This window comes from Bradyrhizobium sp. CSA112, from assembly GCF_029051645.1.
GTDB lineage: Bacteria > Pseudomonadota > Alphaproteobacteria > Rhizobiales > Xanthobacteraceae > Bradyrhizobium.
On record NZ_JAACFS010000002.1, the window covers coordinates 1 to 111,194 of the forward strand.

Consider the following 111,194-nt stretch of genomic DNA (forward strand, 5'->3'; position numbering starts at 1 on the left):
GCGTTCAGGCGCTCGGGCCGACGCCTCACGAATAGCCTGCGCCTCGCGGATGGGCGGTGCTTCACGGGCCGGCATTGCCTCACGGACCGGCGGCGCCTCACGGACTGACGGTGCCTCACGAACTGGCGGCGGCTTGGGCAATTCGCGCTGCGGCCGTGGCATCAGCGGTTCGTTGCGGGTCAGGCGCGGCGGAGCTGCCTCGGGGCGACCGCTGATCGATTCCGGCGCAAAGCCCGTCAATGGATCGCTGCGACGCTCCGGCATAGGCGGCGACGCGGGGCGGCGGATTTCGTCGGCGAAGGAAGGCCGTGCCGGGCGCGGCGGCGGCTCCGGCATTTGCGGTTCGGTATGATGATCGAAGGCCTCGGTCGGTCGCAAATCGGATCTGGCGGCCTCTCTTGCCGCCTCGTCGCTCCAGGCGGCATCGGGCAGCGGCGCGATGCGCGGCGGCTGCTCACCGACGGCCGGGCGCGGCGCCATCTGATCGCGGTTGGGCATCGCGCGCACGATGTTGGGTTCGACCACGATGTCGCTCGGGCCGCCGATCATCAGGAGATGCTCGACATTGTCGCGCCGTACCAGCACGAGGCGCCGGCGGCCGTCCACGGCGGCGGCATCGATCACGGCCAGCCGCGGCATCCGCCCGCGCTGGGTACTGGCGCCGAGGCGGTTATTGGCGAAGCGGCGAACCAGCCAAGCGGCCACGCCGATCAGCGCCAGAACGGCGATGAATGCGAAGAGGAATGTCAGTGTCTGCATTCTTTAGTCCCCGGCCACGGGCCGTTCTCTTGATGCTGGCTTCGACGAGTGCGGTCTTAGGTCTTCCTGTCCGAGCATGTTCCCTTTGGGAATACGGTTCCCGTTGCCGGATCATGCCCTGAGCGATCCACATACGGCGAATCACGCCCGAGATCAGCCTTATTTCTTAATTCCCCGCGGCGATGCCGCCGCCCGGGTTAATTAATAGACCAAGAATCGCTTCATCCAAAACGACTTCTGAGCGCCCCAAGTCGGGTTGGTCGCTGCTGGTTAACGCAGTTTTCATGGCGAAAATGCGCTCGTTTTGTCGCTGCCGGCAGGCATTGGCGGACGTCCTCGCCCGCAGCGCGCGATTTTAACCGGCCGTTAACCATACACCGGGCAAATTCTGCCTACCTCGCGGCGTCTGCCAGAGGTTAACGGGGAGCCGCTCGCGATGGCCATCAACGACCTTCCGATCCTGTCGGCGCTGCGCACCAAGATGCAGTGGCACCAGGAACGCCAACGCGTGCTCGCCGAAAACGTCTCCAACGCCAACACCCCGAACTTCAAGCCAAACGACCTGGTCGAGCCGAAATTCGACGACAAAGGCGCGAACGTCGGCGGATCGATGGGCTCGCTCGCCATGATGCGCACCAGCGCCACCCATATCGGCGTCTCCGGCGGCGGGCAGAGCTTCAGAGGGGACGGCGGCAAGAGCGGCTTTTTGACCAAGCCGGCCGGCAATTCGGTCAATCTGGAAGACCAGATGCTGAAGGTCTCCGCCAACCAGATGGATTATGCGGCCGCCACCTCGCTCTACACCCGCAGTCTCGGCATGCTCAAAACCGCCATCGGAAAACGCTGACGCGTCGCGACTAGGAGAACCGTGTCATGGCAGATGATGGAAGCGATTTCGCCCGCTCGATGAGCATCGCGACCTCAGGGCTGCGCGCGCAGGCCGGGCGGATGCGGGTGCTCTCGGAAAACATCGCCAATGCGGACTCCACTGCGCCGACCGCGGCCGGCGATCCGTATCGCCGCAAGGTGCCGACATTTTCGTCCGCGCTCGACCGCACGCTGGATGCCCGGGTGGTGACGCTCGGCAAGGTCAGGACCGATCAGTCGGCGTTCCGCGTCAAGCATGAGCCGAGCAACCCGGCGGCCGACGCCGCGGGCAACGTCAAATATCCGAACGTCAATCCGCTGGTCGAAATGACCGACATGCGCGAGGCGCAGCGGTCCTATGAAGCCAACCTCAACATCATCAGCGCCACGCGCCGCATGATTCAACGCACGCTCGACATCCTCAAGGCCTGAACAGGAACCATAGAAAATGGCTTCACCGACCGTTGCAGCAAACGCCTACGCCGCGCTTTCGCGCATCATGGAATCCGGCGGCGCCGAGAAGGGCAGCCAATCCAGCGGCGGCCCGTCCTTCAGCGCGTTGCTCAAGGACGCCGTGGGAAGCGCGCTGGACGCCGGCAAGAAATCCGACGCGCAGACGATGGCGATGACCTCGGGCAAGGCCAACGTCATGGACGTGGTGACGGCAGTGGCGGAGACCGACGTTGCGGTCTCCACGCTGGTATCGGTGCGCGACCGGGTGATCCAGTCCTACGAAGACATCATGAAGATGCCGATCTGACGTCCCTTGGGACGTCATCCCGGGATGGTCCGAAGGACCAGACCACAGGTGTGCAATTGCACACCGGGGGATCTCGAGATTCCGGGTTCGATGCTTCGCATCGCCCCGGAATGACGGTGCAAGTGAGAACAAGCGAGAAGCAACAATGACCGGTGCCGAAACCCTTGACGTGGCGCGCGATGCGATCTGGACCATCGTGGTGGTGTCGTCGCCCCTGATGGTGATCGGGCTCGTGGTCGGCGTCGTGGTGTCGCTGTTCCAGGCGCTGACCCAGATCCAGGAGCAGACGCTGATCTTCGTGCCGAAGATCCTCGCGATCTTCGTCACGCTATTGCTGGCGTTACCGTTCATGGCGGATTCGCTGCACGGCCACATGATGCGGATATCGTCGCGAATCATAGGCGGCTGATGCATTGTAGATGAATGCGCGTCGACATATCGCTGCTGCCGGCCCTTGCCGCCACCTTCATGCTGGTGTTCGCCCGCGTGGGCGCCATGGTGATGCTGTTGCCGGGATTTGGCGAGAGCAACATCCCGGTGCGCATCAAGCTTGCGATCGCGCTGCTCCTGACGCTGATCATCCTGCCGCTGCACCGCACCGCCTATCAGGTCGACCTCAACTCGATGGCCGCGCTCGCCGTGTTGATGGTGCACGAGATCGTCATCGGCATCGTGCTCGGCGCCACCGCGCGCGTCACGCTGTCGGCGCTGTCCGTCGCGGGTTCCGTGATCGCCCAGCAGCTCGGGCTCGGCTTCGTCACCGCGGTCGACCCGACCCAGGGGCAACAGGGTTTGCTGATCGGCAACTTCCTCACGATTTTGGGCATGACGCTGCTGTTTGCCACCGACAGCCACCATCTCGTGATCGCGGCGCTGAACGAGAGCTATCGTATTTTTTCACCCGGGGAGTTGATGCCGAGCGGCGACGTCGCGGCGCTGGCCACGCGCGCCTTTGCCACTGCCTTCAAGATCGGCATCCAGCTTTCGGCGCCGTTTCTGGTGTTCGGCCTCGTCTTCAATATCGGGCTTGGCGTGCTGGCGCGGCTGATGCCGGCGATGCAGGTCTATTTCGTCGGCGTGCCGCTGTCGATCATGGTCGGCTTTTTGATCTTCGGCCTCGTTCTCACCGGAATGATGGCGACCTATCTCAACTACTTCATCGGTGTCATGCACGAGCTGACGCCGTTGAAATAAGGAGGCCGCGATGGCCGACGATTCCGACGACAAAACAGAAGACCCTACGCAAAAACGTCTCGACGATGCGCTTGAAAAGGGGGACGTGGCCAAGAGCCAGGAGGTCAACACCTGGTTCATCATCGCAGGCGGCACGCTGATATTATCGACGTTCTCGGGGTCGATCGGCGGCGGCATCCTGATGCCGCTGCGCAACTTGATCGCCAATGCCGGCCAGCTTCGCACCGACGGCGCGGCGCTGCTCGCGCTCGGCAACACGCTGGGCTATGCCGTGCTCGGCGCGATCGGCGTGCCGCTGTTGATGCTGGCGCTCGCCGCGATCGCGGGCAACATGATCCAGCACCGGCTGGTGTGGTCGTCGGAATCGCTGAAACCGAAATTCAGCAAGGTGTCGCCCGGCGCCGGACTGAAACGCATCTTCGGCAAGCAGGCGATAGCGAATTTCGCCAAGGGCCTGTTCAAGCTCATCGCGCTCGGCGCCGTCATGATGGCGGTGCTGTGGCCCGAGCGGGATCGGCTCGAATCGTTCATGATGTTCGATCCTTCGGCGATCCTCGGCGTCACCACAAATCTGACATTGCAATTGATGGGCGCGGTGGCGGCGATGCTGGCCGCGGTCGCGATCGCCGACTACTTCTTCCAGTACCGGCAGTGGTTCGAGCGCCAGAAGATGTCGCTGCAGGAGATCAAGGACGAGTTCAAGCAGTCCGAAGGCGACCCCCACATCAAGGGCAAGATCCGGCAGTTGCGCCAGCAGCGCATGAAGAAGCGCATGATGGCCGCGGTTCCCAGCGCCAGCGTGATCATTACCAACCCGACCCACTATTCGGTGGCGCTGTCCTACGATCGCGGCATGTCCGCGCCGGTCTGCGTCGCCAAGGGCGTCGACAACATCGCGTTCAAGATCAGGGAAATCGCCAAAAAGCACGATATTCCCATTGTGGAGAACGTGCCGTTGGCGCGTGCGCTCCATGCCACCGTCGATATCGACGAGGAGATCCCGGTCGAGCACTATCACGCGGTCGCCGAGATTATCGGCTACGTTATGCGCCTGAAGAGCGGCCTTTCGGGACGATGAATGTGAGGGAACTGCTGGAAATCCCCTTGAAATACCTTCAATCTGCCAAATAACCGCCTGACGGACTTGCGTTTGCGGGTCCGATTCAGGCACTCAAGAGGGGCGCGCGACTCTGCGCGTCACTTCCTTGCCGAAGGGCCGCGCCTCTTCAAATGACCGCCGAAACCGACAACCAACCGCCCTCCGGGCCGTTCGCAGCCCACGAACCGGCGCGGCGCGGCGGTAGTATCGTGCTGGTGCTGCTGGTGGCCGCCGGCATCGTTGCGGTCGCGGTAGCGCTGATGACCATCGGCCGGGCGCAGGCTCAGCCTTATATTCTCGGCGTGCTGGCCCTCTTGGCCATGGTCGGCCTGTTCAATTTATTCGCCTTTGCCGCCGGCATCATCCGCTTTACCGACCGCGCGGCCGACGATCCCGTGATGGGCCGCATCGCCGATCATGCCTATGACGGGCTGGCGGTGACCGATCCGAAGGGCCACGTGGTCTATTCCAACGCCGCCTATCTGGCGCTGACCGGGGCCGCCGGCCCGCAGGACGTGCGGCCGGTGGAGCGCGTTTTCATCGGGAATCCCGATGTCTCGGAGGCCGTGTTCCGCCTGCTCAAGGCGGCCCGCGAAGGCAAGCGGCAGCAGGAGGAGGTCCGTATCGCGGGCTCCGACGGTGCTCAAGGCCGCTGGCTGCGGATGCGGGTTCGTCCGCTCGGCCAGAGCAAGCGCGAAGCAAAATACGCAGTGTGGTCGATCGCCGACATCACGCGGGACCGCGAGCGCCAGGAAGACGTGTTTCGGGAACTGCAGCACGCGATCGAGTATCTCGACCATGCGCCCTGCGGCTTCTTTTCGGTCAATCGAGCCGGCGACGTCATCTATGTCAACGCTACGCTGGCGAACTGGCTCGATCACGACCTCGCCGAGATCGGCTCGGGCGGGCTGAAGCTCAGCGATATCGTGTCCGGCGACGGCGCCTCGCTCCTGACCTCGATCGTAGCGGTGCCCGGCGAAGTCAAAACCGAAGTGTTCGACATCGACCTGCGGATGCGCGGCGGCAAGACCATGCCGGTGCGGCTCTATCACAAGCTCGCCTTCGGCGCCGACGGCTCGCCGGGGTCATCGCGCACGCTGGTGATCAGCCGCGCGCGTGACGAGCATTCCGACCCCGAACGCGCCGCCGAAGTTCGCTTCATGCGGTTCTTCGACCATACGCCGATGGCGATTGCGACGGTGGACCGCGACGGCACGGTAGTGCGCGCCAATGCCCGCTTCGCCAAGCTCGCGCAGAGCCTGAGCGCGGATGGCGCCGCCAACAAATCGATCTTCCGCGCGGTGAATGCACGCGACCGCGGTCTTTTGATCGCGGCGATCAACCAGGCTGCCGACGGGCAGGGCGACATCGCGCCGGTCGAGGCCATGCTCGACGGCGCCAAGGAGCGCTGGGGGCAGTTCTTCGTCACCGCGGTCGAGGAAGACGAGCGCGATACCGAAGCCGCCATTGTTTATCTGCTCGAGACCACCGAGCGGCGCACGCTGGAAAACCAGATCAACCAGTCCCAGAAGATGGACATGGTCGGCCAGCTCGCCGGCGGCATCGCGCACGATTTCAACAATGTGCTGTCCGCCATCATGATGGCCAACGACTTCCTGCTGAACGCCCACAAGCCGACCGATCCGTCGTTCCAGGACATCATGCAGATCAAGCAGAACGCGACCCGCGCGGCGACGCTGGTGCGGCAACTGCTCGCGTTCTCGCGCCGCCAAACGCTGCGGCCGCAGGTGCTCGACCTCGGCGACGCGCTTTCCGACCTCACCATGCTGCTGCGGCGATTGATCGGCGAGAAGGTCAAGCTCGATCTCGTGCATGGCCGCGACCTTTGGCCGGTCAAGGTCGACGTCTCGCAGTTCGAACAGGTGGTCGTCAATCTTGCCGTCAATGCGCGCGACGCGATGGCTGATGGCGGCAAGCTGACGGTGCGGACCGGCAATGTGACCGTGGATGAAGCCGCGCAGCTCTCCCACAAGGGCATGCCGGCCGCCGATTACGTGCGGATAGACATTTCCGATACCGGAACCGGAATTCCGGCCGACATCGTCGACAAGATTTTCGAGCCGTTCTTCTCGACCAAGGAGGTCGGCAAGGGCACCGGGCTTGGGCTCTCCACGGTGTATGGCATCGTCAAGCAGACCGGCGGCTTCGTCTATGTCGATTCCACGCCCGGCGAAGGCACCACGTTCCGCATCTTCCTGCCGCGTCATCGGCCCGAGCTGGAAGCGCAGCCGGAGGCGCAGGCGACCAACGGCGCGGTCAAGGAAGGAGCGGCTGAGCCGCCGAAGCCGCGACCCGATCTGACCGGGCACGGCACCATTCTGCTGGTGGAAGACGAGGACGGCCTGCGGTCGTTGAATGCGCGCGGCCTTCGTTCGCGCGGCTACAGCGTGATCGAGGCCTCCAATGGCATCGAGGCAATGGAAGCGCTCGACGAAAAGGACGGCGACGTCGATCTCGTCGTTTCCGACGTCGTGATGCCGGAAATGGACGGCCCGACGCTGCTCCGCGAAATGCGCAAACGCAATCCGAAACTCAAGATCATCTTCGTCTCCGGCTACGCCGAAGAGGCTTTCGACAAGAGCCTGCCTGAGAACGAGCAGTTCGCCTTCCTGCCCAAACCGTTTGCGCTCAGCGCGCTGGTCGAGAAGGTGAAGGAGACCATGACGGCGTCGTAGCGTCTGCCAAGGGCCGGCGACGCATGGTGAATACAGCGTTTACGGCCAAATCGTCACATCCCCGCGACCGAGGGCCGCAGTTCCGGTTCCCGATAATGGCTTCACTTTTAGGTGGCGGTGCCCATCTTAGGGGCGCTTCCCCATCCTGGGGAACTGAGGAAAAAGCACATGAATTTCTCGCAAGGCACGCGCGGAATTATTCGGACCCTGGCCATTGCCCTGTCTGTAGCGCTCCCGTTGGCGGCGATCACGATCTCGGAGGCCGACGCCCGCGTTGGCGGTGGCGGCAGTTCCGGTTCGCGGGGATCGCGTACCTATTCGGCGCCCCCGAGCACGACCACGGCGCCCGGCGCGGCACAGCCCATGAACCGTACGTTTACCCAGCCCGGTACTCCCGCAGCGGGTAATCCGGCCGCTGGCGCAGCCAACAAGGGCGGCTTCTTCAACCGGCCTGGCATGGGCATGCTCGGCGGCCTCGCCGCGGGCTTCCTGGGCGCTGGCCTGCTCGGCATGTTGTTCGGCGGCGGATTGTTCTCCGGCCTCGGCGGCTTGTCGTCGATCATCGGCTTGCTGCTGCAGATCGCCCTGATCGTTATCGTGGTGCGGCTGGCGATGTCGTGGTGGCAGCGCCGCCACACGCCGGCTTCCGCCTACGCGACGGGACCTGCTCCTGCTGCCGAAGGTCCCGGTGCTCAGACCAGCTTCCGCTCCGGGCTCAGCGGTTTTGGACTGGGATCGAGCCAGCCGCCGCTGGAAATCCAGCCGGCTGACTATGAAGCCTTCGAGCGGCTGCTTGGCGAGGTCCAGGCCGCGTGGTCGAACGAGGATGTCGGCAAGCTGCATACGCTCGCGACGCCCGAGATGGTGTCCTACTTCTCCAAGGATCTCGAGGAGAACAAGGCGCGCAACGACATCAACAAGGTGTCCGACGTCAAGCTGCTGCAGGGCGACCTCGCGGAGGCCTGGCGCGAAGGCGAAACCGATTACGCCAGCGTGGCGATGCGGTTCTCGCTGATCGACAAGACCATGGAACGCACCACCGGCCGTCTGGTCGCGGGCAGCGAAACCCCGGTCGAAGTCACCGAGGTCTGGACCTTCGCCCGCCGACGCGGCAGCGACTGGGAACTCTCGGCGATACAGCAGACCAGCTAATCGCCTGTACATGACGACGAAGAAGGCGCCGCGGCTTGTTTCGCGGCGCCTTTTTCTTTTTCGCGTGCCGCGCCGCGTCCGGGACACGAGAAGGGTTCTCACCTCATGTGATTTCACGATCAGGTCACCGCGACCGGAATATTCTCTGTCGCATCGGGTTGATGACAAACGATCAAAAACAACAGGGAGCACTTCGATGAGCAGCTTCACTCGTGTGATTTCGCCGGCATGCTTCGCCGTCGCGGCCATGACGGCTTTGGCGAGTGCGCCGGCGCTGGCGCAATCCGCTGATACCAGCTTCTTTCTGACCAGCAACGGCATCGGCAATGGCGGCAATCTCGGCGGACTCGCCGGCGCCGACAATCACTGCCAGACATTGGCGCAGGCAGCCGGCGCAGGCGGCAAGACCTGGCGCGCTTACCTCTCGACGCAAGCCGCCGACGGCGCGCCGGCCGTCAATGCGCGCGATCGCATCGGCAAGGGGCCGTGGAAGAATGCGAAGGGCGCGGTGGTCGCCAAGGACGTCGCCGAATTGCACGGCGCCAACGGTCTCACCAAGCAGACCGCGCTGAGCGAGAAGGGCGAAGTCATCAACGGCCGCGGTGATACGCCCAATCGCCACGACGTGCTGACGGGGTCGCAGCCCGACGGGTCTGCGTTTGCGGCGGGCGAGGATCGCACTTGCAAGAACTGGACGAGCTCGACGCAAGGCGCGGCGATGGTAGGTCATTCCGATCGCATGGGCCTGCGCGACGACGAGGCCTCGAAATCCTGGAACTCGTCGCATCCCTCGCGCGGCCCGGACGGCGGCTGCTCACAGGCCGACCTGAAGAGCACCGGCGGCGACGGGCTGTTCTACTGCTTCGCGGCGAACTGACGCGCGCCGTAGCGCCGTAGCCCGGGTGAAGCGAAGCGTAACCCGGGGTTCTCCTTGCGAGAGTGACCCCGGGTTGCGCTTCGCTCCACCCGAGCTACGCATTCTGATCGCGGAACTCCTGATTGTCTGGCGAGTTTTAATCGGGATCGGAGAACTTGCCATGAAACGCCTGCTTGTCGCGCTAATTTTGACCGTGGTGCTCACGCCGGCGGCCCTGGCCGGTAACACTTCGTCGAATTCCAGCTCCAACTCGTCGAACGGTGTTCATACCCGTGTCGATACGATCACGACCGATGATGGCCGTGGGCGGACAATTTACGAGCGGCGCAGCGTCCGCATCGACGCTGACCGCGGACGACCGGGATATATGCGGAACACTGTCCGCGAACGCTACGGCTATCGCCCGATGCGCCGCTGGCACCCTGCTGACGATGACGATTGAGGCCATTCACGCGGGATCAGACGTCGCGCCGTGCTGCAGCACCTGCGGCTACTGACGCCGCTTTGGCCATTGCTTGCGCATCGCCCTGATCGCGCTAAAGGCCGCCTAGGCGGCCTTTCTCTTGGCGCGCTTCTTTGTCGTTTTGCCGGGAATCGTCCTGGCGCTCTTCTTCGCCTTCTTCGTAGCCTTGCCCCTGGCGAGATGTGCGCCGACGGCTTTCGACGAATGCCCGACGGCTTTGACCGCGGCCTTCAGTCTGGCCGGTGTGACCTTGAATTTCTTTGACCAGTAGCTGACTTCGTAGGGCTGGCTCACCGCGATGCGTGCCCGGTCGGCAGCCTTGTGCTGCTGCAGCTTGATATAGGCGCCCACCTTCTTCGCGGAGCGTCCCACATTCTTGACGGCAGTCTTCAGTTTCGCCGGCGTGATCTTGAATTTCTTCGACCAGTAGGCGACCTCGTAAGGCTCGCTCACCGCGATCAGCCCGCGATCGGCCCCGCCGCGCTTCTTCCTGTTGTCCGCCATCCGCATTCTCCTGTCGTGTCGAGAAAATCGACGCTTCAAACGGGCACAACCTAACACGCCCGCCTGCGTTCGGACAGATTCTGCCCCCGTGGAGATCTGCGCGACGCGTTGATGGCGCGACAGTCGGGCGGACGCCGCGTTCGGCGTGACGAACGAGCCGCGGGATGATTTGTTATGTCGGTCAAACCGGCAGTGGAGGTGTCATCGATGCGTTACGAGCTCTATTACTGGCCAATGATTCAAGGCCGCGGCGAGTATGTCCGCCTCGCGCTGGAAGAGGCCGGCGCTGGCTATACCGACGTGGCGCGCCGCGGCAACGGCATGGCCGCGATGACACGCATGATGGAAGCGGGGAAGGGAACGCCGCCCTTTGCGCCCCCGTTCCTGAAGGCCGGGAAGCTCGTGATCGGGCAGACCGCCAACATCCTGCTTTATCTGGGATCGCGCCATGGGCTGGCGCCGAAGGCGGAGGCCGGCAAACTCTGGGTGCATCAACTGCAGCTCACGATCGCCGATCTGGTGCTGGAAGTGCATGACACGCATCACCCGCTCGGTCCGTCGCTCTATTACGAGGAACAGAAAGCGCCGGCGAAAAAGCGCACCGACGAGTTCTGGAACGCGCGCGTACCGAAATATCTGGGTTACTTCGAAGACCTGCTGGCGGCCAATGGCGGCATCTACGTCACCGGCCGCCGCCTGACCTATGTCGACTTGTCGCTGTTCCAGATCGTGGAAGGCCTGCGCTACGCCTTTCCAAATCGCATGAAGGCATTCGAGGAGGATATCCCCGGTCTGGTCGGCCTGCGCGACCGCGTGGCGGCGCGGCCGAACATCAAGGCGTATCTGGCGAGCGATCGACGGATTGCGTTCAACGAGGAGGGAATTTTCCGCAAGTACAAGGCGCTGGATGCCTGACGTGCGGTCTAGCTCTCTCCCTCGTCATGCCCGGGCTTGTCCCGGGCATCTACGTCTTTCTTGCCGCTGAAGCGAAGACGTGGATGGCCGGGACAAGCCCGGCCATGACGAGCTGTGGTAGTCCCTACAGACTCCTGCCGTCCACCGGCGTCATCTGCAGTTTCGACAGCTCGATGCCGTCGATGCAGCTCACATTCACCGCCACCACGTCGCTGCCATCAGGCTTCTTGCCGCGCGCGAAGACTTCGACACCGCAATCGATGCAGAGCTGGTGGTGAATCACGTGCTTGTTGAAGAGGTATTCTTTCAGATTTTCCTCGCCGGCGCGGAGATGAAAACTCTTCGGGTCAAGGAAGGTGAAATGCAGCCCCTTCTTGGTGCAGATCGAGCAGTTGCAGGCAGTGACCATCGCAAGGTCAGTGGTGCATTCGAAGCGCACCTGGCCGCAATGGCAGCCGCCGGTGTAAGTCTTGCTATCGGGCATCGTGGTGGTCCGCCATGCATGTCTCACCAAATTCCTGGCACCAGACGATAGCGCACCCGTGCGGCATAGTCAGCATAATCGGGCAGTCCCTCGACCAGTGCGCGCTCCTCGATGCGGGCGCGAATGCCGAGTAGCAGCGCGAATACCGGCGCGAACGCCATGCCCCACCCCGATCCCAGGAGTAGCGATATTCCAAGGAAATACAGCATGACGCCGCTGTACATGGGATGACGGACGAAGGCGTAGGGCCCGCTTGAGATCACGCGTTGGTGGCGCGCGGCCTGCACCTTCACGACCGGCGCGGCGAACGAATTCTCGCGGAACACCCACATGATGAAGGCGATCGAGAGCAGATACATCGCAAGGCCGAGCGCCTGCAGCAACAGCGGAACGTCGGAGGCGTTCGCGCGCCGGTCGAGGCCGATCGCAACGAACCATAGCAACAGCGCCAGGAAGAAGATCAGCATGAATATCTTGTCGGCGGCAGGCTGGTCGGCCTGAAACGTCGGCCGCATGCGCTCGGCGAGCAGTGCGGGATCGGTCCTGGCTAGCCATAATCCGCAGGCGGGACCAAGGATCGCGCTGACGATCAGCATTACCCACGCCGCCGGCCAGTCCAGCGAACCCGCCGCGGCGAACAATAGCGCGCCCATGGCAATGACGACGATGGTGTTCTGCAGCAGAAGCTTTGCGATCATGGGTCGGGTTCCAAGCGCCCCTGACGACATAATCGCGCGATTCTTCGGCAAACTTGCGGCGTAGCAGTTGCCAAGGTCCGTCATACCCGCGAAGGCGGGTATCCAGTACGCCGCGGCCTATCGATGATATCGCCGGCGTCTCTGGAATACTGGGGTCACCCGCCCCAGTGCGCAATTGCGCACAAGGCGGGTGACGACAGTCGGGAGTGGTTGGCTCAGGCCAACCGGTCGATCCGCGTTCCCTGGCCAGGCGGCAGGGGAGCGATCAGCGTCGGCTGCGGCGTGCGGGTGCCGTCGGCAGCCGCGCCGTTCTGGACGTCGGGGGTCTTGTCGGGAGCCTTGAACACGGGGACTTCCGGCGGTTTGACCACCACCGTTGCGGGGACACCAGAGACATTCATCGGAAGCATCCTTTTGTTGCCTCCGACACTGGCCGGGGTGAGCGAACGATTGGTGAATCCGAGGCGTTATTCGCGCTTCCCCGCCGTCAATCCCGGCCAATGGTGAACGGGCGGCTCGCGAAATCGTTAGAATGCGATGGATCGGGAGTTGGACCTACTCGTCCTTGCCGCGGGTCACCGCGATCGAGGCCTCGGTCTTGGTGCGCGTGCATTCCATGTTGAGCCGGCGGAAGCGCATGGAGACTTTGTCGCCACGCAAAATGCCCATGCGCTTGATACAGCGCGAGGAGCCGGTCGCAACGTCGGGCTTCGGAATCGTGAAAATGATGGCGCCGGCCGAGGCGACCAGTTCAAAGAATTGCGGCTTCGGCTTGCGGTCCGTCTTGGCGTAGAGCTCATTGGAATAATAGCGGCCGCGGCAGCCGAGCGACAGCTCTTTCGCCGCCGGATGCGTCAGATAGATCACGTTGCCGGTATTGACGCTGATCTTGAGGCCGTCGATCTGGTTCTTCAATTCCTTGGCGATATCGTCGCAGCGGTCGGCGCGCGCCGGCGATGAACTGGCCGCGACGCACAGCGCCAGCGTGGCGGCAAGCAAGGTCGGTCGGTGAAATTGTGGTCGCAAAGCCATTGTGAGTGCCCCTTTGCGCTATTGAAACCCGCGCGCGGATTTCCTGCAAGTGCCGCGCGCGGAAGTCAACTTGCTTCTCAGACACCGTAGAGGATGACGCCGATCCCGAAGGCGATCACGGCGAAGACGCCGTACAGCGTGGGACCACCGAGGGGCAGAAAAAGCCCGAGCAGCCGCGGGACGGCTGGGCTCGTAGCAAGCAGTGAAACTCGTCTTCGACGATCAGGCGATTGCCGATCTCGAAAGGATCTATGCTTGGATTGCCCAGGACAGTCCCGCGACTGCGAGAACTGTGACAGACCGGCTGTTTATCGGGGGAGGCAGCAGGATGCCCGAACTCCCAGAACCTTCCTTTTGTCCAAAAAATGCTTAGAACGGGTCTATGTCCGCGGCGCCGTTCCGGCCGCCAGCTCAAACCCGAGATATCGACATGAACGCCCCGACCGCTTTTCCCGACCAGAAGCCCGTTCCGCCCTACAAGCATACGCCGCTGTTTCCGCTGGGGCCGGACACCACGCCCTATAAGAAGATCACGACCGAGGGCGTGCGGGTCGAGAACGTGCTTGGCAAGGACATGCTGGTGGTATCGCGCGAGGCGCTGCGGGCGCTGTCGGAGGCTGCCTTCGGCGACATCAATCACTACCTGCGGCCGGGCCATCTGAAGCAGTTGCGCTCGATCCTGGAAGACAAGGAAGCCAGCGACAACGACAAATTCGTCGCCTTCGACTTCCTCAAGAACGCCAACATCGCCGCCGGCGGCGTGCTGCCGATGTGCCAGGACACCGGCACCGCGATTATCATGGGCAAGAAGGGCTGCAACGTCATCACCGACGGCGACGACGAGGCCGCGCTCTCGGAAGGCGCGCGCGACGCTTATCTGCGCCGCAACCTGCGCTATTCGCAGGTGGCGCCCCTGTCGATGTATGAGGAGAAGAACACCGCCAACAACATGCCGGCGCAGTGCGAGATCTACGCCGAGGGCGGCTCTTCAGAAATAGACTCGGCCTACAAGTTCATGTTCATGGCCAAGGGCGGCGGTTCCGCCAACAAGAGCTTTCTGTTTCAGGCGACACCGTCGGTGCTCACCAGGGATCGCCTGTTGGCGTTTCTGAAGGAGAAGGTGCTGACGCTCGGCACCGCGGCATGCCCGCCATATCATCTCGCGATCGTCATCGGCGGCACCTCTGCCGAGCTTTGCATGAAGACAGTGAAGCTCGCGTCCGCGCGCTATCTCGATGCGCTGCCTACCCACGGCTCGGCCGACGGCAACGCGTTCCGCGATCTGGAGATGGAGCAGGAAATTCTGAAGATGACGCAGTCACTCGGCGTCGGCGCGCAGTTCGGCGGCAAGTATTTCTGCCACGACGTGCGCGTGATCCGGATGCCGCGCCATGGCGCCTCGCTCCCGATCGGGCTCGGCGTCTCCTGCTCGGCGGACCGCCAGGTGCTCGGCAAGATTACGAAAGACGGCGTCTATCTCGAAGAGCTCGAGCACAACCCGGCGCAGTATCTGCCTGCGGTCGAGCAGTCGCTCGGCGGCGAGGTCGTTAAGATCGACCTCAACAAGCCGATGAAGGAAATCCTGGCGACGCTGTCGCAATATCCGATCAAGACGCGGGTCTCGATGACCGGCACGATGATCGTCGCTCGCGATTCCGCCCACGCCAAATTGCGCGAGCGGCTGGAGAAGGGCGAGCCGCTGCCGGACTACTTCAAGAACCATCCGGTGTATTACGCCGGTCCCGCCAAGACGCCCGATGGCTATGCCTCCGGCGCGTTCGGCCCGACCACCGCGGGACGCATGGACTCCTTCGTCGACCAGTTCCAGGCGGCGGGCGGCTCGATGGTGATGGTGGCCAAGGGCAACCGCGCGGTCGCGGTGCGCGAGGCCTGCAAGAAGCACGGCGGCTTCTATCTCGGCTCGATCGGCGGCGCGGCGGCAAACCTCGCCGAGCACTGCATCAAGAAGGTCGAGGTCGTCGAATATCCCGAACTCGGCATGGAAGCGATCTGGCGCATCGAGGTCGAGGATTTCCCGGCCTTCATCATCATCGACGACAAGGGCAACGACTTCTTCAAGGAATTGAATCTGGGGTAACCTGTTCGCGTTCGGCGTGAAATGTGAGCGAGGACGCTGTGATCGAGTGGTTCGACGACCTGAAGATCGGGATGCGCTTCAAGAGTGAGGCAACGACGGTGTCGAAGGAGGACATCATCCGCTTCGCCAAAGAGTACGATCCGCAGCCGTTTCATCTCGATGAGGAGGCGGCCAAGAAGTCCATTCTCGGGGGCCTCGCCGCTTCCGGATGGCAGACGGCGGCGATCGCCATGCGGCTCGCCGCGAGCGCGCGCCCGTTCGGGCCGCATCCGCTGTTCGGCGCCGGCGTCGACGATCTGCGCTGGCTGAAGCCGGTGCGGCCCGGCGACACCATTTTTCTCGAAGGGGAGGTGGTGGAATTGGCGGCGTCGCGCACGAAGCCGCAAGGCATCGCCCGGGTCAAGTGGACCGCCTACAACCAGCATGGCGAAGCGGTCTATACCTTCAATCCGATTGCAATCGTGCCCAGCCGGCCGAAGTGAGCAAGAGGTCGGGCTGCAGGGCGCTTGGCCTCGACGGGTTCAGCAAAGGCTGGGTCGCCGTTCTCCTCGACGGTGACGTGCAGGAAATCTCCTTTCATCGCGACATCACGGACGCGCTGTCGCGTTCTTGCGACAGAGTGGGGATCGATATCCCGATCGGGATGAGCGATCACGGCGAACGCTATTGCGACCTGCTGGCTCGCGCAAAATTGCGGCCGCACGCGTCGCGCGTCTTTGCCGGCGCTCGCCGCTGGCTGTGGTCCGAGTTCAGCGATCCCAATGATGCCAACCGGGAGGCGCAGCGGCGCGGGCAGAAGCGGGTGTCCCGCCAGCTCTGGCATCTGGGTGCGAAGATCATGGAGGTCGACGCGTTCGTGCGCGCGAATCCATCTCGCGATATCCGCGAGGTGCATCCCGAACTGGTGTTTCTGCGATTGAACGACAACGAGCCCTTGCCGTCGAAGAAATCCGCCGGGGGAGTTGCGCTGCGCCGCGCGCTGCTCAAGCAATCAGGCTTTCGGCGGATCGATCGCTGGCTGACCGCTGAACGTAGCGGTGCAAAGCCTGACGATGTGCTGGATGCCTGCGCGGTTGCGATTGCGGCCTGCGAGCCTGCGGGCAGCGTCCCCGAGGGGGCGCCGCCCGTTGATGCGCACGGCTTGCCGATGCGGATCTGGTTTTAGGGGGAGAACCTACGCCCGCGACCCCGTGAACGGGAAGCTGCCCATCGGGCCGATGCCCATTTCGCCGGACATGCTGTCGCCGGAAACCTTGCCGGTGAAGGCGAGGGTGAGCGGCATCGGGTTGGTGATGGAGATCTTCCAGGCGACGTCGTCGCCGTTGATGGTGCCGTCAAAAATTTCACCGGAATTGCCGTCGGCGCCCTGCGTGCCCGTCAGCGCGCCGCCTGCGCTCGTCAGCGAAAGCGTTGCCTTGCGCTCGCCCATCGGCGTGCTCATGGTGATATTCCAGTTTCCGTCCACGGCCATCTTTGTCTCCCCGACATTTCTCCGACAAACCGGAATGGCTTGCGAGATCCGTTAAACTCGATCGGCGGTATAGCCTATCTCGCCACACAAGCCCAACCGGGCTCAAGCGTCCTTTTGACGCGTATTTTTCAGGCGCTCTGGGCGGCCGCGCGAAGCCGGCTGCCGACCAAAACACGAAACGCGATGTATTGAATTGCGAAGGCGGCAATCTTGGCGCCGACGAGAACCACGGTCACGTAGAACGTCCACAGCTTCATGTCTCCGGTCATGGCGACGCCGATGGTGCCGGCGGCGAGCACGAAGCACAGTCCGGCCCAGGCATAGCCCGCGAAGGTGACATATTCGGGAATGGTCTGTGTCACGATCGGGGGCATGTAGCGCAGCATCCAGCCGCGCTTGAGCATGATGACGCCGATCGCAAAATGCCCGATCGCAGGCTTCGCCAGCACGAAGCGCGGATCGTGGGTCAAAAGCGTCGCGCTGCCGAGCACGATGACGAGCGCCAGGCTCGCCCATGTCATGTAGCCGAGCTCCTTCCCCTTGATGCGCGAGTAGATCACCTGGGCGATGGCGCCGGCGATGGCGACGCCGGTCGCCAGCAGCACGTTGTCGGTAGTGAGGTAGATCGCAATGAACAAGATGGTGGAGAAAAAATCGGCGCCCAGTCTGGCGAATACGTCCTTCATCGTCTTGCTCTCCGCTGATCGTGTTACGGTTGAAGTCTGGCTTAGTTGGTGCCGGGCAGGGCGTTCGCAGGCGGCGCACCATGCTTCGCCCTGCGATATTGCGGATACCATGTCGTGAAGTAGGCGGCGCTGTTGCGGGCGGCGATGGCGATTGCGAGCCCGGACCAGAACGGCAAGCCCGGCACGTAGATCATCAGCACGTTACCCACGATCATCAGGACGAATGCGCCGGTCCATGCCCAGGTGATGATGTAGATCGCCTTCCTGAAGCCGGGCAGCTTCGCCGTCTCGGCATCGACCTCCTCAAGAGCATATTGCAGCACGAACGGTTTGCGGATGACGAGAGACGCCAGCGAGATCGAGAGCACGCCGATATCAACCGTCAGCTTGACGGCCGAATGGCTCAGGTTCGGATCGACCAGCGCAACATAGGCGCCCAGTCCGGTGAACAGGACGACGCAGCCCGCGCCGAGCATTTTGATCGAGCGGCCGCGATAGACGTCGATGCCGATGACGGCGAGACAGATCGCCGCCGCTGCGAACAGGCTGATCTCGGCGGAGGTCACCAGTATCAGCAGGGCGAACGAACCGAACGGGGCGAGGATCAGGAAGATGGTCATGGTAGCCTCTCGGGCTAATCTTTACAACGTAAAGATAAACTAGGGGCGAGGTTGGGAGTCGTCAAGCAAAATCTTTACAGTGTCAAAATAAAGCGGAGCGTCGAAAAAGATTGTTTATTGCAATAACATGACGACGTCATTCCGGGGCGCGCGTTAGCGCGAACCCGGAATCTCGAGATTCCGGGTTCGATGCTGACGCATCGCCCCGGAATGACGAACGTGTGACGCTTACTCCGCGCCGACCCAATTGCCGTGAAAGCCGTCGGGCACGCGGTGGCCGAGATGCACCAGCGCGACGGGACCTGATTCGACGTCCTGTGCGTTGAATATCGCGAGGTCGCTGCGATTCTCCCGCGCGCGCCAGACCGCTGATAGCAGCCAGCCGTCGCCTTCGGCGGCATCAGGCCCGCGCTCCACGAATACCGGCTCGGAAATCGTGTCGCCGGCAGGCAGCAGATAATGGCCGAGACGCTTGCCGTTGCCGTCGACATGGACGATGCCGGATAGCGCGCCAAACATCGGCAAGTCAGGATTGGCGCAGGCGTACCAGCCATGGCTGTTCGCCTGTCCCGCGCGGCGATCGTCAATGCGCGGGAATTCGCCGGTGAGATCGTCGAGATAGGTTTGCGTGAAGCGGTCGGTATTGCCTGACAGGTCGAAGGTCCAACGGCAGTACCGCGCACGCGATTTTTGCGGGTCCGTCTTCGAGCCGTCGGGATGGGAGAACAGCGGCGCTTCCTCGAACTGCATCACATCGGCAATGATGCGGTTGCCTTCCTCCCACGCGTTCATGACATGGAAGACGTAGCAGCTCTCGGCGCGGAACCAGACGAGGTCTTTGGCCGAGCCGTTGCGCTTCATGACGCCGACATAAGCGCCTTTCTCAGGCTCCCAGGCGTAGGGCGGCTTGCCGCGCATCGCCCGCTCCATGCTGCCGGTGATAGGCAGGATCGGGAACAGCAGATGATTTTCGGTGACGATGAAGTCGTGCACCATGCTGGCATAGGGCGCATCGAAGCGATCGAACCGCGTCACCACGCCGGCGGCGTTGACGGATCCGAAGGAAAGGGCAGGGGTAAGGGGGCCGGCGGCGTTGTAGCCGAAGAACACCATCTCGCCGGTTACGGGATCGATCTTGGGATGCGCGGTGAAAGGGCCCTTGATGGCGCCCTTGTAGTCGCAATAGCCGAGGCGATTGAGCGTGCCTGGCTCGATCTCGGTCGGCAGGTGGCCTTCCTCGAGCGCCAAGAGCTTTCCGGCATGGAAGATGATGTTGGTGTTGGCGACGCCGCCGTCGTCGGTGGTGCCAGCCGGCGCGCCCGGCAGCTTGCGGCCGAAACCGCCGAACAGGGCGCGGCCGGCGTCGTGCTCGGCCAGCCATTTCGGGGTGCGGACCCAACGATTGCGATAGCTGGCGCGGCCGTTCTCCAGATGGAAGGCGTGCAGCATGCCGTCGCCGAAAAACCAGTGGGCACCCGGCGCGTCGAACTGCGGATTGGGACCATTGCGATAAAGCGTGCCGTTGAGCTCGCACGGTAATTTGCCTGACACCTTGAGATGCGGCGCGTCGCATTCCATCGGAATCGGCGCCAGATTGTCCCGCGCCGCATTGGTCGTCGCCACCTGGTCGAGCATCTTGCGTTCCCTCCGGTTATATCTTTACAGCGTAAAGATTTCAGTAAGCGCGTTACCCTCGGACGTCAAGCAAAATCTTTACAGTGTAAAAATTGCGGCTATAAGGATTCGTATGACAAGAATCTCGAGACAAGCCAGGACCGGCCGTCCCGCCGCGAAGCGCAAGCCGGCAAGAGCCGTGACCGAAAGGCCAGCCAGCCGGCGGCGCCGTCCGGCAGGCGAGACCCCCTATCACCACGGCGACCTGCACGACGCCTTGCTGGCCGCGGCCGAGCGGGTGCTGGAGCGCGATGGGCTGCCGGGCCTGACGCTGCGGGCGGTGGCGCGCGAGGCCGGCGTGTCACATGCGGCGCCGACCCATCATTTCGGCGACCTCACCGGGCTCCTGAGCGAACTGGCCGCCATCGGATTTCGCAGGTTCAACGCCGCCATGATTGCGGCGGGCAACACTGAAACGCTCCCGCTGATGAAGGCGATGGCCCGCGCCAAGGCCTATGTCGCCTATGCGCAGGCGCGTCCCGGCATGTACGGGCTGATGTTCCGCACCGAACGGCTCGACATGACGCGGCCCTCGCTGCACGAGGCGGCGACCGCCTCGTTCGAGGGATTGGCGGCCGCGGCGAGGCTCAGCCGCAACGAGAAGCTCACCGGCGAGACGCTTGAGGCGGTGTCGCTCGATCAGGCCGCGGCCATCGCCCGGGCGTGGTCGCTCGTGCACGGCTTCACCACGCTGCTGCTCGATGGAAGGCTAAAGGACATCCTGCACCGGCTGCCTGAGGGGACCGGCGTCGACCAGCTTCTGGATGCAATGTTGCGCTCGACAGTGCCACGACCGCCTGCGGCGTAAGACGGTGGCCGCTCTGCCGGAGTTCGCAGGCGGGATGAAGCTGCGCGGTGACGGTTGCGGCTGGCGTCCCCGCTCAGCAGCCCCTGCAAATCTTGGTTTGCCGCGCGAGCCTTGCGTCGGCTTCTGCGTCTTCGTTGGGCTGCTTTGTCCAATCGTCGTAGCGCGCTCTGGCGTCTGATCTCGGCGCGGCTTCGTTCAGCGGACCCAGGATTATCTCGCTATTGCGCGCGGTCCTTCGCTTCGGCTTGGACGGCCCGGCTTGCTCGCCATCTGCCGTCGGCGGTTCACCCAACCCATCCCAGGCGATCGGCGCGCCTGCCGTCTGTGTGGTCGAGCAGCCGGTGCCGGAGACGCAGCAGCCGGTGAGGGCGGAGCCGGCAACCAGCAGAACCAAGAATCTCGTTAGCATCGTTGCTCCGGTGTGGCCGCCGTTAAAACCCGTGACATCAGAATATCAAGCACTCAAGGCTGTAGCTTTGACGTTAATGCGGCGAAAACACGCCGGCCATGGGTCAGCGCTTTGCAAGGCTGACGGCGGCGCCTTTTTCACCGATCACCTTCACTTCGTCCTTGCCGCAGTTGAAATCGCGGGCGAATTCGTCCGCGGCCTGGCGGGCGAGCTCGTTGGGATTGCGGTTGGCCTGGCCGTCGATATAGGCGACATGGCAGACTGGCCCTGGCGGCAGCCGGGTCACCGCGAGCATCGGTTTCGTGATCGGGCTTCCGGTCTTGTCCAGGTCGTTGTTGTCGGCGATCAGCCAGCGCTGAATGATCGCGAACGGCCTGCCGTCCGCGGCGCGCCATTCGACAGTGTGGGCGGTGGAATTGAAGGGGGCAAACCAGGCCTCCGCGGCCGGCTCTTTGGCGGCGGCCGCACGGTTGGGTCCGACCGAGACGGTTTCGCGCAGGTCATCCTCGCTGATCAGCACCACCAGCCCCGATTTGCCGGGGCACACTTGCGTCGCGCTGCCATTGTCGCCGGGCTTGTCGATGGTCCGGCAGTCCTTGGGCGCGGTCGAGGTGTAGCTGCTGCTGAATGTTTGGGCGTTGGCCGATGAAATCAGGCCAAATGCAGCCGCCAGTAGGGTCGAGGCGGCCGGCACGATGAGCAGCCGACGGGGGACGTATTTCATCTGCACTTCTCGCATGGAACTTCCAGGATCAGACGTGCGCAATCTGGGGAAGGTTCATGGCAAAGGTGCGAAATACCTGACATTGCCGCGGAATCGTCCTAGAAGGGCGGTTCAACGTTCCTCGTTTTCCGAGCCTGTAGTCATTCAGTCGTCATGCCCTCCATTCCTTCCAACAAACCCTATCGCGTTGGCCGCTCCCGCACCGGGCTTGGCCTCTTCGCCACCAAGCCGATCAAGAAGGGCACCAAGATCATCCGCTACTTCGGGCCGCTTCTTGATTCGAAAAAGAAGGAAGAGGACGCGATCGAGAACAAATACCTGTTCGAACTGAACAACCGCTGGACCATCGACGGCTCGGTACGCAAGAACATCGCCCGCTACATCAACCACGCCTGCCGGCCCAACGCGGAATCGGACGTCAAGCCGCGCAAGCGCAAGGTGTTCATCCGCGCCATCAAGGACATCGAGCCGGGCGAGGAGATCAATTACGACTACGGCACCGATTATTTCAAAGCCTATCTAAAGCCGATCGGCTGCAAATGCGACGCCTGCGAGAAAAAGCGCAAGAAACAGCGCGCCGAGGCGCGGGCGGAGAAAGCCCGCCTGAAGGCCAAGGCCGAGCGCAAGGCGCTGAAGAAGGCGGAGAAGTTGGCCAAGGCCGACGCGAAGCTGAAGGATAAATTGAAGGCAGAGGCCGAGCGCACGTCGAAGAAGACGCTCAAGCTGAACGGCCATTCGCGCAATGGCATGTCAATGAATGGGACATCACTGAACGGCAGCAACCGTGTCAGAGCGTCCGGCAAGAAATCGGCTGCCAGGAAACAGCCAGTTTCCGCGCCGGCGCCGGCCCTCCAGGCATAGGCTGCTTCGCCCTGATTGAATCGGAGCAAGGCTCTCGCCTTTGTATTGACGCGCTTCTTGACGAGAGCCGGCCTCAGTTAGCGCGAAAATGATCCCGAAGCGTCTGCCTTCACGAACGCCAAGTTTGTCCAAGTGATGCCGGCGGCGCGATTTCTCTCCTGGCGGGATTCAGAGGCGACATTCAAGACACAGCGCAGGCCGTGCGCCTGCGCGAGCGCGATAGTCTCCTCGGCGGGGATTTCAAACATCCGCCGCGCGGGCGGCACGGGCCCATGGCGGATCGTCATAGTGATAGTGCCGCCTGACCCAATCAGCGAGGCCAGATTGGGCATCGCATATTGACGCTGAGTTTGGTCGAGATGCATCCACACTGCAGTCAGCATCACGAGATCAAACGTCTCGCCGCGCGCCCGCAGGCGGACCAGATCGGGCAGGCTGTCGTCGAGCCATTCGATCAGGGGGGAAGGATGCCGCGCCATGGCGGGGATGCGCAGGGCGTCGGTAGGCTCGACGGCGATAACACGATGCCCGAAGCTTGCGAACCAAGCCGCGTCCCGTCCTGAACCGATATCGAGCACGCGGGCCGGCGCTTTGGGTATCAGATGCAGGACATGGCGGTGATTTTCAGCCGCCCCAATGCTTTCGTAGCGCTGGAACAACTGTTCCGCTTCGCTGGCATATCCTTCCGTGCCGCTGACTTGTGCTGATGTCATCTGTTTCCTGCGCAGCTTTCTGAGCGTGCGGCGGTTTATCCGCCGGGCTTGCGCACCGATCTGGTCGCTTCAGGAATTTCGATTGCGTCAGATGCGGTACATGCATTCTGTTCATGCCGCGTTTCCCCCTCGCTGCGCCACTTGGATGCCGGCGATCCAGGCTGCGACGCTTTTGCCGATCGTTTCGGGATGATCCTCCTGGAGATAATGAGCCCCCGCGCCGAGCTGCACTAATTCGCAATTGTGCAGGCCGGAAGCAAAACGCTCGGCAAAGCCGGGCGAGACGAGCGCGCCGGGATCCCCGGCGAAAAGCAGCTTCGGATAGCGGGAAGATGCCAACGCCGCATGTGCCCGTTCCAGGGTGGCATAGACGTCCGCGGGCTCGCCCGCGATCGGCAGTTCGTTCGGCAGCCGCCAAATCGGGCGTCGGGATTCCGGGGAGGGGAACGGCGCGCGGTAGACGGCCATCTCTTGCTCGCTCAACTTTCTCAGGATGGAGCCCGGCAATATCCGTTCAACGAACGCGTTGCCGTCGAGGATCATCTGTTCGCCTTCGCCGGGCGTTCTGAACTGGCGAAATGTTTCGCGCGCGGCCGGCACCTGATGGAATTCATCCCACGTCGGCATCGGCCGGATGAATTCCATGAAGGCGAGCCCACGGACGAAGTCTGGCCGGCGTGCCGCGAGATGGAAGGCCAGCGCTGTTCCCCAATCCTGCGCCACCAGATAGGCCGATCTGATTCCGGCAGCAGCGATGAAGGCGTCGAGATAACGGACGTGGTCCTCGAAGCGATAGTCGATGTCGGGTTTGCCGGATTGGCCGAAGCCAATCAGATCCGGGGCGATGCATCGCGCCACCGGCGCGACGTGCGGGATGATGTTGCGCCAAATGTAAGATGACGTGGGATTGCCGTGCAGGAAGAGGGCAACCGGCGCCCCCGGTTGGCCCATCTCGCGATAGGACATTGCGGAATCGAGTACAGCTCGTTGCGGCAGCGTGAGGTCGGCAATGATTGTTGTCGTCATTTTTTGGGCTCCTTGAAAACAGTTGCGAAGGCTATCCGCTTGAACCGTTGCAGCGGCTCCGCGGTACGCGTGACTTTCATGCGGAGGATCGCCCCTTCCCAGGAGGCGAGCAGGAAATCGGCAAGCTCGTCGGGCGCGAAGGTGTTATCGATCTCGCCGCTGGTCTGGGCTTCGTGGATGCAGGCCGCGAAAAGGCCGCGCCATTCCATGAAAATGGCAACCAGGCGCGCGCGCAGCATCTCGCTCACCGGCGCGGCCTCGAGACTGAAGTCGCCGATCAGGCAGCCGCGCGCGAACTCGTCCGCTTCGAGACGCTCCGTGATGATGTCGAGATATCGCATCAAGCGTTGACGCGGCGATTGACTCGCATTGTCCAGAGCCTCGGCCACAAGCGCCTTGGTGTGATCGAAGTAGCGGTCGAGGATCTCGCCGGCGAAGGCCTCCTTTGACCGGAAATGGTTGGTGAATGAGCCTTGCGGCGCGCCCGCCTCGAGAACGATGTCGCGCACGCCGGCGCCGACATAGCCCTTGCGGAACATGACCTTGAGGCCTGCGTCGAGAATGCTGTCGCGATGAGATGCTTTCGCCATAAATGATCAATACGTACGTGCGTATTACCTGTCAAGGCGATTTTCGGACCTGGACGAAGGTCGTCCGATTTTCTTGTGTCGGGGCAGTTTCGAGTGGGTCTAGCCGCCGGGCATCCGCACCGATTTCGGCAACAACGAATCGCCGAAGTCGACCGCCGAGCGTTGAACGATCGCGCCGGTTTCGTCGACCACGACGCGAAACCGCCGGTGTTCGGAGAAGAAGGTCAGGCGATGCCGGCCGGAGTCGGCATCGATCCCGCGCTCGGCAAGGCTCGTGATCCTGCCCGCGCGCATCTCTTCCTGCAGCAGGGACGGCGCCAGCCCGAGGCCTTCGGCGACGATGGAGGCGTCGATCTGCACGGCGCCATTTTCGAACTCGATCGGTTTCATGCGTTGCACCTGATGCTTCGTTGCGGCTGTCATGCGTGCGCCTGATACCGCCTGGCCGGCGCGGGATAGGCGCATTCCGCAAGTGTCGTGGCGTCGAGCTCGCGCATGAAGGCCTCGCGGGCGGCGGCGAGCTTCGCCTTTAGCCGGCAGCGCGGCTTCAGCACGCAATTGCCGCCATCCTCGCGAAAGCATTCGACCAGCGGCGGCCCTTCCAGCGCGCGCACCACTTCGCCGATGGTGATCGACTGGGCCGGGCGGGCCAGCATGAACCCGCCGCCGACACCGCGCTGCGTCGAGATAAAGCCGCTATCGGCGAGGTCGCGCACCACCTTGGCCAGATGGTTGCGGGAAATTCCGAACTCGGCCGCGATCTCGTTGGTCGCAAAGGAGCGACCGGGCTCGCCCGCCAGCCGCATCAGGGCGCGCAAGGCAAAATCCGTGAACGACGTCAGGCGCATGGGAGCCCTTTCAAAAGATCTGCTTGCAAATCATCTATAGCCGTCTAAATAGGTATTTTAAATACCTATTTAAGGGCAGGCGCGGAAATGGAATCGATCGTGGCAGGGCCGGAGCGGCGCGAGCGGCTCACGGCAGAAATCATGGAGCGGACGGGCATTAACGAGGCGATGATCGAGAACTTGGTGCACGGCTTCTACGCCAAGGTGCGCGCCGACGTGGTGTTGGGGCCGATCTTCGAGGCCCGCATCAGGGATTGGGAGCCGCATCTGGCGCAGATGTGCGCGTTCTGGTCGTCGGTCGCGCTGATGACGGGGCGCTACCACGGCACCCCGATGGCCAAGCATCTGCCGCTGCCGGTCGACGCCGATCATTTCGACCGCTGGCTCGAACTGTTCGAGCAAACCGCCCGCGAGATCTGCCCGCCCGAAGCCGAAGCGCACTTTGTGGAACGGGCGCGAAGGATTGCGGCGAGCCTCGAGCTCGGCATCGCCGGCACCCACGGCGTCATGCTCGGGAACGGGGAACGATTTCGACGCAACCAGGCAGGAGCAAAGTAATGGCCTATCGTGCACATGTCGTCACTAACAAAGAGCAGGCCGACCCATATTCCGGCAGCAGTCTGGTGCCGATGCTCGTCATCGGGCTGGTGTTGACCTTTGCCGGGATAATTGCAGCGTTGGTGTTGAGCTGAGGGTTACTCGCGTCATTCCGGGATGGTGCGTTAGCACCAGACCCGGAATCTCGAGATTCCGGGTTCGATGCTTCGCATCGCCCCGGAATGACTCTGAGGGGCTTACGCCGTCACCGTCTCACTGCTCTTGCGCAGCCCGATATACTGCAGCTCGGCAAACACGCCGGTCGCAATCGCCTGCGCGACGATGAAGACCTGACCCAGCAGGTTCGGCGACACTGCGCCGGAGAACAACAGTGCGATGCTGCCCAGCGTCCAGGCGGCGTTGCCCACGATCACCAGCAACACCGCCTTGGCCACTGTCGACCGCGAGGCGAGCCAACCGACCAGCGCGGTATACGCAATCAAGAACAGGCCAGTCTCGCGCAACAAGGCTTCGGGCAGATGAAGGAACGGCGCGAGCGCGCCGGCGCCGAGCGTCAACGCGACGGCAGCGACACCGCTGAAGATGGCGTCGGCGAGCAGGGCGCGGCTCAGGAATGGGGACGGACGGATCATGACGATTCTCCTTTGCATGGGGTTGTTTTTTAAGAACGTGGATCAGCGTTGCAGCAGCGATCGGAGCTGACGCACCAGCCGCGTCGGGCAGAGCGCCTTGCCGACCCTGTTCTCGATCGTCTGCACCTGCACGAGCACGAAAACGCCGGTGTCGTGCACCACGGGTTCGGGCATGTTCAGGGAGCGCGCCAGTAACCAGGTGGCCAGATTGAGCACCAAGGGGATCATGGCGACGACGAGCCGGAAGAGGGAAAGCATCAGCATGGGTCATCTCCTGTGCCCCCAAGATGATCCAGCCCGCGACCTGTTTCGATTACCTCGGACGTAATGGAATGGGTGAAATTCGCATGATAGGTTTTCCACCATGAACGCACATGCTTCCGCGGCGCGAGCCGAACGAACCCAACCCGTCCACATCGGCGACTACCTGCGCGAATGGCGCCAGCGCCGTCATCTCAGCCAGCTAGATCTGGCAGGGGATGCCGAGATATCCGCGCGTCATCTCAGCTTTGTGGAGACGGGCCGAGCCGCGCCGTCGCGCGAAATGGTGCTGAAGCTCGCCGAACGATTGGAGGTTCCCTTGCGTGAACGCAACGTACTCCTGGTCGCCGCGGGCTTTGCGCCGGCCTTTCCGCAGCGCTCGCTCGACGATCCCGCGCTGAAATCCGCGCGGCAGGCGATCGATCTCGTGCTCAAGGCGCATGAACCCAATCCGGCGCTGGCCTATGACCGGCACTGGAATCTGGTGACGGCCAACCGCATGGTCGCGCCGCTGCTCGAAGGCTTGCCGCCGCATCTGCTCGGGCAGCCCTTCAATATTTTGCGGCTCGCCTTTCACCCCGAGGGGCTGGCGCCGCGCACGGTCAACCTCGCCGAATGGAGCGCGCATCTCTTGGAGCGGCTGCACCGGCAGTGCGAGGCGACGGCCGATCCCGAACTGCTCAAACTGTATCAGGAGTTGAAAGCCTACCGAATGCCGGCGAGGTCCGGACCGGTCTCGGCCGACAATGTCGCGATCCCCTTCAAGCTGCGCCGCAATGGCGACGTGCTCAGCTTCATCTCCACCACCATGGTGTTCGGCACGCCCGTCGACATCACGCTGCAGGAGCTGGCGCTGGAAACCTTTTTCCCGGCCGACGATCTGACCGCCGAGCGGATGCGGCAGATAGCGGCGAATCTGCCGTAATCTGTAGGATGGGTAGAGCGAAGCGAAACCCATCATTTAGAAGCCCGGGCAAGGTTGATGGGTATCGCTTCGCTCCACCCATCCTACATGGCCGCGGTTTACACCGGCCCAGGGCCTTCGCATAACAATAACCGCCGAGGTGAAGTGATACGAGACATGCAGGCCGCGCCCTTGTCTCCTCGCCCGATCGGACTACCTTCCGGGCATCATTTTGCGAGGAGATCCCGATGAGCACCCTGAAACCCCTCAAGATCGACATCGTCTCCGACGTGGTCTGCCCCTGGTGCTATATCGGCAAGCGCCGGATCGAGAACGCGCTGGCGCTGGTGCCGGATGTTCCGGTCGAAGTGCGCTGGCGGCCGTTCTTCCTCAATTCCTGGGTGCCGCGCGAGGGCATCAGCCGCGACGAATATCTCACCGCCAAGTTCGGCTCGGTCGAAGCCTACAAGGGCATCGCCGGCCGCGTCGTGGCCGCTGCGGGCGAGGAGGGGCTGACCTACCGGCCCGAACTGGTAAAGCGCCAGCCCAACACCATCGATTGCCACCGCCTGATCCACTGGGCGGGAGCGCAGGGCAAGGCCGCCGAGATGAAGCAGCGCCTGATGGAATTGTATTTCCGCGACGGCGGCGACCTGACCGACATCAACGTGCTGGTGCAGGCAGCGGCCGATGTCGGGCTCGACGCCGACGATGTGCGCAAGCGCCTCGCCACCGATGAGGATGTCGCGCTGATCTCGGGGCAAGCACAGGAAGCCTCCGACAAGGGCATCTCCGGCGTGCCGACGTTCGTGTTCGCGCAGAAATATGCGGTGTCTGGCGCCCAGCCGGCCGAGCAACTTGCCCGTGCTATTCGTCAGGTCTCCGGCGAAATCAACGCGCAGGCGGCGGAGTAGATACCGGTTTTCTTCTCCCTCGCCCCGCTCTTGCGGGGGCGAGACGAGCGAAAGCTCGCTCTTGGAGGGTTGGGGTGAGGGGCCTCTCTCCGCGAGCGCAGTAGCGTTTGATGGGCGTTGTCCCTACAAAACCAACAACAAACCTGGGGAGGCATCATGATCTACGAACTGCGAACCTACACCGTAAAGCCCGGCACGCTGGGCGACATGATCAAGGCCGCGAGCACGGTGTCGCGCGAGATCCGCAAGGACGATTACGGCAAGCTCGAAGGCTACTGGTCGACCGAGATCGGGCCGCTCAATCAGGTCCTGCACATGTGGAGCTACAACAGTTTCGACGAGCGCGCGCGGATGCGCGCCGAGCTCGCGAAGAACCCGCGCTGGACCGGCGAGTACGTGCCGCTGATCCGCCCCTTGCTGGTGCGTCAGGAGGTCCGCCTGATGAACGCGGTGCGGCCGCCGGTTGCGCCGGCATCGACGGGCAATGTCTACGAACTTCGCAACTACCGGGGCAAGCCTGCCGGCGGCCTGAAGCAGTGGCTCGATGCGTTCACCGCGGTGCTGCCGGAGCGCGAAAAATATTCAAAGATCGTCGGCCTCTGGACGACCGAAGCGGGGCAACCGAACGAAGCCTGCCACATCTGGGCCTATCCCAGCCTGAACGCCCGCGCCGAAGCGCGGGGCAATGCGATGAAGGATCCCGCCTGGCAGGAATTTCTCGGCAAGGGTCCCGGATTTCTCGACGAGATGCACTCGACCATCATGCTGCCGGCGCCGCATTCGCCGTTGCAGTGAGCGTCGGAAAATGTAGCCCGGATGGAGCGAAGCGCAATCCGGGATTACGGCGTCTAGCTTGACCGGTCCCGGGTTGCGCTTCGCTCCACCCGGGCTACGCTGCCGCGACTACGCGCCCTTCAGATAGTAGTTCGCCCGCTTGCCGAGCGCGATCCGCCGCAGCACGCGGCGCATCGCCATCGAGGCGCGTAGCGGCTTGATGGCCGTCGTTACCGTGCGATAGAACGCAAGCTTCAGCGCATCGAGCGCCGGCTGTTTGCCTGGCGGCTGCTGCGGCAGGCCGATGCCGCGCAGCATCGAGTTGAAGAAGTGCAGGTCGTTCATCCGCCGCACTTCGCGCGTCTTCCAGGTGATCGCCATCGAGATCGAGAACGAGCCTGCGGTGCGCACCCAGTGCGGCCATTGATACGGTACGTAGCAGCCGTCGCCTGCGAACAGGTGGAATTCCGTGCCGCGCGCAGCAAAGCCCTCGTCGTATTTCAGGTTGCGATGCTTGGTCATCGAGCGCTCGATCTCGTCGTCGGAGACGATCGAGCGGTCGGTATTGTCGAAGATCGTGAAGAATTTTTCGCCGTGGATGTGGACGAAGAAATTATCCTCGCTATCAAGATGAAACGGCGTGGTCGAGTTCGGCGAGGACACGAACAGGAAGCCCTCGACCTGCTCGAAGCCGGCATCAGCTAAGCTGTTGAAGCCGCGCGCGCGGGCGACCGACAGCAGCGTGTCCTCCAGCAATGCCCGGTATTCCGCCGAGTTCTCCACGCGCTTGAGCACCATCCAGGCGCCGGCGGTTTCGATGCTTTTCACGACTTCGACGGGATCGAGGTCGACGGTGGGGATCGCATCCGGATCCTGGCTGATCGCGACCTTGCCGGAATTATATTCGATCAGGTCGCGCGGCAGCTCGGAGGCCAGTTGCGCGATGCGCGGTAGCGTCAGCAGCGGATGGCCGGCGAGCTTGTGGCGGATCGCGAACGGCTTCAGTGGAAAATCGCGACGAAGCGCGTCATGGTCGGCCGTAATCACGGGCGCAATGGCAGTCAGCGTATTCATTTAGGATTTCTCCTGCCGTGCTCTGACGAAATGAATGAAGCGGCGCGCCGGCTCGCGGATCGCGCCGCGCAAGCTGAGCGCAGCGCGGATCAGCGCGATAACCGGATCGCGCCGCCGAAGCGGGATCAAGACGTCGCCGATCGCAAGTCGTCCGCGCCAGATCGGATTGATCATGGGATGGTCGGGGTTCGCCGTGGAATCCACGAGGCGGATCGCGGGGTCGGCGCACAGATGCCGGGTCAGGTCCAGCGTCAGTTGCACGCCCGGCGAAAACTTCGCAAAGCGCTCGTCGACGCCGAGCTTGAAGTAGAAAGCGCGGTCGCGATGGCGCAGCACAATCGCAGCCGCCACGGGTGTTTCGCCGGCCCGCAACCTCACGATCTCGCATTGGCCGGTCTCGGCCAACGCTGAAGCGGCGCGGCGGATGAAGGCCGTGTCGCCCTCGTCCTGTCCGAGCGCAGTGCCGCGCTGACCCTTCCAGCCGCTGGCTTCCAGCATCAGGAATGTTTCGACGGCGGCGGCTATTTCGGCGGGCGTCCGGGCCACGTCGAAATGAACGGCGCCGTGTTCGGCTAGGCGATTGCGCTGGCGGCGCAGTTCTTTCAGTTTCTTCGCGCCCAGCGCTTCGCGCAGGACGTCGTCGGCGTCACCGGTGGCGTCGAGACAGGCGCGGACATGCGATTGCAGCAGCAGCGGCTGCATGCCGCCGCGATGCAGCACGTCGGTAAAGGCTTTCATGGCTGCGCCATCGAGCGAGATGGCGCGGAAGATCAGCGCATGCGCGCCGGCCCGCCGGGCCCGCCGCAGCAAGCTCGCGACGGCTTCCTCCGCCATGTCGCAATCGAGCATCGGCGTGCAAAGCGTGCCATAGGGATCGGCGCTGACCAAAGCGGGCAGAGGGATCTTGTAGGCGCGCCACATCGAGATCACGGGTAGCAGGCCGATCAGGCTGGAGGCATCGCGCCACGCGCCGAGCGCGGCGGCGTTGACGCGACCCCGCGCTGACGCGTTCACCGCCAATTCCCATCCGGGCAAGTAATAGCCGTTCGGCTCGGCGGCGCGCTCGGAAAGCGCGCGCCATTGGCCTGCGGAAACGCCGGCGAGCGGCATCAACGCTCCGCCGGAGTCTGGCGCATGCGCGTTCGCATCCTTGCTCGATGCACGGCGCACCGTCGATGTGTCGGTAATATCAGCCACTTCCCCGAACCCCATTCGCGATTTTTGCCAACAGCACCCCTGGGCGCCGCTTGTTCCTCGCGTTCACAGGGCAAGGCTAGCGAAAAGAGATGGAAAATAGCGTTGTTGCAAAGCTCGGATTTGAGCGGTCGCGTTAACGGATCGTTCAGTCTGATCCGGCCGCCCGGCCGCCCAGCCGTCACGCCACCTCGGCAGCGGCGGGGCTGGTCAGGAATTTGGCTTCGAAATCACGCGCCGGCATCGGCCGTCCGAAGAAGTAGCCTTGTCCCTCTTCGCAGCCCATCCTGACCAGGAAGTCAGCGGTGGCCCGGTCCTCGATGCCTTCGGCGATAACAGACAGGCCCAGTTGCTTTGACAGTCCGATCGTCGAACTCACGATCGCCGCGTCGTCGGGATTGGCCAGCAATCCGAACACGAATGAGCGATCGATCTTCAGCCCGTCGAGCGGGAATTTCTTCAGATAGCTAAGGCTTGCAAAGCCGGTGCCGAAATCGTCGAACACGATCCGAACACCAAGCTCCTGGATCTTCAGGAACGTGTTCAGCGCGCCCTTCTCGTCGTGGAGCAGGATGTCCTCGGTGATCTCGAGCTCGAGGCTGGTCGGGCTTAAGCCGCTGCGGGCAAGCGCTTGCGCGACCGAGCCTGCTAGGTCGCCGGACTGGAACTGCGAGGGCGAGAGATTGACGCCGATGCGAAGCTTGTGGCCGCTGCGTTCCCAAGCGGCTGCCTTGGCGCAGGCGGTATCGAGAACCCAAACCGCCATTTTCTCAGAGATCGGCGAGGTGTTGACGATAGGCATGAATTCAGCCGGCGAAACCAGGCCTCGTACCGGATGGCGCCAGCGTATCAGCGCTTCGGCGCCAATCAGGCGGCCATCGGCCAGATGCAGTTGCGGCTGATAGAACAGTTCGAATTCGTCGTGCTCCGCGGCCGCCGCCAGTTCCGCTTCCAGCGTCAGACGGGTTTGCAACTCGCGGCGGATCGCGTCCTCGAACAGCACATGACCGCCGCGTTTGCTCGCTTTGGCGCGGCTCAATGCCAAATGGGAATTGCTCAGCAGCTCGTCCGCGCTGCGGCCGCCGCCGGGGAAAACCGCGGCGCCGATGCTGACCCGGACGCGATGCTGGCGGTTGCCGGCCAGCAGCGGTGCCTCGAAGCTCGCGCCGATCTGCTCGGCGAAGCGACTGACGTTTTCGCCGATATCGCTCATCCGGACGGCGATGGCGAATTCATCGCCGCTCAATCGCGCGACCATGCCAGATACCGGAACTCCCGCCGTCAGCCGCTCTGAAATGCCGCGAAGCACGAGATCGCCGCTGGCATGACCGAGCATGTGGTTGATCTGCTGGAAGCCATCGAGGCCGACCACCAGCATCGCCACTTCGCAACCCTCGGCCTCGGCTTTCGCAATCATCGCGGCCAGGCCGGCGTGAAGCGTGTTGCGGTTGATCAGACCCGTCAGCGTGTCGTGTTCGGCGAGGTATCGAATCCGCTCGGCTTCGCGCTTGCGCACCGAAATGTCGCGCAGGATCGCACCGAATTGAAACCCGTCAGTGCCCTGCCAGCCGGAGAAGCTGGCCTCGACCGGAAACACCTCGCCATTGCTGCGGCGTCCGTCGAATTCGACTACCGATCCGGGAGCGAGATGTGCGGCGTTCTTGATGGAGAAAGAGGACGTGGCAACGGCTCCGTCACGTGCGCAAATCTCGTCGAACGGCCGGCCGATCATTTCCTCCGGCAGATAGCCGAAGATCGCGGTCGCGCCCGGATTCCAGACCGTGATCAGATAACTGCAATCGGTGCAGATCAGGCCGTCGCCGAGCGCCATCGCCACGCGCTGAAAGCGGCTCTCGGCGACCCTGCCGAGCAGATCCTTGATATCGATTTCGTCGAGCGCGATGGCCGCGATGTAGACAATGATGGCGATTTGAATCAGCGACGTGTCGAGAATGAGCGGAAATGCCATCTGCAGGGCAAACGCGCCGGCCTCGAGGGCGACAGCGGTTGCGGCGAGCAGCGCCACTCGCTTGCCGGCGGAAAGGCGGCGCCATGAGAACAGCATGATCAAGGCGAGCAGGGTCAGGCCGGTCAGCGTGACGACGTGCGAGGTCCATTGCAGCGCACGGTTCTGCAATAGCGATTCCGCGGCCAGCGTCTGCAACACGGGGCCGGACACGATCACGCCGTTCGGGACGCTGAAGCGGTCACCGAGTTCGAGCGCCGTGCCGCCGATAATGACCTTCTTGCCCTGCAGTTTTTGCAGCGTCGCCGGGTCGCCGCGCAGCACGTCCGCAAAGGACACTTTGGGGATTCCCGCAGTCCGGATGCTGAAGTCGATCAGAAAGGGCGCGCGCTTTTCGGCGTATTGACCGGCGAGCACGGCAGCCATCGAGGGCATGAATTTGCCGTCCAGCTTCTCGCCGAACGGATAACGGCGGACGAGGCCGTCGGGTCCCACCTCGACATTGACGACCGCCGGCCAGGAATGTTCGGCGAATTGCTGCAACGGGCGATTGACGTGAAGCGTGGTCTTGTCGGTGCGAGGCTGCTGGAACGAGGGCAGCACGACTGATCCGCCGGCGTTCTGCAGGGCTTCGGCAAAGTTTCGGTCCGACGACGCATCGGAAGGCGTGGAGAAGTCGACGTCGAGCGCGATGTCCTGGACGTTCGCCTTCTCAAGCTGCCGGATCAGTTCAGCGTGGAGCACGCGCGGCCACGGCCAGACACCGATTCTGTCGATCGATGACGCATCGATCGCAATCACCACGATATCGCCGCTAACCTGTCGCGACTGCCAGGCGAACCTCAGATCGACCAATGCATGGCGCAGTCCGTTTTGCCACCCGCCCAACAGGACGATTGCCATCGCAATCATCACGAAAACATGCGACCGATATCGTTTCACGTGGTCACCATTCTGGTGTTCAGGTTAGAGGAGCCGTTCGGTCCAGGGGATCGCCAACTTTCGCAGTTGATGATGTGGCTAGCGGCCTCTTCCGTTTCCGCCGCCGTTGTTGGCATGACCGTTGCCACGGCCGCTGCCATTGGCGCCGTTGGCGCTTCCGCTGCCGTTAGCGCCGTTGCCGCTTCCGCTGGCGGCATTATCACTGCCGCTATTGCCGTTGCCGCTGTTGCCGCTATTGGCGTTGCCTCCGGCGATGGCCGCCACCGCGCTTGCATTGGTCCGACCGGCAGCACTCGCGGCAGCTCCACTCCCATTATCTCCTTGACCATTGTTGGCGGCGGCCGAGTCGGAGCCGGATGACTTCCAGACCGTATTGGTGTCGGCCACGCCCCGCGCCACGCTCCCTGAGGGCGTAGCACCATGGGCGAGGCCGTTAGTAACGCGATGGAAGTTCACCCGGACTTCACCGATCGATGACGAGATGCGGGTGACGGCGTGCTTTGCGGGCTGCACGCTTGCATGCCGCAACGGCTGGGCGGCCTGTCCATTCGTGGCGTGGCGGATCGCGGTAAAGCCTCCGCGCGGTACCGGAACGCGCTCGACCGACGGCGCGCGCGGCTTGCCTTGCTCGATCGGGGCGAGGGTGCCCGGACCGCCCAGCGAGAGGCCGGTCTTGCCGGTGGCGAACGCCGTTGCGTGTTGGCCCGCCATCACCTGGGCGATCTGACCCGACTTGAAATCTGCGACTTCAACCTGACCGCGGACCACGTCGACGGTGGTCTTCCCTGCATTGACGGTGACGCGGAATTGCGTGCCCTTCACCACCGCCGCGAGGTAGGGGGTCTCGACCTCGAAATGTTTGACGTTGCGCTTTTCGACGTCGAGCAGGATGGAGCCGGCCTGCTGCACGATAGTCGTCGAGAGTCCTTCCTTCTTCTGGGCGGGGACGCCGACAACGGAATTCGGCGAAACCAGGATCATTTCGTCGCCGCGCCTCAGGAGGACGCGTCCGGTGCGGCCGGTGCGAACGGTGTCGCCGGGCTTCAACATGTCTTCTTGTTTTAGCGATGCCTGCTGCACGCCGGTGCCAGAGAGCCATACTTCGCCCGAGGACTTGTGCACGGTCCAGTCGTCGCCGTCGGCAGCGAAAGCGGCGGAAGTCGTCGCCAGGACGAACGCTGTCCCGAGGGCTCTTGTGACGTGAAGGATCGCACGCATGAAACTCTCTCCGATTGCCGCTTTATCCCGAACGACTATCGGAAATGTTTCAACATTGAGTGAGCGAAAGCCTTACTTCCAAAGAATCGAATTAACCATCCGTTCACCATAAAACTCTATTGAAATCATATGGCTAGCGGCTTCACCCATGTGCAGAGGTTCCTCTCCGTAGATGTACTGAGAAGTATGTGTGCAGTGGTCATTGTCCGATTTTGCCTGCTGATGGTTGGTCTCGGTTTGTGCACCGCCTGTTCTCCCGCGCACGCGCAGCACGCGAACCAGCCCGGTTATGATCCGAGACAGATCGAAAAACGTTTCGAGGATCAGCAATCGAGCCAGGGTGCCAATGGACGGCCCCGGTTGCCGTCGCCGCAATTCGCGGGGACGGAGGGGCAGGGGGATTCCAAACCGCTGTTCATGCTTAAGCGCGTCACGATCAGCGGCGCCGTCGCGATCCCGCAGGACCGGCTGGTTACGACGTATCAACCCTACATCGGCAAACAAGTATCGCAGGCCGACCTGGCGACTATCGCCACCGCGGTGAGCGACGTCTATCGCGCCGCCGGCTTTCACCTCAGCCGGGCGATCGTTCCGCCGCAGGACATCCAGGGCGGCCGGCTTCATATTCAAGTCATCGAAGCCAGCATCACGGAGCTGACGCTGAAGGGAGACGGCGCCGAACAATTCGGTGTCCGGCCGATGCTCGAAGCCGTGCTGACGGAGCGGCCTTCGCGGCTTGCGACTCTCGAGCGGAAATTGCTTCTGATCAACGGCCGGCCTGGCGTGCGGATCGAGGACACTGCGATCGAGGAGATCGGCACCGCGAGCGGCCAGTTCCGCCTGATCCTGTCTCTGAAGACCTGGCACGTCTTTACCTCGTTCGGCGTCGATAATCTCGGATCGTCGTCGGTCGGGCCGTGGCAAAGCTACGGGACGGCGGCGTTCAACTCCTATCTCACGCCAGGCGACTCGCTGGTGTTCAACCTCTCCACCACGCCCGGCGATCCGCGGCAGCTCGCGTTCGGCCGTCTGTCCTACGAGATTCCCGTCGGCACCGACGGCGCCCGCATCGGTGCGTCGGGATACTACAGCGAGGTTTGGCCCGGCGACTACCGTCGCCTCTACAGCGATAACATCAAGACCGAGTCGTTCGAAATTCGCGGCAGCATCGCGCCGTTGCAATCGCAGAAGTCCAGCCTGACGCTTACCGCGGCGGCCGGATTCACCAATGCCACCGAAAACGATGTGTTCGGCCCGATCTACGCCGACCGCATCCGCACCGCCGGTCTCACGTCGGATTACCGGCTGCAGGACAATTTCGGCGGCACCAATTATCTGACGGTGAATTATCGCCAGGGCCTCGACATACTCGGTGCCTCGCACCGCGGCGACGACTTTCTGTCGCGCAACGGCGCATCCGGCAAATTCTCCGCGCTGAATTTCTGGTTCACGCGTTACCAGACGCTGTCGGATGCATGGTCGCTGAAACTTGCCTCGGCCGGCCAGACGGCGTCCGGCCCGCTGTTCACCTTGCAGCAATTCTATCTCGGCGGCATCGCGTTCGGACGCGGCTATGGCAGCGCCGAGATCAGCGGCGATAACGGTCTGGCGGGCTCGGCGGAACTGCGCTTCGACCAAAAGACGAACCTTCAATATCTGAGCGGCTACCAAGTCTACGGTTTCGTCGACAGCGGCGTTGCCTGGAACTCGGGCTATCGGCTCAGCGATGGCCTTTCGCTGACCTCCGCCGGCGGTGGCGTCCGCTTCTTCCTCGCCGACGGCCTGCAGGCCGACATCGGCGCTGCCGCGCCGCTCAGCTATCGCGCGCCCGACAATCCCACCCGCGGGGCGCGGGTGCTGTTTTCGCTGACCAGTGCGCTGAAGCTCTGTCCGGTCCGGGCGACGACCCGCTGCCTGTAGGGCTAGATTGGCTCGTAGCTCTCGCTCGTACAGGTATCTTCCGGCTCGATCTGCCGGCGATCGGCAATCACGCCTTCGGAAATCTCGATTCGGTAGGTCTGCGTGCCCAGCGGCTTGCCGGTCACCGAAATCACTTCGGCCTTGACGCATGCGGTCCAGCCGGGTCCGCGGAGGTTGGGGCGCGGCTCGGAAACGCGAACATGGGTCGGCTGCGAGGCCGCCGTGAATACCGAGTCCAGTTTCTCCTTCAGCATGCGCTTGACGTCGGGCGCCGGCTCGAGCGGGGCCGGCTCGGGCGCCTTGGCGCGCATGAACTCCGGCACCGGTGAGCGGATATCGGCGAAGCCGCACCCCACAAGTGTCAGCGCTGCGCCCACAACCAGCGTTATATGAATCACGATCCGCCGCATCGGAGGTTTTTTAGCGCGGAGGCGCCGTTCCGGACAGAGGCGGTGCAGACGACATAACAATTCTGAGACTGTGATTCACATCACTGCGCGACGCTTGGGCCTGCGACAAGGTCGCCGCTGAATCGGGCCGTCGCCACGCCTCACATGGCGCCGCCGGCTTGAACCTTTGGCTGCGGGCCCATGACCAATCCACAGCCTGTATTGTCGGGGAGGTGGCATCATGTTCCGTCACGCGCTGCTCAAGTTGACGGTTCCCGCCGCGTTGCTTCTGGGCACGCCGTCCGCATTCGCCGAAAATCGCCTCGCGCTGGTGATCGGCCAGTCCGCCTATCGCTCGGTGCCGGCGCTGCCCAATCCAGCCAATGACGCCAAGGCGGTCACGCAATTGCTGACCGATTCCGGCTTCGAAGTTTCGACGGCCTCCGATCTTTCGCAGGGCCAGATGCGAGAGGTGGTCAGCGAATTCGCCGGCAAGGTCGCGGCCAAGGGTGCCGACACGGTTGCGCTGGTGTTTTATGCCGGCCATGGGCTGCAGATCGACGGCGAGAATTTTCTGGTGCCGATCGACATCGATCCGAAGCGCGAAGCCGACATTCCGATCCAGGCGGTGCGCCTCAACGACATCCTGAACACGTTGACCTCGGTGCCGAGCAAGATGCGCATCCTGATGCTCGACGCCTGCCGCAACAATCCATTCCCTGACCTCAAGACCGCCGGCAGCGGGCTTGCCCTCGTCGATGCCAAGGTCGGCGCGCCCGGCACCTTCCTGTCGTTCTCGACGTCGCCCGGCGCAGTCGCCGAAGACGGCTCCGGCTCCAACAGCCCGTATACGAACGCGCTGCTGGCGGCCGGCAAGGAGCAGAACATTCCGATCGAGGAGACCTTCAAGCGGGTGCGGCTTGCGGTGAACAAGGTCACCGAAGGGCGGCAGACGCCGTGGGACAGCTCCTCGCTGACCGAGGATTTCCGCTTTTCGGGCGCGTCGATCGCCGGGCCGAAGCCTGCAGCGGCTCCGAAGAAGACGGTCGCCGAGTGGACCCGCGATCTGAAGGGCAAGCCGGTCGAGGCGGCAAACGAGCTGATCGTAGCCGACGGCACCGACGAAGCGTATGAGGCTTTTGCCGGCCTCTTCCCGCAGACGGCGCTCGGGCGGCTGGCGCGCGATTGGCTGGTTCGGCACCGGCGCATGGTGGCGTGGAATAACGCGGTGCTGATCAATACCGCGTCCGGCTATCGCTCGTTCCTGGCGAGATTCCCCGACAGCGATCTCAGCGCAACCGCGCGCAAGCTGGAAGAGCGGCTGCGCAACCGTCCCGACTTCACGCCTCCGGTTGTCGCCGGCGCGGGCGCCGTGCCGCAAAACGTCGCGCTCGCCGCGCCGATGTGTCCCTGCAACGTGCAGCCGCCGCAGCAGCCGAAGATCAAGGTCAATGTGCCGGTCAAGCGCGTCGAGCCGGAGCCGCCGAAGCGGGTCGATCGCAAGCCGCCACGTCGGCGCGAGGTAGATGACGACGTCGTGGTCGTTCGCCGTCCGCCGCCGCGCGAGGTGTACGAGCCGCCGCCGCCACCGCCGGTCAGCATCGGCATCGGAATTGGCCTTGGCGGGTTTGGCGGTGGCCGCGGCGGCCACTATGGCGACCATGGCGGCCGGGGTAGATACTGAGGTGCCAATAGGGTAACCGATCCCGCAAGCGTTGTGCTGCGCTTGCGGGGGTAGGATGCGAAATCCGGTTCGTCTGTTTACTTCCTTTGTTGCCATCTTCGTCTGTATCTCGATTCCGGCTTCCGCCTGGGAGCATTGGGGCGGCGATCGCGGGGGATTGCGGTTTTCGCCGCTTACCCAGATCACGCCGGACAATGTCGGCAATCTCGTCCGCGCCTGGGAGTTTCGCACCGGCGATCTCGACCGCCGCGCGCCTGACGTGATGAGGCGGACCAAGTTTCAGGCGACCCCGCTGCTGGTCGAGGACAGCCTGATCTTCTGCTCGCCATTCAACGAGGTTATTGCACTCGATCCCGGTAGCGGCGCGCAGAAGTGGCGATACGATCCGAATATCTCGACCAATCAGCGCCCGGCCAACCGCTACACTTGCCGCGGCGTGGCTTATTGGGTCGACGACAAGGCGCCCGATAACGCCGCCTGCCGCGCACGGATATTCATGGGTACCAACGACGCACGCTTGATCGCGCTCGACGCGAGGTCCGGCGCGCCTTGCGCCGAATTCGGCGCCAATGGCGAGGTCGGAATCGAGATCGGCACGCCGCTGGAATGGCCCGGCGAATTCCAGATCACATCGGCTCCCGTCATTATCAGCGATACCATGATCATCGGCTCTGCGATTGCGGACAATCGACGCGTCGAGGCGCCGGCCGGAACGGTACGTGCCTTCGATGCGCGAACAGGGCGTCCGCGCTGGAGCTTCGATCCGCTTGACCATAGCGGCATCAATGCCGGCCATGCCAACGTCTGGGCGCCGATGTCGGTGGACGAGGAGCGCGGCCTGGTGTTTTTGCCGACGTCTTCGCCTAGCCCGGATTTCTGGGGTGGCAAGCGGCCCGGCAACAACGATCACGCCAATTCGGTGGTGGCGCTGCGCGCCGGGACCGGCGAACGGGTCTGGTCGTTTCAAACCGTGCATCACGATGTCTGGGATTACGACCTGTCGGCGCAGCCGACGCTGGCACGCATCGATACCGGCGATGGCCAGCGCGACGTCGTGATCCAGCCGACCAAGCAGGGATTTGTGTTCGTGCTCGACCGCGATACCGGCAAGCCGGTATGGCCGGTGGAGGAGCGCGCGGTGCCGCAGGGCGGCGCCGAAGGCGAGCAGCTCTCGCCGACGCAGCCGTTTCCGACCCACGTGCCGGCGCTGCTGTCGCAGCGAATTTCGGCCGACGACGTATTCGGCCTGATTCCGTTCTGGGAAAGCCGGGTCTGCCGCGCGCAAGTCGCCTCCGCACGCAACGATGGTCTCTACACTCCGCCCTCGACGCAAGGCACCGTGGTGTTTCCGATGACCGGCGGCGGCGTGAACTGGGGCGGCGCCGCCTTCGATCCCGTCAACCAGATCCTTTACGCCAATACGACGCGTGCGATCCATATCGTCAAACTGATTCCGCGCGAGGCAGCGCAAGGGTTCGATCCGCCGCCCGGGCACGACTTTGGACGGCAGCAGGGCGCGCCGTTTGCGATGACGCGCGCGGTCGCATTGTCGCCTTTGGGGCTGTTGTGCAACAAGCCGCCCTGGGGCGAGATGGTCGCGGTCGATCTGAAGGGCGGCAAGATTCTCTGGCGTTCCCGTGTCGGCACCACGGAGGATCGCGCGCCGCTCGGCATCGCCTTGCCCTTCGGCACGCCGCTCGTCAGTGGCGTCGCAATCACCGCCGGCGGTCTCGTCTTCACCGGCGCGATGGATGCTTATTTGCGTGCGTTCGACGCCAGGTCGGGGCGGGAGCTGTGGCAGGGCCGGCTGCCGGTGCCGGGTGTCGCCAATCCCATGACCTATCTGTGGAAGGGCGAGCAATATGTCGCGATCGGCGCCGGCGGTCATTCCGAATCCGGCACCACGATCGGCGACAGCGTGGTGGCGTTCCGCCTGGCGCGGCCGGGCAAGGCACCCTCGCTACAGTCGCGCACCATCGACCGGCCCGGCGGACGATTCATGAGCGGGGCGATCGCGGGTGGGTTGGTGATCGTTCTGATGACGACGTTGGTGTGGCGCTGGCGGCGACGCAGGGTGGAGGGGCGTAGGTGACCGCACAACCGCTGCATCGTCGTCCCTGTGAACGCAGGGACCCATACTCCGCGGCAGTTCCTGTTGGAAAAGACAAGATGATAACAACGACCTCACAAACAACTAGGGTCGGTGCTATGGGTCCCTGCGTTCGCAGGGACAACGGAAGAATTTTCGACATGGTTCCGGGCGTCGCTGCGCCCAACCGGGCTGCACCCCGCCAGCAATCGACTTAGTACGGTGGGCCTTGTCGTTAAAAAGCCCGGCGCCGCGGCGGGGGACCAGCTTGCGGTTGGCGCCCACGAGAGAGGAGTTCGGAAATTGCGATCACCACGGCGCAAGCGATGATGGTGATGGTCGCCATCACAAGAGCAGTTTTGAGCATGGTTCGGCCCTCGACAATCTCAACGCGAGGACACCAGAGGAATCATGTTCCGGCAAGACGAGAGAACTACGGGGGCGGCCTATTGTGATCGGTGAGAGATGGTGGGAACGGCGCAGATACGCCTTTGCCCACCCTGCAATTCTCTACAACATCGCGAACGCGCTTGAGACCATCGCCACCGGTTTGTTGTCGGCGGCGGCGAGAAGCGTGACGCGGCCGAAGCTCATGGTGCGTCCGAGGCGGACCACGCGCGCATCGGCCAGCACGTCGGAGGCAGAGACCGCGCGCATGAAATGCGTGGTCTGGTCGACCGTCGTCATCGCCCGATAGCCGCGGTTGGCGGCGAGATTGGCGATCACCATCGCGGTGTCGGCAAAGGCCATCAGCGCCTGGCCCGAGACCGTGCCGCCATTGCGGCAGAGCCGCTCCGAGAACGGCAGGCGCAGGATCGCGCCCGGCTGCCAGTCGGCGGCATCGCCTGATGGCGCGAAGTCAAAGCGCTCGATCGACAGATTGAGATCCATCACCCATGGCGCAAATACTTCGCCAAGCACCCGCCTGGCCTCCGCGATACCGAATTCGGCTGCTTGTGGCTGTTGTTGCATGAACGCCTGTTCCCTCACCCGATGATATTGTTTCGGCGCATTGTAGTGGTCATTGCGGCGAAGGGAACACCGGTGTCCCGCCTCAAATGCGGCACGATCCGGCGCGATTGAGCGCAATCGCCGAAATCCTGCCAGTCCGGCCGCCTGCGAGCGCGTGTCCAACAAACCAAAGGCTGGGGCCGTCGTGCTTGGCGGCGCGGTTGCGCCGGTGGTACATTTGCGAAAACGCAAAGGAGAGCGTCATGAGAATGCTGAGCGCGGCCGCGGTGGTGGTGTTGTTGACGGTGCCGGCCTACGCGCAGACCCCTAACGTCAACCTGATCCCGGAACTCGTGTCCAAATCGCCGGAGGAAAAGGAGCAGGAGGCCATCAGGGAAAAAGCCTACAAGGATTCCCTGAGGAAGATTCCCGACGCCAAGGCCTCTTCCGATCCCTGGGGCATCGTGCGCGGCGCTGAGGCGCCCAAGGACGCAGCGAAGGCCGCGGCGCCCGCCAAGAAGAGCAAGACCGGCAGCAGCAGCCAGTAGTCTCGTGAAAGCGGCGAGTAGGATTCATTCGCCGCCGCCCCTATATTGGACCTGTCGTCATATGTCTGGAGTTACGACGTGGTCTTTCGCCCGCGCGATCTCGCGAGCCGGATGGCCGGCCGGCGCAAGCCGGACGACGGCTATCTGCGCGAGACCTTCACCCTGCCGCGCGAGGAGGCTAGGGCGAGGGCGCGTGACTTTCTCAGCCGCTATCCCAAGGCGGCTTATATGAGCTCGGTCGAAAGCTGGCGCGAGCTGCCCGGCGGCGACATCGAATTCACGATGCGCCGGCTTGCGAGTGCCGATTAGGCGCAATGAGATCCACTGATCAGGAATCGGCCAACACCCCCATTTTTGCCTAATTCCGATAACCCGGTATTGAGGTATTCCGCCTAGTTGTTTCCCCGCACAGGAGAAATCATGGCGAGAGACCGCAAAGACCTCGGTGCCCGGAAGTTCGTTCGGGTCGACTTGTACAAGCCAGGATTCCTGATTCCGGCGCCCGATGCGCCATGGATCGAGTGCTACATCCTCGACATTTCCGAGAACGGCGCTTGTCTTGATGTGGGCGACCTCGCGGTGCCGAAGATGTTCGGCCTGTCCCTCACCGCGGGTGGCGAGGTGCGGCGGCTATGCACGTTGATCTGGCGCAGGGGCGAGCTGGTCGGCGTCCGGTTCATCTCCGCCCGGGAGCTGCGGAAGGGCGTTGCGCCGGCCGGTGAACCGGATACCGCTTCCCGAAAGACGCACGCCTGACTATTTAGCCGGTGTCTTGCAGGGTCTCCGCAACCAGGCGAATCCGGAATACGGGCCTCCGGGATTCATCCAGCAATTCCATCTGCCACTCGGCATTTTCGGGGAGCTTGCGGGAAACGTCCGCGATCATGTCGCCGCAGACCCCGGTCATTTCCCTCCAGGCGGCATTATGATCGGCAAACTCCGCGCCATCGTTGCTGACGCATGCGTCCTCGCCATGTCGAACGCTGAAGAAGAAGATCGGCATGGCAAGTGACCAAATGCAAAAATGGACCGCCGGTCGGCTTGGAGGATCCGCGGGAGGTGGCGAGTGGATTCCTGGTATACGGAAAGATCAACTCCGGGTTTTTACGGGCCCAAGCACGTTGCCGGGCATATGGGCCCGGTGCTCATGCAACACTAAACTCCTGAAATTGCTTAAATCTTCTCCGATGGGAAACCGGCGGAAGAATCCGGTGAGCGGATTATTCCCGTTCGACTTTTTTTAGCTCCCGATCGATCCGAAGCTGGACCCGCCGGATGGCAAGCAGATTGAGCTTGGCTTCGGTCTTGCCTGAGACGACCTTGTCGCCGATGCGGAATTGCCATTTCCAGATGCCTGGAGCGACCGCCGTCACGGTGTATTCAACGCCCTTGTAAATCATATGAATGATTCATGGAAATCTCTCGCATTCCACTGCAATAACGGGAGCGGAACCGCAAAGTTTCATGAATTCCATCGGGTGAAAATAAGCTTGGCCGCGCGCAGCCGCGGCAAAAATCCTTGCCCCGACATTTCAACCCCGTGCGCGTCCAAATCGCCTGCCCCGTTTCGGCACGCCCAAAAAAGCACTACGCCGCGCAAGCGGAGTATGGTCGCTTGGCGGCGCAGGCCTATTCCCCGAGTGATGCAATGTCCCAGGCAAGAATTTTGTCTGAACGGAATGAAAAAAGGTTCAACGCCGCTTAAAACGAATTTGCCGGGCGATTTGGACGCTGAAACGAGGCCCTGCGGCGGGACGTATCTTTTGAGAGGACGGGGTGGTCCTCCAGATTTTCCCCGTCATCGGCGACCTCGCTGCATTGCCCCATGCGGCGGGGTCGTTTGGCTGGGCGTCGCCGATGAGCGGCATGGCGGGCTGCGATTGCCCACGGGACAGCAATGGCCCGCCGCTCGCAGGCGCCGACGTGGTGCCTGCTTCTATTGCTGACGGGTGGGATATGGCTGGCGTGGCGGAATATCGGTTCTCGACGGCGTGTCCGGTCGGACCGGTTGCGGTACCCTTGAGGGTTCCGGGGCGCGGCCGAGGCTCAAGAGCCGTGTGTGGAAATGGGCGCCATGCTGTTGAGCGTCGGCAGGATGGGTTCGTAGGCGAGGGCGGTCGTTTGTATCTGCATGCGCAAGACATAGCGTGCGCCTCTTGACGGACGGTTCAGGTGAAACTGCAAGCACGCGTAAAATTGTAAGCGACGTCAGCGTCTTGACTTGCAACGGGCCACTAAACGATGAGGCCGCTGTTGGGCGGCCTCATCGGAGAGCTAGCTTTCCGGCTGCTCTACATCAGGCGGCCGGGGGCTGGCGTCCGGCGCCTCTTTACTCTTGGCCGAAAGGTCCGCGGCCTTGTCGAGAAAGCCCGCCGCGACATCCGGATCCGTACTGGCCATTGCGAACTTGAGAAAGGTTGCCGCTTGTTCCGTTAGATATTTTTTGCCCGGCACAATTCTGGTCCCCGTTGCTGACCCGTCGCATATCCGATGCATTACGCATTGCGGCGGAATCCGTTCCGGGGGAACGGTACAAAAGTGAGCTTAAAGCGCGGCCCTGTGTCCGGGAAGCCACGCTACCGGTCGCGGCGTCAGTCCTCTAGTGATCGGGTCTTGCCGATGCGGGACAGGCTCTGAGAGAGGCCGCCAATTGAGGCGGCCTTACGCCGGCGGCTTCAACCCGGGCGAGGTCAGCCATTCGTTGATATGGAGCGCGGTCTCTGCCTGCCGCGCCTTCTTTAGCAGTGCCTCTCGCTCGGGTCCCGGGGGCGTGGCTTCGGCTTCCTGTCGAAGCCTCTCGGCTTCCTTTTCCAGCCGATCAGGGAAAGTCAGCATATCCTCGTAACGGTGGTGCTGCATGTTGCTGCTCCATTCCGTCAGACAAACGCGTGTGCAATCGCGCGTTCTCATCACCGATAGATGCCGTGGGGCCACAGGTGACGGGAACAGTGTGCGCCTGGAACTTCGCGGGCGCGAGTCATTTATCGGCGATTAGCCGGGATCAGATGGTCGCAGTGGACAGCATGTCGGACTTGTTATGTCCTTACAGGACTAATTTCCTTGACCTGGATCAAGGTTGTTACCGCTGCCCGGAACGGCGGATTGCCCTTGGGTGGATTGCCCTTGGGGTGGATTGCCCCTTGGGGATTATGAGGCGCCAAAAGGAGCGCCTCGGGCCTTCTGCAAAGAAAGAGGCCGTCAACCGGGACGCTGTGGGTCTACGTGTTCGAGGTTCAACTGCGCGAACGGTAGCCCTTACACTTGGTCTCTTCTTTGTACTCGCCGTTGCGCTCCCACTTGCGTTCGATCTTGCAGGGGCCGCGATAGAACTCCTGCTTGTACTCGCGGGCTTCGTTGTAGCTGCGCCCGTAGTAGCCGCCGCGATCACCACCCCAGCGGCCCTTGCCGCTCTCGTCTTTCCAAGGGTCCGCGAGAGCCGGGCTGGCTAATAGCGCCGCGCCGATTATCAGCGTCCATTTCATTCCCGTCTCCTCCAGGTTCCGGTCGGGACAACTTGGTAGATCGAGAATCGTTCGAAGGCGTGGAACTGGAATTAACACTGCCAAATTCAACTTACGACACGAGTTCAACTTGGGACACCAACTCGATACGGACAGGTACCCACCCAACGGTACCGGCCGAAATAGGCTACTCGCCAATTCAAATCAGGCCGCCGAAAACCACAATGTCGGAAGCCGGACAGACGGGACCGGAATTGGGGTTTAATGCGTGGCCGGGCGGCCGGGATGCCGCCCGGCCATTTAAAGGACGGCCCCAGCAATTGCTGCTCAGGGGGGACGGCTGCAATGACGGATCGATCCCATGAGGTCCCGCAGGATCTCCGTATTCTCGTACGCATTGTCTCGGCTTGCACATTAGGCCTCTGGGCATTTGCAGCAGGTTTGCTGATCGGGGTCTTTCTGTTTTCGTGATCAAGGGCCTGAGCCTGGCCGGAAATAGGCCACTCGCAGGTACGAAATAGGCCCACTCACTTAGTAGTCGGTATGTCTTTCGAGATTGAATGGCGGCAATAGCCAGGTGTGTGAACGAGGGCGGAGCATTCCCTGCTTTCCCTCCTAGGTATCTGGGCAAGCAAGGTACTGGCCGAAATAGGCCACTCGTGAAAGCGAAACAGGCCACTGTGATTGGAACAAAAGCAGAGCGCGCCCCTTGGACTAGTCGGGTGCGCTCCGCCGACTGAGCGCTCCACCTAGAACGGCCTCAGACGTCCCCGAGCTGGGGCCGTTTCTTGTTGGTTGAACGGCGAATAACAATATCTGCCTTGATTGCTCGCGGGTGACCGTTGAGCCTCAAGACCCTGCGAAGGGCGGTCCTGCCAAGGCGATTCCAAGCCCGGCAGGGCTTCTTCTTTTTAGACCTTCCCACCATCGACTACTACGAACTTGCGCCGCCGATCCGGAGGCGTCTCAGTCGGCGACGTCGGGCCAATGCTCCAAGCGCGATCCGCGACGCCCAGCGCCTTTGCCGGCGTCGCGCATACTGGTGGAGATGGCGGCGGGGACAATCTGAATCTCGACCCGCTCTTGCTCGCGTTGCTCAAAAAAATCCCACCCGTCGATAAGGGGTGGCCCGCTCCACAACGCGTTCGCTGGTTTCGGACGTTCGCAATGAACGTCTCGCAAATCTATGACGGCGAAATGATGGAGCCCGTCGAATTGAAGATTGATTTGGAAGAGGCAGCCAACTGAGGCGGCCTCGCTGACTACCAAATCGCGCCCTGCACATCTTTGATTTGTCGCTTCGACGCTACTTCTGTGTTGGCGCGGGCGGCGTTGTATTGAATCCGTACATGTAAATGAGCACTATAGCGACAACCACCACGGCGGCGATCAGTATGTTTCTATTGAGAGGGGTCATGACAAATCGCTCCTCCGTAAGTTGCCCATCGCTCCAAGGCTTAGGGTACTCTCGAGTTTGGCAATCACCCAAACTAGGCCACTCGCTATTTCGAACTAGGTCACCGAGGTCGGAAACAGGCCAGTACCGCAAGCAACAAAAGAACATATTGCGAACAGAGAACAAATGTGGTACGGATTCCTATACACCGTCGAATCCCGAACTTGCCAAGTCCGTTTGTCCCGCTCGCGAATCCCCGCCATAAGGAGCACGTATTATGTCCGCCACTGCCCTGCGTATCGTTGAAGGATCCTCCATGGATAAGACCAAGGCCCTGTCTGCCGCGCTCTCCCAGATCGAGCGCCAGTTCGGCAAGGGCTCGGTGATGAAGCTGGGCAAGAACGACCGCTCGATGGATGTCGAGACCATTTCCTCGGGCTCGCTCGGGCTCGACATTGCGCTTGGCGTGGGCGGCTTGCCGAAGGGGCGGGTGGTCGAAATCTACGGGCCGGAATCCTCAGGGAAAACCACGCTGGCGCTGCACACGGTGGCGGAAGGGCAAAAGAAGGGCGGTATCTGCGCGTTCATCGATGCCGAACACGCGCTCGATCCGGTCTATGCGCGCAAGCTCGGCGTCAACATCGACGAACTCCTGATCTCGCAGCCGGACACCGGCGAGCAGGCGCTGGAAATCTGCGACACGCTGGTGCGCTCCGGCGCGGTCGACGTGCTGGTGGTCGATTCGGTTGCGGCGCTGGTGCCGAAGGCCGAACTCGAGGGCGAGATGGGCGATGCGCTGCCCGGCCTGCAGGCGCGGCTGATGAGCCAGGCGCTGCGCAAGCTGACCGCCTCGATCAACAAATCCAACACCATGGTGATCTTCATCAACCAGATCCGCATGAAGATCGGGGTGATGTACGGCTCGCCGGAAACCACCACCGGCGGCAACGCGCTGAAATTTTACGCCTCCGTCCGCCTCGACATCCGCCGCATCGGCGCGATCAAGGAGCGCGATGAAGTCGTCGGCAACACCACCCGCGTCAAGGTAGTGAAGAACAAGCTGGCGCCGCCCTTCAAGCAGGTCGAATTCGACATCATGTACGGCGAGGGCGTTTCCAAGATGGGCGAGATCCTCGACCTCGGCGTCAAGGCCGGCATCGTCGAGAAATCCGGCGCCTGGTTCTCCTATGACAGCCAGCGGCTGGGGCAGGGACGCGAAAACTCAAAAGCGTTCCTCAAGGCCAATCCCGACATGGTCGCCAAGATCGAGACGGCGATCCGCCAGAACTCCGGCCTGATCGCCGAGCAGATCCTGGCCGGTCCCGCCGAGCGCGACGCCGACGGCGAGGAGCCGGCGGGCGACGAATAAGTTTCCGACGCTTCAGGCCGATAAGGTTTGAAACGCGACAGACGGGTGCTGCGGACGTTGAGTTGCCGACGTCCTCAGTGCCCGTTTTGTTTTGGGCCGCGCCGTAGCGGCGTGACCGTAGGATGGGTAGAGCGAAAGCGAAACCCATCATGGTCATCACCGCGGGTGCGGCACGATGATGGGTATCGCTTCGCTCCACCCATCCTACGAAGCTATTCCGCCGCTTGCGCGTAATCCTCAACCGGCGGACACGAGCACACCAGGTTGCGGTCGCCATAGACATTGTCGACGCGGCCGACCGGGGACCAATACTTGTCCGTGCGTGAGATGCCGTCGGGGAAGCAACCCGTGGCGCGGCTATAGGCGCGGCTCCACGCATCATCGACAATGTCGTGCACGGTGTGCGGGGCGTGGCGCAAGGGCGAGGCTTCGACCTTCCAGCGGCCGATCTCGATCTCCGTGATCTCGCTTCGGATCGCGATCATGGCGTCGCAGAACCGATCCAGCTCCGCCTTGGATTCCGATTCGGTCGGCTCGATCATCAGCGTGCCCGGCACCGGGAAACTCATGGTCGGCGCGTGGAAACCGTAGTCGATCAGGCGCTTTGCGATGTCATCGACGGTGACGCCGCTGGTGGTCTTGAGCGGACGGGGATCGACGATGCATTCATGCGCGACGCGGCCCTTGGCGTTCCGGTACAGCACCGGGAAATGCGGATCGAGCCGGTTCGCGATGTAGTTGGCGTTGAGGATCGCCATTTCAGTGGCGCGCGTCAGGCCTTCGCCGCCCATCATCAGGATATAGATGTAGGAGATCGTCAGGATCGACGCCGAGCCTGATGGCGCCGCCGACACCGGTCCGACCGGGTGCGGCACCGCGCCGTCGGTTGCGGGATGGCAATTTGAAGGATGACCTGTTGAAGGATGACTTGTTGAAGGATGGCTTGGCAAATAGGGCGCAAGATGCGCCTTGACGCCGATCGGGCCCATGCCCGGGCCGCCGCCGCCATGCGGAATGCAGAACGTCTTGTGCAGATTGAGATGGGAGACGTCGGCGCCGTAATCGCCGGGCCGCGACAGGCCGACCTGCGCGTTCATGTTGGCACCGTCGAGATAGACCTGGCCGCCATGGCCGTGAACGATGTCGCAGATCTCCGTGATGTGTTCCTCGAACACGCCATGCGTCGAGGGATAGGTGATCATCACGGCTGCGAGATTTTTCGAATGCTTCTCCGCCTTGGCGCGGAGATCGTCGACATCGACGTCGCCCCTGATGTCGCAGGCCGTCACCACCACCTCCATGCCGGCCATGTGGGCGGAGGCCGGGTTGGTGCCGTGCGCGGAGGAGGGGATCAGGCACACCTTGCGGTGCGGCTCGCCGCGGGCGGCGTGATAGGCGCGGATCGCGAGCAGCCCGGCATATTCGCCCTGCGCGCCGGAATTCGGCTGCAGCGAGATCGCATCATAGCCGGTGATGTCGCACAGCCATTGTTCCAGCCGCTTGAACAGCGCGTGGTAGCCGCGCGCCTGCTCCGCAGGGGCAAACGGATGCAGGCTGGCAAATTCCGGCCAGGTCAGCGGAATCATTTCCGTGGTCGCGTTGAGCTTCATGGTGCAGGAGCCGAGCGGAATCATCGCGCGGTCGAGCGCGAGGTCGCGATCACTGAGCTTGCGCATATAGCGCAACAGCTCGGTCTCGGAGCGGTGCGCGTGGAACACCGGATGGGTGAGGAAGGCGCTGTCGCGCTTCAGTTCTGATGGCAGCGTCTCGCGCGCGCCGAGTTCGACGTCCGCATAGGACAGCTTGCCGCCGAACGCGCGCCACACCGCCTCGACGATATCAGGCGTCGTAGTCTCGTCCACGGCAATACCGAGCGTGCCGTTACCAATCCGCAGATTGATCCGTTCCGCGAGTGCCCGCGCGACGATCTCGCCCTGCTTCGCGCCGGCCTGAACGGTGAAGGTATCGAAGAACGCCTGCGACGTCGGCGCAAAGCCGAGCTTGGCAAGCCCCGACGCCAGCACCACCGCGCGGCGGTGCACGGTGCGCGCGATATGCGTCAGCCCTTCAGGGCCGTGATAGACCGCATACATCGAAGCGATCACCGCCAGCAGCACCTGCGCGGTGCAGATGTTGGAGGTAGCCTTTTCGCGGCGGATATGCTGTTCGCGGGTTTGCAGCGCCAGCCGATAGGCGGGTGCCCCACGCGAATCCACCGACAGTCCGACGATGCGGCCGGGCAGCGAACGCTTCAGCGCGTCGCGCACCGCCATATAGGCCGCGTGCGGGCCGCCATAGCCCATCGGCACGCCAAAGCGCTGCGCCGAGCCGATTGCGATATCGGCGCCAAGCTCGCCGGGCGAGGCGATCAGCGTCAGCGCCAAGAGATCGGCGGCGATGACGGCCAGCGCTCCCTTGGCGCGCAGCGCCGCAATCGCCGGCCTGAGGTCGCGCACCGCACCCGTCGTAGCAGGATATTGCAGCAGGCCGCCGAACACGTCGACAGAATCGAGATCGGTGAGGGGATCGCCGACGATCAGGCTCCAGCCCAGCGGCTCGGCGCGGGTGCGCAGCACCGCGAGCGTCTGCGGATGCACTTCCGAATCGACGAAGAACGATTTTGATTTCGCCTGCGAGGCGCGCTCGGCCAGTGCCATGGCCTCCGCCGCGGCGGTTGCTTCATCGAGCAGCGAAGCGTTGGCGACGTCGAGCCCGGTGAGGTCGCAGATCATGGTCTGGAAGTTGAACAGAGCTTCCAGCCGGCCCTGGCTGATCTCCGGCTGGTAGGGCGTATAGGCGGTGTACCAGGCCGGGTTCTCCAGAATGTTGCGCTGGATCACCGCGGGCAGGATGGTGCCGGAATAGCCTTGGCCGATCAGCGAGGTGAACACCTGGTTCTGCGCGGCGAACTCGCGCATATGCGCCAGCGCCTCGGTTTCGCTGAAAGCACGCCCGAGATCGAGCGGCGCCTTCTGCCGGATCGACGACGGCAGCGTCTGGCTCATCAGTTCAGCGAGGCTTTTCGCGCCGACGCTGTCCAGCATCGCGCTGATGTCGCGGGGCGAGGGGCCGATATGGCGGCGCACGAAATCGGTGGCGGCCTCGGCTGTTGTCTTGAGCGGCGCGTTCATGGGTGCCTCGCTGGAATTGCAAACTTTCGGTGTCATCGTCCGCGAAGGCGGACGATCCAGTACGCCGGGACGTCTCGGTTCAATCGCTGATGTCGGTGGTTACTGGATGCCCCGCCTGCGCGGGGCATGACGGTTAAGGTCATGCGTCCCTCATGCCGTGTGCGCCTTGTAGGCGGCTTCATCCATCAGGCCGCCGAGTTCGCTCTTGTCCGCAATCTTGAGCTTGAAGAACCAGGCCTTGCCGCCGGCATCGGAATTCACCAGCGCGGGTTCGGCGGCGAGCGCTTCGTTGACTTCGACCACCTCGCCGGAGATCGGCGCGTAGACATCGGAGGCGGCCTTTACCGATTCGACCACGGCGGCGGCTTCGGCCTTCTTCAGCGAGCGGCCGACCTTGGGCAGTTCGACGAACACGACGTCGCCGAGCTGTGATTGCGCGTAGTCGGTGACGCCAATGGTAGCGACATCGCCCTCGATGCGGAGCCATTCGTGGTCTGATGTGAACAACGTCGTCATGAAACTTCCTCAGCGTTTGTAGGTGTTGGGAACGAAGGGCATGGCCGCGACCTGCAGCGGCAGGCGCTGGCCGCGCACCTCGGCGAAAACTGACGTGCCGTTTGCGGACAGCGATGTCGGCAGATAGCCCATCGCGACAGGTGCATTGAGGCTCGGACCGAAGCCGCCCGAAGTGACCTTGCCGATCGGCTCGCTGGAACTGCTATCCCCGAATAGCAGCGCACCCTCGCGCACCGGGGCGCGGCCCTCGGCGCGCAAGCCGACGCGGCGGCGCGATGCGCCTTTTTCAAACTGTGAGAGGATTTTTTCTGCGCCCGGAAATCCGCCGGCGCGCGCGCCGCCGGTGCGGCGGCTTTTCTGCACCGACCATTCCAGCGCGCCTTCGACCGGCGTCGTCGTGGTGTCGAGGTCGTGGCCATAGAGGCAAAGGCCGGCTTCCAGCCGCAGGCTGTCGCGCGCGCCAAGTCCGATCGGCAGCACGTCGGGGTTTTCCAGCAGCATAGCCACTAAGGCCTCGGCCTGTTCGGCCGGCACCGAAATCTCAAAACCGTCCTCGCCGGTATAGCCGGAGCGCGAGACGAAGCAGTCGAAGCCGGCGACCTTGCGCGGCCCGGTATCCATGAACCGCATTGCAGTCACGTCTGCACAAAGTTTCGCCAGCGCCGATTCCGCTTTCGGCCCCTGCAACGCGATCAGGGCGCGGTCCGGCAGCGAACCGATGATGCAGATATCCGAGAGATGCGCGCGCAAATGCGCCTCGTCCTCGGCCTTGCAGGCGGCATTGACGACCAGAAACAGGTGGTCGCCGAAATTCGCCACCATCAGATCGTCGAGAATGCCGCCGTCTTCATTGGTGAACTGGGCGTAGCGCTGCCGTCCCGGCGCGACCGCCACGATGTCCTGAGGCACCAGCCGCTCCAGCGCCAGCGCCGCGTCCTCTACCTTGCCGGATTTCGGCCGCAGCGCGAGCTGGCCCATATGCGAGACGTCGAACAGGCCCGCGGCGCCTCGCGTGTGCAGATGTTCCCTGAGCACGCCGGCCGGGAATTGCACCGGCATCTCGTAGCCCGCGAAGGGCACCATCTTGCCGCCGCGCGCCACATGGAGGGCGTGCAATGGGGTGCGTTTCAGTGAGGATTTGTCTCGTGCCAGCATCCGTCAGGCCCTCATGGGTTCCGGAGACCAGCCTCCGAAAACCCAAAGAAAGCCCCATCTGTCGCTGTGCCTGAGAGTATTATCCCGTCGGCGGACACCCTGGGCCAAAGCCGCCCGGCGTCACTTTCCAGATGCTATTTCGTCACGCGGTCCGTTTGCCTGAGAGTTTCCGGGGCGGTTGCTCCTTCGGCGCCGGCGCTTAAGCCGATCTCTCCCGACGTGACGTCTAGAATATAGGTAGGGAAACACAAGCCTGCCAAGCCTGTCAACGCAGTCGCAGCATTATCAACGGGATGTGCGTACCCATCTTGTGGGCTGCGGCAACCCTATGATCCGCCTGCACAGTTTCTGGACACCGTGGGCCGCCTTGTCTAAAAGCGTTCCGCCGGAAGAGTAAGGCTCTTTACAGGGTCCGACCCGGCCCCATTTCCGATTGGATGAACATGAGCGGCGTCAACGAGATCAGGTCGAAATTTTTGGATTTCTTTGCGGAGAACGGCCACGAGATCGTGCCGTCGTCGCCGCTTGTGCCGCGGAACGACCCGACGCTGATGTTCACCAATGCCGGCATGGTGCAGTTCAAGAACGTCTTCACCGGCGTCGAGAAGCGGCCCTATCAGCGCGCCACCACCTCGCAGAAATGCGTGCGCGCCGGCGGCAAGCACAACGACCTCGACAATGTCGGCTACACCGCGCGGCATCACACATTTTTCGAGATGCTCGGCAATTTCTCGTTCGGCGATTACTTCAAGGATCGCGCGATCGAGCTCGCCTGGAATCTGGTGACGAAGGAATTCGGCCTGCCGAAGGACAAGCTGACGGCGACCGTCTATATCGACGACGACGAGGCCTTCAATCTCTGGAAGAAGATCGCAGGCCTGCCGGAGTCGCGCATCATCCGCATCGCCGGCTCCGACAATTTCTGGCAGATGGGCGATACCGGCCCCTGCGGGCCGTGCTCGGAAATCTTCTACGACCACGGCGACAAGATCTGGGGCGGTCCTCCGGGTTCCGCCGAGCAGGACGGCGACCGCTTCATCGAGATCTGGAATCTGGTGTTCATGCAGTTCGAGCAGCTCGAAGGCGGCGTGCGCAATCCGCTGCCGAAGCCGTCGATCGACACCGGCGCCGGACTGGAACGCGTCGCGGCAGTGCTGCAGGGCAAGCACGACAATTACGACATCGACCTGTTTGTCGCCCTGATCCGGGCGATCTCGGAGTTGACCGGGGCCGATCCGAAGGGTGAGCAGAAGGCATCGTTGCGCGTGATCGCCGACCATCTGCGCGCGTCCTCGTTCCTGATTTCCGATGGCGTGCTGCCGTCGAACGAAGGCCGCGGCTATGTGCTGCGCCGGATCATGCGCCGCGCCATGCGCCATGCGCAGCTTCTCGGCGCGCGTGAGCCGTTGATGCATCGCCTGGTCTGGGCGCTGGTGCGCGAGATGGGCCAAGCCTATCCCGAACTGGTGCGCGCCGAAAAGTTGATCGAGGAAACGCTGCGGCTGGAAGAGACGCGTTTCCGCAAGACGCTGGAGCGCGGCCTGTCGATCCTCGACGAGAAGAGCAGTGGCCTGAAGAAGGGCGACATGTTCGACGGCGATACCGCGTTCACGCTGTATGACACCTATGGCTTCCCGCTCGACCTGACGCAGGACGCGCTGAAGTCGCGCGGCATCAGCGTCGATCAGGCGGCGTTTTCGGATGCGATGGAAAAGCAGAAAGCCAAGGCGCGCGCGTCGTGGTCGGGAAGCGGCGATACCGCGAGCGAGAACGTCTGGTTCCCCTTGCGCGAAAAACTCGGCGCCACCGAATTTCTCGGCTATGACACCGAGAGCGCCGAAGGCGTGGTGACGGCGCTGGTCAAGGACGGCAAGGATGCCGACAGCCTCAAGGCCGGCGAGAGCGGCGCGATCGTGCTGAACCAGACGCCGTTCTATGCGGAGTCCGGCGGCCAGGTCGGCGACACCGGCGTGCTGATGGGCGAGGGCGTCAAGTTCCGCGTCACTGATACGCAGAAGAAGGCCGGCGATCTCTTCGTGCACATCGGCACGGTGGAGCAGGGCACGCTGAAGGTCGGCACCGCGCTGCAGCTCGAGGTCGATCACGGCAGGCGCTCCTCGATCCGCGCGCATCACTCGGCGACGCATCTGTTACATGAGGCGCTGCGGCAGGTGCTCGGCGATCACATCGCCCAGCGCGGCTCGCTGGTGGCGCCGGACCGGCTGCGTTTCGACTTCGTGCATCCGAAGCCGATCACGGCGGAAGAGCTCGCCCGTGTCGAGGACATCGCCAACGAGGTCGTGCTGGAAAACGACGAGGTCACGACCCGCCTGATGGCGGTCGACGATGCCCGCGAGGCTGGCGCACGCGCGTTGTTCGGCGAAAAATACGGCGACGAGGTCCGCGTGGTCTCGATGGGCAAGCAGGCCCGCGAGCAAGGGCAGAACGCTCTCGGCTGGTCGGTCGAGTTGTGCGGCGGCACCCATGTGCGCCGCACCGGCGATATCGGTCTCATTTCGGTGACCGGCGAAAGCGCGGTGGCCTCCGGCGTGCGGCGCATCGAGGCGCTGACCGGGCGTCACGCCCGCAAGCACGCCAACGATACCATTGCGTTGGCGAAGACCGCGGCCTTCGAGCTTCGTACCTCGATTGAAGATGTGCCAGCGCGTATCGCGGCGCTGATGGAAGAGCGCAAGAAGCTCGAGCGCGATCTGTCGGATGCGCGCAAGAAGCTCGCGATGGGCGGCGGCGCGACCAATGGCGGGGCGGCGGCCGGCGGCGTCCGCGAAGCGGGCGGTGTCAAGTTCTTGGCCCGCGCGATCGAGGGCGTCGAGACCAAGGATCTCAAGAGCCTGGTCGACGACGGCAAGAAGCAGATCGGCTCCGGCGTCGTCGCGATCGTCGGCGTCACCGAGGACGGCAAGGCCGGCATCGTCGTCGGCGTCACGAGCGATCTCACGGCGCGCTTCAACGCGGTCGAGCTGGTGCGCAAGGGCTCCGAGGCGCTCGGCGGCAAGGGCGGCGGCGGGCGGCCCGACATGGCGCAGGCCGGCGGGCCCGATGGCGCCAAGGCCAATGCGGCGCTGTCGGCGATCGAACAGGCGATGGCCGGCGCGTGAAGCGCGGACAAGCCGGCGCGTGGGCTCATAAGCGCGTAGCCAGATACGGATAGCTGCCTACGAGTTGCGATTTCCCAGAGGTACGCCGTGTGCCTTGATGAGTGGGGTATTGCCCCAAAGGGTGGTGCGCATCGTAGTGTGCTACGAGAGCTTTCCCCATGCCCGAGATGTCCGTCTCTGGGTTACTCATCGCCTACTAACCACAGCACGAGGCCGTGCTCGGCTCGCCATTGCGCTCGACCTGAATCGGTGGACACGGCACCGAACCATAGGAACAGAACACGCAACAATCACCCGATTTGGGCTTTAGCTTCGTACCGCAGCCGGTGCATTCATAGAAGAACTGACAGGCATCGGTCGGCATGGTCTCTGTTTTCGCAACGGCGCAATGCGGACAGGTAATGGTCGATTGAAGAAGCATCGGATCAGCCCTTGGGTGAGGACGGATAACCCGCCTCCGTGGTCGCCGTTGTCAGTTGGTTCACATCGGCTTTGGCGTCGTCATAGATGACGGTGGCCGTCTTGTCCTTGAAGGACACCGCAACCTTGGCAACGCCGGGAACGGCTTCCAAGCTGCCTTTCACGATGGAGGGGCAGGCCGCGCAATCCATGTTCTTCACGGCCAAGGTGATTGTTCTATCTCCGGCCATCACTGACGACGAGGCGACGATGCCGATGGCAAACGTGGCGCAGGCGAGAGGCTTGTTCATGGGGAAATCTCCAGTCATGAGTCGAGAAAGAAGGGGGCGATGAAGTCAAGGCCGAGTGCAGCGACGACGAGGGTCGTTGCGAGGATGAGGCTTGATTTGACGATCCGGTTCGGCAGCGGGCGCGCGCACGCCTCGCCATCGACGCAGGCTCGCGTTGATGATCGGTAGACCAGCCAATAGCCGTACCCAAGCAATGCGAGCGTCGCGGCGATGAAATAGGGTTGATAGGGTGCAAGCCGGGTGAAATTGCCGATCCATGCTCCGCTGACCCCGAGGCCGAATAGGACGAGGGGGAAGATGCAACAAGACGACGCTCCGAGCGCTCCAAGAAGGCCGCCTGCCGCGATCAGGTTTTGCCGCCGCCGATTGTCGGCAATGTGATCCGCCTGATCGATTGTCATGGGCTAAACCATGCATCCTGTAGCGACTACAGGATCAAGGACAATTTCATGCGCGCCATCACGTCCCCGCGAGTTGAAAACATCTCGATCGGTGAGCTTTCCAAGCTCAGCGGCGTGAACATTGAAACCATCCGCTATTATGAGCGGATCAAAATGCTACCGGCTCCGCCCCGAACGGCGACTGGGCGGCGGGTCTACGGGCCAGCCGAAAAACGGACATTGGCCTTCATCCGACGTTCCCGAGACCTGGGGTTCACTCTTGAGGAGATACGCACCTTGCTGGATCTTGGCGGGCCAGAGCGCGCTTCTTGTGCCGACGTGCACAAGATTGCGAGCGCGCACCTGGCGAAAGTTCGTGGCAAACTCTCTGACCTCGCCAAACTCGAGGCAATCCTGGCGGAAACGGTTGCCGGATGCTCCGACGGCACTGCCCCCGACTGCCCGGTGCTCGATATTCTCGATGCCGGCAGGCAGAGCGACTAGACTTAGTCGATGTCTGACGCGTCGGTCGACGCAAGTCCGCTGTTGGCATATCGCGACATTTCAGCGCTGCGGAATTAGAGCATAGCGGGCGTCGATTGAGGCGCACCAATCAATCCCGGTTTATGAGTACGCGCCCCTCGCATGATCAAGCTGACCCACGTGCCATCCATCGCGCCTGCAAGTGGAACAGCACAAAGGCTGACGCCACCTTCATTCGTCACGCTGCGGCCTAATTCGTGGTGATGCTGTAGAGCATCCACGTTGATCGAACCCTCGATGGTGCCACGGACCTTGCGGGCATCATTGATAGTGGCATTCCGGTAGACAACCGATCGCTGGACTTACACGACAGCCGACTTTTGGCGTTCGGGCGAGAGGTGCCAGAATGACCTGGTGGACGATAAAGCCATCTCTATTTGCGTCGATCGCCTTTGGCGCTTCGGTCTGCGTGGCGTCAGCGCAGGACGCCAGGGTTTCGGTCGACATGATCGGAGTAGGGAGCATGAGTTGCGCTCACTGGCGGTCTACGGAAGAGCGTCAGTTAGAGGGGACTGTCTGGATTCACGGTTTCTGGACGGGACTTAACTACGTTGCCGCGGCGAGTGGCCAAACACAGCCGAGAATCAGTATGTCTTCGATCGTCGCGGAAGTCGAAAAGACATGCGCTCGCAAAGCATCACAGACCTTAGCCAGCGCCGTATGGACGACGTATCTTGGGGCCAAGAGGTAGGGCGCCGATCGTCCGGGGGTCTCATCTGGTTGGGTGCGTCAGGAAGATCTTGCAGGTCCTGCGCCGGCTGATATGGCCGTCCTCTGCTCAGACGATCCTGTTGCGCGCGATGCTGTGCTGCTTTCGTCGTTCTTACACTCTTACCGGAACTTAGAGGCCGCGGAAAAGTTGGCAGTTGGCCAATTGGCCTCGGTCCTGGAAGGGTGACAATGATCCGCCCGTTATGCGCCGCCCTGGCGCTCTGTCTATCTGCGCCGGCATTCGCCGAGACCTGTATTGCTTCTCGCTATGGCTACAGCGGCGGCCGAACCGCATCGGGGGAGCGGATGAATCCAAATGGGATGACCGCGGCGCATCGCGCCAGACCATTCGGCTCCCACGTCACAGTCACCTCACATTCCAACGGGCGAAGCGTCACGGTCCGGATCAATGATCGTGGTCCGTTCGTGAGGGGACGGTGCATAGATCTATCCACTGGCGCCGCGCGTGTACTTGGCTTTGCTGGGACTACGAGGGTCTCTCTCGCTGAGGTAGATAAGCACAAGTGGGATGCTACGCCGTAAGGGGCTCAAGCGTTGCGGGGCCGCGCCATTGGGCTGCGCCGCCAACAGTGATTCCAAGACGCTATTGCCATGTGATCCCAGATTCTTCCATGATACGGCCATTCTTTGGACAAGACTGAACGGAGTGCCGGCGGCTGGTCGACCTGACCACCGCCACCTTCGGACGACATTGGACGGAAAAGGGAAACGCCAATGAACTCCACGCCTGCTCCGAACGCAACTGAACCCCACGATGCCCCAATCGCGCGCGCCGACGAACGACTCGCGCAGGCCCACGAACAGATCAAGCGCGCGGATGAACAGCTCGCGCATTTGAGTGAGCAGCTTGCAAAAATCGAGCACGATGCCGCGCGTCCGTCTTCGGCCGGACCTGGGCAGCGATCACCCTCTGGAAGGCCGGCGCTCCAGGTCCTCGTCGGCTTGTCGCTCGCGGCATGCTTTATTGTCGCCGGCCTGGTTTGGCATTCGTTCTATGGCGGCGGGACCAAACTGGTCGTCGCCCTTGGGGCGCCGCAGGATGTTTCAACGACAGCATTGCCGCCGGAAAATACGCCGCTCCCCGAGCAGCCCGCTGCATCCAGCGCTCAACTGGCCGCGGCGGAAGCAGCATCCCCGCAAGCAACGCCGTTGGCTCAGACCACAACGGCTCAAACCACAACGGCTCAGCCCGCAACGCAAGACGCCGCGCCGGCAGCTACCGCAGCGCTTCCCGATCAGACACAGTTGCTGCAAACGATGGCGCGCGATCTGGCGAATCTGGAGCGAAGCATCGAACAGCTCAAAGCGAACCAGCAACAGCTAGCCAGCGACAATTCAAAAGCCATCGAGGAACTCAAGGCGAGCCAGGAAGAGATAAAACGCGTGCTCGCGAAAGTTTCGGAGCAGAACCTGTCCAAGACGTCACCGCCTCCGGCGCCGCCGGCCCCGACCGTGCGCAAGCCTGAGCGAACGCCTCAGTCGTCGCAGGCGAGACCGCGGCCTCGATACTACCCGAGGGAGTGGATGTACGATGATTGGTAGCCGCCAGTGCGGTGATCGTCGAAGCCCTGTCCTGCAAACAACGCCGATCCCTTACAGAAGGCGCCCTGTCGGCTCGCGCGATGGCGTCGTCGTTGTAGCCGCAAGGCGCGACCCAGTGCGGACGCCAGGTCGGGATAGTGCGGTGCACCGATCTATTGCGCGACCTGTTGCTGGCAATTCGGCGTCAGGGCGAGCATAGTTGCGGCGTCACAATTCCGGATAGGTTCATCGGCGTTGATGATGTGGACTCTCCCGGTCAACGCCGGTGACCCGCGGTTCGGACAACCGGAGTCCCGCCATGTCTGTTACGGCTTCCAGCGAAACACACCGCCAACACACCTTCAATTCTGCTGAAATGGGCGCCATCGCTCATCTCTACCGGGGCGAAGTCTACCGTTCGACGATCTGGAGGACGCGGCTCGACAACACGACGAACTGGGCGATCGTCACAATGGGCATCGCCCTGTCGACGACCTTTTCGAGCCCGGAGGCTTCACCGCTGCCACTCCTGCTCGTAGGCCTGCTCATTGCCGTGTTTCTCGGCATGGAGGCGCGACGTTATCGCTACTTCAATGTCTGGCGCGCCCGAGCTCGATGGATGGAGACGAATTTCTACGCGCCAATATTCACCGGTGAAGCCCGCGACGATAGCTGGCAGGCGGTGCTCGGGCGCGACTACACGGCGCCCCGCCACCACATTTCGTTTGTCCGCGCGGCGGGGCGGCGGCTGCGTCGCAACTACGTCTGGATTCTCGCCGTCCAGGTGATTGCCTATTACGGCAAGATAGCGATCCATCCGACGCCTGTGTCAACCTTGGCGGAATTTGTCGATCGCGCCGCAGTCGGACCGATTCCCGGCTGGGTCGTTCTGATGATTGGCTTTGCCTACAATTTCGGCTGGCTGGCATTCGCGCTCGGCACGATGTGGCTCGATCAACGCGAGCATGGCGTTGATAAGGTGGCGATGGGTTAGCGGTAGCAGCTTCGAGCATGGGTTGGCTCGGGCGGCACGAGCAACCGCGCATAATAGGGCCTTGGCACGGAACCACGGCGCGCCGCAGGCGTTGCTGTCGCGGCCGCTCTAATGGGAAACGAACAAAGCGCATCGCGGGCGCGGTAAGCTCGAAATAAACAGTCTCTGAACTGCCCGTTCGGCCGACGTTCACGTCAACCGCTTAAGGTCTCCATCCAGGAACTGAAAGTTGGTGAACCCCTAGACGTAGTTCCGGGCGGTGGGGCTCGACTCCACGCCGCCTAATCTACGGGAGGGACACAATCACAATGGAGGAGACATCATGAAAAAGCTTCTTATCTCGGCTGCAGCCGCAGCAATCATGACAGGCGCCGCCTACGCTCAGGCGGAGTTTTATGTCGTGCAAGATACCTCCACGAAGAAATGCACCATCGTGGACAAGAAGCCGACCACCACCGCCACTGTCGTTGTTGGAGACGGCAAGGCGTTCAAGTCGCGCACCGCCGCTGAAACCGGCATGAAGACCATGAAGGTTTGCGCGAACTAAGAGCGCTAAGGGGGTGGCGGTGGCGAGAAGCGATAACGTCCTGCTCCGTCCGCTCCCATCGAAAAGCGAGAGGCCGCTTCGGCGGCCTCTCTATTCACCGGCACATAGCAACTGGAGGATTAGGGAATGTTGAAATCAATGCGCAAATATGCGTTCGGCGCCGCAGCGGCAACTACTCTTTTCGTGTTTCCGATCTCGGCCTTTTCTCAATCCATTGAGTTTGGACCGGGAGGCGTCCGAGTGTACGACGGTCGAGGAGGGCAATGCGAGCAATTGCGGCGTGCCTGTGAAAACAAGGACGCGCTAGGGGAGCGCGGCGAAGGAAATTGCCGCAGATACCGCGAGGCCTGCGGACGACCGGTTCGCAGGGATGTGTGCAGCGAATTGAGACAAGCCTGCCTCAACAAGGACGAGTTGGGCGAACGGGGCGAAGGAAACTGCCGCAGGTACCGCGAGACCTGTAGAGGTCGCTTCTAAAGGTCGCTAATCCTTGGTGTTGCAGAGTGGTCTGGCATCGCCCAGCACCGCACCGCGCACCGGTCTCCGAGGCCGCCTTGGTTGGCGGCCTCGTTCATATCACGACAAGCCTGCGATGTTCCTGTGGGCATATCGTGTCATTTTCACAACGCGTCCGCGGAGCAGGGCGCGTTGCGCTAGCTGCCCGGTTTGTCGCACGTACCCTCGAGTTTCCACCGACCGTGTTAATTCACGAAGCGGCGAAACTAACTTTTGTGTCAGAAACTGTCGCATTATTCATTGAAAGCACTGGATCATCTGGCTCTGTTGATCGTCTTCCTCTCGCGACGGTATCCGTCGCTGCGATTGAATCAGGAGGATTGGCGATGGGCAACAAGCTCCTTAAATGTATCATCGCGGGTGCGCTTAGCACGACGCTTGCCCTTGCGGCACCGGCGCTCGCACAGCGTGGCGGCGGCGGCATGGGAGGTGGAGGCGGCGGGCACGCCGGCGGCATGGGTGGCGGCGCGGTGGCTGGAGGCGGCGGGCAAGCCGGCGGCATGGGTGGCAGCGCGGTAGCTGGAGGCGGCATGCGCGGCGGCGCAATAGGTGGCGGCGCGGTAGGTGGCGCGCGAGCTGGTGGCATGGCAGGAAGCCATTTCGGCGGAGGAACGAGTTTTGCCGGCCCCGGAGGGGGCCCGCATGTCAGCGGCAGCCGTTTTGCGGGTGCACCTCTTCATTCCGGGGCCGCATTCCGAGGTGGGCACCGCTTCCATCACCACGGGCACCGATTCCATCACCGCTTCCATAATCGCTTTGCGTTCGTCGGCGTGCCGTTCGCCTACGCCGCCTATGATAGCTGCTGGCGCAGGGTATGGACGCCATACGGACGGCGGTGGGTCAACGTCTGCAACGCCTACGGCTACTACTGACGCGTCGCAATTGATGTAACGCCAGTCATCGATGGTCGTCGCCAGGCTTCCGGCGAACTCCGGTTCGGCCAGCGACGGCCATCACACCCGCTTTTTGCGAGCCCTTACTCGCGCAACGCCGAGATTACGGTGGAAGTTGGTTTCTCTCATATATCAGCTTGCAATGAGGTCAGCCTTAATGAGGTCAGCCTTGCGCTCCCTGATTTTGCCAAGGTAGATTCAATTTTGGCCAAGCGTCCGGAGACGGAAAACCATGACGGGAGGTCACCGCCGTATCCTGGTCGTTGAGGACGACCCCGAAACCGCCGATCAACTTGTCGAGTCGCTCACGACCAGCGGATATCAGGTGGATGTGGCCGCTAGCGGCAGCGAGGCGCTGACCCGCGGCGTCGCCAACGACTATGCCGTGATCACGATGGACCGCATGCTTCCGGACATCGACGGCATCGCGGTCATGCGTCAATTGCGCGACGACGGCATTGCCGCTCCAGTCCTGATCATAAGTGCGTTGGGAGAGGTTGACGATCGGGTGCGTGGCCTGCGCGCCGGCGGCGATGACTATCTGGTCAAGCCTTTCTCTTTCGTCGAATTGCTGGCGCGCGTCGAGGCGCTTGGCCGGCGTAGCGAAACCATCGTCAAAGAAACCATCTTGCGCGTTGGCGATCTCGCGATCGACCTTGTGTCGCGGACAGCAAGCCGGCGCGGCAAGGACATTTCGCTTTTGCCCCGTGAATTCCAGCTTCTTGAGTATCTGGTTCGCAACGAAGGCCGCGTCGTATCCCGGGCCATGCTGCTGCAGCACGTCTGGGATCTTCACTTCGATCCCTCAACAAACATCATCGACGTCTATGTCGGGCGGGTGCGTCGCAAGGTCGACGACCAGCAGGCCTATCCGCTGATCCACACGGTTCGCGGTATCGGGTACTGTCTCCGTGCTCCTGGCTAAGACCTTAACGTCATCGACGTTCAAGCAAGCGCTGATCGCGATCGGGGCCTTCGGCGTAATCGTGTCTGCCCTTTTCAGCTACGTCTACCTGTCCACCTCCTCCTATGTGCGCAGCCGATCGGACCGAGCCATCGTGACCGAGTATTCGAGTTTGCAAAGCGCTTACGAGCGATCGGGGCGCGATGGGCTGATCGCCTTGATTCAACAGCGTATTGGCGACAAAAGTTTTGCGGACAACGTCTACATCCTGACCGATCCTTCGTTGGCCCCGCTCGCCGGCAACCTCAAGGCATGGCCATCGACGGCTACGGCAGCGCGGGGATGGACAGAGTTTCGCGCGCCCAAATCGTCGCCCAACGCGACCAACCGGCCGCTGCTGCGGGCAATGCTCGGAACGTTTCCAAGCGGCGATCGCCTGCTGGTGGGTAGGGATATCGGCGACCTCGACAGCTTTACCGATCGGATCAAGACGGCTGTGATCTCGGTCGCCGCATTGCTAGTGGTGGTTGCGGGGTTTGCAAGCATTCTGGTGACGCGGCGAACGGTGGGGCGGATTGAATCGATCAACGCCACCAGTCGAGCCATCATGCAAAGCGGCCTGGATCAGCGTATCCCGCTCCGCGGCACCAATGACGAGTGGGATAGTGTCGCGGAAAACCTCAATCAGATGCTGGACCGCATCGAAACGTTGATGGCCGAAGTCAAGCAGGTGAGCGACAATGTTGCGCACGACCTACGAACGCCGCTGACGCGAATGCGCGGACGGCTGGAGAGGGCATATCACAGTCAGCGCATTGGCGAGCATGATCAAGTGCTGATCGGCGACACGATCGCCGACCTCGATGCTGTCTTGCGAATATTCGTGTCAATCACACGGATTGCCCAAATTGAGACCCAGGCACGAAAGGGGGCGTTCCGCACCGTGAATCTGGCCGAAATCGCCGGCGAGGTTGTCGAGCTGTACGATGCCGCGGCCGAACAGGACGGCACCCTTCTGACCGTTGCCGGCGACCGCGAGGTGCTGGTGACCGGCGATCGCGATCTGATCTTTGATGCCATCGCCAATCTCGTGGACAATGCGCTCAAGCATGGTCGCGCCGGGGGACAAGTCGTCGTTACGAACGAAAATATCGATGGCAGGCCGGTCATCTCGATCGCCGATGACGGGCCCGGAATTCCCGCTGACGAACACGAACATGTCTTCAAGCGCTTTTACCGTCTTGAGCAAAGTCGCTACGCGTCGGGAAACGGCCTCGGGCTCAGCCTGGTTGCTGCCGTCGCCCGCCTTCACGACGCGCGGATCGAAATGCTCGACAACTCGCCAGGTCTCAAGCTCAAACTCTGGTTTTCCGCGCCAATCCGTTAGCCGCGAATAAGTGCCGGGCAAAAGCGCGTCTTCGCGCCAGGTGTCCCGGCCATGACGGAGAAACCGTTCAGCTCTTGCGCAGGAACACGTACTCGGCGGAGTAGGGCGCGTTGCGATAGGTGCCCGGCTTGTCGCACGCACCCTCGAGTTTGCCGCCCGCCGTATTGATCCGCTGCACCGTCGTGACGCCGGAGAGGATGCCGGTGCCGCGCCCGGAGATCACGGTCAGCTTCAGCCAGGGAATGTCGTTCGGCGTCGCGCCGGGCGCGTTGCCGACCGCCTTGCCGACGACGGCGCTAGAGTCGATGTGTTCCCAGTTCGGCCCGGTGTAGTGCCGGCCGACGGTCTTGCCGTCGAGCATGAGCGTCGCGATCGGCTCGCGGAATGCCCAGGCTGTCTTGCCATCGTTGCCGGCCTTGCATTCGTAGACCTGCGCGCCTTCGGCGTGCAGCGTGAGCACGATCGTTTCGCCGGGCGCTGCGATGGCGTCGGGGAGAGGTGTCTGGGCGGAGGCGGTTGTGAGCGACGCCAATAGGGAGAAAATTGCGACTGCGGTATTTCTAAGCAACGACATGATGGCACTCCGTCGTTAGCCTCCGTCATTGCGAGCGAAGCGAAGCAATCCATAGCGCGGCATAACGGCTCGATGGATTGCTTCGTCGCGTTGCTCCTCGCAATGACGGGGATAGGCTTTCGCGAAATCGCGAAGGCGGCTTATGCCGCCATCGCCTTGGCGAGGTTGTCCGAAACCTTGTCGAGGAAGCCGGTCGTGGACAGCCAGCGCTGGTCGGCGCCGACCAGGAGCGCGAGGTCCTTGGTCATGTAGCCTTCCTCGACGGTCGCGACGCAGACCTTTTCCAGCGTCTCGGCGAATTTCGCGAGCTCCGGGTTGTTGTCGAGCTTGGCGCGGTGGGACAGGCCGCGGGTCCAGGCGAAGATCGACGCGATCGAATTGGTCGAGGTCTCCTTACCCTTCTGGTGCTCGCGGTAGTGCCGGGTCACCGTGCCGTGCGCGGCTTCCGCTTCGACGGTCTTGCCGTCGGGCGTCAGCAGCACCGAGGTCATCAGGCCGAGCGAGCCGTAGCCCTGCGCGACCGTATCCGACTGCACGTCGCCGTCGTAGTTCTTGCAGGCCCAGACGTAGCCGCCGGACCATTTCAGCGCCGAGGCGACCATGTCGTCGATCAGGCGGTGTTCGTAGGTGAGCCGCTTGGCCTCGAATTCCTTCTTGAATTCGCGGTCGTAGATGTCCTGGAAGATGTCCTTGAAGCGGCCGTCATAGACCTTGAGAATTGTGTTCTTGGTCGAGAGATAGACCGGATAGCCGCGCAAGAGGCCGTAGTTCAGCGAGGCGCGGGCGAAGTCGATGATGGAATCGTCGAGGTTGTACATTCCCATCGCGACCCCGGCATCGGGGGACTTGAACACTTCCCTCTCGATCACGGTGCCGTCCTCGCCGACGAACTTCATCGAGAGCGTGCCCTTGCCGGGGAACTTGAAGTCGGTGGCGCGGTACTGGTCGCCATAGGCGTGGCGGCCGATGATGATCGGCTTGGTCCAGCCGGGAACCAGGCGCGGCACGTTCTTGCAGATGATCGGCTCGCGGAAGATCACGCCGCCGAGGATGTTGCGGATGGTACCGTTCGGCGACTTCCACATCTCCTTCAGGCCGAATTCCTTCACCCGGGCCTCGTCGGGGGTGATGGTGGCGCATTTGACGCCGACGCCGACCTTCTTGATCGCATTGGCGGCGTCGATCGTGACCTGATCGTTGGTCCGGTCGCGGTACTCCATTCCGAGGTCAAAATACAGAAGCTCGACATCGAGGAACGGGGTTATCAGCTTGTCCTTGATGTACTGCCAGATGATCCGGGTCATCTCGTCGCCATCGAGTTCGACGACGGGGTTGGTCACCTTGATTTTTGCCATGATGGAGGGGGCCTTTTCTCGGAAAACCGCGCGTTTGGGGCGGGGTGGGTGATTATAGGCGGCCTATAGCACCGCAAACCGGCCGGCGGAAGCCAAGCCGTTATGCACTTTCAGCCCATCCTTTAGATTAGATTGCTGCCTGGGTCGCCGTCTCCGCCACCACGTACCAGGTCACGAACAGGCCGGCCGGCAGGCTGGAGCCGTGCGCCAATTTGGCAAATTAGGCTTCCTTGTAAGGCTTTGATCGAACGTTCAGAAATCTTGCGGACGAATTATTTTACTTGAGAAAATCTCTCCGGCAGGCAATCGAGTAATGCCCTGGCGAGGTGTTGAATCCGGCTGTTCAGAACCCGATTCAAAATCTTCAGAAGCTGAATCAGAAAGTGAACTTGAGAATGTCCGGTTCGGGCACCGATAAAACCAAGTCTGGTTGGGACTTAGCCGGACCCGTTGTGATCCTCGTCGAGCCGCAGCTCGGCGAGAATATCGGCATGGCCGCGCGCGCGATGGGCAATTTTGCGCTGTCGCGTCTGCGGATCGTCAATCCGCGCGACGGCTGGCCGAACATCGCGGCGCAGCGGGCAGCGGCCGGCGCCGACCAGATTCTGGAACAGGCCCAGTTGTTCGACACGGTCGAGCAGGCGGTCGCCGACCTGACCTTGCTGTTTGCCACCACCGCCCGCGCCCATGACCAGGCCAAGCCGGTGGTCGCCCCGGCAGAGGCGGCGGCCGAGATCGTGGCCCATGTCGGAGCCGGCGGCGGGGCCGGCATCATGTTCGGCCGCGAGCGCTACGGCCTGCAGAACGAGGAGGTCGCGCTCGCCAACCGGATCATCACCTTTCCGGTCAATCCGGGCTTTGCCTCGCTGAACCTGGCGCAGGCGGTGCTGCTGATCGGCTACGAGTGGTTCAAGCTTTCGACCGGCGGCGCCTTGCCGTTCGCGATGCCCGAACGCTCCGAGCCGGCCTCGCAGCACCAGATGCAGGCCTTCTTCGACAATCTGGTCCGGGAACTCGACAAGGTCGAATTCCTCCGCCCGCGGGAGAAGCGGGAGACCATGCTGGTGAACCTGCGCAACATCTTCACCCGGATGGACCCGACCAAGCAGGACATGCACACCCTGCACGGGGTGGTGATGGCAATTGCTGAGGGCCGTAAAGGTCCAGCCAAGGGCGGCGTGCTGGACGGCGAGCAGGCGACAAGGCTGCGGGCGCTTCTCGCGGAACACGGGCAGGGGCCGGCGGTGCCCGGCGACAGCTCGACCGTGCGCGGGCTCGCCCGGCTGCTTCGCCGCAACCCGACCGACGCCGAACGGATCCTGTGGCAGGCGCTTACCCGCGACCGGCGCTTCGCCGGCCAGTTCAAGCGCCAGACCCCCGTCGGCCGCCATATCCCGGACTTCGTTTCGTTCGTGCACCGGCTCGCGATCGAGCTGGTCAATCCGAACGAGTCGGAGGCCATCGTCGCCGACCGCGCCAACCGGACGGCGTGGCTGGAAGCACGCGACTATCGCGTGATCGAAATGAAGGTCGCCGATGTCGAGCGCGATCTGGCGATGGAACTGGCGCGGCTGGAGGCCAGCCTGCGTGAGCTGCCGTAGGGTGGGCAAAGGCGCGCCAGGCGCCGTGCCCACCATCTATCCACACCGCTGATTGCATGGTGGGCACGCTGCGCTTTGCCCACCCTACGATCGCTGTCCCTCGGCGCGCAACCGGAGTAAGCTCGGCCGTCCAATCGAAAACGCAACGCGGAGGTGTGCGATGGCGACATCTGACTGGCGTCTCGAAGGCGAATGGATCAAGAACTGCAATTGCGCGTTTGGCTGTCCGTGCGATTTCAATGCCCTGCCGACCGAGGGCAATTGCAAGGGCATGGTCGGCATGCGGATCACCAAGGGGCATTTCGAGAAAACCAAACTCGACGGCCTGGTTTTCGCGGCGACCGTTGATTTTCCCGGCGCGCTGCATGAGGGCAATGGCCAGTTGCAGCCGATCATCGACGAGCGCGCCACGCCCGAACAACGCGAAGCGCTGTTCAATATCATGTCGGGCAAGAACTCCGCCGAAGGCACGCTATTCCAGATCCTCAGCCTGATCGTGACCAAAATGCACGAACCGTTGTTCGTGCCGTTCGAGTTTTCGTTCGACAAGAACGGCCGGGTTGCGCGTGTCGTAGCGAAGGGCGTGCTGGAGACCGAGGTCGAGCCAATCAAGAATCCGGTGACCGGCGCGCCGCACCGCATCCAGGTCGTGATGCCCGAAGGGTTCGAGCACCTAGCGGCCGAGGTGGCCTCAGCCAACATCCGCTCGACCGGCGCCATAAAATTCGAAACCAAGGGCACGCACAGCTCGCTGGCGAATGTCGTTCAGACGCCGGAGGGTGTCGCGGCCTAGCGCCGCACCCGAATCCAACACTACGTGCCGCTCCAGCAGCGGGGTGGATTCATGATGAGGACCTCGGCGCTCGAGCAGACCCTGCGGTACGATCGCCTGATCGTGGCAATCGGAATAGCCACGGTGGTCGCATTCTCCTGGTCCTATCTGCTTGCCGGCGCCGGCATCGACATGAGCATGGCTGACATGCCGATGGACCCGGAGCCGTGGTCGTTGGCCCAGGCATGGCTCATGTTCGCGATGTGGTGGGTGATGATGGTCGCGATGATGGTGCCCAGCGCAGCCCCCATGGTCCTGCTGTTCGCCGCCATCAAGCGCAAGCAAGCGACCGCGGACAGTCCCGTTATCGCAAGCTGGCTCTTTCTCGCCGGCTATCTCGTGATCTGGGCAGGCTTCAGCCTCATCGCGGTCTCGCTGCAGTGGGGACTTGATCAGGCCGGGCTGCTGTCTGGCATGATGGCGAGCACCAGCAGCGTGCTCGCCGGGATCATCCTGCTCGCCGCCGGGCTTTATCAGTTGACGCCGATCAAGCGCGCCTGCCTTCGCTACTGCCAGAGCCCGTTGCTGTTCCTCTCGAGCTACTGGCAACGCGGCGCCATGGGCGCGCTGCGCATGGGATTCCGTCACGGCGCTTACTGCGTCGGCTGTTGCTGGTTCCTGATGGCGCTGCTTTTCGTCAGTGGTGTCATGAATCTCGCCTGGGTCGCAGCCGTCGCGATCTATGTCGCCTTCGAGAGGCTGCTGCCGCGCAGCGAATGGCTCAGCCGCGCCGCCGGCGTAGGGTTGATCGTGGCTGGCGGCGTGGTGCTTGCGCGCGCTTTCGGTGCCACGGCCTTCGCGTCTCTGTAGCAACCGTCAGACGGCGACCAGCTCGGCGGCACTGCCGGTCCGCTTTGGCTTCCTCACCTTCGAAGGCCCGAACAGATTGCCCGCGGCTAGGCCCGCAGTATCCGCGACGCCGGGATCGCGCGAGACCATGGCGGCGACGATGGCGCCGTCGATCAGCAACGCGAGTTGATGGGCGAGCACCTGTGGCTCCGACGCGCCCATTTCGCCGGCAAGCTTTTCGATATGCGCCAGGACCACTTTCTTGTGGCGCAGCGCGATGTTGCGGAACTGCTTTTGGTGCTTGTCGTGTTCGGCCACCGCATTGATGAAGGGGCAGCCGTAGAAGCGCTCCTCGGCGAACCAGCGCTTCAGGGCCGGAAAGATGCGCTTAAGCTTTGCCTGCGCATCGCCGCCGCCATCCTCCATCGCGCCGATGAACCATTCGCGCCACGCCTTGCCTTCGCTTTCCAGCACGGCGTTGACGAGGTTGGTCTTGGAGCCGAACAGTTTGTAGAGCGTGGTCTTCGCGGTGCCGGCTTCGTCGATGATCGCATCGATGCCGGTGGCGTTGATGCCGTTCTTGCAGAACAGATGCGTCGCCGCGTTGAGCAGGCGACTGCGCGCGGATTCTTCATCGCCCGCGGCGAGCTGTTTCTTCCTCGGAGCCGATTTACCCATGCCGCCAGTTAATCGAACCGCGGCGCAATCATCAAGCCGCATCTTTGCGTCGAAAGTAATCGCACTCAGGCGGCAATTGCACCGCGCGTGAGCAACGCGGCGCTGGTCAATTTCCGGGCAGGCATTGCTAAGCGGCGAGAGACGTTCGGCTTTTGATTTCGGCCGGTTCTGGCACGCTTCGTGCAGGAAACAGAACGTTCGGTATCCTACCCCAAGGGAGAGAAATGATGACCGCGGTTGCTCAAAAAACAGTGCTTACGGGCTGCCTGGCCCCGATCGACAAGGGTGGGCTGGAACAGCTCATCGCCAACGGCAAGGCCAATCCGAAGGTCATCAAGACCTTGAAGTGCAAGACGGTGGCGGAAGGAAAATTCCGGCATGCCAACTACATCCGCAACCTCGCGCCGTACATCGTCGACGAGCCGCCGGGCCTGCTCGGCGACGACACCGCGCCCAACCCGTCGGAGGCATCATTGGCCGCACTCGGCTCCTGCCTTGCGGTCGGCCTGCACGCCAACGCCGTTCACCGCGGCTGGATCGTCAACAAGCTCGAGCTCGAGCTTGAGGGCGACCTCAACATCACCGCGGTATGGGGCACCGGCGACGTCAGCGAGAAGCCGGTCGGCTTCACCGACGTCCGCGTCAAGGTCGAGATGGAATGCGAGGGCATTCCGAAGAGCGAGATCGACGCGCTGGTGAGCCACGTCAAGCAATGGTCGCCGGTCGCCAACACCTTCACCCGCCCAGTCAATCTCGAAGTCAGCGCGTAACTAGTCACAGCAGCACTGGTTGCGGAGGGTCTCATGGGTTCAATGGCAGCATCCCGGCTCGCGGTGGACGATCTCCCACCGGCATCGGTCGCCGATCAGGTCGGAACAATCGCGCGCAAAGAACTCGCCCCTTTGGCTGCCGGCATTGATGAAGGCACGGTCTACCCCGATGCGCTGCTGAGGCGTCTAGGCGAGGCCGGCGCATGGAGCAGCCACCAACCGGAGAATGGCGCAGCCGACTTGCGCTGCGCCATTCAATCGATCGCAGCGCTCGGCGAAGTCTGTGGCGCCACCGCCTTCATGGCGTGGTGCCAGGACACGCTGGTTTGGTACGCCGCGAATTCGAACAATCCGAAGCTCGTTGCAAAATACGCCGACAAATTCGCGAACGGGCAAATCCTCGGCGGCACCGGGTTGTCCAACCCGATGAAGAGTTTTTTCGGCATCGAGAAGCTGAAACTCAGGGGGCGCAAGGTTGAAGGCGGTTACGTCGTGCGCGGCGCGCTGCCCTGGGTCTCGAACCTCGGCGCCGATCATTTCTTCGGCACCATTTTCAAGCGCGAGGACGCGCCTGATAGCATCGTGATGTTCCTCGCCGATTGCTCAAACCCCGCGATCACGCTGCAGCCGTGCAAGCCGTTCCTGGCGATGGACGGCACCGGCACCTATGGCGTGCAGTTTCGCGACGTCTTCGTGCCGGACGAGTTGATCCTGGCCGAGCCGGCAGGGCCGTTCGTCAAAAAAATCCGCGCCGGCTTCATCCTGCTGCAGGTCGGCATGGCGCTTGGCCTGATCAAGGACTGCATCAACATCATGGACGAGGTCGACGCGCCCTTGAGCCATATCAATCGCTATTTGCCGCAACAGCCTATCCAGTTCCGCGAGCTCCATGCCGAGTTCGAGAAGGAGACCATGGCGCTAGCGCGCGATCCCTACAATACCGACGACAGCTACTGGCGGCGCGTGGTGGCGCTGCGGCTGCGCGCCGGTGATGCCAGCGTCGCGGCCGCGCATGCGGCGATGCTCCATTGCGGTGCGCGCGGCTATCTGAAGAGCCACCGCGCGCAGCGCAGGCTTCGCGAAGCCTATTTCGTCGCCATCGTCACGCCAGCCACCAAGCAGCTTCGCAAGATGCTGGCCGGCGACGAGCACTAAAGGGATTTCCGATCGACCCGAACCAGCAACCACGAAACAGGAGAGGCCTGCCATGACGGACGTTCTGATTACTGCCGGCGAACTCGCGGAATTCCTCAAGAAAGAGCCATGTGTCGTCATCGACACCCGCAATCCGGAAAGCTACGGCGCGGGGCATCTCGCTGGCGCCGTCAATGTCCATGAAATCTTCACGTACCTGGCGACCTCGACGCCGGAAGGCATTCACGAACTGAAAACGAAATTCGCTGATGCGTTTGGCGCTGCCGGACTTTCGGGCAAAGAGACCGCGGTCATCTACGAACAGTCGATGAATTCCGGCTTCGGCCAGTCCTGCCGCGGCTATTACCTTCTCACCATGCTCGGCTATCCCAAGATCAAGGTGCTGCATGGCGGCTTTGATGCCTGGGTGGCAGCTAGCCTGCCGGTGACCAAGGAGGTCCCGTCGCCGGTGAAGGCATCTTTCGCAGTCGTGCCCGAAGCCGGCGACATCCTGATCGACGCCAAGACCATGCTGGCGGCCGTCGGCAAGCCCGGTATCGCGCTGCTCGACGTGCGCGATATCGATGAGTGGATCGGCGAAAGCTCTTCGCCTTACGGGAAGGATTTCTGCCCGCGCAAGGGGCGTATCCCCGGCGCCGTCTGGCTCGAATGGTACCGCATGATGAAGCCGACCGCAGAAGGGCCGCGCTTCAAGTCCAAGAACGAAATCCTGGCGGAATGCGCCACCGTCGGCATCACCGAGAATACGCCGGTCTATCTCTACTGCTTCAAGGGCGCGCGCGCCTCCAACACGTTCCTCGCATTGAAGAATGCCGGCGTGAAGGATGTGCGGATGTATTTCGGCTCCTGGAATGAATGGTCGCGCGATCCCGCGCTGCCGATCGAGGAGGGCCTGCCGATGGAGGCCAAGCTCACCACCAAAGCGGCATAAGGACGCGTCATGTGTTGCAGTCTGATTCTAAGGAATCGGACTGCAGCCATGCGGCCTGCGACCTCGACATCATAGCGCGAGCTAATGGAACTGCGCCACAGCGCCGCTCTGGCGCTTCCGATATCCAGTGCGTATAATCGCGGCGCAGTTGGTGGTCGCGCGGATGTCGATGTTCTCACGCAGATTAGGTTTAGCGTTGGTCGTGGCGATGCTGTGCCTCGGCGGGCGAATGGCGGATGCTCAAACGGGACCGGTGAATTACTGGATCCCGGGCTGGCCGATGGGCTTCAGCGGCGATGCGGGCGAGAGCCCCAACGCTTACGGCAACTTTCCGAGCTTCGACTTCCGCGACGTCGGAAACGGGTCTTCCTATGCGCGGTACAATTTTTCGAACGGCTTTTTTGTCGGCAGCCAGCGCAGCAATCTGGCTTTCAACGGCCTCAGCCAGAGTGCGTTCGGCAGTTTCGGCTCGATCTATAGTGAAGGCGTGCAGTTCGGCTACAGCCTCAAGAACAGCGGCTTGCCCGTCACCTTTTATGCCGGATTCGACACGCTGAAATACAATACCGGCATCGGCGGCCCGTTCGCGCCGTTCGACTCCAAGTCGGGCACGCTGCCGATCTCCAGCGTCAATGCCGGTGTCGAATTCCAGGCGACATCGAATCTCAGCCTGTCGCTCGGGGTCGGCTACGTCCAGCAGTCGGGCCGGCTCGACAGCGAGTTCAATTCGCTGCCCGGCGCTTCGCCGTTTGCCATCGGCGGCCGCCGCTACTAGGGCGTGGATTCGTCATCAAGTCAGGTCCGCTTTACTCTCGGGAGGCGATGATCAAGCAACATTGACGCGTGTTTGGGCCAGTTTCGGACCTGACGGTCAGTCCGCAGGGTAAAGGTTCATCGCTAGTTTCGGCAACATTCTTCCCGGCACCGAGCCAGACGGCGCTTGGCCGACATCGTAAGCTCCCATCCTGCGGTAAAAGGGAGCCGCATCGGGATCCGCCTCGATTGTTAGTCGCGTGGCACCCAGCTTTTTCGCGACGTCGGTAGCCCAAGCGAGCAGCGCCTTACCCGTGCCGCTCCGAAGCGCGCCGGGCTCGACGAATAGTTTCAGCAAGTCAGCCTCATCATCGACGACTCTTAGCTGTGCAACACCGATTGGCTTGCCGTCATGTTCGGCAACCGCGATGGGTGTCAACTCCAAGTCGCGCGGTTCCAACGACAACTCGCCGCGACACACTTCCATGAACTCCACGTCGTAGCCCCAGACGGCCTTAGACCTGAAACACAGATCGGAAAGGACCGATAACTCATCAATCGTCGGCGGTCGGATTGTCAGAGCCAAGCTAATCCTCCTTCGACTTGAGGGAGCGGTGCAGCATTTCAGCTTGCCAATGTCTCTTGTGGGTCGTAGCCACCGATCACCGTCAAGCCGGGTGCCTTCCGCTTCGCCGTGGGAAGCCGACGTTTATGAGTACACGCCGTAACTAGCCAGCCAAGCCACGCATATTCGTAATTCCCAGCGCCTTGATGCGCGAGGCCAGCGTGGTCGGCTTGATGTCGAGCATCTCGGCGGCGCCGCCGGGGCCGAACACCTTGCCGGAACAGGCCTGAAGCGCGGCGAGAATGTTGGCGCGCTCGTGCGCGCGCATTTCCGCTGATGTCATGACGGCGCTCCCGGCCTCGGGTTTTGCGCGCGCCGAGCCGGCGGACGGAGGGGCGCCTGCGGCATCCGGCAGGTCGATACGCAGCCGGCCGTTCTGCGCCAGGATCGCCGCGCGCTCGATCACGTTCTGAAGTTCGCGGACGTTGCCGGGCCAGTCGTAGCGCGTGAGCCGCCGCGCGTCGCCCTCCGACAATCGAAGCTCGGACTTCAGCGCCTTGCTCTCGCGGTTGAGGAAATGCTGCGCCAGCAGCGGAATGTCCTCGCGCCGCTCGCGCAGCGGCACCGATTCCACCGGGAATACGTTGAGGCGGAAATAGAGGTCCTCGCGAAACCGGCCGCGCTGCACCTCCTGCTTGAGATCGCGGTTGGTGGCGGCGATCAGGCGGACGTCGACCGCGCGGGTGCGTTCTTCGCCGACGCGTTCGAAATTGCCCTCCTGCAGCACCCGCAACAGCTTGCCTTGCAGTTCAATCGGAATTTCGCCGACCTCGTCGAGGAACAGCGTGCCGCCGTCGGCGAGCTCGAAGCGGCCGATGCGGTCTCGCATCGCGCCGGTGAAGGCGCCTCTGATATGGCCGAAGAATTCGCTCTCGAACAGTTCGCGCGGGATCGCCGCGCAATTGACCCGGATCAGCGGCCGGTCGCGGCGGCTGCTCGCCTCATGGATGGCGCGCGCGATCAGCTCCTTGCCGGTACCGGATTCGCCCGTGATCATCACGGCTGCCGTGGTCGGCGCCACCAGCTTGACCTGCCGCAGCGTCTTCTGGATCGCCTCGCTCTGGCCGATGATGCCGCGCGGGTTGGTCTCGATGCGGATTTCTTCCTGCAGGTAAGCGTTTTCCAGCTCCAGTCGCTCGCGCAGGCGATCGACCTCGGCAAGCGCGGCATGCAGCTTCTCGTCGGCCTCGCGTCGCTGGCTGACGTCACGGAACACGATGACCGCGCCGACCACCACGCCGCGGTCGCGGATCGGCGTCGAGGTATATTCGACCCAGACCGGCGTGCCGTCCTTGCGCCAGAACACCTCGCCTTCGACCTGGTGCACGGCGCCGTCGCGAAACGCCGCGTAAATCGGGCAGTCGTGATCGGGATAATGCCGCCCGTCATGATGGGTGTGATGAACGATCGGGTGGATTTCCTTGCCGACCAGTTCTTCCGCCGCCCAGCCCAGCATCCGCTCGGCGGCCGGATTGACGAAGGTGGTCTTGCCTTCGGCGTTGACGCCGTAGATGCCTTCGCCGGCGGCGCGCAGGATGAGCTGGTTTTCCCGTTCGATGTCCTGGAAAACCCGCTCGACCCGCTGCCAGGTCGCGATCCCACCGCGCATGTGGTCTTCTGCCGCCGCGTCGACATAGCGTCGGCGGCGCGCGTCGAGATCGCTCATGGTGAGCAGCACCAGCGAGCGGCCATCCTGCGGCAGCAGCGAGCCGGCATATTCGAGGCGAAGGCTTTGTCCGGTGGCGTGGCGCGGGGTCAGCGCATTGGTCCAGTACGCGCCCTTGTCGAGCACGGCCTGGGTGAACACGATCAGCGCGGGCAGTTGTCCGCTGTGCAGCGTGCTGACCTTGGTCTGCCGCAAAAGAGCGCGATCGTAGCCGAGCAGGGTACAGGCGGCGGGATTGGCGTCGAGGATCAGGTCGGCGTGGGGATCGAACAGCAGTGTCGGCTCGACGGCGAACTCGAACGCTGTGGCGCGCAGTTCGACGTCCTGCGGTGGGGCGGTTGAACCGAGGGCAAGATCCATCCGGTCGATACTCCGAAATATCGTAATTCGACTACGAGTTTTCGTGTAACACGAATTTTCGTAGCCGCCAATGTCAGCAGAATCCCTGTGATCTCAAAGCTGTCGCCGCAGAACCGCGCTGGCATGTGCCTTGCTTAATTAGGGGGCAACGTCGCGCAGGAGGTCTGATGTCTACCTTCGACAATCCATTCGATCCCAATCGCCGTCTTCACGCCGGCGGCTGCTCTTGCGGCCAGCATGTCAGCGAAGCCGAGCATCAGGCCGCCCAGTTGCAGATCCAATCCGCCATCGAAAGCGAGCAGAAGCGCTACGAAGGCGTGATCGCCTCCGCGGTGATGCGCGCGATGTTCCCTCAGGATGTCGCCCGGCGCGCGTTCCTGAAATCGGTGGGCGCGGCAACCGCCGTGGCGGCCGTGTCGCAATTCTTTCCGCTCAAGACCGCGACCGAAGCATTCGCAGCTGGCGGGCCGCTCGAGAAGAAAGACCTCAAGGTCGGCTTCATCCCGATCACCTGCGCAACGCCGATCATCATGGCCGCGCCGATGGGGTTCTACGCCAAGAACGGGCTGAACGTCGAAGTCATCAAGACCGCCGGCTGGGCGGTCATTCGCGACAAGACCATCAACAAGGAATACGACGCCGCGCACATGCTGTCGCCGATGCCGCTCGCCATCACCATGGGCGCCGGCTCCAACCCGATCCCCTACACCATGCCGGCGGTCGAGAACATCAACGGGCAGGCGATCACGCTTTCGGTCAAGCACAAGGACAAGCGCGATCCGAAGAGTTGGAAGGGCTTTAAGTTCGCGGTGCCTTTCGACTATTCGATGCACAATTACCTGCTGCGCTACTATCTCGCCGAGCACGGCATCGACCCCGATACCGACGTGCAGATCCGCGCGGTGCCGCCGCCGGAAATGGTCGCCAATCTGCGCGCCGACAATATCGACGGCTTCCTCGGGCCCGATCCGATGAACCAGCGCGCGGTGTTCGACGGCGCAGGCTTCATCCACATCCTGACCAAGGACATCTGGGAAGGCCATCCGTGCTGCGCGTTCGCTGCCTCGAAGGAATTCATCACGGCGATGCCGAACACCTATGGCGCGCTGCTCAAATCGATCATCGAGGCGACCGCCTTCGCGCACAAGGCGGAAAACCGCAAGCAGATCGCGGAGGCGATCGCGCCCGCGAATTATCTGAACCAGCCACAGATCGTGCTGGAGCAGATCTTGACCGGCACTTTCGCCGACGGTCTCGGCAACATCGTCAAGCAGCCGAACCGCGTCGATTTCGATCCGTTCCCCTGGCAATCCTTTGCCGTGTGGATCATGACCCAGATGAAGCGCTGGGGTCAGATCAAGGGCGATATCGACTATGCCGGCATTGCCTCGCAGGTCTATCTCGCCACCGACGCCGCCAAGCTGATGAAGGAAGCCGGGCTGACGCCGCCGACGACAACGACCAAGAGTTTTTCGGTGATGGGCAAGACCTTCGATCCCGCAAAGCCTGAGGAATATCTCGCTAGCTTCAAGATCAGGAAGGCGTCGTGAGGGCAGGGGCGCAACTACGTTTGCCGCTGTTACGTTTGCCGCCGTCGTCCCTGCGAAAGCAGGGACCCCAGCGCGAGCGCGAATTGCGTTCGTCGCGGAGCCGTGCCCCCTCATTTAGGCAGTATGTCAGACGCCTTCTTTCACCACTAGGGCCGCGGATTATGGGTCCCGGCGTTCGCCGGGACGACTCGATGAGAGAGCCTGGCCAATGACCTTCTCCCTTCGCTTCCGCGCAGCCGTCGTCTCGATCGTGCTGTTCGCGGCGTTCCTCGGCATCTGGCATCTCGCCACGCGTGGAACGGGCGCTGTGGCTAACATGACGCCGGAATACGCCAAGCTGATGGGACTGACTGCGACCGCCGGCAAGTCGGCGATGCCGGGTCCATTAGATGTCGGCGCCAAATTGTGGGAGCACCTCAAGCAGCCGTTCTACGACAACGGTCCGAACGACAAGGGCCTCGGCATCCAACTCGGCTACTCGATCGCCCGCGTCGGCCTCGGCTATTTTCTCGCCGTCATCGTGGCCATTCCGCTCGGCTTCCTGATCGGCATGTCGCCTTTGATCAGCAAGGCGCTGGATCCCTTCATCCAGGTGCTGAAGCCGATTTCGCCGCTCGCCTGGATGCCGCTCGCGCTCTACACCATCAAGGATTCCTCGATCTCGGCGATTTTTGTCATTTTCATCTGCTCGGTGTGGCCGATGCTGCTCAACACGGCGTTTGGCGTCGCCGCCGTGCGTAAGGAATGGATCAACGTCGCGCGCACGCTCGAGGTCGGCACCATCAGGCGCGCCTTCACGGTGATCCTGCCGGCGGCGGCACCGACGATCCTCACCGGCATGCGGATTTCGATCGGCATCGCCTGGCTCGTGATCGTCGCAGCCGAGATGCTCGTGGGCGGCACCGGCATCGGCTACTTCGTCTGGAACGAGTGGAACAACCTTTCGATCACCAACGTCATCATCGCCATCCTGATGATCGGCATCGTCGGCATGCTGCTCGACCAGATCCTGGCGCGGTTCACGCGCATGGTCACGTTCCCGGAGTGAGGCGATGACCGACAAGTTCATTTCCATCGAAGCGATTGCGCGGCGTTATCCCGGCGCGGATGGCAAAGAGACCACCATTTTCGAGGATCTCTGGCTGTCGATGAACCGCGGCGAGTTCGGCTGCGTGATCGGCCATTCCGGCTGCGGCAAGACGACGGTGCTCAACATCCTGGCCGGGCTCGACCAGCCGAGCGAGGGGGCCGTCATCGTCGACGGGCAGGCGATCGAGGGCACGAGCCTCGACCGCGCCGTGATCTTCCAGAGCCATGCACTGCTGCCATGGCGCACGGTGCTCGGCAACGTCGCCTATGCCGTGACCTCGAAATGGCGCAACTGGGATCGCGCCAAGGTGAAGGCGCATGCGCAAAAATTTATCGACCTCGTCGGTCTGACCGGCTCCGAGCACAAGCGTCCCTCCGAACTCTCCGGCGGCATGAAGCAGCGCGTCGGCATCGCACGGGCGCTGTCGATTACGCCAAAGATCATGCTGATGGATGAGCCGTTCTCGGCGCTGGATGCGTTGACGCGCGGCACGTTGCAGGACGAGGTCCGCCGGATCTGCCTGGAGACCGGACAGACCGCCTTCATGATCACCCATGACGTCGATGAGGCGATCTATCTCGCCGACAAGATCTTTCTGATGACCAATGGTCCCGGCGCCGTGCTGGCCGAGATCGTCGAAAACCCGCTGCCGAAGGATCGCGGCCGCATCGATCTGCACCGCCATCCCTATTATTACGCGCTGCGCAATCACATCGTCGATTTCCTGGTCAGCCGCAGCAAGACGTTTACGGCAACTGTCACTGATCACGATCCGCGCAATGTACCGATCGTGCGGCCGGGCAAGCCGGAGCTGGTGATTGCCGCAGAGGCAGAAGAGTCAACGCGGGCGTCATGGCCGGGCTTGGCCCGGCCATCCACGTCTTCCTGAACCGACCAGCAAGACGTGGATGCCCGGCACAAGGCCGGGCATGACGATTAGAAGGAGACCATCATGAAACGGGAAGACCTCACCGAGAAGCTGCTCGACATCAAGCGCGAGAAGGGCTGGAGCTGGAAACACATCTGCGAAAAGATCGGCGGCTATTCAGAAGTGCTGATCGTCGGCGCCATCATGGGGCAGATGAAGCTCACCAAGCCACAGGCCGCCAACGCCGGCGAGCTGTTCGGGTTGTCGAAATCCGAAATCGCGATGCTCAACGAGGTGCCGATGCGCGGCACCGGCACGCCGATGCCGCCCACCGATCCCTTGATCTATCGCTTCTATGAAATGGTGATGGTCAATGGTCCGGCCTGGAAGGCTCTGATCGAGGAGGAATTCGGCGACGGCATCATGTCGGCGATCGATTTCGACATGGCATTGGAGCGCGTCGCCAATCCCAAGGGCGACCGGGTCAAGATCACCATGTCCGGAAAATTCCTGCCGTATAAATATTACGGCGCCAGCGGGAATGTGCCGGAGTACGGATTCAAGGAGGAGTGACGTTAGCGCCGCGGCGCCGCGCTAACGTCATTCCGGACGACGCGAAGCGGCGATCTCAGATGCGCAATTGCGCATCGGGGAATCTCGAGATTCCGGGTCTGGTCCTTCGGACCATCCCGGAATGACGGGGAGAGACATATCACCCGAACGCAGCCCTCACTTCCCCGATCGGCGCCATGTCGCGCACATAAGTGAACGCCCCGCGGTCCTTCATCTCGCGGGCGCATTTCAGGAACGCCGCAAGCGCGTAGCGCTCCATCGCGCCGCCGACGCTGATGCGCTTGACGCCTGCGGCTGAGAGCTGATCGACCGTGAGCGTCGGGTCGGCAAAGCCCATCACCAGGTTGAACGGTTTTCCGACCGACGACACCACGGTGCGGATCGTGCCGATGTCGTACAGCCCCGGGGAATACAGGACATCGGCGCCAACGGCCTCGAACGCCTGCAGCCGCTTGATGGTGTCGTCGAGATCCTTGCGGCCGTGCAGGAAATTCTCCGCCCGCGCGGTCAGCGTGAAAGGGAAGGGCAGCGCGCGCGCCGCCTCGACCGCCGCCTGTACGCGCTCGACCGCGAGCGAGAAATCGTAGATCGGCTTGCGGGGATCGCCGGTGAAATCCTCGATCGAGCCGCCGACCACGCCGGCCTCAGCCGCTCGCGTGATCGCCTTCGCCGCGGTCTTCGGATCGTCGGCGCCGCAATTCTCCAGGTCGGCGTTGACGGGGAGGTCGGTGGCCTCCGCAACCACCCGGCAGTTCTCGATGATGGCGTCTAAGCTAACGGTGGCGCTGCCGAGCGTGTTGGCAAGCCCCAGGCTCGTGGTCGCGAGCGCCTCAAAACCCATCGCGGCGAGCAGCTTTGCGGTGCCGGCGTCCCAGGGGTTGGGGATGATGAACGCGCCCCGCCGCGCGTGAAGTGCACGAAACAGTTCCGCCTTTTCCATCCTGACTGCGCATCGCTGGCTCCGTTGAATGTCCGCCGTTTTGGGTTGGCGGCGAAACTACCGGGCTATCGATCATCAGCCAAATTTGTTATTTCTCTGGATATCATCAGCTTTTTGCATGGACAAAAATGGACAGCGACGCGCTTCTCACCTTCCTGACAGTTCATCGCCGCGGCGGCATTTCGAATGCGGCAAAGGCGCTGCACCGCTCGCAGCCCGCGATCTCGCGGCGCATTGCATTGCTCGAGCAGGAGCTCGGCGTACCGCTGTTCGAGCGGATCGCGGGCCGCACGATGCTGAGCGATGCGGGAAAGGTGATGGTGCCTTACGCCGAGCGCGCGGTCGCCGCCGCCCAGGATGCGGAGAATGCGGTTCGCGCGCTGGCGCGGCCGAATTCAGGGCCGGTGGCGCTCGCGGTTGTCGGCACGCTCGCCGGCGGGCGGTTGTCGGCGATCTTAAAGCGCTTCGCGGCCGAGCATCCCGAGGTCGAATTGAGCCTGTGCACCGCGACCAGCGCCGAGGTCAGCGACATGATCCGGCGCGGCGAGGCGACCATAGGGCTGCGCTATGATCGCGATCGCTCGCGCGACCTCGACTGCGAATTGCTGTTCTCCGAGCGGCTGCAGGTCGTATGCGCGCTGGATCATCCGCGCGCCGGCCGCCGGGTCGCAAAGCTCGCCGATTTGCGCGGCGAGCGCTGGATCGCGTTTCCCGTGTTGCCGGGACGGCGCGAGATCACGGCCTCGCATGTCTTTGCGCTGTTTCAGACCCATGGCCTCGGTGAAATCGACTGGACGCCGGTCGACAGCCTGACCGCGCAGAAGCGCCTGGTCGAAGCCGGCCTCGGCATCGCGCTCTTGTCCGAGAGCAACGCGGCCGAGGAATTGCGACACAAGACGATCTCAACCATCGGCGTCGGTGACCTGAAGGCGAGCCACGACGTCGTCACGGTAACGCGCCGCGGCGGATTTTTGAGCGCAGCGGCGCGGCGATTGATGGAAATTGTTCGAAGGGAGTATCGGGGGACGCGGCTTTAGCGTTACCGCCCGTCATTGCGAGCGGAGCGAAGCAATCCATGCTGCCGCAAGTGGAGGAATGGATTGCTTCGTCGCTAACGCTCCCTTGCGCAAACGCTTCGCGTTTGTCGCAGGCAATGACGGGGAGGGAAGTGACGTCAGGTCCCCGCCTTCACCTGGGCGGCGGCCTGCGCCATCAGCTCGTCCATCTTGACGCGCACCTCGGCAGCGGTGACGGCGACGCCCTTGGCGGCAAGATCCTTCACCACCTTGTTCTGGACGTCCTGATCGCCGGCTTCCTCGAAGTCGGCCGAGACCACTTCCTTGGAATAGGCCGTGGCGGCATCGCCCGACAGGCCGAGCTTTTCGGCTGCCCAAAGTCCGAGCAGTTTGTTGCGGCGAACCTCGGCCTTGAACTTCTGCTCCTCGTCGAGGGCGAATTTCTTCTCAAAACCTTCCTCGCGCTTGTCGAAAGTGGTCATTCTTCGGTTCCAATCCCCGCAAATGGTAAACAAAGCCGCGTTGTCGCAGCCCGATCGCCTACCTAGATAGAGGGGGCGAATCGGTAAAACAACGGGCCGTTAGGCCGCAGGCAATCGGATAAGTTGGGCCCAATTGGGCCGGGTCGATTGTGCTGGATGGGCCAATCGGATAGGTTGCCATCAGGCGAGGTTCTTGTTCTGTTTCCGGTCGCTTAAGTTCAGGACCTGGCCTTCACGGCAGCTCCGTCGTGGTCGTAAACCCTTGTCATCCGGAGCACACCAATTTCATGGATTTCAACAAAACACGGTACATCCCAATGAGCCGTCGACGCCGTATTTATGAAGGCAAGGCCAAGGTCCTGTATGAAGGCCCGGAGCCGGGAACCCTGATCCAGCATTTCAAGGACGACGCGACCGCGTTCAATGCCAAGAAACACCAGGTGATCGAGGGCAAGGGCGTCCTCAACAACCGGATTTCGGAGTACCTGTTTCAGCACCTCAACGACATCGGGGTGCCGACCCATTTCATCCGCCGCCTCAACATGCGCGAGCAGTTGATTCGCGAGGTCGAGATCGTGCCGCTGGAAGTGGTGGTGCGGAACGTCGCGGCCGGCTCGCTCTCGCAGCGCCTCGGCATCGAGGAGGGCACCCAACTGCCGCGCTCGATCATCGAGTTCTATTACAAGAACGACCAGCTCAACGACCCCATGGTGTCGGAAGAGCACATCACCGCGTTCGGCTGGGCCACGCCGCAGGAAATCGACGACATCATGGCGCTCGCCATCCGTGTCAACGACTTCCTCACCGGCCTCTTCCTCGGCATCGGCATCCGTCTGGTCGACTTCAAGATGGAATGCGGCCGGCTGTTCGAGAACGAGATGATGCGGATCATCGTCGCCGACGAGATCTCGCCCGACTCGTGCCGGCTGTGGGACATCAAGTCGAACGAGAAGCTCGACAAGGACCGTTTTCGCCGTGACCTCGGTGGCCTGCTTGAAGCCTATACCGAAGTGGCGAAGCGTCTCGGCATTCTGATGGAGAACGAGCGTCCGGCCGGTACCGGTCCGGTGCTGGTGAAGAGCTGACGCAAATTAAAATTAGACTGGGGCAAGTCTCGTGAAGGCACGCGTTACCGTTACGTTGAAATCGGGCATTCTCGATCCGCAGGGCAAGGCCATCGAAGGCGCGCTGAAATCGCTCGGCGTCGATGGCGTCGCCAGCGTCCGGCAGGGCAAGGTGTTCGACATCGAATTGTCGGGCGCCGACAAGGCCAAGGCCGAGGCGGCATTGAAGGACGCTGCCGACAAGCTGTTGGCGAATACGGTGATCGAGAATTACCGGGTCGAGCTTTTGGGATGAGGATGTGAGCGGCCGGGCTTGCCGCTCACAGCCATCCCACGCTGCGGAAACGCCAATACAGTCCGCTGCAGGCGGTGAGCATCAGGCCCAGCACCAGGAAATATCCGTAGTCCCATTCCAGTTCGGGCATGTGCTTGAAATTCATCCCGTAGACTCCGGCCAATGCTGTCGGAACGGCGATGATGGCGAGCCACGAGGCCAGCTTCTTGGAGACCGCGGTCTCCTGGGCCTGGCCGACCAGAAGGCTTGCCTCGAAGGCGAACGCCAGCACCTCGCGCATTGAATCGGTGCGCTCCTGAACGGTCCTGACGTGGTCGGTGACATCGCGAAACAGCGCCTGCATCGTCGGACGCACCATCGGCAGGTTGTCGTGTTCGAGCCGGCGGCAGACTTCCACCAGCGGGCCGATCGCGTTACGGAGCCGCAACAGGTCCCGCCGCAGCATGTAAAGGCGTTCGACCTGGCTCCGTGTGATGGGATTGGCGAGCACGTCGTCCTCGATCGCCTCGACCTCCTCGTGGATCGTTTCCAGAACCGGGGAGTAATTGTCGACGATGAAATCGAGGATGGCGTAGAGAATATAATCCTCGCCCCGCGCGAGCGCGCGGGGACAGCTCTCGCAGCGTTCGCGCACCGGCGTATATGACGTCGATGCCCCGTGGCGCACCGAGACCAGATAGCCTTCGCCGACGAACAAATGGGTTTCGCCGAATGCGATCCTGCCCTGGATCAGTTGCGCGGTTCGCGCCACGATGAACAGGCCGTCGCCATATTGCTCGATCTTCGGCCGCTGATGCGCGTGGTTAGCGTCCTCGATCGCGAGATCGTGCAGGTCGAACTGCTTCTGTACGCTCTTCAGCAGCGCCAGATCCGGCTCATACAGGCCGATCCAGACGACGTGGCCGGGCTTGCTGCGCCAGCTCGAAGCCTCCTCGATGGCGATATTGGCGACGCGGCGGCCATCGACGTAAACACCGGCCGCGACGACGCCTTCGGACGTCATCGGTTCGGTCGCGGTGGTCGCCCGCGACGGGAGATTCATGGCTTCCATCCCTGAGCGATTGTTGTTGAGCACGGCTGCCGCGCAGGCCGTTTTGGCGACGCTAGCACTGGAAAAACCGGCGTCAAATGGTTATGTCTCCGGAGGGTCGGCGGTCTGCCGACGATTCTCGTTTCCAGCCGGGAACCGCCATGAAATCCGCCGTCCTCGTCTTCCCCGGAATCAATCGCGAGCGCGACATGGCGCGCGCGCTCAAACTCGCCTCGGGGCAAGAGGCTGCGATGGTGTGGCATGCCGACACTGCGCTGCCGAAGGGGACCGATCTGGTCGTCGTGCCCGGCGGCTTTTCCTATGGCGACTATCTGCGCTGCGGGGCGATTGCGGCGCGCGCGCCGGTCATGGACGCGGTGCGCAAGTTTGCCGGCGACGGCGGTCTTGTGCTCGGCGTCTGCAACGGTTTCCAGATCCTGTGCGAAGCGGGTCTGTTGCCCGGCGTGCTGATGCGCAATTCACGGCTGAAATTCATCTGCAAGGATGTCCATCTGCGGGTCGAACGCTCGGATACGCCGTTCACGCGCGGCTACAATGCCGGCCAGGTCATTCGCGTGCCGGTCGCGCATGGCGAAGGCAATTACGAAGCCGACGAAGAGACGGTGAAGCGGCTCGAAGGCGAGGGGCGGGTGCTCTACCGCTACTGCTCGGCCGATGGCGTCGTCGACGAGGAGTCCAACATCAACGGCGCCGCGGATTCGATCGCCGGCATCGTCAACGAGCGCGGCAATGTGCTCGGCATGATGCCGCACCCGGAGAACCACGTCGAAGACATCATGGGGTGCACCGATGGCCGCGGCCTGTTCGCGGGCCTCGCGGCACATCTGGAAAAAGCGGCGTGAAATCTTTCATGATGCGCTTGATGATGCGCTTGGCCGTTGCCGCTGCGGCCTTCTCGTTCGCCGCAACCGCCCACGCACAGGATTATCCCAAGCGTCCCGTCACCATGATCGTGCCGTTCGCGGCCGGCGGCACTTCCGACGTGATCGCGCGCGTGGTCGCCGAGGAGATGACCAAGTCGCTCGGGCAGCAGATCGTGATCGAGAATGTAGCGGGCGCCGGCGGCTCGACCGCGCTGGCGCGTGCGGCGCGCGCGGAAGCAGACGGTTACACCATCGCGATCGGCAATGCCGGCACCAGCGCTGCGACCTATACGATCTATCCGAAACTGCCGTTCACGCCGGAATCTTTCGTGCCGATCGCGGTCGTTGCCAAGACATTCGGCATCGTCGCGCTGCGCAAGGATTTCCCCGCGAAGAACCTGCAGGATTTCATCGCCTACGCGAAGAAAAATCCCGGCAAGGTCAATCTCGGCCATGCCGGCGTCGGCTCATCGAATTTCCTGATCTGCAAGAGCTTTGCGCAGGCCGCCGGCATCGACGTGACGATGGTCGGCTATCGCGGCGCGGCGCCGGCGCTGACGGACGCGATCGGCGGCCAGATCGACGGCGTCTGCGATTCAGCCGCCTCGGTGTCGCAGGCGATCGACGACAAATTGGTGCGGGGCGTCGTCGTCGGCTCGACGGTACGGCTTGCGACCTTGCCCGATCTGCCGACCTCGGCGGAGGCCGGTCTACCCGATTTCGAAGCGCAAGGCTGGAACGGGCTGTTCGCGCCAAAGGGCACGCCGCCTGCAATCATCGCGAAACTGAACGCCGCGGCCAAGGCTGCCGTCGAGAGCGAGGCCGTGAAGAAGCGCTTTCACGATCTCTCCACCGTCGCGCCCGACGCCAGCGAGCACGTGAGCGAAGTGCTGGGACAATTGGTGACGCGCGACGTCGAGAAATACAGAAAGCTGCTGGAAGAGAAGAAGTAGCATTTCAACGGCAGTAACACTCAGCGACAGTAGCACTCAGCGACCATGGTGAACGAAAAAGCCCCGCAATGCGGAGCTTTTTGTTACCTGCCGGTGGGCGAGCCGGGTGCTGCCGGCGCCAGGGTCGAGCCGCTGGGCGAGGGGTTGAGAAGGGTGTTCCCGGACGGATTCACTCCACTATTCCGGCCGGCCGCGGCACTGCCGGCGTTGTTGGTCATGCCGGTGTCGGGGGTGCCGGTCGCACCGCCGGTGGCCGTTCCGCTCGTGGAAGATCCCGTCGAAGATCCCGTCGTCGTGCCGCTCGTTGCCGCGCCTCCCGTAGCCGGACTTCCGCCTGCGGAGCCGCCAGTGGATTGCGCGAGCGCGCAAGTGCCCGTGAATGCCAGCGCTGTTGCCAATCCCAGTGTCGCAAGTTTCATGATTGCTCCTTTTCTTGCTGCGTAACGGCGCAACACGATGCGCTCGCATGCGTTCCAGCATGGCGATCACAGTTCATTGCTGTTCCGTCGAAGAAACCCGCGGCGAAAAATTGGCAGGCCGCGCTAGCCTTCATCCGTCTTTCGGTTTTACTCGCAAGCGGCCGATCCACTTCCTGTACTGGTCGCCCGGAATCGTCATCGCGGCGACGCCGGCCATGACAAGGACGAGGCCAAGCGCGAGATTTGCCGGCACGGATTCGCCGAGCAGTACCACCGACAGGCCGACGCCGATCGGAATGCGCAGATAACCCTGAGCGTTGGTGGTGAGCGTGCCGAGCCGCGTCAGGCACATGTAGAACAGCATCAGGCCGAATGCGCTCGAGAATATTCCCATCGCGGCCGTTGCAACCAGCGCCTCGGCCGTCGGCCGCAAGGTCCAGGGATGGTCTACGATCAGCGCGAACGGCAGCAGCACCGTGCCGCCGAACAATAGCGAGCCCGCGGCAACCACCATCGGGTCGTAGTCGGTCAGCCGCAAACCGAAGATCGTGGCGCATGCAAATGATATGGTGGCGATCAGGATGACGATCTCGGCAAGGATATTGGCATCGAGCGTTGAGAGCGCATCGAGGCCGATGATCGCGGCCGTTCCAACAAGCCCCAGAATGGCGCCGACGAGCTTGAGCAGCGTCGCCGGCTCGTGGCGCGTAATGCCCCAAGTGATGAGAAAGGCGAAGATCGGGGTCGTCGAGGCCAGCACCACCGTATTTGCCGCCGGCACATATTGCTGCGCCCAGGTGATCAGCAGGAACGGAAACGTCGAATTGATGGTCTGTTGCTGGGCGAACAACTTCCAGGCCCTGCCGTCCGTCGGCATCGGGATCCCGCGGATGCGCAGGACCACAAGCAGGAAGGCGGCCGCTATCAGCGAGCGCGCCGAGATGAAGGTGATCGGCGGGATCGAGCCGAGGCCGATCTTTGTCAGCGGATAGGTCGAACTCCAGCAGCACGCCAGCGCGAGCAGCAAGGCATAGTCGCGCCAGCCGCGACGGGCCTGTGGCGTGTCAGGTGGCAACGGCGCCGGCAGGCTTCTTCCACTTCACCCGCTTGATGGTGCCCGAGAAGGTGAACAGCGACCGCTCGCCCGATTTGAGCACGCCGCGCAGGAAGATCAGCGAGCCGCCGGCGCGGGTGATTTCGCCCTCGCATTCGACCAGTTCGCCCTCGCGCGCGGCGTCGAGAAACTCGCAGGCGAACGACACCGTGACGCCGGGTCCTTCCAGCACGGAAGAGGCGATCGCAAACAGGCAGTAATCGGCGAACGACATGAAGCAGCCGCCATGAACGTTGCGCTGGCCGTTGAGGTGCTTCTTCTCGACCCGGAACGCGCATTGCACGCGGCCGTTTTCGTCCATCCGGTGCCAGAACGGGCCGTTATGGGTCTCAAAACTGTCGCGGGTCCAGGTCCGCCAGCCGGCAAATTCGCCCTCGGTTTCGACATGCAGGTCGGGACGCTGGTGAAATGCATTTTTGGGGAGTTCGTTCACTAAAAATGGCCCTTCAATTGAGTATTTCAGCCCTTAAATCCGATCCGGGAACGATGTGCAAACGCCGATCCTACAAACCTCCCCCCGCAAAGCTCTGGACAGGGCGGAAATGCGCCATAAAAGGCCTTTTCGCACCCCCTCGATGTTCCTAAGAAGAGACCCATGAACGAGCCCCAGATTACCCCCGAACTTGTCGCCAGCCATGGGCTGAAGCCCGACGAGTATGAGCGCATCCTCAAGCTGATCGGGCGGGTGCCGAGTTTCACTGAGCTGGGGATTTTCTCGGCGATGTGGAACGAGCACTGCTCGTACAAGTCGTCGCGCATCCATCTGCGGGGACTGCCCACCAAGGCTCCATGGGTGATCCAGGGTCCCGGCGAAAATGCTGGCGTCATCGACATCGGCGACGGGCAGGCTGTGGTCTTCAAGATGGAGAGCCACAACCACCCGAGCTATATCGAGCCGTATCAGGGAGCGACCACCGGCGTCGGCGGCATACTGCGCGACGTGTTCACCATGGGCGCGCGGCCGATCGCCTGCCTCAATGCGCTCTCGTTCGGCGCGCCGGAACACCCCAAAACGCGGCATCTGGTTGCGGGCGTGGTGGCCGGCGTCGGCGGTTATGGCAATTCCTTCGGCGTGCCGACGGTCGGCGGGCAGGTGCGTTTCCACACCCGCTATGACGGCAACATCCTGGTCAACGCGATGGCGGTTGGCCTGGCCGAGACCGACAAGATTTTCTATGCGGCGGCATCAGGCGTGAACATGCCGATCGTCTATCTCGGCTCCAAGACCGGGCGCGACGGCATTCACGGCGCCTCGATGGCGTCCGCCGAGTTCGACGACGATTCCGCCGAGAAGCGGCCGACGGTGCAGGTCGGCGATCCCTTCGCCGAAAAGCTGCTGTTGGAGGCCTGCCTCGAAATCATGGAAAAGGGTTGCGTCATCGCGATCCAGGACATGGGCGCGGCCGGGCTGACCTGCTCGGCGGTCGAGATGGGCGCCAAGGGCGATCTCGGCGTCGATCTCAATCTCGATGCGGTGCCGACGCGCGAAACCGGCATGAGCGCCTATGAGATGATGCTCTCGGAAAGCCAGGAGCGCATGCTCATGGTGCTCAAGCCCGAGAAGGAGCAAGAGGCCGAGGCGATCTTCAAGAAATGGGGGCTCGACTTCGCCGTCGTCGGCTACACCACGCCGAGCAAGCGCTTCGTGGTCAAGCATGGCGGCGACGTCATGGCCGATCTGCCGATCAAGGAATTGGGTGACGAGGCGCCGGTGTATGACCGGCCGCATGTGCCGTCGGCAACCTTGCCGGTGGTGCAGGCGCGCGAGGTGAAGCCGCCGATCGGGATCATGCCGGCACTGGAAAAGCTGATTGCGACGCCCGAGCTGTGTTCGAAGCGCTGGGTGTGGGAGCAATACGACCACGTCATTCTCGGCAATACCGTGCAGCGTCCCGGCGGCGACGCCGCGGTCGTACGCGTCGAGGACGGGCCCAAGGGGCTCGCGCTTACCGTCGACGTGACGCCGCGCTATTGCGAGGCCGATCCGTTCGAAGGCGGCAAGCAGGCCGTGGCGGAAGCCTGGCGCAACATCACCGCGGTCGGCGGCCGTCCGCTGGCGATCACCGACAATCTGAATTTTGGCAATCCGGAACGTCCCGAAATCATGGGCCAGTTCGTCGGCTGTCTGAAGGGCATCTCGGAGGCCTGCCGCACGCTCGATTTCCCGGTCGTCTCCGGCAACGTCTCGCTCTACAACGAAACCAATGGTCGCGGCATCCTGCCGACGCCCTCGATCGGTGGCGTCGGCCTGCTCGACGATTTCACCAAATCCGCCACGCTGGCGTTCAAGTCGGCAGGCGAAGCCATCCTGCTGATTGGCGACACCCAAGGTTGGCTCGGACAGTCGGTGTACCTGCGCGATATCTGCGGCCGCGAAGAGGGCGCACCGCCGCCGGTCGATCTGGCTGCCGAAAAGCGTAACGGCGACGTGGTGCGCGGCATGATTCACGCCGGAACTGCGACCGCGGTGCATGATATTTCCGACGGCGGCTTGCTGATCGCGCTCGCCGAGATGGCGATTGCAAGCGGCATCGGCGCGCAGCTATTGGCCGCGCCAGCCTCGATGGTGCCGCACGCCTACTGGTTCGGCGAGGATCAGGCGCGCTACATCGTGACGGTGCCTGCGGCGGATGCCGGCCTGGTGCTGGCCAAGATGAAGGGCGCGGGCGTGCCGTGTGCGCGGATCGGCACCACGGGCGGCGATGCGCTTGCGGTTGCCGGCGAGGGCCAGGTGGCGGTGAGCGCGCTCAAGACGGCGTTCGAGCGCTGGCTGCCGGCCTATATGAGCGGCAAGGCGTCCTGATTTTGTAGCCCGGATGGAGCGCAGCGAAATCCGGGACCGCTGCCTCGGCGAATCCCGGGTTGCGCTGCGCTCCACCCGGGCTACGGATTTTCAAAGCACCCTCGTCGCGCCCGGGATCTGCCGCAACGCTCGCGTTAGCGCCCAGCTCGCCGCGACTGTCAGCACGAACCCGATCGTGGCCTTGACGATCGCCGGCAGGTCATAGTCGAACAGCCAGTACTGCAGCCAAAGCGCGATCGGGTAGTGCACCAGGAATATGCCGTAGGCATCGGCCTGCATCGGATCGAGTAGCTTGGCGGAGCCTGATTGCTTGAACCTCTGGAAAATGGCCAGGATCAGAAACATGATGGCCACGCTGAAGACAGTGAAGCAGATGGCATAGAGCACTTCATACCAGTCCGGCAACGGCGACGGGTTGCCCAGTATTTCGCGCTTGATGAAGATCAGCACCCACAACAGGCAATACGGAACGATCGCCAGCACCATCCAGTCCCAGCTAACCTTCGCCATCCGGCCGTCTGCCGCGAGCAGCCCGCGATCCATTTGCGCAACGCCGATGCCGGCACCGAAAAAGAAGTAGCTCGCATAGAGCATCACGCGCCCGTGCTGGACCGAGAACGGCCCGAACTCAAACCAACTGCTATGTCCGTAGTGAACCAGCCCGGGAATGTAGAACGCAGCGGTGACGGCAAGCATGACCGCGAAGAACACGGCGGGCCGGCGACGGCCATGCAGCGAGAGGCGGTTGATCGGATCGAGCAGGTTGGGTGACAGCCGATACAGGATGCAGGCCACCACATCGAAACTGAACAGGACCCAGAGGAACCAGATCGGCCCGCTCGGCCACGGGCCCTTCGTGATCATATTCCACCAGTATTCCGAAAAGCCGATCTCGGGATGGTGCCGCAGGGAGATGGCGTAATAGGCGAGCGGAATGACCGTGAACGCGCAGATCACGAAGGGCAGGGCAAGCCGAAGCAGGCGGTCCGCCAAATAGCTCAACGGTCCCTTCCGGGCGATACCGGACCAGGCGAACAGTCCCGACAGGAAAAAGAACATCGCCATGAAGAAACTGTCAGTGGCGAGCACGATCATGTCGAAGCCGAAGAAGTACGTCGGATCGGTATGGCCGAAATAGGTATAGGGGATGACGGCGTGGTGGAGCAGCACCACCAGCGTCAGGAAGGTGCGGGCGCGGTCGAGCGAAAGGTTTCGCGATTTGGCTTTGGGCACTGCGCTGACGTCGGCATGCCCCACGGTGGAAATCGATGTCATGCGGGCCTCCCGGCCAGGCTATGTGGTCAAATGTTGCCGTCCGGAAGCCGATTCAGCAAGGCCCAATCGGGCGTTGGCGACCCCGCATCCCCGGGCTGATCGGAACCGGCGGTGCAACCGGCCGTTAGGTCAGGTGAAATTTATGGGCCACCACTGGTGTGGCCCCAGCGGTCGCGGAGCAGGCAATGACAATTCTCAAATGGGCGCTGATCTTCTTTCTGGTGTCGATCGTCGCCGGCATTCTCGGCTTCACCGGAATCTCGGAGGCGTCCGCCGACATCGCCCGTTTCCTCTTTTATGTCTTCGTCGTGATCTTCCTGGTGCTCCTGATCCTCGGGCTCACAATATTCAGGGTGTAGCTCTCCGCGGTCATTCCGGGATGGTCCGAAGGACCAGACCTCAGGTGCGCAATTGCGCACCGGGGAATCTCGAGATTCTCAGGGGCGCAAGGGCGCCCCATAGTTCGATGCTTCGCATCGCCCCGGAATGACGTCGCCTCGTACTACCCCACTTCCTCGATCGTCACCTTGTCCGGATAGAACGCCAGATGGCCGGCGATCTCGGCCATGGCCGGGAAGGGCGTCTCATAGGTCCAGATCGAATTTTCGATGCTCTTGCCGTTGGCATTGATGCTGAAGTAGTTCGCATCCCCCTTGTAGGGGCAGTGCGTGGTCCGCTCGGTGCGGGCCAAGAGCGCCATATTGGCATCCTCGCGCGGCACATATTGCACCGCCGGATAGCTGGCTTCCTTGAGGGTCAGCGCGTGGGTGGTATCGGCGATGACCACACCGCCTACCGAGACCCTGATACGCTTGGGGGTTGCCGTAATCGTGATCGGATGGTCGGGACCGGGCAATTTCATGGTTTTGAGCCTCTTTTTCGGTCAGCCCGGCGTGGCCGGGCGCGACCGGATCTCGCGGTGTCAAACGGTTCAGCCCGGAATATAGTGCCGCCAGGCGTGACCTAGAAGAGCGTACGCGCTAGGTTCAGCCCTCACGGTCGCGCGAGCCGGCCGTGATTCGAAACACCTGATGGAGACATGCTGGAAATGCCGATGGATGCCCACGATATCGAATCGATGATCAAGGCAGCTATCCCCGATGCTGAGGTGACGATCCGCGATCTCGCAGGCGACGGCGACCACTACGCCGCGACCGTGATCTCGGAATCCTTCCGTGGCAAGTCGCGCGTGCAGCAGCACCAGATCGTTTACCAGTCGCTCAAGGGCCAGATGGGCGGCTTGCTGCATGCGCTGGCGCTGCAGACTGGAGTTCCGGAGGGTTAGCGCCCGACGGACCACGCGGGGGCACCGATGACGGACAATCCGCACGGCGCGATGTTTCGCGCGATCGTGCCGCACCAGCACAGCCGCGTCACCTATGTCGAGCTGTTCTTCGACCTCGTCTTCGTCTTTGCGGTTACCCAGATCTCGCACACGCTGCTCGCCCATTTTACGCTGCTGGGTGCGCTGCAGGTCACGGTGCTGTTTCTCGCGGTGTGGTGGGTGTGGGTCTTCACCACCTGGATCACCAACTGGCTCAATCCCGAAAAAACCCCGGTCCGGCTCCTGCTGTTTGCCATGATGCTGGGCGGGCTGGTGTTGTCGACCTCGATCCCGGCTGCGTTTGAAGCGCGGGGATTGTGGTTCGCCATCGCCTATGCGGCGATGCAGGTCGGCAAGACGATATTTCTGTGGTTGTCCACGCCGCCGTCGCGCCCGCGGACGCGCATGAATGCCATCCGGATCGCAGCCTGGCTTTCGACGTCGGCCATCTTCTGGATCGCCGGCGGGGTGATGGAAGGTCAGTCGCGGTTGACGCTGTGGGCCATTGCGCTCGTCATCGAATATATTTCGCCGGCGGTGCGGTTCTGGATTCCCCGATATGGCGCGTCCTCCGTCGCGGACTGGATGATCGAAGGCGGCCACATGGCCGAGCGCTGCGCGCTGTTCATCATCATCGCGCTCGGCGAATCCATCGTCGTCATCGGCGCGACCTTTGCCGAACTGACGTGGACGACCGAAAATGTTCTGGCGTTCGTCTCGGCCTTCGGCGGCAGCCTCGCGATGTGGTGGATCTATTTCCACATCGGCGCCGAGGCGGGGTCCGAGCAGCTTTCAAAATCGAGCGAGCCGGGCAGGTTGGCGCGGCTAGCCTACACCTATCTGCACATGCCGATCGTCGCCGGCATCATTGTCACGGCGGTGGCGGACGAACTGGTGCTGAAGCACCCGGGCGGTCATTCCGATCTCAAGACGGTACTGAGCGCGATCGGAGGTCCCTTGCTGTTTCTGTTCGGGACCATCCTGTTCAAGTACAGCTTTCGCCGCTTCCTGCAACTCTCGCACGGCGGCGGTATCATCGCGCTCTGCGTGCTCGCCTGGTTCGCAAGCGAGCTGTCGCCGCTGGTGATGTCGATCCTGACCACTGCGATCATGATCGTGGTCGGGGTCTGGGAATCGATCTCGCTGCGATCCGGCCCAGCAGAAGAGTACCGCTAGTCGGGCAGCGACCGCCTGACCGGCAGCACTGACGACGGGCTATTATGATCGACGACGTTTCGAAGGACGAGATCGGACAATTGCACGACGAGCGCCCGAAGCCTGGCGTTCTCCTCGATCAGCGCGGTCCGCTCGGTGTCCCCCTCCTGGTCCCAGGCTGTACCCTCGCGAACAGAGGACGAACTGGTGCATTGCTTCCGATTGCTGGACGCTGGATACGCGTTCCCCATGACTGATATTCCCTGGCATGAACTCCCCCCAGCCAAGGTGCCAAGGAGGTTCGGCTGAGTCCGCGTCAAAAGTCGGACGGCACGAAGGGGAAACGAGAGCGCAGATGAGGCGTTTTGCGGGCGATGCTGATAAAGAGTTAAGACTTGTTAAGAAGTTTGGTATAGTGAGCTTGGCAAGGTGCATTGACGCGCGGCGGCGTTAGCACCTTTCCTTCACCGTTTGACCAGCGCGATTCACTCAGTGCCCACGGGGTGCCGTGGTGGGAATACGCGCCTATGAAACAAAGTGAAGCAAGAGTACGCATTATTCAGGAGTGGGATCGCTGGATCCTAGCGCAGTCGATCGAGCAGGACCGGCCTACTGGAAAAGATTCTTTGAAGTTCTTCCACGAACTGCAGGACACCGGATCGCCGCTACTGGATTTCCAGTCTCGCGGTCAGGACAAGTGGCGGATCATCCACGCATGGTTGCTCGGTGCAGACCGATTGTTCGATGATTGGATATCCGGCGCTCCACGGATCGCTCCAACACGCAGGCCGCGACCGCATCGTACAAGATCGGACTGCAAGACGTGAGTTACAAAGACCTGAACCGCAGAGCTCGCGACCAATCCTCAGCCTGACGCCGCCAGCGCGTGGACCGAAAACATCCGGTCCCGATCGGTCCAGGATTCCCGCACCGACCAGCCGGAGTCGCTCGCCAGCGCGGTGAAGCGGTCGAGGCTGTATTTGTAGCTCGATTCGGTATGGATGCTTTCGCCGGGGCGGAATGAAAAATTTCGCCCGAGGATGCGCACGGTCTGCGCCTTCTTGGCGATCAGGTGCATCTCGATGCGATGCCGCTCGCGATTGTAGACCGAGCGGTGCATGAAGGCGGAAACGTCGAAATTGCCGCCGAGCTCGCGGTTGATGCGGACCAGGACGTTGAGATTGAACTTCGCGGTGACGCCGGCGGCGTCGTTATAGGCATCGTAAAGCACCCGCTCGTTCTTTTCGAGATCGACGCCGATGATCATCTGCGCGCCTTCGCCCAGAATGTCGCGCGCGCTGCGCAGGAAGGCGCGCGCTTCATTCGGCTCGAAATTGCCGAGCGTCGATCCCGGAAAGAACCCGACCTTGGGCATCCCTTCGATCTCGGCCGGCAGGGCAAACGGCGCGGTGAAATCGGCGGCAACCGGATAGACCCCGAGATCGGGAAAATCCTTGCGCAAGGCGCTCGCCTGCGCGTTCAGGAAGTCGCCGGAAATGTCGACCGGGACATAGGCGCCGAAAGCGCAGCGTGCCAACAGCAGGCGGACCTTGGTGGTGGCGCCGGCGCCGAATTCCACCAGCGCGGCGCCCTTGGGAATGATGGAAACGATTTCGTCGCCGCGGCTGCGCAGAATGCCGAGCTCGGTGCGGGTCGGATAATATTCCGGCAGAACGGTGATCTGCTCGAACAGCTCGGAGCCTGCGGCGTCGTAGAAATATTTCGGCGACAGCCGCTTGGGAAATTGCGACAGGTTGCCGATCACGTCGCCGGCAAAGGCGGAGGTCTGCTCATCGAACGGGTAGCTTTGGGCCAAAGCGGCGGCATGCACATTCATGATACTCTCCTGAACGCGCTTTCCGGCGCGCTATGATCCAGGTTGGGTCAGGCGTAGTCGGCGAGGCGTAACCCCGTGAATTGCCAGCGGTGGTGCGGATAGAAGAAGTTACGGTAGGTGATACGGCTGTGGCCGGCCGGAGTTGCAAGCGAGGAGCCGCGCAGCACCAACTGGTTGACCATGAATTTGCCGTTGTATTCGCCCAGCGCACCCTCGATGGCGCGGTAGCCGGGGTAGGGGGAATAGGAGCTGCGGGTCCACTGCCAGACGATGCCGAAGGCGTCGTTGAGCTGGCCGGCGCGGGCGGCGACCTCCCATTCCATTTCGGTCGGCAGATGGTGGCCGGCCCAGCGTGCGAACGCGTCCGCCTCGTAATAACTGACATGGCTGACCGGTGCGGAGGGGTCGATCGGCTGCAACCCGCCGAGCGTCATGATCCGCCATTCACCGTCGACCTGGCGCCAGTGGCCAGGCGCCTCCCAGCCCTTGTTGGTTGCGGTGGCAAAACCGTCCATCAGCCACAGCGTGGCCGTGCCGTAGCCGCCGTCCTTCATGAAGGCCAGCCATTCGGCATTGCTGACGAGGTTGCGGGCGAGCCTGACCGGGCCGACGAGGGCGCGGTGCGCGGGCTTTTCATTGTCGAAATGGAAGCTGTCGTCGGAGTGCCCGACGGTGTGGATGCCCTCGTTGAGGGCGACCCATTCGCCGCCGCCGCGATGCGACGCCGGGAAGCGCCAGGACGGATCGTAGGCCGGCGGGATCGGGTTCTGGGCAAAGGCGTGCAGGATGTCGGTCAGCATCAATTCCTGGTGCTGCTGCTCGTGGTTAAGACCGACCTCTACCAGCGGGACGAGCTTGGCGAGACGATCCTCGCCGGCGGTCTGGAAGAACCTCACAACGGCAGCATCGACATGCCGGCGATAGGCGGTGACCTCGTCCGTGCTCGGACGGGTGAGGTGGCCGCGCTGGTGGCGGGCGTGCCGCGGTCCTGCGCTGACGTAATAGGAATTGAACAGAAACGCATAATCAGGGTGGAAGGGCTGGTAACCCGTACAGTGCTCACCGAGCAGGAATTGCTCAAAGAACCAGGTGGTGTGGGCGCGATGCCATTTGGCCGGGCTGGCGTCCGGCATCGACTGGATGAGCTGGTCCTCGGGGCTCAATGGGGCGGCCCGGCGCTCGGTCTCGCCGCGCACGGCCAGATAGGCTTCCACCAAATTCTGGGCGAGGGTGCCGGAATCGGAGAAAAGTGACTGCGCGGTGGCGAGGGACGCTGCGGGTACTGATTTCGTCACTGGTGTCTCCGGTGAAAGGAGAGAACGTTAGTCCGGGAAACTGGTTCCCGGCGGGCAGTCCGTCCTAAATAGGGGTTCCGTTCCGGGAAAAAAGCCTTCGGCCACTATGATATTGATGCCGTCAGACTATAGGCAGCGGTCGCTCAGGGGGCCCGCTCCGGACCCGCGCATGCCAGCTACCCGCCATTTTACTTTGGATGAACAACGGTTTGGGCTACATATATGGCAAATAACCGGGTTACATGGACCAGCCGGCCGGTCAGGCGAAGCCGCAGGGGGTTGTGCCCCAAAAGGAAGCGAATATGAGCATCGAACAATTCATCGATAACGAAGTGAAGTCGAACGACGTCGTCCTGTTCATGAAGGGCACGCCGCAGTTTCCGCAGTGCGGTTTCTCCGGCCAGGTGGTGCAGATCCTCGACCACGTCGGCGTCGGCTACAAGGGCCTGAACGTCCTGGAATCCGCCGAACTTCGCAACGGCATCAAGGAATATTCGAACTGGCCGACCATCCCGCAGCTCTACGTCAAGGGCGAGTTCGTCGGCGGCTGCGACATCATCCGTGAGATGTTCCAGGCCGGTGAATTGCAGCAGCTCTTTGTCGACAAGGGCGTCACCGTCAACGCGGCGGCTTCCGCCTGAGCGGTCCCGCGCGCCAGATCGGCCAGGCGCGGCTGGAAGTCATTGTCGCCGACATCACCAGCTTGCGCGTTGACGCCATCGTCAACGCGGCGAATTCGTCGCTCCTCGGCGGGGGTGGCGTCGATGGTGCGATCCATCGGGCGGCAGGGCCAGAACTGAAGCGCGAGTGCCAAACGCTAAACGGCTGCGCGACTGGCGACGCCAAGATCACCCGAGGATACCGGTTGCCGGCCAGGCATGTGATCCACGCCGTCGGGCCGGTTTGGCACGGCGGCAATGCTGGGGAGGACGGGTTGCTCGCCTCCTGCTATCGGCGCTCCCTTGAACTCTGCCAGGCCAATGCGCTCTCATCCGTGGCCTTTCCCGCGATCTCTACGGGCGTCTATCGCTTCCCTGCCGACCGTGCGGCGGGCATCGCAGTCGCAACCGTCGTCGATGGACTGGCCGCAGCTCCTGCCGTGACAAGGGTTATCTTCTGCTGCTTCTCCCGCGACAGCGCTCGGTTGCATGAAGAGGCGCTGGCAGCCTTTGGCAGCCCTTGCGCCGACTGACGCCGCAGCTACACTCCTTTCTGAATTCTGGAGGGGGTTCCAATGAACTTGCGTCAAATGCTGCGCGCGCTTGCCTGCGGCGCGGTGATGCTGGCGGTTGCGCCACAGGTCCGCGCCGAAGGCACGTTCGATATTCCCAAAGGCGCGCGCTTCAACAAGGAAAAGCTTGCCAAGATCACCGAGTTCTTTGGGAATGAGGTGGCGACCGGCAAGATCGCGGGCGCGAACGTCCTGATCCAGCAGCATGGTAAGCCGGTCTACCACGAAACCTTCGGCGTTCAGGACGTGGAGTCCAAGAAGCCAATCACCGACAAGACGATCTTCCGCCTGTTCTCGATGACGAAAGCGATCACGTCGGTCGTGGCCATGCAATTGGTCGAGGACGGCACGATCAAGCTCGACGATCCCGTCTCAAAGTACATTCCGTCCTTCGCGAATGTGAAGGTCGGCGTCGAGAAGAAGGCCGAGGATGGCACCAAGACGCTTGAGCTGGTGCCGCCGACCCGGCCGATGACTGTCCGCGACCTGATGGTGCATACGTCGGGGATTACCTACGGCTTCTACGGCGACACCCTGGTCCGCAAGGCCTATGCGGCCGCCAATATCTATGACGGAGATTTCGATCTGGCCGGGTTCGCCGAGCGGATCGCCAAACTGCCGCTGCACAACCAGCCGGGCGCGCTCTGGCAATACGGCCATTCCACCGACATCCTGGCGCGGGTGATGGAAGTCGCGTCCGGAAAATCCCTGTTCACGATCATGCGCGAAAGGCTGCTCGATCCGCTTGGCATGGTCGACACCGGCTTCTACATCACCGATCCGGAGAAGCAGAAGCGGATGGCGCTGCCGGTACCGAACGACAGCAACTTTCGTGTCGGCCGCGACACCAACCCGACCAATGTCAAGAAGATCGAGTTCGCCAGCGGCGGCATGTACTCGACGATGGCGGACTACCGTCGCTTTACGCAAATGCTGCTCAATGGCGGCACGTTCGAGGGCAAGACCTACCTGAAGCCCGAAACGTTCAAGCTGATGACGACCGACTATGTCGGCCCCGGGTCTGGGGTCGAGCGGGATTATTTCTATTTCCCGGGGGACGGCTTCGGAATGGGCCTCGGGCTTGCGGTGCGCACCGATCCCGGCAACGCCAAGCCGCCGCCGCCGGGATCACTGGGCGAATTGAAATGGGACGGCGCCAGCGGCTGTTATTTCGTGGTCGACCGCAAGCAGGACATGTTCTTCGTGCTGCTCGAGCAGACGCCGACGGAACGCCAGCGCATCCAGCGGACGCTGAAGCAGTTGGTCTATGAAGCGCTGGAGAACTGACGGCAAGGCAGGGCGCTGCCTCGTTGCGGCGGCGCTCGCGCTTCTCTTTCTCGGCGGCTCGCCGCATGGGGTGCGGGCCGAGCCGACGGCGCCGGACGCGCCAACGTTTTCCCGCGCGGCCCTTGACCGCATCGGCGACTACGTTCGCAACGAGGTCGCGACCGGCAAGATTCCCGGCGCAGTCCTGCTGATCCAGCAGCACGGCAAGCCGGTCTGTCTCGAAAGTTTCGGCGTGCGGGATCCCGCGACCGGGCAGCCGATGACGCCGGACACGATTTTCCAGATCTATTCGATGTCGAAGGCCGTCACCTCGGTTGCCGCGATGATGCTGGTCGACGACGGCAAGCTGGCGCTCGACGATCCCGTGTCGAAATACATTCGCGCCTTTGCCGATGCAAAGGTCGGCGTCGATCTTTCCGATGAAGCAGGACAGTACCCGCTCAAGCTCGAGCCGTTGAAGCGCCCGATCACGATCAGGGATCTGCTGCGGCACACGTCGGGCATTACTTACGGCTTCTTCGGCGAAACCGCAGTGCAGAAGCTCTACGCCAATCCGCAACTGTACGCCGGCGATTTCGACAATGCCGAATTTGCCGACCGGATCGCGACGCTGCCACTCGCCGATCAGCCCGCGACGCGCTGGAACTACAGCCATTCAACCGACGTGCTCGGCCGTGTCGTCGAGATGGCTTCGGGGCAGACGCTGTTTCAATTCGAGAAGCAGAGACTGTTCGATCCGCTCGGCATGTCGGAGACAGCATACTATGTCGCAGATCAGGTGAAGTGGCCGCGCATCGCCCAGCCTTTTCCCATCGATCGTCTTCGGGTGGCCGGGATCAAGGAGCCGACAGTGGCGCGGCGCTGGGAATCCGGCGGCGCAGGACTGGTCTCGACGGCTGGCGACTACGCCCGCTTCCTGCAAATGCTGCTGAATGGCGGCAAGCTGGACGGCAAGCGGTACCTCAAGCCCGAAACGGTCGCACTGATGACGTCGGATCAGATCGGGCCAGAGACCAGGATCATTCACGACCCCTTCTATTTCCCGGGCCCGACCTCTGGCTTTGGCCTTGGCTTTGCCGTACGCACCTCGCCGCCGCCGAATACGACATGGCCGCTCGGCGAATACCGCTGGGACGGCGCCGGCGGCAGCTTCTATTTCGTCGATCCGAAGGACGACATGCTCGTTGTCTTCATGGTGCAGGCCCCGACCCAGGGCGGGCGAATTCAACTGGCGCTGAAGACGATCATGTATGAAGCGCTGGGCAAGGGCTTGCGCAAGGATTGAGCAACGCCTGACTACACCACCGCGTTTCGCGCGATCGTCTCGCGGTAGAAAGCCGCGCTCAGCTTGGGTGTGCGGCGCCTGGTATCGAAGTCGACGTGGTAGAGGCCGAAGCGCTGTTCATATCCGTCGGACCATTCGAAATTGTCCATCAGGCTCCACAGGAAGTATCCGAACACGGGCACGCCCTCGGACGTGGCACGCTGCAACTGCGTCAAATAGTTGCGCAAGTACATGATGCGATCGACGTCGTAGATGGTTCCGTCCGCTGCCGGCTGGTCGCTCCCCGACGTGCCGTTCTCGGTGATGTAGATCGACTTCACGTTCCACAGCTTGGCCACATGGCGCGGCACCCAGTACATGGCCTCGGGGCCGGGCCTGAGCCAGCTCGCCTTCATGTGTGGGAACGATTTGGGAAATGGCGCCAGTGTGAAGCCGCGTTCGTTGTCGGCAGCAACGACGTAATGATCAGGCATGTAAACATTCAGCCCGACAAAATCGATCGGGGAGGAGATGATGCGCAGATCTTCGGCGGTGTATTTCGGAGCATCTTTGCCGGCCTGCGCGAGATATGCATCAGTGTATTTTCCCTCGAGCATCACCGTCAGATAGCCTGCATTGAGCTCTCGCGTCGCGATCTCGGCTGCGCGGATGTTCGCAGGCGCTTCGATGGCCGGGATGCAGCTCACGGCATTCTCCGCCGGACCGACCCTGATTCCGGCCTGCCCATTGGCCCGGATCGCCTGAACCGCGAGACCGTGGCCCAGCGCGACGTTGTGCCGGACCTGCTTCACGTCCGATGGGGATAGTTTGAGCCCCGGCGCATCGGCGCCAAATTCATGGCCGAGATGGACGAGCCTGGAGCATTCGTTGATGGTGAAGAAGTGCTTCACGCGGTCGCTTAGCCGTCCCGTGACGTGGGCTGCGTAATCCGCAAATGCCTTTGACGTATCGCGCGAGGTCCAGCCGCCGAAGCGGTCCTGAAGCGCCTGCGGCAGATCCCAATGATACAGCGTCGCAAACGGCTTGATGTCGTTCGCCAACAGTTCGTCCACAAGGCGGTTGTAGAAATCGAGGCCTTTTGGATTTGGCGAGCCAACCCCTTCCGGGAAGACGCGCGGCCATGCGATCGAGAATCGATAGGCCTTTGTGCCCAGCGCCTTCATTAGCTGGATGTCTTCCTTGTAGAGATGATAGTGGTCGGTCGCAGTATCGCCGTTGCTGTTGTCGGAGATCGTTCCGCTCGTGTGGGCGAAGCGGTCCCAGATCGATGGACCGCGGCCATCTTCGTTCACGGCGCCCTCGACCTGATAGGCGGAGGTCGCCGTACCCCACAGAAAACCGTTCGGAAAACCGGAAGAGGTTTTTCGATTTCGCGCTCCGGTGTCTTCGTCCAATTGAGCCAGTCCCGGCCCGGTCGACAGCATCGACGTTGCAAGCGCCGACCAGCCTGCAATCCTGCCAAATTGGCGCCGGGAAAATCTCATGAATGGCATCTTTTCCCTCGCCGCGCGGAATCAATTTTGAGCAAAACAAGGCTTACTCTTGATGCTTCGTGTTTGTAGCAAGCCTTATATCACTGCTTCGGCGATCCAGCGCAATTGTGTACGCGGGCCGGGTCGACAGGGCTGTCGCACGGGGCTAAACAGGCGGATCTATTCACTTGGGAGCAGGACCGATCGGCATTCGCACGCCGCTGGCGCTTCTTGTTGTATCGCTGGGCATCATTGCCGCGGCGTGGTGGTGGCTGGCCACGCCGGTGGCGCTGACGCGCGCGCCGATCGATGATGCGGCGAAGCTGGAGTGCGTGTCCTACGCGCCGTTCAGGGGCGATCAGACGCCGCATGATCCGACGCTCATCGTCAGCCCGGAGCAGATCGCGGAGGACTTACGCGAACTCGCCAAGGTCTCCAAATGCATCCGCACCTATTCCATCGACAACGGGCTCGACAAGGTCCCCGAGCTAGCGTCCAGGGTCGGCTTGAAGGTTCTGCTCGGCGTGTGGATCGGACGCGATCGGGCGAAGAACGCCCAGCTCGCCGACATCGCGGTCTCGCTGGTCAAGGATCATCCCGGCACGGTCACGGCGGTGATCGTCGGCAGCGAAGTGCTGCTGCGCGGGGAGATGACCGTATCCGACCTGCGGCAGATTATCCGCTCGGTCAAACCGCGCGTGAACGTGCCGGTGACCTATGCCGATGTCTGGGAATTCTGGCTGCGTTATCGCGAAGTGGGAGAGGACGTCGATTTCGTCACTGCCCATTTCCTGCCCTATTGGGAGGACGTTCCGCCGCGCGCCGAAGATGCAGCCGCACATGTGGATGACATTCGCAAGCAGTTGGCGGCAGCCTTTCCCGGCAAGGAGATCCTGATCGGCGAAACCGGCTGGCCAAGCCATGGGCGGATGCGCGACGGCGCGCTGGCTTCCCGCGTCAATCAGGCGCGTTTCATTTCCGAGATTCTCGAACGCGCGAGACGGGACAATTTTCGCGTCAATCTGTTCGAGGCCTATGACGAACCGTGGAAGCGCCGCTGGGAAGGAACGGTGGGCGGTTATTGGGGGCTGTTCGACGGGACCGAACGCAAGCTGAAATATCCGGCCGGGGTGGCTATCAGCAACTATCCGTTCTGGAAGCTGCAGATGGGAAGCGGGCTGTTTCTTTGCATCGGCGTATTCGCAGTAGCCTTGTTCACGCTGAAGCGCCGGCCGTCGCGGCCGCCATTGGCATCGTGGCTCGCGGTCGCCGTGTCCGCGACCACTGGTGGGATCTTGCTGGGGGTGGGCGCCGACAAGATGCTCCACGAAAGCTACGGGCTGGGCGGTTGGCTGGTTCAGGGCTTGCTGCTGGCTGCAGCCACCGCTGCACCGCTGCTGTCCACCTATGCCTTGATGTCCGGGCGCGGGCTTCCGTCGTTTCTTGAAGTGTTGGGACCGCCCAAGGGCCTGACCCCATTTTTCATGGCCAACATGATGGGCATTACGCTGATCGTGACGACGCTCATTGCCGCGCAGACCGCACTCAGCTTGATATTCGACGCGCGCTGGCGCGACTTCCCATTCGCCGCCCTGACCATGGCGGTGGTGCCGTTCTGGACATTGGCCTTTCTCAACGGTTCGAAATCCGGCGAGCGGCCGCTCTCCGAGGCCGTGTTTGCCGGGCTGCTCGCCATGGCAGCCGTCTATATCGTCTTCAACGAAGGGTTCGAGAACTGGCAGGCGATGTGGACGGGCGCGATATATTTGCTGCTCGGCAGTGCGCTGTGGCGGGCGCGCACTGTTGCTGTTGTCTGAGTTCGGATCGTCGATGGCCTGATCGCGCTCAACAACGCTGCCGCGAACAACGCGGCATTAGCTGATCGGCACCGTGGTCATTGTCGTCCCTGCGAACGCAGGGACCCATACGCTGCGGCCCATCGGCAAGGCGATGGTGTCGGTTGTCTTCGTAACAACTGGTATCGGTGGTTATGGGTCCCTGCGTTCGCAGGGACGACGCATGTAGTTACAGACCTACGGATTACCGGGATCGGAATGACGCCCTGATAGCTCACGCCCCGCGTACGATCGCGCGCACGATACCGACCGTTTCCTCGATCATCGCCGCGCTGACGTCGAGATGTGTGCAGGCGCGAATGCGGCCCTCCATCATGGCAAGCAGAACGCCGCGCTTGCGCAAGGCATCGACCATTTTGCCGCCGGCGATGCCCGCGCCGTCGGGCTTGAAGAACACCAGATTGGTCTCGGGCTGCTGCACCTCGACGCCGTTGATTTGCGACAGCCCCCGCGCCAGCGCCCGCGCATTGGCGTGGTCGTCGGCGAGGCGGTCGACGTGATGGTCGAGCGCGTAGACGCAGGCCGCGGCGCAGATGCCGGCCTGCCGCATCGATCCGCCGAGGCGCTGCTTCCAGCGCCAGACATCGTCGATGAAGGCGCGCGAACCCGCAATCACGCCGCCGATCGGCGCGCCGAGGCCTTTTGAGAAATCGATCCAGGCCGAATCCCATCCCGCGGCCATATCTTTCGCCGATATACCGGTCGCGACGCAGGCGTTTAGTAGCCGCGCGCCATCCATGTGGGTGATGAGCCCGTGCGCCTTGGCGATCGCTACCACTTCATCGAGCGCCGCCTTCTTCCAGATCGTGCCGCCGCCGATATTGGCGGTCTGCTCGACGCTGACGACGGTCTGCGGCGGCTGGTAGCGCGAGCGCGGGTGAAGCGCGGCGCGGAATGTTTCCGGCGCGAATTGTCCGTCGTCGCCCGGCAGCGGCATGATCTGGAAACCGCCGAGGGCTGCATGCGCGCCGCCTTCGCGGGCGATGATATGCGCGCTGGCATGGGCCAGAATTTCATCGCCCGGCCGGCAATGGGCGAGCGTCGCCGCGACGTTGCACATGGTGCCCGACGGCATGAACACGGCGGCTTCCTTGCCGAGCAGGTCAGCGACACGTTCGCACAGCAGGTTCACCGTGGGGTCGTCGCCGATCTGTTCGTCGCCCACTTCAGCCCGCGCCATCGCCTCGCGCATTGCGGGCGTCGGCCGCGTCTGCGTGTCCGACAGCAGATTGATGCGGATGGGGTCAGCCTTGGGATCGCGGGGGGCAGGGGTGTAGTGCATGATGGGTTCTCGATATTTGCAACGCGATGAGGGGGAGAAGGAATTACCTGAAGCGCAGATTTTCGCGTGACAACTGGTCGATTGATCTGCAGCCCATCAGCTTCATTCCTCGCTCGATCTCGGCCCGCATCAGGCCGAGGGCGCGCTCAACGCCGGCCTGACCGGCCGCGGCCAGAGGATAAAGATAGAAGCGTCCGACGCCAACAGCCTTGGCTCCGAGCGACAGCGCTTTCAGGACGTGGGTTCCGCGCTGGATTCCCCCGTCCATGACCACGTCGATCTGGTCGCCCACGGCATCCACGATTTCAGCAAGCTGGTCGAACGGCGCGCGCGAACCGTCGAGCTGCCGACCGCCGTGGTTGGATAGCACGATTCCAGTGCATCCAATTTGAACGGCGCGTCTGGCATCCGCCACCGACATGATGCCCTTCAGGCAGAATTGTCCGTTCCATAGCTGCACCATTTCGGCCACGTCGTCCCAATTCATCGAGGGGTCAAGCATTTCGGTGAAATAGCGGCCGATCGACATGGCGCCGCCGCTCATGTCAACGTGCCGGTCGAGCTGCGGCAGTTTGAAGCCCTCATGCGTGACGTAGTTGATGCCCCACATCGGCTTGATCGCGAACTGGTACATTCCGGCCAGCGTCAGCTTGAAGGGAATCGAAAACCCGGTGCGCAGGTCGCGTTCCCGGTTGCCGCCGGTGATGCTGTCCACCGTCAGCATCATGACCTCGACGCCGGCTTCCTTCGCGCGTTGCATCATGGCGCGGTTGAGTCCGCGATCCCGGTGAAAATAGAACTGATAGACCTGCGGCGTATCGTACGCCTTGCGCAGTTCCTCAAGACTCACCGTGCCGAGCGAGGATACGCCGAACATCGTGCCAAACTTCGCCGCCGCGGCGGCAACGGCGCGTTCGCCGGTATGGTGGAACAGGCGCTGCAGCGCGGTCGGCGAACAGTAAAGCGGCATGGCCAGTTTCTGGCCCATGACGGTCACCGACATGTCGATGGTTTCCACGCCGCGCAGGACGTTGGGCACCAGATCGCAGCGCTCGAAGCTTGCGGTATTCTGGCGAAGGGTTACCTCGTCGTCAGCCGCACCATCGATGTAATTAAAGATCGGACCGGGCAACCGTTGTTGAGCCAGCTTGCGGAAATCGTGGAAGTTGTAGCAGTCGCTCAAACGCATGTTGTCCCCCGGCACCGATCCAACCATGGCCGTCCCTGGCTGAATCTTGGGCTGAATCCTACTTGCAAGCCGGCGTTTGAACCATGCGCATTACAAACTGCGGATAAAAAAAGGCCCCGGCAAAACCGGGGCCTTTGATATCTCGGAACTGAAGACCGATCAGCGCGAATAGAATTCGACGATCAGATGCGGCTCCATCTGCACAGCGAACGGCAC

Annotated in this window: 118 protein-coding genes, 1 pseudogene and 1 riboswitch (1 of these 120 running past the window's edge); of the genes and pseudogenes, 63 read left to right on the top strand and 56 right to left on the bottom strand. The window is 62.6% G+C overall.

The window, feature by feature from the left end; translation table 11 throughout:
* On the bottom strand, positions 1-759 hold a 759-nt coding region (locus tag GWE18_RS04855; RefSeq protein WP_275184680.1), incomplete at its 3' end, for a flagellar biosynthetic protein FliO.
* Between the two features lie 436 nt (positions 760-1,195).
* Here GWE18_RS04855 and flgB point away from each other — a divergent pair.
* The 10 genes from flgB (at position 1,196) to GWE18_RS04905 (ending at position 9,846) form a co-directional block, all read left to right on the top strand.
* Positions 1,196-1,606: a flagellar basal body rod protein FlgB gene (gene flgB / locus GWE18_RS04860; RefSeq protein ID WP_275184681.1), complete on the top strand. Its 411-nt coding sequence runs from the start codon at positions 1,196-1,198 to the stop codon at positions 1,604-1,606.
* A gap of 26 nt (positions 1,607-1,632) precedes the next feature.
* Entirely contained in the window at positions 1,633-2,058 is a 426-nt protein-coding gene (gene flgC / locus GWE18_RS04865; protein WP_057855655.1) for a flagellar basal body rod protein FlgC, read from the top strand.
* Between the two features lie 16 nt (positions 2,059-2,074).
* Entirely contained in the window at positions 2,075-2,386 is a 312-nt protein-coding gene (gene fliE / locus GWE18_RS04870) for a flagellar hook-basal body complex protein FliE (RefSeq protein ID WP_275184682.1), read from the top strand.
* Positions 2,387-2,531: 145 nt separating this feature from the next.
* A complete protein-coding gene (gene fliQ / locus GWE18_RS04875; protein ID WP_057860162.1) occupies positions 2,532-2,795 on the top strand; it encodes a flagellar biosynthesis protein FliQ in 264 nt (87 codons plus the stop codon).
* Positions 2,796-2,809: 14 nt separating this feature from the next.
* Positions 2,810-3,580 carry a flagellar biosynthetic protein FliR gene (gene fliR / locus GWE18_RS04880; RefSeq protein ID WP_275184683.1) on the top strand — a complete coding sequence of 257 codons (771 nt, stop codon included), beginning with the start codon at positions 2,810-2,812 and terminating at the stop codon, positions 3,578-3,580.
* Between the two features lie 10 nt (positions 3,581-3,590).
* Entirely contained in the window at positions 3,591-4,658 is a 1,068-nt protein-coding gene (flhB, locus tag GWE18_RS04885) for a flagellar biosynthesis protein FlhB (RefSeq protein WP_275184684.1), read from the top strand.
* Between the two features lie 152 nt (positions 4,659-4,810).
* Entirely contained in the window at positions 4,811-7,375 is a 2,565-nt protein-coding gene (locus tag GWE18_RS04890; RefSeq protein WP_275184685.1) for a PAS domain-containing protein, read from the top strand.
* Between the two features lie 168 nt (positions 7,376-7,543).
* Positions 7,544-8,527 carry a TIM44-like domain-containing protein gene (locus tag GWE18_RS04895; protein ID WP_275184686.1) on the top strand — a complete coding sequence of 328 codons (984 nt, stop codon included), beginning with the start codon at positions 7,544-7,546 and terminating at the stop codon, positions 8,525-8,527.
* A 196-nt stretch (positions 8,528-8,723) separates the two neighbouring features.
* Positions 8,724-9,404, top strand: coding sequence for a lectin (locus GWE18_RS04900; protein WP_275184687.1), 681 nt, complete (start codon positions 8,724-8,726; stop codon positions 9,402-9,404).
* 160 nt (positions 9,405-9,564) lie between these two features.
* Positions 9,565-9,846: a hypothetical protein gene (locus GWE18_RS04905; protein WP_275184688.1), complete on the top strand. Its 282-nt coding sequence runs from the start codon at positions 9,565-9,567 to the stop codon at positions 9,844-9,846.
* A gap of 105 nt (positions 9,847-9,951) precedes the next feature.
* Here GWE18_RS04905 and GWE18_RS04910 read toward each other — a convergent pair whose 3' ends face one another.
* Entirely contained in the window at positions 9,952-10,371 is a 420-nt protein-coding gene (locus tag GWE18_RS04910; RefSeq protein WP_275184689.1) for a DUF3606 domain-containing protein, read from the bottom strand.
* A gap of 207 nt (positions 10,372-10,578) precedes the next feature.
* Here GWE18_RS04910 and GWE18_RS04915 point away from each other — a divergent pair, with 207 nt between their 5' ends.
* The gene (locus GWE18_RS04915) at positions 10,579-11,286 is read left to right on the top strand and encodes a glutathione S-transferase (RefSeq protein ID WP_275185142.1); all 708 of its coding nucleotides are present in this window, start codon (positions 10,579-10,581) and stop codon (positions 11,284-11,286) included.
* Positions 11,287-11,410: 124 nt separating this feature from the next.
* Here the strand turns inward: GWE18_RS04915 and GWE18_RS04920 are convergent, their stop codons facing one another.
* The 4 genes from GWE18_RS04920 to GWE18_RS04935 form a co-directional block, all read right to left on the bottom strand.
* A complete protein-coding gene (locus GWE18_RS04920; protein ID WP_275184690.1) occupies positions 11,411-11,770 on the bottom strand; it encodes a GFA family protein in 360 nt (119 codons plus the stop codon).
* 23 nt (positions 11,771-11,793) lie between these two features.
* A complete protein-coding gene (locus GWE18_RS04925; protein ID WP_275184691.1) occupies positions 11,794-12,468 on the bottom strand; it encodes an isoprenylcysteine carboxylmethyltransferase family protein in 675 nt (224 codons plus the stop codon).
* Between the two features lie 215 nt (positions 12,469-12,683).
* On the bottom strand, positions 12,684-12,869 hold the full coding sequence (locus GWE18_RS04930; protein ID WP_275184692.1) for a hypothetical protein: 186 nt from the start codon (positions 12,867-12,869) through the stop codon (positions 12,684-12,686).
* Between the two features lie 154 nt (positions 12,870-13,023).
* Positions 13,024-13,500 (bottom strand): hypothetical protein, encoded by a 477-nt coding sequence (locus GWE18_RS04935; RefSeq protein ID WP_275184694.1) that lies wholly within the window; start codon positions 13,498-13,500, stop codon positions 13,024-13,026.
* Positions 13,501-13,930: 430 nt separating this feature from the next.
* Between GWE18_RS04935 and GWE18_RS04940 the strand changes: the two genes are divergently transcribed.
* The 3 genes from GWE18_RS04940 to GWE18_RS04950 are packed head-to-tail and all read left to right on the top strand — an operon-like array spanning position 13,931 to position 16,763.
* The gene (locus GWE18_RS04940; RefSeq protein ID WP_275184695.1) at positions 13,931-15,598 is read left to right on the top strand and encodes a fumarate hydratase; all 1,668 of its coding nucleotides are present in this window, start codon (positions 13,931-13,933) and stop codon (positions 15,596-15,598) included.
* 38 nt (positions 15,599-15,636) lie between these two features.
* Positions 15,637-16,080, top strand: a complete 444-nt coding sequence (locus tag GWE18_RS04945; RefSeq protein ID WP_275185143.1) for a MaoC family dehydratase — start codon at positions 15,637-15,639, stop codon at positions 16,078-16,080.
* Positions 16,077-16,763 carry a DUF429 domain-containing protein gene (locus GWE18_RS04950; RefSeq protein WP_275184696.1) on the top strand — a complete coding sequence of 229 codons (687 nt, stop codon included), beginning with the start codon at positions 16,077-16,079 and terminating at the stop codon, positions 16,761-16,763. Before GWE18_RS04945 ends, GWE18_RS04950 begins: the two co-directional genes overlap by 4 nt.
* A gap of 9 nt (positions 16,764-16,772) precedes the next feature.
* Here the strand turns inward: GWE18_RS04950 and GWE18_RS04955 are convergent, their stop codons facing one another.
* The 4 genes from GWE18_RS04955 to GWE18_RS04970 all read right to left on the bottom strand — a co-directional run bounded on the left by GWE18_RS04955 (position 16,773) and on the right by GWE18_RS04970 (position 20,010).
* The gene (locus GWE18_RS04955; protein WP_275184697.1) at positions 16,773-17,069 is read right to left on the bottom strand and encodes a hypothetical protein; all 297 of its coding nucleotides are present in this window, start codon (positions 17,067-17,069) and stop codon (positions 16,773-16,775) included.
* Positions 17,070-17,197: 128 nt separating this feature from the next.
* On the bottom strand, positions 17,198-17,755 hold the full coding sequence (locus GWE18_RS04960; RefSeq protein WP_275184698.1) for a septation protein IspZ: 558 nt from the start codon (positions 17,753-17,755) through the stop codon (positions 17,198-17,200).
* A 41-nt stretch (positions 17,756-17,796) separates the two neighbouring features.
* Positions 17,797-18,375 carry a hypothetical protein gene (locus GWE18_RS04965; protein WP_275184699.1) on the bottom strand — a complete coding sequence of 193 codons (579 nt, stop codon included), beginning with the start codon at positions 18,373-18,375 and terminating at the stop codon, positions 17,797-17,799.
* A gap of 228 nt (positions 18,376-18,603) precedes the next feature.
* On the bottom strand, positions 18,604-20,010 hold the full coding sequence (locus tag GWE18_RS04970; RefSeq protein WP_275184700.1) for a carotenoid oxygenase family protein: 1,407 nt from the start codon (positions 20,008-20,010) through the stop codon (positions 18,604-18,606).
* A gap of 112 nt (positions 20,011-20,122) precedes the next feature.
* Between GWE18_RS04970 and GWE18_RS04975 the strand changes: the two genes are divergently transcribed.
* A complete protein-coding gene (locus tag GWE18_RS04975; protein WP_275184701.1) occupies positions 20,123-20,857 on the top strand; it encodes a TetR/AcrR family transcriptional regulator in 735 nt (244 codons plus the stop codon).
* Between the two features lie 73 nt (positions 20,858-20,930).
* Here GWE18_RS04975 and GWE18_RS04980 read toward each other — a convergent pair whose 3' ends face one another.
* Positions 20,931-21,266, bottom strand: a complete 336-nt coding sequence (locus GWE18_RS04980) for a hypothetical protein (protein ID WP_275184702.1) — start codon at positions 21,264-21,266, stop codon at positions 20,931-20,933.
* 103 nt (positions 21,267-21,369) lie between these two features.
* Positions 21,370-21,990, bottom strand: coding sequence for a hypothetical protein (locus GWE18_RS04985; protein WP_275184703.1), 621 nt, complete (start codon positions 21,988-21,990; stop codon positions 21,370-21,372).
* 153 nt (positions 21,991-22,143) lie between these two features.
* On the opposite strand from GWE18_RS04985, the gene GWE18_RS04990 reads away from it, so the two are divergent.
* Positions 22,144-22,851 carry an SET domain-containing protein-lysine N-methyltransferase gene (locus GWE18_RS04990; protein ID WP_275184704.1) on the top strand — a complete coding sequence of 236 codons (708 nt, stop codon included), beginning with the start codon at positions 22,144-22,146 and terminating at the stop codon, positions 22,849-22,851.
* A 77-nt stretch (positions 22,852-22,928) separates the two neighbouring features.
* Here the strand turns inward: GWE18_RS04990 and GWE18_RS04995 are convergent, their stop codons facing one another.
* The 5 genes from GWE18_RS04995 to GWE18_RS05015 all read right to left on the bottom strand — a co-directional run bounded on the left by GWE18_RS04995 (position 22,929) and on the right by GWE18_RS05015 (position 26,028).
* The gene (locus GWE18_RS04995; protein WP_342804224.1) at positions 22,929-23,510 is read right to left on the bottom strand and encodes a class I SAM-dependent methyltransferase; all 582 of its coding nucleotides are present in this window, start codon (positions 23,508-23,510) and stop codon (positions 22,929-22,931) included.
* 165 nt (positions 23,511-23,675) lie between these two features.
* Positions 23,676-24,590 carry a haloalkane dehalogenase gene (locus tag GWE18_RS05000; RefSeq protein ID WP_275184706.1) on the bottom strand — a complete coding sequence of 305 codons (915 nt, stop codon included), beginning with the start codon at positions 24,588-24,590 and terminating at the stop codon, positions 23,676-23,678.
* The gene (locus GWE18_RS05005) at positions 24,587-25,180 is read right to left on the bottom strand and encodes a TetR/AcrR family transcriptional regulator (RefSeq protein ID WP_275184707.1); all 594 of its coding nucleotides are present in this window, start codon (positions 25,178-25,180) and stop codon (positions 24,587-24,589) included. The genes GWE18_RS05000 and GWE18_RS05005 overlap by 4 nt, the downstream gene beginning before the upstream one ends.
* A 99-nt stretch (positions 25,181-25,279) precedes the next feature.
* A complete protein-coding gene (locus GWE18_RS05010) occupies positions 25,280-25,603 on the bottom strand; it encodes a DUF6522 family protein (RefSeq protein ID WP_275184708.1) in 324 nt (107 codons plus the stop codon).
* Complete coding sequence (locus GWE18_RS05015) at positions 25,600-26,028, bottom strand: Rrf2 family transcriptional regulator (RefSeq protein WP_057853781.1); 429 nt, start codon at positions 26,026-26,028, stop codon at positions 25,600-25,602. Before GWE18_RS05015 ends, GWE18_RS05010 begins: the two co-directional genes overlap by 4 nt.
* A gap of 87 nt (positions 26,029-26,115) precedes the next feature.
* Here GWE18_RS05015 and GWE18_RS05020 point away from each other — a divergent pair, with 87 nt between their 5' ends.
* Both GWE18_RS05020 and GWE18_RS05025 read left to right on the top strand, forming a co-directional pair.
* Positions 26,116-26,586, top strand: a complete 471-nt coding sequence (locus tag GWE18_RS05020) for a group III truncated hemoglobin (RefSeq protein ID WP_275184709.1) — start codon at positions 26,116-26,118, stop codon at positions 26,584-26,586.
* Positions 26,586-26,720 carry a hypothetical protein gene (locus GWE18_RS05025; RefSeq protein ID WP_275184711.1) on the top strand — a complete coding sequence of 45 codons (135 nt, stop codon included), beginning with the start codon at positions 26,586-26,588 and terminating at the stop codon, positions 26,718-26,720. The genes GWE18_RS05020 and GWE18_RS05025 overlap by 1 nt, the downstream gene beginning before the upstream one ends.
* A gap of 102 nt (positions 26,721-26,822) precedes the next feature.
* Here the strand turns inward: GWE18_RS05025 and GWE18_RS05030 are convergent, their stop codons facing one another.
* Entirely contained in the window at positions 26,823-27,218 is a 396-nt protein-coding gene (locus GWE18_RS05030; RefSeq protein ID WP_275184712.1) for a hypothetical protein, read from the bottom strand.
* A gap of 42 nt (positions 27,219-27,260) precedes the next feature.
* Complete coding sequence (locus GWE18_RS05035; protein ID WP_275184713.1) at positions 27,261-27,482, bottom strand: hypothetical protein; 222 nt, start codon at positions 27,480-27,482, stop codon at positions 27,261-27,263.
* 100 nt (positions 27,483-27,582) lie between these two features.
* On the opposite strand from GWE18_RS05035, the gene GWE18_RS05040 reads away from it, so the two are divergent.
* From GWE18_RS05040 to GWE18_RS05050, 3 genes are all read left to right on the top strand, one after another.
* Positions 27,583-28,404 (top strand): helix-turn-helix transcriptional regulator, encoded by an 822-nt coding sequence (locus tag GWE18_RS05040; protein WP_275184714.1) that lies wholly within the window; start codon positions 27,583-27,585, stop codon positions 28,402-28,404.
* A gap of 227 nt (positions 28,405-28,631) precedes the next feature.
* Positions 28,632-29,297, top strand: a complete 666-nt coding sequence (locus GWE18_RS05045) for a DsbA family oxidoreductase (RefSeq protein WP_275184715.1) — start codon at positions 28,632-28,634, stop codon at positions 29,295-29,297.
* Positions 29,298-29,453: 156 nt separating this feature from the next.
* Positions 29,454-30,092: an NIPSNAP family protein gene (locus tag GWE18_RS05050; RefSeq protein WP_275184716.1), complete on the top strand. Its 639-nt coding sequence runs from the start codon at positions 29,454-29,456 to the stop codon at positions 30,090-30,092.
* A 108-nt stretch (positions 30,093-30,200) separates the two neighbouring features.
* Here GWE18_RS05050 and GWE18_RS05055 read toward each other — a convergent pair whose 3' ends face one another.
* From GWE18_RS05055 to GWE18_RS05070, 4 genes are all read right to left on the bottom strand, one after another.
* The gene (locus tag GWE18_RS05055) at positions 30,201-31,145 is read right to left on the bottom strand and encodes a cupin-like domain-containing protein (protein WP_275184717.1); all 945 of its coding nucleotides are present in this window, start codon (positions 31,143-31,145) and stop codon (positions 30,201-30,203) included.
* A complete protein-coding gene (locus GWE18_RS05060; RefSeq protein WP_275184718.1) occupies positions 31,146-32,342 on the bottom strand; it encodes a GNAT family N-acetyltransferase in 1,197 nt (398 codons plus the stop codon).
* Positions 32,343-32,520: 178 nt separating this feature from the next.
* On the bottom strand, positions 32,521-35,208 hold the full coding sequence (locus tag GWE18_RS05065) for an EAL domain-containing protein (protein WP_275184719.1): 2,688 nt from the start codon (positions 35,206-35,208) through the stop codon (positions 32,521-32,523).
* Between the two features lie 117 nt (positions 35,209-35,325).
* A complete protein-coding gene (locus tag GWE18_RS05070) occupies positions 35,326-36,465 on the bottom strand; it encodes a FecR family protein (RefSeq protein WP_275184720.1) in 1,140 nt (379 codons plus the stop codon).
* A 222-nt stretch (positions 36,466-36,687) separates the two neighbouring features.
* On the opposite strand from GWE18_RS05070, the gene GWE18_RS05075 reads away from it, so the two are divergent.
* Positions 36,688-38,385 (top strand): ShlB/FhaC/HecB family hemolysin secretion/activation protein, encoded by a 1,698-nt coding sequence (locus GWE18_RS05075; RefSeq protein WP_275184721.1) that lies wholly within the window; start codon positions 36,688-36,690, stop codon positions 38,383-38,385.
* 2 nt (positions 38,386-38,387) lie between these two features.
* On the opposite strand, the gene GWE18_RS05080 is transcribed toward GWE18_RS05075, so the two are convergent.
* Entirely contained in the window at positions 38,388-38,783 is a 396-nt protein-coding gene (locus tag GWE18_RS05080) for a hypothetical protein (RefSeq protein ID WP_275184722.1), read from the bottom strand.
* Between the two features lie 232 nt (positions 38,784-39,015).
* Between GWE18_RS05080 and GWE18_RS05085 the strand changes: the two genes are divergently transcribed.
* Both GWE18_RS05085 and GWE18_RS05090 read left to right on the top strand, forming a co-directional pair.
* Positions 39,016-40,458, top strand: a complete 1,443-nt coding sequence (locus tag GWE18_RS05085) for a caspase family protein (RefSeq protein WP_275184723.1) — start codon at positions 39,016-39,018, stop codon at positions 40,456-40,458.
* A 55-nt stretch (positions 40,459-40,513) separates the two neighbouring features.
* Positions 40,514-42,550: a pyrroloquinoline quinone-dependent dehydrogenase gene (locus GWE18_RS05090; RefSeq protein ID WP_275184724.1), complete on the top strand. Its 2,037-nt coding sequence runs from the start codon at positions 40,514-40,516 to the stop codon at positions 42,548-42,550.
* A gap of 507 nt (positions 42,551-43,057) precedes the next feature.
* Here the strand turns inward: GWE18_RS05090 and GWE18_RS05095 are convergent.
* Positions 43,058-43,519, bottom strand: coding sequence for a PaaI family thioesterase (locus tag GWE18_RS05095; RefSeq protein WP_275184725.1), 462 nt, complete (start codon positions 43,517-43,519; stop codon positions 43,058-43,060).
* 242 nt (positions 43,520-43,761) lie between these two features.
* Here GWE18_RS05095 and GWE18_RS05100 point away from each other — a divergent pair, with 242 nt between their 5' ends.
* From GWE18_RS05100 to GWE18_RS05110, 3 genes are all read left to right on the top strand, one after another.
* Positions 43,762-44,046 carry a hypothetical protein gene (locus tag GWE18_RS05100; protein WP_275184726.1) on the top strand — a complete coding sequence of 95 codons (285 nt, stop codon included), beginning with the start codon at positions 43,762-43,764 and terminating at the stop codon, positions 44,044-44,046.
* Positions 44,047-44,124: 78 nt separating this feature from the next.
* Entirely contained in the window at positions 44,125-44,355 is a 231-nt protein-coding gene (locus GWE18_RS05105) for a hypothetical protein (RefSeq protein ID WP_156437954.1), read from the top strand.
* Between the two features lie 111 nt (positions 44,356-44,466).
* Positions 44,467-44,802, top strand: coding sequence for a PilZ domain-containing protein (locus tag GWE18_RS05110; RefSeq protein ID WP_057848598.1), 336 nt, complete (start codon positions 44,467-44,469; stop codon positions 44,800-44,802).
* 4 nt (positions 44,803-44,806) lie between these two features.
* Here the strand turns inward: GWE18_RS05110 and GWE18_RS05115 are convergent, their stop codons facing one another.
* The 5 genes from GWE18_RS05115 to GWE18_RS05135 all read right to left on the bottom strand — a co-directional run bounded on the left by GWE18_RS05115 (position 44,807) and on the right by GWE18_RS05135 (position 47,528).
* Positions 44,807-45,049, bottom strand: a complete 243-nt coding sequence (locus GWE18_RS05115) for a hypothetical protein (RefSeq protein WP_275184727.1) — start codon at positions 45,047-45,049, stop codon at positions 44,807-44,809.
* A 217-nt stretch (positions 45,050-45,266) separates the two neighbouring features.
* The gene (locus tag GWE18_RS05120) at positions 45,267-45,446 is read right to left on the bottom strand and encodes a hypothetical protein (protein ID WP_057848596.1); all 180 of its coding nucleotides are present in this window, start codon (positions 45,444-45,446) and stop codon (positions 45,267-45,269) included.
* 874 nt (positions 45,447-46,320) lie between these two features.
* A complete protein-coding gene (locus GWE18_RS05125; RefSeq protein WP_275184728.1) occupies positions 46,321-46,446 on the bottom strand; it encodes a hypothetical protein in 126 nt (41 codons plus the stop codon).
* Between the two features lie 261 nt (positions 46,447-46,707).
* The gene (locus GWE18_RS05130; RefSeq protein WP_275184729.1) at positions 46,708-46,905 is read right to left on the bottom strand and encodes a hypothetical protein; all 198 of its coding nucleotides are present in this window, start codon (positions 46,903-46,905) and stop codon (positions 46,708-46,710) included.
* 374 nt (positions 46,906-47,279) lie between these two features.
* Entirely contained in the window at positions 47,280-47,528 is a 249-nt protein-coding gene (locus GWE18_RS05135) for a hypothetical protein (protein ID WP_275184730.1), read from the bottom strand.
* Between the two features lie 966 nt (positions 47,529-48,494).
* Here GWE18_RS05135 and GWE18_RS05140 point away from each other — a divergent pair.
* Complete coding sequence (locus GWE18_RS05140; RefSeq protein ID WP_275184731.1) at positions 48,495-48,755, top strand: hypothetical protein; 261 nt, start codon at positions 48,495-48,497, stop codon at positions 48,753-48,755.
* A gap of 425 nt (positions 48,756-49,180) precedes the next feature.
* Entirely contained in the window at positions 49,181-50,272 is a 1,092-nt protein-coding gene (recA, locus tag GWE18_RS05145) for a recombinase RecA (protein WP_057848592.1), read from the top strand.
* A gap of 212 nt (positions 50,273-50,484) precedes the next feature.
* Here recA and gcvP read toward each other — a convergent pair whose 3' ends face one another.
* From gcvP to gcvT, 3 genes are all read right to left on the bottom strand, one after another.
* Positions 50,485-53,403: an aminomethyl-transferring glycine dehydrogenase gene (gcvP, locus tag GWE18_RS05150; RefSeq protein WP_275184732.1), complete on the bottom strand. Its 2,919-nt coding sequence runs from the start codon at positions 53,401-53,403 to the stop codon at positions 50,485-50,487.
* 150 nt (positions 53,404-53,553) lie between these two features.
* A complete protein-coding gene (gene gcvH / locus GWE18_RS05155) occupies positions 53,554-53,919 on the bottom strand; it encodes a glycine cleavage system protein GcvH (RefSeq protein WP_057848590.1) in 366 nt (121 codons plus the stop codon).
* A 9-nt stretch (positions 53,920-53,928) separates the two neighbouring features.
* Complete coding sequence (gene gcvT / locus GWE18_RS05160; RefSeq protein WP_275184733.1) at positions 53,929-55,074, bottom strand: glycine cleavage system aminomethyltransferase GcvT; 1,146 nt, start codon at positions 55,072-55,074, stop codon at positions 53,929-53,931.
* Positions 55,075-55,211: 137 nt separating this feature from the next.
* Positions 55,212-55,302, bottom strand: a riboswitch (glycine riboswitch).
* 215 nt (positions 55,303-55,517) lie between these two features.
* Between gcvT and alaS the strand changes: the two genes are divergently transcribed.
* Positions 55,518-58,193, top strand: a complete 2,676-nt coding sequence (gene alaS / locus GWE18_RS05165; protein ID WP_275184734.1) for an alanine--tRNA ligase — start codon at positions 55,518-55,520, stop codon at positions 58,191-58,193.
* Between the two features lie 196 nt (positions 58,194-58,389).
* Here alaS and GWE18_RS05170 read toward each other — a convergent pair whose 3' ends face one another.
* The 3 genes from GWE18_RS05170 to GWE18_RS05180 are packed head-to-tail and all read right to left on the bottom strand — an operon-like array spanning position 58,390 to position 59,304.
* Positions 58,390-58,614 carry a GDCCVxC domain-containing (seleno)protein gene (locus GWE18_RS05170; RefSeq protein WP_275184735.1) on the bottom strand — a complete coding sequence of 75 codons (225 nt, stop codon included), beginning with the start codon at positions 58,612-58,614 and terminating at the stop codon, positions 58,390-58,392.
* Positions 58,615-58,618: 4 nt separating this feature from the next.
* The gene (gene merP, locus GWE18_RS05175; RefSeq protein WP_275184736.1) at positions 58,619-58,903 is read right to left on the bottom strand and encodes a mercury resistance system periplasmic binding protein MerP; all 285 of its coding nucleotides are present in this window, start codon (positions 58,901-58,903) and stop codon (positions 58,619-58,621) included.
* A 14-nt stretch (positions 58,904-58,917) separates the two neighbouring features.
* Complete coding sequence (locus GWE18_RS05180) at positions 58,918-59,304, bottom strand: mercuric transporter MerT family protein (RefSeq protein WP_275184737.1); 387 nt, start codon at positions 59,302-59,304, stop codon at positions 58,918-58,920.
* Positions 59,305-59,352: 48 nt separating this feature from the next.
* On the opposite strand from GWE18_RS05180, the gene GWE18_RS05185 reads away from it, so the two are divergent.
* The 8 genes and pseudogenes from GWE18_RS05185 to GWE18_RS05220 all read left to right on the top strand — a co-directional run.
* On the top strand, positions 59,353-59,787 hold the full coding sequence (locus tag GWE18_RS05185) for a helix-turn-helix domain-containing protein (protein WP_275184738.1): 435 nt from the start codon (positions 59,353-59,355) through the stop codon (positions 59,785-59,787).
* 939 nt (positions 59,788-60,726) lie between these two features.
* Positions 60,727-61,080 (top strand): septal ring lytic transglycosylase RlpA family protein, encoded by a 354-nt coding sequence (locus GWE18_RS05190; protein ID WP_275184739.1) that lies wholly within the window; start codon positions 60,727-60,729, stop codon positions 61,078-61,080.
* 192 nt (positions 61,081-61,272) lie between these two features.
* Entirely contained in the window at positions 61,273-62,100 is an 828-nt protein-coding gene (locus GWE18_RS05195; RefSeq protein WP_275184740.1) for a hypothetical protein, read from the top strand.
* A 298-nt stretch (positions 62,101-62,398) separates the two neighbouring features.
* Complete coding sequence (locus GWE18_RS05200) at positions 62,399-63,073, top strand: DUF2270 domain-containing protein (protein WP_275184741.1); 675 nt, start codon at positions 62,399-62,401, stop codon at positions 63,071-63,073.
* Positions 63,074-63,395: 322 nt separating this feature from the next.
* Positions 63,396-63,620, top strand: coding sequence for a hypothetical protein (locus tag GWE18_RS05205; RefSeq protein WP_275184742.1), 225 nt, complete (start codon positions 63,396-63,398; stop codon positions 63,618-63,620).
* Between the two features lie 842 nt (positions 63,621-64,462).
* Positions 64,463-65,008, top strand: a complete 546-nt coding sequence (locus tag GWE18_RS05210) for a hypothetical protein (protein ID WP_275184743.1) — start codon at positions 64,463-64,465, stop codon at positions 65,006-65,008.
* A 253-nt stretch (positions 65,009-65,261) separates the two neighbouring features.
* Positions 65,262-65,954, top strand: a complete 693-nt coding sequence (locus GWE18_RS05215) for a response regulator transcription factor (protein ID WP_275184744.1) — start codon at positions 65,262-65,264, stop codon at positions 65,952-65,954.
* A 451-nt stretch (positions 65,955-66,405) separates the two neighbouring features.
* A pseudogene (locus GWE18_RS05220) lies at positions 66,406-67,320 on the top strand (ATP-binding protein); the annotation flags it as partial.
* A 67-nt stretch (positions 67,321-67,387) separates the two neighbouring features.
* On the opposite strand, the gene GWE18_RS05225 reads toward GWE18_RS05220, so the two are convergent.
* Positions 67,388-67,894, bottom strand: coding sequence for a DUF3455 domain-containing protein (locus tag GWE18_RS05225; protein ID WP_275184746.1), 507 nt, complete (start codon positions 67,892-67,894; stop codon positions 67,388-67,390).
* Positions 67,895-68,034: 140 nt separating this feature from the next.
* Positions 68,035-69,249 (bottom strand): NADP-dependent isocitrate dehydrogenase, encoded by a 1,215-nt coding sequence (locus tag GWE18_RS05230; protein ID WP_275184747.1) that lies wholly within the window; start codon positions 69,247-69,249, stop codon positions 68,035-68,037.
* A 395-nt stretch (positions 69,250-69,644) separates the two neighbouring features.
* Between GWE18_RS05230 and GWE18_RS05235 the strand changes: the two genes are divergently transcribed.
* The 3 genes from GWE18_RS05235 to GWE18_RS05245 all read left to right on the top strand — a co-directional run bounded on the left by GWE18_RS05235 (position 69,645) and on the right by GWE18_RS05245 (position 72,492).
* Positions 69,645-70,850 carry a TrmJ/YjtD family RNA methyltransferase gene (locus tag GWE18_RS05235; protein WP_275185144.1) on the top strand — a complete coding sequence of 402 codons (1,206 nt, stop codon included), beginning with the start codon at positions 69,645-69,647 and terminating at the stop codon, positions 70,848-70,850.
* A 160-nt stretch (positions 70,851-71,010) separates the two neighbouring features.
* Positions 71,011-71,643, top strand: coding sequence for a DUF1326 domain-containing protein (locus tag GWE18_RS05240; RefSeq protein ID WP_275184748.1), 633 nt, complete (start codon positions 71,011-71,013; stop codon positions 71,641-71,643).
* 51 nt (positions 71,644-71,694) lie between these two features.
* A complete protein-coding gene (locus GWE18_RS05245; RefSeq protein ID WP_342804225.1) occupies positions 71,695-72,492 on the top strand; it encodes a DUF2182 domain-containing protein in 798 nt (265 codons plus the stop codon).
* Between the two features lie 6 nt (positions 72,493-72,498).
* Here GWE18_RS05245 and GWE18_RS05250 read toward each other — a convergent pair whose 3' ends face one another.
* On the bottom strand, positions 72,499-73,149 hold the full coding sequence (locus tag GWE18_RS05250; protein WP_275184749.1) for a TetR/AcrR family transcriptional regulator: 651 nt from the start codon (positions 73,147-73,149) through the stop codon (positions 72,499-72,501).
* A 227-nt stretch (positions 73,150-73,376) separates the two neighbouring features.
* On the opposite strand from GWE18_RS05250, the gene GWE18_RS05255 reads away from it, so the two are divergent.
* The 4 genes from GWE18_RS05255 (at position 73,377) to GWE18_RS05270 (ending at position 76,780) form a co-directional block, all read left to right on the top strand.
* A complete protein-coding gene (locus tag GWE18_RS05255; protein WP_275184750.1) occupies positions 73,377-73,919 on the top strand; it encodes an OsmC family protein in 543 nt (180 codons plus the stop codon).
* Between the two features lie 33 nt (positions 73,920-73,952).
* Complete coding sequence (locus tag GWE18_RS05260) at positions 73,953-75,074, top strand: acyl-CoA dehydrogenase family protein (RefSeq protein WP_275184751.1); 1,122 nt, start codon at positions 73,953-73,955, stop codon at positions 75,072-75,074.
* Between the two features lie 52 nt (positions 75,075-75,126).
* Positions 75,127-76,005 carry a sulfurtransferase gene (locus tag GWE18_RS05265; protein ID WP_275184752.1) on the top strand — a complete coding sequence of 293 codons (879 nt, stop codon included), beginning with the start codon at positions 75,127-75,129 and terminating at the stop codon, positions 76,003-76,005.
* Positions 76,006-76,234: 229 nt separating this feature from the next.
* Complete coding sequence (locus GWE18_RS05270; protein WP_342804226.1) at positions 76,235-76,780, top strand: hypothetical protein; 546 nt, start codon at positions 76,235-76,237, stop codon at positions 76,778-76,780.
* A 96-nt stretch (positions 76,781-76,876) separates the two neighbouring features.
* On the opposite strand, the gene GWE18_RS05275 is transcribed toward GWE18_RS05270, so the two are convergent.
* Both GWE18_RS05275 and GWE18_RS05280 read right to left on the bottom strand, forming a co-directional pair.
* Entirely contained in the window at positions 76,877-77,344 is a 468-nt protein-coding gene (locus GWE18_RS05275; protein WP_275184753.1) for a GNAT family N-acetyltransferase, read from the bottom strand.
* 142 nt (positions 77,345-77,486) lie between these two features.
* Positions 77,487-79,409, bottom strand: coding sequence for a sigma 54-interacting transcriptional regulator (locus tag GWE18_RS05280; RefSeq protein ID WP_275184754.1), 1,923 nt, complete (start codon positions 79,407-79,409; stop codon positions 77,487-77,489).
* Positions 79,410-79,576: 167 nt separating this feature from the next.
* Here GWE18_RS05280 and GWE18_RS05285 point away from each other — a divergent pair, with 167 nt between their 5' ends.
* From GWE18_RS05285 to cynS, 4 genes are all read left to right on the top strand, one after another.
* Positions 79,577-80,959: a CmpA/NrtA family ABC transporter substrate-binding protein gene (locus tag GWE18_RS05285; RefSeq protein ID WP_275184755.1), complete on the top strand. Its 1,383-nt coding sequence runs from the start codon at positions 79,577-79,579 to the stop codon at positions 80,957-80,959.
* 208 nt (positions 80,960-81,167) lie between these two features.
* On the top strand, positions 81,168-82,007 hold the full coding sequence (gene ntrB, locus GWE18_RS05290) for a nitrate ABC transporter permease (protein WP_275184756.1): 840 nt from the start codon (positions 81,168-81,170) through the stop codon (positions 82,005-82,007).
* A 4-nt stretch (positions 82,008-82,011) separates the two neighbouring features.
* A complete protein-coding gene (locus tag GWE18_RS05295; RefSeq protein ID WP_275184757.1) occupies positions 82,012-82,938 on the top strand; it encodes an ABC transporter ATP-binding protein in 927 nt (308 codons plus the stop codon).
* Between the two features lie 63 nt (positions 82,939-83,001).
* Positions 83,002-83,490: a cyanase gene (gene cynS / locus GWE18_RS05300; protein WP_275184758.1), complete on the top strand. Its 489-nt coding sequence runs from the start codon at positions 83,002-83,004 to the stop codon at positions 83,488-83,490.
* A gap of 139 nt (positions 83,491-83,629) precedes the next feature.
* Here cynS and GWE18_RS05305 read toward each other — a convergent pair whose 3' ends face one another.
* Positions 83,630-84,430 carry an isocitrate lyase/phosphoenolpyruvate mutase family protein gene (locus tag GWE18_RS05305; RefSeq protein WP_275184759.1) on the bottom strand — a complete coding sequence of 267 codons (801 nt, stop codon included), beginning with the start codon at positions 84,428-84,430 and terminating at the stop codon, positions 83,630-83,632.
* 128 nt (positions 84,431-84,558) lie between these two features.
* On the opposite strand from GWE18_RS05305, the gene GWE18_RS05310 reads away from it, so the two are divergent.
* Positions 84,559-85,467, top strand: coding sequence for a LysR family transcriptional regulator (locus GWE18_RS05310; RefSeq protein WP_275184760.1), 909 nt, complete (start codon positions 84,559-84,561; stop codon positions 85,465-85,467).
* 137 nt (positions 85,468-85,604) lie between these two features.
* On the opposite strand, the gene GWE18_RS05315 is transcribed toward GWE18_RS05310, so the two are convergent.
* Entirely contained in the window at positions 85,605-85,928 is a 324-nt protein-coding gene (locus tag GWE18_RS05315) for a DUF1476 domain-containing protein (RefSeq protein ID WP_275184761.1), read from the bottom strand.
* 317 nt (positions 85,929-86,245) lie between these two features.
* Here GWE18_RS05315 and purC point away from each other — a divergent pair, with 317 nt between their 5' ends.
* Both purC and purS read left to right on the top strand, forming a co-directional pair.
* Positions 86,246-87,013: a phosphoribosylaminoimidazolesuccinocarboxamide synthase gene (gene purC / locus GWE18_RS05320; RefSeq protein WP_171708996.1), complete on the top strand. Its 768-nt coding sequence runs from the start codon at positions 86,246-86,248 to the stop codon at positions 87,011-87,013.
* A 31-nt stretch (positions 87,014-87,044) separates the two neighbouring features.
* Positions 87,045-87,287, top strand: a complete 243-nt coding sequence (gene purS / locus GWE18_RS05325; protein WP_057848565.1) for a phosphoribosylformylglycinamidine synthase subunit PurS — start codon at positions 87,045-87,047, stop codon at positions 87,285-87,287.
* A 25-nt stretch (positions 87,288-87,312) separates the two neighbouring features.
* Here purS and GWE18_RS05330 read toward each other — a convergent pair whose 3' ends face one another.
* A complete protein-coding gene (locus GWE18_RS05330) occupies positions 87,313-88,329 on the bottom strand; it encodes a CorA family divalent cation transporter (RefSeq protein ID WP_275184762.1) in 1,017 nt (338 codons plus the stop codon).
* Positions 88,330-88,478: 149 nt separating this feature from the next.
* Between GWE18_RS05330 and purQ the strand changes: the two genes are divergently transcribed.
* Positions 88,479-89,180 (top strand): phosphoribosylformylglycinamidine synthase subunit PurQ, encoded by a 702-nt coding sequence (gene purQ, locus GWE18_RS05335; protein WP_275184763.1) that lies wholly within the window; start codon positions 88,479-88,481, stop codon positions 89,178-89,180.
* Positions 89,181-89,188: 8 nt separating this feature from the next.
* Positions 89,189-90,154 (top strand): tripartite tricarboxylate transporter substrate-binding protein, encoded by a 966-nt coding sequence (locus GWE18_RS05340; protein WP_275185147.1) that lies wholly within the window; start codon positions 89,189-89,191, stop codon positions 90,152-90,154.
* An 83-nt stretch (positions 90,155-90,237) separates the two neighbouring features.
* Here the strand turns inward: GWE18_RS05340 and GWE18_RS05345 are convergent, their stop codons facing one another.
* The 3 genes from GWE18_RS05345 to GWE18_RS05355 form a co-directional block, all read right to left on the bottom strand.
* Positions 90,238-90,573, bottom strand: a complete 336-nt coding sequence (locus GWE18_RS05345) for a hypothetical protein (protein ID WP_275184764.1) — start codon at positions 90,571-90,573, stop codon at positions 90,238-90,240.
* Positions 90,574-90,703: 130 nt separating this feature from the next.
* Positions 90,704-91,648, bottom strand: a complete 945-nt coding sequence (locus tag GWE18_RS05350) for an EamA family transporter (RefSeq protein ID WP_275184765.1) — start codon at positions 91,646-91,648, stop codon at positions 90,704-90,706.
* Positions 91,638-92,120, bottom strand: a complete 483-nt coding sequence (locus GWE18_RS05355; protein ID WP_275184766.1) for a PaaI family thioesterase — start codon at positions 92,118-92,120, stop codon at positions 91,638-91,640. The genes GWE18_RS05350 and GWE18_RS05355 overlap by 11 nt, the downstream gene beginning before the upstream one ends.
* A gap of 162 nt (positions 92,121-92,282) precedes the next feature.
* Between GWE18_RS05355 and purL the strand changes: the two genes are divergently transcribed.
* Positions 92,283-94,490 carry a phosphoribosylformylglycinamidine synthase subunit PurL gene (gene purL / locus GWE18_RS05360; protein ID WP_275184767.1) on the top strand — a complete coding sequence of 736 codons (2,208 nt, stop codon included), beginning with the start codon at positions 92,283-92,285 and terminating at the stop codon, positions 94,488-94,490.
* A 90-nt stretch (positions 94,491-94,580) separates the two neighbouring features.
* Here purL and GWE18_RS05365 read toward each other — a convergent pair whose 3' ends face one another.
* A complete protein-coding gene (locus GWE18_RS05365) occupies positions 94,581-95,765 on the bottom strand; it encodes an acyltransferase (protein ID WP_275184768.1) in 1,185 nt (394 codons plus the stop codon).
* Positions 95,766-95,950: 185 nt separating this feature from the next.
* On the opposite strand from GWE18_RS05365, the gene GWE18_RS05370 reads away from it, so the two are divergent.
* Positions 95,951-96,124, top strand: a complete 174-nt coding sequence (locus GWE18_RS05370; protein ID WP_028349982.1) for a DUF1328 domain-containing protein — start codon at positions 95,951-95,953, stop codon at positions 96,122-96,124.
* 143 nt (positions 96,125-96,267) lie between these two features.
* On the opposite strand, the gene GWE18_RS05375 is transcribed toward GWE18_RS05370, so the two are convergent.
* Positions 96,268-96,627, bottom strand: coding sequence for a DUF427 domain-containing protein (locus GWE18_RS05375; protein WP_275184769.1), 360 nt, complete (start codon positions 96,625-96,627; stop codon positions 96,268-96,270).
* Positions 96,628-96,813: 186 nt separating this feature from the next.
* Here GWE18_RS05375 and GWE18_RS05380 point away from each other — a divergent pair, with 186 nt between their 5' ends.
* Both GWE18_RS05380 and GWE18_RS05385 read left to right on the top strand, forming a co-directional pair.
* Positions 96,814-97,050 carry a BolA family transcriptional regulator gene (locus tag GWE18_RS05380; RefSeq protein WP_057848608.1) on the top strand — a complete coding sequence of 79 codons (237 nt, stop codon included), beginning with the start codon at positions 96,814-96,816 and terminating at the stop codon, positions 97,048-97,050.
* A gap of 27 nt (positions 97,051-97,077) precedes the next feature.
* A complete protein-coding gene (locus tag GWE18_RS05385) occupies positions 97,078-98,265 on the top strand; it encodes a low temperature requirement protein A (protein WP_275184770.1) in 1,188 nt (395 codons plus the stop codon).
* Here GWE18_RS05385 and GWE18_RS05390 read toward each other — a convergent pair.
* The 3 genes from GWE18_RS05390 to egtB all read right to left on the bottom strand — a co-directional run bounded on the left by GWE18_RS05390 (position 98,262) and on the right by egtB (position 101,376).
* Positions 98,262-98,495: a hypothetical protein gene (locus GWE18_RS05390; RefSeq protein ID WP_275184771.1), complete on the bottom strand. Its 234-nt coding sequence runs from the start codon at positions 98,493-98,495 to the stop codon at positions 98,262-98,264. The two genes, GWE18_RS05385 and GWE18_RS05390, sit on opposite strands and share 4 nt — an antisense overlap.
* 614 nt (positions 98,496-99,109) lie before the next feature.
* Positions 99,110-100,081, bottom strand: coding sequence for an L-histidine N(alpha)-methyltransferase (gene egtD / locus GWE18_RS05395; RefSeq protein WP_275184772.1), 972 nt, complete (start codon positions 100,079-100,081; stop codon positions 99,110-99,112).
* Between the two features lie 47 nt (positions 100,082-100,128).
* A complete protein-coding gene (gene egtB, locus GWE18_RS05400; protein ID WP_275184773.1) occupies positions 100,129-101,376 on the bottom strand; it encodes an ergothioneine biosynthesis protein EgtB in 1,248 nt (415 codons plus the stop codon).
* 302 nt (positions 101,377-101,678) lie between these two features.
* On the opposite strand from egtB, the gene grxD reads away from it, so the two are divergent.
* From grxD to GWE18_RS05420, 4 genes are read left to right on the top strand one after another with little or no spacing between them, the layout of a single operon-like run.
* Entirely contained in the window at positions 101,679-102,017 is a 339-nt protein-coding gene (gene grxD, locus GWE18_RS05405; RefSeq protein ID WP_057843761.1) for a Grx4 family monothiol glutaredoxin, read from the top strand.
* Positions 102,014-102,568: an O-acetyl-ADP-ribose deacetylase gene (locus tag GWE18_RS05410; protein WP_275185148.1), complete on the top strand. Its 555-nt coding sequence runs from the start codon at positions 102,014-102,016 to the stop codon at positions 102,566-102,568. The genes grxD and GWE18_RS05410 overlap by 4 nt, the downstream gene beginning before the upstream one ends.
* Before the next feature lie 42 nt (positions 102,569-102,610).
* Entirely contained in the window at positions 102,611-103,894 is a 1,284-nt protein-coding gene (locus GWE18_RS05415; protein ID WP_275184774.1) for a serine hydrolase domain-containing protein, read from the top strand.
* On the top strand, positions 103,875-105,179 hold the full coding sequence (locus GWE18_RS05420) for a serine hydrolase domain-containing protein (protein WP_275184775.1): 1,305 nt from the start codon (positions 103,875-103,877) through the stop codon (positions 105,177-105,179). Before GWE18_RS05415 ends, GWE18_RS05420 begins: the two co-directional genes overlap by 20 nt.
* Before the next feature lie 11 nt (positions 105,180-105,190).
* Here GWE18_RS05420 and GWE18_RS05425 read toward each other — a convergent pair whose 3' ends face one another.
* Complete coding sequence (locus GWE18_RS05425) at positions 105,191-106,672, bottom strand: GH1 family beta-glucosidase (protein ID WP_275184776.1); 1,482 nt, start codon at positions 106,670-106,672, stop codon at positions 105,191-105,193.
* A 167-nt stretch (positions 106,673-106,839) separates the two neighbouring features.
* On the opposite strand from GWE18_RS05425, the gene GWE18_RS05430 reads away from it, so the two are divergent.
* A complete protein-coding gene (locus GWE18_RS05430; protein WP_275184777.1) occupies positions 106,840-108,468 on the top strand; it encodes a glycosyl hydrolase family 17 protein in 1,629 nt (542 codons plus the stop codon).
* Between the two features lie 253 nt (positions 108,469-108,721).
* Here the strand turns inward: GWE18_RS05430 and GWE18_RS05435 are convergent, their stop codons facing one another.
* The 3 genes from GWE18_RS05435 to rpsD form a co-directional block, all read right to left on the bottom strand.
* Positions 108,722-109,789 (bottom strand): threonine aldolase family protein, encoded by a 1,068-nt coding sequence (locus GWE18_RS05435; RefSeq protein ID WP_275184778.1) that lies wholly within the window; start codon positions 109,787-109,789, stop codon positions 108,722-108,724.
* A 43-nt stretch (positions 109,790-109,832) separates the two neighbouring features.
* The gene (locus GWE18_RS05440) at positions 109,833-110,978 is read right to left on the bottom strand and encodes an alpha-hydroxy acid oxidase (protein ID WP_275184779.1); all 1,146 of its coding nucleotides are present in this window, start codon (positions 110,976-110,978) and stop codon (positions 109,833-109,835) included.
* Positions 110,979-111,137: 159 nt separating this feature from the next.
* A protein-coding gene (gene rpsD, locus GWE18_RS05445; protein ID WP_275184780.1) for a 30S ribosomal protein S4 crosses the window boundary here: on the bottom strand, positions 111,138-111,194 show its end. 561 nt of this gene lie beyond the right edge of the window; the window shows 57 of its 618 coding nt (coding positions 562-618); its start codon lies beyond the right edge, outside the window; it ends in the stop codon at positions 111,138-111,140.

Coding starts and splice junctions, on each gene's coding strand:
- flgB (WP_275184681.1), top strand. CDS start 1,196: ATGGCCATCAACGACCTTCCGATCCTGTCGGCGCTGCGCACCAAGATG.
- flgC (WP_057855655.1), top strand. CDS start 1,633: ATGGCAGATGATGGAAGCGATTTCGCCCGCTCGATGAGCATCGCGACC.
- fliE (WP_275184682.1), top strand. CDS start 2,075: ATGGCTTCACCGACCGTTGCAGCAAACGCCTACGCCGCGCTTTCGCGC.
- fliQ (WP_057860162.1), top strand. CDS start 2,532: ATGACCGGTGCCGAAACCCTTGACGTGGCGCGCGATGCGATCTGGACC.
- fliR (WP_275184683.1), top strand. CDS start 2,810: ATGCGCGTCGACATATCGCTGCTGCCGGCCCTTGCCGCCACCTTCATG.
- flhB (WP_275184684.1), top strand. CDS start 3,591: ATGGCCGACGATTCCGACGACAAAACAGAAGACCCTACGCAAAAACGT.
- GWE18_RS04890 (WP_275184685.1), top strand. CDS start 4,811: ATGACCGCCGAAACCGACAACCAACCGCCCTCCGGGCCGTTCGCAGCC.
- GWE18_RS04895 (WP_275184686.1), top strand. CDS start 7,544: ATGAATTTCTCGCAAGGCACGCGCGGAATTATTCGGACCCTGGCCATT.
- GWE18_RS04900 (WP_275184687.1), top strand. CDS start 8,724: ATGAGCAGCTTCACTCGTGTGATTTCGCCGGCATGCTTCGCCGTCGCG.
- GWE18_RS04905 (WP_275184688.1), top strand. CDS start 9,565: ATGAAACGCCTGCTTGTCGCGCTAATTTTGACCGTGGTGCTCACGCCG.
- GWE18_RS04910 (WP_275184689.1), bottom strand. CDS start 10,371: ATGGCGGACAACAGGAAGAAGCGCGGCGGGGCCGATCGCGGGCTGATC.
- GWE18_RS04915 (WP_275185142.1), top strand. CDS start 10,579: ATGCGTTACGAGCTCTATTACTGGCCAATGATTCAAGGCCGCGGCGAG.
- GWE18_RS04920 (WP_275184690.1), bottom strand. CDS start 11,770: ATGCCCGATAGCAAGACTTACACCGGCGGCTGCCATTGCGGCCAGGTG.
- GWE18_RS04925 (WP_275184691.1), bottom strand. CDS start 12,468: ATGATCGCAAAGCTTCTGCTGCAGAACACCATCGTCGTCATTGCCATG.
- GWE18_RS04930 (WP_275184692.1), bottom strand. CDS start 12,869: ATGAATGTCTCTGGTGTCCCCGCAACGGTGGTGGTCAAACCGCCGGAA.
- GWE18_RS04935 (WP_275184694.1), bottom strand. CDS start 13,500: ATGGCTTTGCGACCACAATTTCACCGACCGACCTTGCTTGCCGCCACG.
- GWE18_RS04940 (WP_275184695.1), top strand. CDS start 13,931: ATGAACGCCCCGACCGCTTTTCCCGACCAGAAGCCCGTTCCGCCCTAC.
- GWE18_RS04955 (WP_275184697.1), bottom strand. CDS start 17,069: ATGGCCGTGGACGGAAACTGGAATATCACCATGAGCACGCCGATGGGC.
- GWE18_RS04960 (WP_275184698.1), bottom strand. CDS start 17,755: ATGAAGGACGTATTCGCCAGACTGGGCGCCGATTTTTTCTCCACCATC.
- GWE18_RS04965 (WP_275184699.1), bottom strand. CDS start 18,375: ATGACCATCTTCCTGATCCTCGCCCCGTTCGGTTCGTTCGCCCTGCTG.
- GWE18_RS04970 (WP_275184700.1), bottom strand. CDS start 20,010: ATGCTCGACCAGGTGGCGACGACCAATGCGGCGCGGGACAATCTGGCG.
- GWE18_RS04975 (WP_275184701.1), top strand. CDS start 20,123: ATGACAAGAATCTCGAGACAAGCCAGGACCGGCCGTCCCGCCGCGAAG.
- GWE18_RS04980 (WP_275184702.1), bottom strand. CDS start 21,266: ATGCTAACGAGATTCTTGGTTCTGCTGGTTGCCGGCTCCGCCCTCACC.
- GWE18_RS04985 (WP_275184703.1), bottom strand. CDS start 21,990: ATGAAATACGTCCCCCGTCGGCTGCTCATCGTGCCGGCCGCCTCGACC.
- GWE18_RS04990 (WP_275184704.1), top strand. CDS start 22,144: ATGCCCTCCATTCCTTCCAACAAACCCTATCGCGTTGGCCGCTCCCGC.
- GWE18_RS05000 (WP_275184706.1), bottom strand. CDS start 24,590: ATGACGACAACAATCATTGCCGACCTCACGCTGCCGCAACGAGCTGTA.
- GWE18_RS05005 (WP_275184707.1), bottom strand. CDS start 25,180: ATGGCGAAAGCATCTCATCGCGACAGCATTCTCGACGCAGGCCTCAAG.
- GWE18_RS05010 (WP_275184708.1), bottom strand. CDS start 25,603: ATGACAGCCGCAACGAAGCATCAGGTGCAACGCATGAAACCGATCGAG.
- GWE18_RS05015 (WP_057853781.1), bottom strand. CDS start 26,028: ATGCGCCTGACGTCGTTCACGGATTTTGCCTTGCGCGCCCTGATGCGG.
- GWE18_RS05020 (WP_275184709.1), top strand. CDS start 26,116: ATGGAATCGATCGTGGCAGGGCCGGAGCGGCGCGAGCGGCTCACGGCA.
- GWE18_RS05025 (WP_275184711.1), top strand. CDS start 26,586: ATGGCCTATCGTGCACATGTCGTCACTAACAAAGAGCAGGCCGACCCA.
- GWE18_RS05030 (WP_275184712.1), bottom strand. CDS start 27,218: ATGATCCGTCCGTCCCCATTCCTGAGCCGCGCCCTGCTCGCCGACGCC.
- GWE18_RS05035 (WP_275184713.1), bottom strand. CDS start 27,482: ATGCTGATGCTTTCCCTCTTCCGGCTCGTCGTCGCCATGATCCCCTTG.
- GWE18_RS05040 (WP_275184714.1), top strand. CDS start 27,583: ATGAACGCACATGCTTCCGCGGCGCGAGCCGAACGAACCCAACCCGTC.
- GWE18_RS05045 (WP_275184715.1), top strand. CDS start 28,632: ATGAGCACCCTGAAACCCCTCAAGATCGACATCGTCTCCGACGTGGTC.
- GWE18_RS05050 (WP_275184716.1), top strand. CDS start 29,454: ATGATCTACGAACTGCGAACCTACACCGTAAAGCCCGGCACGCTGGGC.
- GWE18_RS05055 (WP_275184717.1), bottom strand. CDS start 31,145: ATGAATACGCTGACTGCCATTGCGCCCGTGATTACGGCCGACCATGAC.
- GWE18_RS05065 (WP_275184719.1), bottom strand. CDS start 35,208: ATGGCAATCGTCCTGTTGGGCGGGTGGCAAAACGGACTGCGCCATGCA.
- GWE18_RS05070 (WP_275184720.1), bottom strand. CDS start 36,465: ATGCGTGCGATCCTTCACGTCACAAGAGCCCTCGGGACAGCGTTCGTC.
- GWE18_RS05075 (WP_275184721.1), top strand. CDS start 36,688: ATGGTTGGTCTCGGTTTGTGCACCGCCTGTTCTCCCGCGCACGCGCAG.
- GWE18_RS05085 (WP_275184723.1), top strand. CDS start 39,016: ATGTTCCGTCACGCGCTGCTCAAGTTGACGGTTCCCGCCGCGTTGCTT.
- GWE18_RS05090 (WP_275184724.1), top strand. CDS start 40,514: ATGCGAAATCCGGTTCGTCTGTTTACTTCCTTTGTTGCCATCTTCGTC.
- GWE18_RS05095 (WP_275184725.1), bottom strand. CDS start 43,519: ATGCAACAACAGCCACAAGCAGCCGAATTCGGTATCGCGGAGGCCAGG.
- GWE18_RS05100 (WP_275184726.1), top strand. CDS start 43,762: ATGAGAATGCTGAGCGCGGCCGCGGTGGTGGTGTTGTTGACGGTGCCG.
- GWE18_RS05110 (WP_057848598.1), top strand. CDS start 44,467: ATGGCGAGAGACCGCAAAGACCTCGGTGCCCGGAAGTTCGTTCGGGTC.
- GWE18_RS05115 (WP_275184727.1), bottom strand. CDS start 45,049: ATGCCGATCTTCTTCTTCAGCGTTCGACATGGCGAGGACGCATGCGTC.
- GWE18_RS05120 (WP_057848596.1), bottom strand. CDS start 45,446: ATGATTTACAAGGGCGTTGAATACACCGTGACGGCGGTCGCTCCAGGC.
- GWE18_RS05125 (WP_275184728.1), bottom strand. CDS start 46,446: ATGGCCAGTACGGATCCGGATGTCGCGGCGGGCTTTCTCGACAAGGCC.
- GWE18_RS05130 (WP_275184729.1), bottom strand. CDS start 46,905: ATGCAGCACCACCGTTACGAGGATATGCTGACTTTCCCTGATCGGCTG.
- GWE18_RS05135 (WP_275184730.1), bottom strand. CDS start 47,528: ATGAAATGGACGCTGATAATCGGCGCGGCGCTATTAGCCAGCCCGGCT.
- GWE18_RS05140 (WP_275184731.1), top strand. CDS start 48,495: ATGCTCCAAGCGCGATCCGCGACGCCCAGCGCCTTTGCCGGCGTCGCG.
- recA (WP_057848592.1), top strand. CDS start 49,181: ATGTCCGCCACTGCCCTGCGTATCGTTGAAGGATCCTCCATGGATAAG.
- gcvP (WP_275184732.1), bottom strand. CDS start 53,403: ATGAACGCGCCGCTCAAGACAACAGCCGAGGCCGCCACCGATTTCGTG.
- gcvH (WP_057848590.1), bottom strand. CDS start 53,919: ATGACGACGTTGTTCACATCAGACCACGAATGGCTCCGCATCGAGGGC.
- gcvT (WP_275184733.1), bottom strand. CDS start 55,074: ATGCTGGCACGAGACAAATCCTCACTGAAACGCACCCCATTGCACGCC.
- alaS (WP_275184734.1), top strand. CDS start 55,518: ATGAGCGGCGTCAACGAGATCAGGTCGAAATTTTTGGATTTCTTTGCG.
- GWE18_RS05170 (WP_275184735.1), bottom strand. CDS start 58,614: ATGCTTCTTCAATCGACCATTACCTGTCCGCATTGCGCCGTTGCGAAA.
- merP (WP_275184736.1), bottom strand. CDS start 58,903: ATGAACAAGCCTCTCGCCTGCGCCACGTTTGCCATCGGCATCGTCGCC.
- GWE18_RS05180 (WP_275184737.1), bottom strand. CDS start 59,304: ATGACAATCGATCAGGCGGATCACATTGCCGACAATCGGCGGCGGCAA.
- GWE18_RS05185 (WP_275184738.1), top strand. CDS start 59,353: ATGCGCGCCATCACGTCCCCGCGAGTTGAAAACATCTCGATCGGTGAG.
- GWE18_RS05190 (WP_275184739.1), top strand. CDS start 60,727: ATGATCCGCCCGTTATGCGCCGCCCTGGCGCTCTGTCTATCTGCGCCG.
- GWE18_RS05195 (WP_275184740.1), top strand. CDS start 61,273: ATGAACTCCACGCCTGCTCCGAACGCAACTGAACCCCACGATGCCCCA.
- GWE18_RS05200 (WP_275184741.1), top strand. CDS start 62,399: ATGTCTGTTACGGCTTCCAGCGAAACACACCGCCAACACACCTTCAAT.
- GWE18_RS05205 (WP_275184742.1), top strand. CDS start 63,396: ATGAAAAAGCTTCTTATCTCGGCTGCAGCCGCAGCAATCATGACAGGC.
- GWE18_RS05210 (WP_275184743.1), top strand. CDS start 64,463: ATGGGCAACAAGCTCCTTAAATGTATCATCGCGGGTGCGCTTAGCACG.
- GWE18_RS05215 (WP_275184744.1), top strand. CDS start 65,262: ATGACGGGAGGTCACCGCCGTATCCTGGTCGTTGAGGACGACCCCGAA.
- GWE18_RS05225 (WP_275184746.1), bottom strand. CDS start 67,894: ATGTCGTTGCTTAGAAATACCGCAGTCGCAATTTTCTCCCTATTGGCG.
- GWE18_RS05230 (WP_275184747.1), bottom strand. CDS start 69,249: ATGGCAAAAATCAAGGTGACCAACCCCGTCGTCGAACTCGATGGCGAC.
- GWE18_RS05235 (WP_275185144.1), top strand. CDS start 69,645: ATGTCCGGTTCGGGCACCGATAAAACCAAGTCTGGTTGGGACTTAGCC.
- GWE18_RS05240 (WP_275184748.1), top strand. CDS start 71,011: ATGGCGACATCTGACTGGCGTCTCGAAGGCGAATGGATCAAGAACTGC.
- GWE18_RS05245 (WP_342804225.1), top strand. CDS start 71,695: ATGATGAGGACCTCGGCGCTCGAGCAGACCCTGCGGTACGATCGCCTG.
- GWE18_RS05250 (WP_275184749.1), bottom strand. CDS start 73,149: ATGGGTAAATCGGCTCCGAGGAAGAAACAGCTCGCCGCGGGCGATGAA.
- GWE18_RS05255 (WP_275184750.1), top strand. CDS start 73,377: ATGACCGCGGTTGCTCAAAAAACAGTGCTTACGGGCTGCCTGGCCCCG.
- GWE18_RS05260 (WP_275184751.1), top strand. CDS start 73,953: ATGGGTTCAATGGCAGCATCCCGGCTCGCGGTGGACGATCTCCCACCG.
- GWE18_RS05265 (WP_275184752.1), top strand. CDS start 75,127: ATGACGGACGTTCTGATTACTGCCGGCGAACTCGCGGAATTCCTCAAG.
- GWE18_RS05270 (WP_342804226.1), top strand. CDS start 76,235: ATGGCGGATGCTCAAACGGGACCGGTGAATTACTGGATCCCGGGCTGG.
- GWE18_RS05280 (WP_275184754.1), bottom strand. CDS start 79,409: ATGGATCTTGCCCTCGGTTCAACCGCCCCACCGCAGGACGTCGAACTG.
- GWE18_RS05285 (WP_275184755.1), top strand. CDS start 79,577: ATGTCTACCTTCGACAATCCATTCGATCCCAATCGCCGTCTTCACGCC.
- ntrB (WP_275184756.1), top strand. CDS start 81,168: ATGACCTTCTCCCTTCGCTTCCGCGCAGCCGTCGTCTCGATCGTGCTG.
- GWE18_RS05295 (WP_275184757.1), top strand. CDS start 82,012: ATGACCGACAAGTTCATTTCCATCGAAGCGATTGCGCGGCGTTATCCC.
- cynS (WP_275184758.1), top strand. CDS start 83,002: ATGAAACGGGAAGACCTCACCGAGAAGCTGCTCGACATCAAGCGCGAG.
- GWE18_RS05305 (WP_275184759.1), bottom strand. CDS start 84,430: ATGGAAAAGGCGGAACTGTTTCGTGCACTTCACGCGCGGCGGGGCGCG.
- GWE18_RS05310 (WP_275184760.1), top strand. CDS start 84,559: ATGGACAGCGACGCGCTTCTCACCTTCCTGACAGTTCATCGCCGCGGC.
- GWE18_RS05315 (WP_275184761.1), bottom strand. CDS start 85,928: ATGACCACTTTCGACAAGCGCGAGGAAGGTTTTGAGAAGAAATTCGCC.
- purC (WP_171708996.1), top strand. CDS start 86,246: ATGAGCCGTCGACGCCGTATTTATGAAGGCAAGGCCAAGGTCCTGTAT.
- GWE18_RS05330 (WP_275184762.1), bottom strand. CDS start 88,329: ATGAATCTCCCGTCGCGGGCGACCACCGCGACCGAACCGATGACGTCC.
- purQ (WP_275184763.1), top strand. CDS start 88,479: ATGAAATCCGCCGTCCTCGTCTTCCCCGGAATCAATCGCGAGCGCGAC.
- GWE18_RS05340 (WP_275185147.1), top strand. CDS start 89,189: ATGATGCGCTTGATGATGCGCTTGGCCGTTGCCGCTGCGGCCTTCTCG.
- GWE18_RS05345 (WP_275184764.1), bottom strand. CDS start 90,573: ATGAAACTTGCGACACTGGGATTGGCAACAGCGCTGGCATTCACGGGC.
- purL (WP_275184767.1), top strand. CDS start 92,283: ATGAACGAGCCCCAGATTACCCCCGAACTTGTCGCCAGCCATGGGCTG.
- GWE18_RS05365 (WP_275184768.1), bottom strand. CDS start 95,765: ATGACATCGATTTCCACCGTGGGGCATGCCGACGTCAGCGCAGTGCCC.
- GWE18_RS05370 (WP_028349982.1), top strand. CDS start 95,951: ATGACAATTCTCAAATGGGCGCTGATCTTCTTTCTGGTGTCGATCGTC.
- GWE18_RS05375 (WP_275184769.1), bottom strand. CDS start 96,627: ATGAAATTGCCCGGTCCCGACCATCCGATCACGATTACGGCAACCCCC.
- GWE18_RS05380 (WP_057848608.1), top strand. CDS start 96,814: ATGCCGATGGATGCCCACGATATCGAATCGATGATCAAGGCAGCTATC.
- GWE18_RS05385 (WP_275184770.1), top strand. CDS start 97,078: ATGACGGACAATCCGCACGGCGCGATGTTTCGCGCGATCGTGCCGCAC.
- GWE18_RS05390 (WP_275184771.1), bottom strand. CDS start 98,495: ATGGGGAACGCGTATCCAGCGTCCAGCAATCGGAAGCAATGCACCAGT.
- egtD (WP_275184772.1), bottom strand. CDS start 100,081: ATGAATGTGCATGCCGCCGCTTTGGCCCAAAGCTACCCGTTCGATGAG.
- grxD (WP_057843761.1), top strand. CDS start 101,679: ATGAGCATCGAACAATTCATCGATAACGAAGTGAAGTCGAACGACGTC.
- GWE18_RS05415 (WP_275184774.1), top strand. CDS start 102,611: ATGAACTTGCGTCAAATGCTGCGCGCGCTTGCCTGCGGCGCGGTGATG.
- GWE18_RS05420 (WP_275184775.1), top strand. CDS start 103,875: ATGAAGCGCTGGAGAACTGACGGCAAGGCAGGGCGCTGCCTCGTTGCG.
- GWE18_RS05425 (WP_275184776.1), bottom strand. CDS start 106,672: ATGCCATTCATGAGATTTTCCCGGCGCCAATTTGGCAGGATTGCAGGC.
- GWE18_RS05435 (WP_275184778.1), bottom strand. CDS start 109,789: ATGCACTACACCCCTGCCCCCCGCGATCCCAAGGCTGACCCCATCCGC.
- GWE18_RS05440 (WP_275184779.1), bottom strand. CDS start 110,978: ATGCGTTTGAGCGACTGCTACAACTTCCACGATTTCCGCAAGCTGGCT.